Raw genomic sequence first — 104,798 nt, forward strand, 5'->3', positions numbered from 1 at the left:
ACGCGACGACGTCGCCGCCCAGCACCGCCACCGACCACGGCAGCCCGCTGGGCTCGAGCATCTCGAGGTAGGCCTCGAGCGCGGTGGTCGTCGGCGGCAGACCGAACTCCAGCTCGCCGCCGAAGTACAGCTTGACGATGGCGCCCGGCGGCACGCGGCCGTGGCGGTAGAGGGTCAGCGTCACCCGCAGGAAGCTCGGGTCGAAGATCGAGATCGACGGGCCGGTGCCGTGCGCGGCACAGCGGGCGAACATGTGCTCGGTGTCGGCCAGGCTGTTCTGGTACGGGCCCGGGGCGGCGGCCGCGGCGATCGCGCCGTCGCTGGTCAGACCCAGGTTCACCGACCCGGGGTCGACCAGCGAGAGCCCGCCGAGCCCGCGGCGGGCGAGCTCCTCGTGGTGCGCCCACCGCGTCTCGATGGGGATGCCGCGGGCGCCGGCGGCCATCGTCGCGTAGAGCAGCAGGTCCGGGTACTGCGCGAGCACCGGCGTCCACGCCTCGAGGTAGGGCTCGACGGGGTGCACGCCGTCGGGCACGAACATGGCCTCGTGGTGGTCGTGCGCGATGCTCGCCCCGCGGTCGACGCAGGCGAGCATCTCGTCCGCGACCTCGGCGGGGGTCAGCGGCACGTGCGGGTTCACCGAGCGCGGCGTCGCGCCGTTGACGGCGACCTCGAGGATCACGGGAGCGGTCACCGGAGAGAGGATCGTCGCCCGGACCCGGCCGCGTCGAGCATGATGCCGACCGTGGATCCCCTGACCCCCGACGAGCTCGGCCGGGTGCGCTCGCTCGCGACGTCGTCGCTGTGCGACGCCGACAAGACGTTCGCCCTGCCCGACCCCGCGATCCGGGCGATGGTGCCCGACGTCCGCATGGCCGGGCCCGCGGTCACCGTCGTCGCCCCCGACGACCACCTCCCGGTGCTGGCCGCGGCCGGCGAGGCCCCGGTGGGCTCGGTGCTGGTGGTGGTCAACCCGCGGGGGACGCGGGCGGTGGCCGGCGAGCTGATCGCGTCCGAGGCGCGCCGTCGGGGCCTGGCCGGCATGGTCATCGACGGGTACTGCCGGGACGTCGCCGGGCTGCGGCGGATCGGGCTGCCCGTGTTCGCCCGGGGCACGACGCCGGCGTCGGGCAGCGCGCGCGACCCGCGCGGTCGGGACGAGGGACCGGTCGCGCTCGGCGGGGTGCCCGTGCGCCCCGGGGACCTGGTGCTGGGCGACGACGACGGGCTCGCCATCGCCACCCCCGACCAGGTGCGCGCGGCGCTCGCGGGCGCCGAGGAGGTCGAGCGCGCCGAGGCCGCCGTGCTCGCCGGCATGGCGGAGGGCCGCGGAGGTCGGAGCCTCGCCGACCACACGAACCTCGCCGACCACCGCGCCGCCCGCGCGGCCGGGCAGGACTCGTGGCTGCGGTTCCTCGTCTGATGGGCCGCTGTCCGATGGCGCCCTGTCCGGTGACGGCCGCCTGATGCCCGTCCTGCTCGTCACCGGCGGCAGCCGCGGCATCGGCGCCGCCGTCGTCGCCCGCGGCGCGGCCGCCGGCTGGGACGTGTGCCTGACCTACCGCAGCGACGCCGGCGCCGCCGAGGACGTCGCCGCCCGCGCCCGCGAGCAGGGCGTCGAGGCGCGCGCGGTCCGTGCGGACGTGGGGGTGGAGGCCGAGGTCGAGGCCGCCTTCGCCGCGGCGGACGCGATGGGCCCGCTCGGCGCGGTGGTCGCCAACGCCGGGGTGGTGGTGCCGAAGTCGCGCGTCGACGCCGTGTCGGCCGCGCGCGTCGCGGACATGCTCGCGGTCAACGTCGTCGGCGCCGTCGTCACGTGCCGCGAGGCGGTGCGGCGCCTGTCGACCGTGCACGGCGGCCCGGGCGGGTCGATCGTGCTGGTCGGGTCGGTCGCGTCGCGGCTGGGGTCGCCGGGGGAGTACGTCGACTACGCGGCGTCGAAGGCCGCCGTCGACGCGCTCGGTCTCGGGCTGGCGAAGGAGGTCGCCGACGAGGGCGTGCGCGTCAACGTCGTGCGGCCCGGGCTCATCGACACCGAGCTCCACGCCTCGGGCGGGCAGCCCGACCGGGTGGCGCGCATCGGCCCCACCGTGCCGGTCGGGCGGCCGGGCACGGCCGACGAGGTGGCCGCCGCCATCGCGTGGCTGCTCTCCGACGAGGCCTCGTACTGCACCGGGAGCGTGGTCGATGTCGCGGGCGGCCGCTGACCCCGGCACGGCGGGAGGGTCCTCGATCACGGCGTCGGCCCCGGGGAGCACAATCCGGGGACGTGGAGGGGACGCCGGGGATCGCGCTCGACGCGGTGGGCCACCGGGGCGGACGCCGCTCGTGGCGGCGCTTCGTCGCGCTGGGCGACAGCTTCACCGAGGGGGTCGGCGACCCCGACCCGGCGACCGGACGGGAACGCGGCTGGGCCGACCGCCTCGCTGGCGCGCTGGCCCGCGCGGACCCGGACGTCCGCTACGCCAACCTCGCCGTCCGCGGCCTGCTGCTCGACAGGGTCGTCGCCACCCAGGTCCCCGAGGCCGTGCGGATGGCCCCCGACCTCGTCAGCCTCTGCGCGGCCGGCAACGACCTGCTGCGCCCGGCCGCCGATCCGGCCGCGCTGGCCGAGCGGTTCGAGGGCGCCGTGGCGACGCTGCGGGCCACCGGCGCCGACGTGCTCGTGTTCACCGGCTTCGACACCCGCGAGAGCCCACTGCTCAACCTCGTCGGCCGGCGGCTCGCCGCGATGAACGACCACATCCGCGAGATCGCGCACCGGCAGGGCGCGCACCTCGTCGACCTGTGGGTGATGCCGCCGCTGGCCGACCCGCGCGCCCGCACCGGCGACCGCCTGCACCTCGACCCCGCCGGGCACGCCCGGGTCGCCGCGCGGGCCTGCGAGGTGCTCGGGCTGCCGACCGACGTCGACTGGCACGCGCCCTGGCCACCCGCCGCGCGCACCGGCTGGGGGCACCGTCGCGCCGAGGACGCGCGGTGGGCCCGCGACCACCTGTGGCCGTGGGTGCAGCGCCGCGCGCAGGGCCGCAGCACCGGCGACGATCGCCGCCCGAAGCGCCCGGACCTCGCCCCCGTCATCCCGTGACCCGGTGAGCGGCATCGCGATCGTCGTCGACGACCTGTCCGGCCCCGAGGTCGCGGCGCTGCTCGCCGAGCACCTCGAGGAGATGCGGGCCGTGACGCCCGTGGAGAGCAAGCACGCGCTCGACCTCGACGGCCTGCGCCGCCCCGACGTCACGTTCTGGACCGCGTGGGACGACAGCAACGACACGGTGCTGCTCGGCTGCGGGGCGCTGCGCGAGCTCGACCCGACCCACGGCGAGATCAAGTCGATGCGCACGACGACGGCGTACCAGGGGATCGGGGTGGGGTCGGCGCTGGTCCGGCACATCATCGCCGAGGCGCGCCGGCGCGGGTACCGGCGGCTGAGCCTGGAGACGGGGTCGTCGGAGCACTTCGCGCCCGCCCGGCGGCTCTACGCCCGCCACGGGTTCGTGCCCTGCCCGCCGTTCGGCGACTACCCCGAGGACCACCACAGCGCGCACCTCACGCTGGTGCTGTGATCAGGGAGCGCGGACCTCAGCGCGCCGCCGACCGCCGCTCCGACTCCGCCGCGAGCCCGGCGATCTCGGTGTCGACGTAGCGGCGGGTCATCGGCCCGAGCAGGGACGCGACCACGCCCAGCGCGCCCGTCTGGCGGATGCCCAGCGTGATGCGGCTGCGGCCCGGCCCCAGCGGCTCGACGGTGTGCCACGCGGCGCTGTCCAGGCCGGGCGCGGGCGAGGCCCAGGTGTACGAGCGGCCCGGCTCGAGCTCGGTGACCTCCCACGTCGCCGGCGGCAGCCGCGGCTGCTCGATCCGCACCCGCGCCCCCACCCGCAGCGCGTCCCCGTCGAGGCGGACCCGGCGCATCGTCGACGTCCACGTAGGCATGCGTTCCACATCGGCCATCACCGCCCACACCGTGTCCGCCCCGGCGTCGACGTCGCGAGAGACGTTGTACTCCACGGGGTCGTCCTACCGCGCGGACGCCGGCGGCGGGAGTGGTGTTCGCGCACGGCCGACGTCAGGGCCGCAGCTCGACCTCCTCGACGAGGTGCGCCGAGATCGGCGTGGTCGGCGTCCACCGCGACGCGTCACCGGGCGACCAGGTCCAGTCGCGCGGGACCCGGTCCACCCCGAGGACGAAGATCGTCAGGGTGCCGTCGGGCGCGATGCGCATCCGCAGGAAGCCCTTGTGGTCCTCGATGCTCTGCGCGGCGAAGAGCTCGTTGCGGTTGGCCCACCGGCCGACGACCAGCAGGAACAGCGCCAGGACGAGGCTCGACGCGAGCCCGGCGACACCGACGACCACCAGGATCTCGGCCCCGCCGACGAGCACCGACCCCAGCCCGGCGCGCCCCGGGGCCAGCGCCTCGTGGGCCCACGTCGCCAGCGCCGCGACCCCCCCGGCGAGCCCGACCTGGGCGACCGCGAGCACGGCCCGCAGCGGGACCGCGCCCCACCACCGCTTCCGGTTCGGCGCCACGAACGCCGCCGACACCGCGCCCACCACGATCGCCCCGAGCACGGCCAGCACCCACAGCCCGAGCACCGCGGGCACGACGACCAGCGCCTGGAGCGCCCCCAGGACCGCGAACAGCGACCCGTTGCGCGCCGGCAGCCGCGTGAGCACCCGCGCGGCCTCGGTCCGCGAGGTCGGGGCGGTCGGGAAGGTGGCGTCGGCGCGGACGTAGGTGTGCTCGCGGTCGGACCGTTCCGGGCCCGGGTCGGCGAGGTCGGCGGTGACGTGCAGCTCGTCGGGGAGGAAGTGCGTGGGCGAGGTGTAGGCGCCGCCGTGGCCCGCGGTGACGAGGACCTGGTCCGGGCCGACCGAGCCCTCGGGGCGCACCAGCGTGTAGCGGGCGTAGTGGTGGGTGTCGCCGGTGAGGACGAGGCGCACCCGCAGGTCCCGCCGCTCGCCGAGGACGTCGCGCAGGAAGAAGGCGAGGCGGTCCATGGCCTCGTCGTCGCCGTCGAGCGCGCCGTACCAGGCCGGGGTGGCGGTGAGCAGGACGATCCGCGAGCCGTGGGGGATCCGCGCGACGACGTCGCGGAACCACTCGAGCTGCGTGGCGTCGATGTAGGTGTCGAGCTGGATGTCCATCGCCAGCACCCACCAGTCGTGCGGCAGCGCCAGCGCGAAGTAGGAGCGGCGCTGGGCGGTGTGCCACCCGGCGAGGTCGCGGCCCTGGGCGAACACCCGCAGGAACGCGGTCAGGCCGTCGTACCAGTCGTGGTTGCCGGGGATGGCGTGGACGGCCGGCTGCTCCCGCTCGGGATCGACGACGAACTGCGCGTCCAGCGGGCCCTCGAGGCGCTCCTCGTAGGCCTTGGTGCCCGCCACGGGGTACACCTCGTCGCCGCCGAGCAGCAGGACCCGCCCGCGCGGGAGCCGCTGCCCGTCGACGGTGACGCCCGTGGCGCCGAGCAGGGTCGCGATCGTGGCCATGGCGGGGAAGCCGTCGCCGGTGTCGGACAGGAAGTCGACCCAGAAGTCCCCGGCGGCGCCGTCGCCGGCGGTGTCGTACCGGACCACGTCCTGCGCGAACGTCGTGCCGGCCATGACGTCGCGCTTGTCGGCGTAGGCCGCGGCGACGCTGCCGAGCGCGACGGTCAGGCCCGTGCGCACCAGCTCGGTGGGCGAGAGCCAGCGCACCGCGTCGTGGCGTACCGGCTCGTCGGTCCGACCCCCCATGGTCGGCACCGTAGTGCCCGACGTCAGAGGGCGGCGGCGGCGAGCCGGGTGGCCTCCGCGATCGTCGGGCGGCCGTTCGTGCTCGCCGGGTCGGCGGGGCTGGTGAGGACGGTGACGACCCACGGCGCCCGGCCGGGCGGCCACACCACGGCGACGTCGTTGTTCTCGCCCTGCGCGCCCGAGCCGGTCTTGTCCCCGACGCGCCAGTCGCGGGGCAGCCCCGCGCGGATCTGCTCGGTGCCGGTGACGGCGCCGACCATCCAGCCGGTGAGCAGGTCGCGCCGGGCGGGGTCGAGCGCGTCGCCGAGGACCAGCGCCTGCAGGTCATCGGCCATCGCGGCGGCGGTGGTGGTGTCGCGCTCGTCGCCCGGCGCGGTCTCGTTGAGCTCGGGCTCGGGACGGTCGGCGCGCGTGACGGGGTCGCCGAGCGTGCGCACGAACGCCGTCGTCGCCGCGGGGCCGCCGACCAGGGCGGTGAGGAGGTTCGCGGCGGTGTTGTCGCTGACGACGATCGCGGCCTCGCACAGGGCCGCCACCGTCATGCCGCCCTCGACGTTCCGCGACGTGGTCGGCGCGTACTCGAGCAGGTCGGCACGGGTGTAGCGGATCGTGCGCTCGAGCAGGCCGGGCTCGGTGAGACGCCGCCGCAGCACCGCGGCGACGACGAGGACCTTGACCGTCGAGGCCATCAGTGCCCGCTCGTCGGCGCGGTGGCGGACCTCGCGGCCGGTGCCGGTGTCGCGGGCGACGAGCGCGATCCGGCGTCCGGAGCGGCGTTCGAGCTCGGCGAGGGCGGCGGCCGGGTCCGGAGGAGCGGGTCCCGGGGGAGGGGCCGGCGCGGCCGGGCGGCCCGCGCACCCCGCCAGCACCGCCGCGAGCCCCCCGACCAGCACCGTGCGGCGCGAGGCGCGGATGATCACCCGCCGGAGGGTAGTGAGGCGTACTCGAGGCCGGCGGAGGTGCTGCGCCACGCGACGAGCCGGTCGAGAGTGACGACGATCGGCAGCGAGAACGTCATCAGCCAGGCGTCGAGCGGCTGCTCGCCGAGCACCGGGCCGTACTTGCGCCCGAAGGCGTCGAGGGCGCGCTCCACGCGGCCGAACTGGGTCAGCACGGCGTGCCCGGAGCCGGTGACGACGTCGGTGCCCTCCTCGGCGGTGTCCAGCGCGACGCTCACCGCGTCGTGGGCGCGCAGGTGGCCGATCTTGGCCGTGTCCGGGCGGCTGAAGATGGTGATCGTCGGGTCGTCCCAGGTGAACCACACCGGGACCGTGTGCGGCCGCCCGCCCGGACCGACGGTGCCCAGCCAGACGACCGGCGCGCCCGTCAGCCGCTCGCCTGCGTGGGCCTCCACGGGCACGGAGGGGTCGAGCAGGCGGGCGCTCACACGAACAGCGCACCAGACGGGTCAAGCGCGCCCCCTCGACAGGAGCCGCGCCCGGGCGATTCGATGTGCTCCTGATCAACGGTGTGTCGGGAGGGGACGTGCGATGACCAGCGCGACGAGTGGGCCCGGCGTGCGCCGGGCTTCGAGCGGGTGGGGCTGGATCCTGGCGTCCGGGATCCTGGGGATCCTCGTCGGGATCATCGCGCTCTTCTTCCCGGGGCTGGCGATCCTCGGCGCGGCCTTCGCGCTCGGGCTGGGCCTGATCGTCCAGGGCGCGCTCGAGATCGGTGTGGCCTGGCGCGCCGAGACCGGCTCGACGGGACGCGGCTGGCTCGCGGCGTTCGGCGTGCTCGCGCTCGTCGCGGGCATCCTCGTGCTCTTCCAGCCCGGTGGCGGCATCCTCGTGCTGGCCTGGGGCCTGATCCTCTGGTTCGTCATCGCCGGCGTGCACGACCTGCTCGTCGGCTTCTCCCAGCGCGACCACCGCGTGTGGAACCTCGCCCTCGGTGCCCTCAGCATCGTCGTCGCGTTCATCCTGCTGGTCTCGCCGGCCACCGCGGTCGGCCTCATCGCGATCATGGTCGCCCTGGGCTTCCTGTTCCGCGGCGCCATGGACATCGGCCTGGCCCTGAGCATGCGCCGCTCCGCATAGTGGAGGCATGGACGTCGGTCAGGACGCTGCGCAGGTCGTGGGACGCCGCTACGGCGAGCACCTGACCGACCGCGACCTCCTCGCCCTCGCCGGCGGCGAGCCCGACCGCGTCGCGCCGCTGCGCCGGCGCCCCGAGCTCGTGCTGGAGCTGCTCGACCGTCCCGACGTCGCCGACGCCGTGCTCGCCGCCCGCCGGGACGACGACGGGCGCTTCCACCACGTGTCGCCGTTCCTCGTGTTCGCGGCGGCCGTGCACCGGACGTCGCGCGCGCTGGTCGGGCGCCTGCACGCCCCGGACCGGACGGCGCCGCGCACCCGTGTGCCGATCTTCGACGGGCCCCAGCTCGCGGCCTTCGCCACCGACCCCGCGCACCGCCTCCACCTCGCCGAGCTGCTCGCCTCCTACGCGCGGCTGACCTCCGGTGTCGTGTGGCGGCGCGACGAGCGCGGGCGGCACCGCCAGCGGTGGGACGAGCTGGACCTGCCCGCCCTGGCCGTGCTGCTCGAGTCGGTGCCGGCCGACGAGCAGCCCGGGGTGTGGCGACGCATCGGCGACGGGGCCCTGTTCCTCGCCGGGGTCTTCCCCGAGTACGCCGAGCGGACCTTCGGCGGCACGGGGCTCGTGCGTCTGACGCGCCTGGGCGCCTCGCGCGAGGGTCCGGTGACCGAGCTGCTCGAACAGCTCGCGGGCCGGGCCTACGCGCGGGTGGGGGACGCGGTGCCGCCGGGCGTCGCCGAGTCACCCCACCACGCGCGCCGGTTCCTCGCCCTCGTCGCCGAGCGCCACCTGTTCCCGTCCTCGGGGTCCGGGGGCCTGCTGTCGGCGGGACGCTGAGCGCTCACCGCTCGGGGAACCACAGCAGGTTCACCAAGGAGACCCGCCGCTCGGCCTCGAGCACCACGAAGGTCACGAACCCGTAGCCGTCGGACGAGGCGAATGCCAGGAAGCGGTACTGACCGCCGGGGTTCGCCTCGTTCATCGGCGCGCTGGTCCACGGCTCGATCGACAATCCCTCGAGCAAGCCCTCGACCGAGGCGCGCACCCCGTCGGGCAACTCCGCGAGCTCCCGGTCGAACTCGTCGCGGGCCAGCGGCTCGAGCTCGTAGGGCACCTACGCGCCGGCCTTGTTCCGCGTGACCTCCAGCGGCTCGTCCTCCGGGCTCGGCTCGCCCGTGATCAGTTCCGCGGCGCGGCGCAGATCGCGGCGGTACTCCTCCGGACGCGACTGCATGGCGGCGACGCCACGCCACTGCTCGAGCGTCGCGTCCAGGGCGGTGAGGTCGAGGCTCTGCCGGGCTCGGCGCAGCTCGCGCTCGTATGAGGCCAGGAACCGGTCGCGGTCGGCCGGGAGCAGCGCCGCAGCGATGGCGGCGGGCTGGGCTCCGGGCGCGAGCGAGCGCGGGTCGTGGCCCGAGTCGGCATGCTGCGTCGCGCTCATGCACCGACCGTAGCGCGGTGGTCGGACCTCGGGGTGCCGATCGCCGCCGTCGGGCGGCTCAGTCCTCCGGCGACCGCCGCGGGGCGGGCACCTGCGGGGCCGGGGGCGCCGGGTGGGCCGGCCCGGCCCAGCGGCACGCGAGGACGTCCCAGAAGCAGGTGCGGTCGTGGACGTGCGGCGGCTGGGGCACGGTCGTCACCGGTCGGGTCGGGGCCTCGACGGTCATGGCGGTCTCCTCTCGTCACCCGGCGTATTGACGGTGACAGTGGGTGCTCGGCACGGCCATACGTATCACTCGAACGGCCGTACCTATTCCGGTCGCCGTGCCCGCACCGTCACGCGACGTCCACGTACCGCGTCCGGCGGCCCTCGGCGAGAATGCGTCCGTGGAGGCCGCCGAGCTCGTCCCGCCCGATCCCGATCGCCCCGGCCTGCACGATGTGGTGCCGGCCCTCCTGGCGGCCGTGACGCCGGGCGGGGCGCCGGCCCTCGGCCTGCCCCCGGTGCGGGCGGCCGCGCTGCTGCTCGTCGACGGGCTGGGTCACCGGCTGCTGCACAAGCACGCGGCCGACGCGCCGTTCCTCGCCGCGATGGCCGAGCACGGGCCGCTGACCGTCGGCTTCCCGAGCAGCACGTCGACCAGCGTCACCTCGCTCGGCACCGGCCTGCCGCCGGGCACCCACGGGACGCTCGGCATCCGGGTGCGCGTCGACGGCACGCTCCTCGACACCCTGACCTGGACCGGGGACGGCCGCGACGCCCGCGAGCTCCTCGTCCCCGAGGCCGTGCAGCCGCGCCCCACCGTCTTCGAGCAGGCCGTCGCGCGCGGCGTCGGCGCGACCGTCGTCTCCGACCGTGCCTTCCGCGAGTCCGGCCTGACCCGCTCGGCGCTGCGGGGCGCGCAGTATCGCGGGGTGGGCGCGTTCGGCGACCTCGCCGCCGAGCTCCTCGACGCCCTCGGTCGCCCCGGGCCGCAGCTCGTCTACGCCTACCACGCCGACCTCGACCAGCTCGGCCACCTGCGCGGACCCGGCTCGACGGCCTGGCGCTGGCAGCTGCGCCAGATCGACCGGCTCGTCGCCCAGCTCGTCGAGGAGCTCCCCGCCGGCAGCCTGCTCGCCGTCACCGGCGACCACGGGATGGTGACGATCGACCGCCGCCACGACGCGGAGAACGACCCCGACCTGGTCGCCGGCGTCGCGCTCGTCGGCGGCGACCCCCGCGCCCGCTTCGTCTACGCGCGGTCCGGTGCGGCCGCCGACGTCCTCGCCTCCTGGCGCGGGGTGCTCGGCGACGACGCGTGGGTGGTCGACGGCGACGAGGCGATCGCGCGCGGCTGGTTCGGCCCGGTCGACGAGGCCGTGCGCGACCGCGTGCCCGACGTCGTCGCCGCCCTGCGGGGCACCGCGGCCGTGGTCTGCCCGACCGCCGAGCCCCTGCTCTCGCGCCTGCCCGGCCAGCACGGCTCGCTGTCCGCCGACGAGCTCGTGGTCCCGCTGCTCGCCGCGGCCCGCACCTGACGTCAGGTCGGCCGCGGCTCGCTCGACGTGGCCGTCACGGGTCGGGGAACATCCGCGTCATGGACTCGCCGGGGTCCAGGTCGTCGCCCGCGGGGACACGGTCGATCCCGACCATCCGGTCGATGACCATGTTCTGGAAGCGGTGCAGTGGCTCCTCGAAGCGGAAGCACATCCGCCCGCCGCGGTAGGCCGGGTTCGCCAGCCCCTCCTGCACGCGCTCGACGATCTCGAGGTCCTGGCGGTTGACGAGGTCCCAGAACTTCGCGAGCTGCTCCACGCCCTCGGCCGCGGTGTCGTCCCCGCCCGCCCCGCCCAGCGACTCGGGGTGGGCCAGCAGGACCGCGGTCTCGACGGTGCGGTCCGGCGCGACGGGCCGGTTGAACAGCACGAACGCGTGGTTGGGCAGGACGACGAGCGCGGTGCCGGGGAAGAGCCAGACGAAGCGCCCGCTGTCGGCGTCCTGCGGACCGAGGAACGGCAGCGCCGCGAGCCCGTCCCAGCCACCGGCGTCGGTGTTGCGCGACACGGGCGTCGTGCACATGCCCGTGTACATGCCGGGGCCCTGCCAGCGGTAGTGGTCGGAGAACCTGGAGACCTGGTTGAGCTCCGGGTGGACCCAGGGCAGGTGGTAGTACTCCATGAAGTTCTCGCCGATGAGCTTGTAGTTGGCGGCGACGTCGTAGGTGAGCGTCCGCTGCGTCACCCACTCGTCGAGGCGGTGGTCGGCGAAGCGCTCGGGCAGGTCCCCGAGCTGGGTCACCAGCGGTGCCGGGTCCGGCGAGAGGTTGACGAACAGGAACAGGCCCCAGCTGTCGACCGCGACCTCGAGCAGGCCGTAGTCGGCGCGGTCGAAGCCCGTGGCCACCGACGTGTCGAAGATCGGCTCCTGACCGGCGGGGACGTCCGAGCCCTCGAACAGTGGCGTCCCGAGGCACGTGCCGTCGGTGTCGTAGGTCCACGAGTGGTACGGGCAGCGGATGCGCCCGCGCTTGCCGACCTCGCGGGCGTCGCCGTCGAGCAGCTTCGTCGCGCGGTGGCGGCAGACGTTGTGGAAGGCGCGCAGCTCGCCGTGGCGGTTGCGGGTCACGAAGACCGACCGGCCGGCGACCTCGACGACGATGCAGGCGCCGGGCTCCGTGACGTCGCTGGTGATGCCCACGGCCACCCAGGACGTCGCGAACAGGCGCTGCTGCTCGAGGGCGAAGAACTCCGGTGACGTGTACGCGTCGGGCAGCAGCGTCGAGGCGAGCTCGACGGGCAGCCGCGTGGGGGCGTACGTGCTCTCCGCGGTGAACAGGGCCGGGTCGACGGGCCGCGCCGGGAGCGCGGCGTACGGGTCGGTGCGCGTCTCAGACATGGAAGCTCCGCGGGAAGCTCGGGTCGGTCAGGGCCGGGCGGGTGATCGAGAAGGCGTCGATCGGGTGCGAGGGCTCGTGGCCGAGCGCGAGGTCCGCGAGCAGGCGCCCGATGAGCGCGGCGAACTTGAACGCGTGACCGGCGCCGTTGGCGACCGTGATCTGCGGGTGCTCGGGCAGCGTGTCGAGGATGAAGTGCTGGTCCGGCGGCACGGTGTACAGGCAGGTCTTCGAGTAGAGCTCGGGGCCGCCGAAGCGCGGGACGTGGCGCGCGACGAAGTCGGCGTAGCGCTCGCGCCGGACGGGGTCGGGCTCGAAGGTGCGGGTGTCGGCGGTGGTCTCGTCGCCGCCCATGTGCTGGCCGAGCTTGGTCGCGACCTCGCCGTAGACCGGGAAGCCGTAGAAGTTGTGCCGGCCGTGCCACATGAAGACCGGGAAGCGCGACGGCGCGAACTCCGCGAGGTGCGGCGTGGCGTAGTAGGTGACCTGCTCGCGCAGGACCGTCAGCGGCAGCGTCGTGCCGGTCTCGGCCAGGACCTGGTTGGTCCACGCGTCGCTCGCGACGACCACGCGGTCGGCCCGGAAGGTGTCGGTGTCGGTGACGACCGCGACGCCCTCGCCGTCGGGGCGCAGGGCCCGCACGGGCGTGCTCGTGCGGACCTCCGCGCCGTGGGCCCGGGCCAGGGCGATGTGCACGGCGTTGGCCCGCGCGGCGTCGACGATGCCCGAGTCGGGCTGGTAGAGGGCCGCCACGCCCTCGTGGGCGCGGAACTGCGGCCAGCGGGCGACCAGCTCGTCGGCGTCGAGGCGCTCGTAGGCGACGCCGTGGCGGTCGAACATCGCGGTGTAGCCCTCGATGTTGCGGGTGCCGGTCGCGGTGCCGCGGCGCTCGTCCCGGTCCTCGATGACGAGCCCGCCGGTGGGGGTGACGATCTGCTGGCAGGCCTCCGCCTCGACCTCGTACCAGGCCTTGTAGGCCGGCGCCGCCAGCGCGGCGTACGCCTCCTGGTGCTGGGCGAGCCGGATGATCCGGGAGTGGTCCTGGGACGCGCCGCGGTGGTGTCCGAGCTCGAACTGCTCGATCCCGAGCACGCCGGGACCGAGCTCCGCGGCGAGCCGGTGGAGGGCCGCGGAGCCGAGCCCGCCGAGGCCGACGACGATCGCGCGGTAGGTCATGTCAGGAGTGTCGGCGCCGGATTCCGTCCGCGTCCATCGCAACGTCGTACCTCTGATCTTGTACGTTGTGTACATGATCGACCGGCGGTTGCGGGTGCTCGCGGCCATCGCCCGGCACGGCACGGTCACCGCCGCCGCGGAGGTCTGCCGGCTGACGCCGTCGGCGGTCTCGCACCAGATGCAGGCCCTCGCGCGCGAGCTCGACGTGGCGCTGCTCGAGCCGGTCGGGCGCGGGGTGCGCCTGACGCCGGCCGCCCGCACGTTGCTCGAGCACGGCGAGACGCTCACCGCCCAGTGGGAGCAGGCGCGCGCCGACCTCGCCGCCCACCGGGCCGGCGCCGTCGGCGGGACGCTGCGCTTCGCGGCGTTCTCCTCGGCCGCCGCGGTGGTGGTGCCCCGCGCCCTCGAGCACCTGCGCGACGAGCACCCGCAGCTGCGCGTGCACCTGCGCGAGAGCGAGCCCGCCCGGTCGTTCGACCTGCTCGCCGCCGACGAGGCCGACGTCGCCGTGGTCGTCGCGACCCCGAGCATCCCGCCGACGTCCGACACCGCCTTCGACCAGCACGCCCTCTACGACGAGCCGCTCGACATCCTCGTCGGCCCCGAGCACCCGCTGGTCGGCCGCCGCCGTGTCGCGCTGAGCGACCTCGCCGGCGACGCGTGGATCTGCGGCAACCCCGGGCGGGCGTACCACCAGCTCGTGACGCTCGCGTGCGCGGCGGCCGGGTTCGCGCCCGACATCGCGCACCTCGCCGACGAGTGGGACACCGGCGCGGCCCTGGTGGCCCGGGGCTTCGGCGTCGCGCTCGTCCCGCGCCTCGCCGACCTCCCCGCGCACCACGACACGCGCCGCATCCCGATCACGACCGACCCGGTGCCGACCCGCCGCGTCGTCGCCGCCGTGCGCGCCGGGAGCCGCGACCAGCCGACCATCGCGGCGGGCCTCGACGCCCTGCGCCACGTCACCGAGACGGGGCTGCCCGCCCTCGGACGGTAGGGCGTCAGTCGCTCCAGACCGCCACCGGCTCGCCGAGCACCTCCTCGTCGACGTTCGCGCCCAGGCCCGGCGACGACCCGGGCAGGACACCGTCGTCGGTGACGACCGTGTCGAGCGTCGCGACCCGCGTCGTCACCATGTCCTCGCTGTTCAGGACCCCGCGCAGCAGGCGCGGGGGCACCGTGGCGCCGAGGTGGAGGATCGCGGCGTAGGACAGGGACGAGCCGACGGTGTCCTGCACGCTCACGGTCAGCCCGGCCGCGCGGGCGAGGTCGCGGTGCCGCCGCCCGGGCGTCAGCCCGCCGGCCTTGGAGATCTTCAGGTTGATCCCGTCGGCGACGTCGCCACCGGCGAGGAACGCGACGTCGGCGTCGGACGCGGCGAGCTCGTCGACGACGATCGGGTACGGGCAACGGCGGCGCAGCGAGGCGGTCTCGCGCCACGACGCGCACGGGGCCTCGAGCGCGAGGTCGAGCCCGGGCGGCAGCAGCGCGATCAGGCGCAGCGCGGTCTCGGTCAGCAGCCCGCCGTTGGCGTCGACGAGGAAGGTCTCGCCGGGGCGGCGGTCGGCGAGGCTCGCGGTGATCCGCTCGGCGTCGAGCCCCGGGCCGCCCTCGGCGTCGAGCGCGCCGATCTTCACCGAGTGCGCCCGGTAGCCACGGGCGCGGTGCTCGGCGACCTGCGCGCGCATCTCCTCCGGGTCGCCCGCGCCGATCGAGGACGTCGGCGCCATGGGCACGCCGGTCGAGCCGCCGAGCAGGTCGGCGACCGGGAGCCCGACCGACCGGCCGAACGCGTCCCAGCAGGCGACGTCGAGCGCGGTGCGGGCGTCGGCGTGGCCGGCGAGGGTGCGGTCCATGACGTCCCCGACCCGCTCGACGCGCCGGGGGTCGGCGCCGAGGAGCTCCGGAGCCAGCAGGGCGATCCCGGCGCGCGTGCCGGCGGGGTGCGCGGCGACGTACGTCGACCCGAACGGCGTGCTCTCGCCCCACCCCTCGGTGCCGTCGTCACAGGTCAGGCGCACGATCGCGGCACGGAACGACCGGTAGGTGCGGCCGCCGGAGAGGCGGTAGACCCCGTGCGCGTAGGGCAGCTCGACGTCGTACAGCGCGATCCGCGTGATCCTCACGCACCAGCCGTACACGACGCGTCTAGCGCGCGTCGTGGAAGATGATCCCGAGGACGTGGCGGCGGCCGGTGTGCACCGCCGAGACGCCGTGGCGCATCTGCACGCGGTGGACCCCGCGGGCGCCCCGGTGCGGGCGGTACCGCACCGGGAAGACGACCGCCTCACCGAGCCCCGGCCGGGCGACCACGGGGCGCGACTGCTGGCGCGGCCGCTGCTCGACGAACACGCTCTCGCCGCCGGTGAAGTCGACGTCCGGCGTGCTCAGCATGATCAGTACCTGCAGCGGGAAGGTCAGGTCGCCGTAGACGTCCTGGTGCAGGCGGTTGTGGTCGCCGGGCCCGTAGCGCAGCACCAGCGGCGTCGGCCGGTGCTGCCCGACGGCGGCGCAGCGGGCGAGGAGCTCGTCGTGCTCGGTGGGGAAGCCGTCCTCGCCGAGCGCCTCGGCCCACCGGTTGGCCACGGCGGCGAGACCGGGGTAGAGGCGGGTCCGCAGCTCCTGGACCAGCGGCGGCAGCGGGTCGGCGAAGTAGCGGTAGCGGCCCGCGCCGAACGACAGCCGCGCCATGTCGACCGTCGAGCGGAACACCTCGTCGCGGTCGAACAGGTCGACCACCTCGGCGCACTGCTCGGGGTCGAGCAGCCGCCCGGGCATCGCGATCCCGTCGCGGTCCAGGGCCTCGCCGATCGCGTCCGCGTCGAGGCGGTCCAGCGCGGGCAGGGCGGGGTGGTCGGTCGTCGTGGGCGCCATGACCGGAGGAACACCACCCGCCCCGCCCGTGTGGCAGCGGTCGGCGGAGCGCTCGTGGTGCGGCGGTCGACGTGGTCTCCCACCCCGGAGCCGGCTCAGACCGGCGTGTCCAGCAGCTCCCCCAGGTGCCGGTCGATCTGCGGCATGTACTCCGGGTTGACGGCGAACAGGCCGAGGTGACCGAGGACGTCCTCGACCACCCGCAGCTCGGACTCCTTGACCATCGTCTGCTCGGCGACGCAGTCGCGCGGCGGGAAGAACATGTCCTCGTCGATCGGGATGACGACGGTCTTCGCGGTGATCCGCCCGAGCGCGGCGGCGAGGTCACCGCCGGTGTGGCGGGCGACGTCGCCGCGCTGCCACTTCCACATCATCGTGAGCAGGTCGTTCGGGTCCCGCACCGTGAAGTACGGCTGCAGGAAGCCGGCGAGGAAGGCGTCCATGTCGTCGAACCCGAGCGCGGTGTAGACCTTCTGCTTCCAGAACTCGGTGGAGAAGCCCATGACGCCCCACAGGCGCGCGTGGCGCTCGAGGCCCGCCTGCACGTCCGCGTTCGAGGAGTACTCGCCACCGGCGAACCCGGGGTCGGCGGTGATCGCCTCCATGAGCGTGCGGGTGTAGAGGAAGTCGTGGTCGGTGTTCTGCGCGGTGCCCGCGATCGGCGCGGCGCGGCGCACCTTGTCGGGGAAGCGCACCGCCCACTCGTAGGTCTGCTGGGCGCCCATCGAACCGCCGGTGACCAGCTCGAGGGTCTCGATGCCGAAGTGCTCGCGCAGCAGCCGCTCCTGGGCCACGACGTCGTCACCGATCCGCACCTTCGGGAACGCCGACATGGCGATCGCCTCGTTGGCGCCCGAGGCGTTGTGCGGCGAGGTCGACAGGCCGCTGCCGATCTGGTCGACGACCACGATGAAGTACCGCGACGGGTCGAGCGCGTGGTCCTCGCCGACGTACTGCTCGCGGAAGATCTGGTGGGTGCCCGAGTACCAGGTCGTCACCAGGATCGGCGGGTTCCCCGGGTCACCGAACGTCGCGACCGCGAGGTGGCAGTCGGGGATCGAGCCGCCCTCCTCGAGGTCGAGCCTCCCGATGGAGATCTGCTCGTACTCGCCGTGGAACTCCGGGGTGTAGAAGGGGTTCTGGATCGCACTCATCCGGCCACCGCCCAGGTGTAGACGTGCTCGCCCGCCGGGGTGGACTCGCCGTCGATGGCGAAGCCCTCCCACCCGTTCGCGGCGATCTGATCGCACTTGGCCCGGTACGGGCCGACGAAGTCGAGGTTGGGCAGGAACACCCGCGGCTTGCCGGGGATGTTCGCGCCCATGTACCAGGTGGCCGCGGTCGGGAAGAGCGTCGCGTTCGCGATCTCCTGGTTGTAGGCGCACCACGCGTCCTCGGCCTCCTTCGTGGGCTCGATGACGGCGGCGCCCCGCGCGCGCAGGTCGGCGATGATGCGGCCGATGTAGTCGACGTGCTGCTCGATCGAGACCGGCATGTTCGAGAGCACCGACGGGCTCTGCGGGCCGGTGATCAGGAACAGGTTCGGGAAGCCGTGGCTCATCAGCCCGAGGTAGGTGCGGGGGCCCTCGGCCCACTTCTCGCGCAGCGACCGTCCGTCGCGGCCCCGGAGGTCGATGCGGTCGATCGGCCCGGTCATGGCGTCGAAGCCGGTGGCCAGGACGAGCGCGTCGAACGCGTACTCGGCGCCGTCGGACAACCGCAGCCCGCCGGGCGTGATCGCCGCGATCGGGTTCGTCCTGACGTCGACGAGGTGGACGTGCGGCTCGTTGAACGTCTCGAAGTAGCCGGAGTCGAGCGGGTTGCGCTTGGCACCGAAGGGGTGGTCCTTGGGGACGAGCAGCTCGGCGGTCTCGGGGTCGTGCACCTTCTCGCGGATCTTGCGGTCGAGGAACCGACGGACGAGGTCGTTGGCCTCGGTCGAGAAGAAGATGTCGGCGTAGGCGCCGAGCCAGATGTGGAAGCCCCCGCGCTCCCAGAAGTCCTCGAGCAGCGCCTCGCGCTCCTCGTCGGAGACGTCCGCGGCGCCCTTCTCCTGCATGTAGAGCTCGAAGCCGAAGTTCGACCGCTGGATGCGCGCGCGGATACCGGCCCAGTCCTGGCGCCGCGCCTCACGCACCTCCGGGTCGACCGGCCCGTTGTTGGCCGGGACGACGTAGTTGGCGGTGCGCTGGAACACCGTGAGCTCACGGGCCTGCGCGGCGATCAGCGGCACGGCCTGCACCGCGCTCGCGCCGCTGCCGATCATCCCGACGCTCGTGCCCGCGAAGTCGACGCCGTCGTGCGGCCAGTGGCCCGTGTGGAAGGTCGGCCCGGCGAAGTCCTCGAGGCCCGGGAACGAGGGCGTGTTCGCGACCGAGAGCGCTCCGACCGCCGAGATCACGTAGGTGGCCGTCACCGTCTCGCCGTGATCGGTGGTGACGGTCCACGAGCCGGCGTCCTCGTCGAACGTCGCGGACACGACCCGGGTGCCGAACGTGATGTCGCGGTAGAGGTCGAAGCGCTCGGCGACGTGCTCGAGGTAGGCGCGGATCTCGTGGGACTCCGGGTACCGCTCGCTCCAGTCCCACGACTCCCAGAGGTCGCGGTCGAAGGTGAAGCCGTAGACGTACGAGTCGGAGTCGGACCGGGCGCCGGGGTAACGGTTCCAGTACCACGTGCCGCCGACGCCCTCGCCGGTCTCGAAGACGCGGGCCCGGAGCCCCATCTCGTTCCGCAGCTTGTGCAGCATGTAGAGACCGGAGAACCCGGCCCCGATGATCACGGCGTCCACGCTGCGACCACCTCTCCGACGGTCCGCGGGCGCGCCCCGACGCACGCCCGCGTGCCACGGTAGGGTGATCTGGGTCACAGAAGGGCCGCCGTGTCGACGCAGTTCGGCCGCGACCCCGGCGCTCCCCGTCAGGCCATCGCGCGCCGGACCTCGTGGGTGTCGTTGATCGACTCGAACGCCGTGACCCGCCCGTCGGTCATCCTGAACACGTGGGCGAAGCGCGAGGTCATCGACCGGCCGGTCGCGCGGTGGACCCCCTCGAACGACCCCAGCACCACGACGGTCGAGCCCGCGGCGAGGAACTCGGTCGGGACGGGCACGAAGCTCGCCCAGTCCTCGCCGAGGCGCGCGAAGACCTGCCCGACGACGGCCTCGGGCGCGACGTGCGTGCCGGCGTAGGCGCTGCCCGCGGCCTCGGTCCAGGCCACCTGCGGGTCGAGCAGTGCGACGACGGCGGCGACGTCGCCCCGGCCGAACGCGCGGTAGGCCTCCTCGAGGACGGTGACGTCGGAGCTCTGCAGCGGAGTGGTCATCGGGACTCCCGGGCGGTCGGGCGGGCGCCGGTGCGCGCCGCTGCCCTCACCCCAGCGGGGCCCGGGGCTCCCCGGTATCCGGGACGGCCGCCACGTCCGGTCGCCGCGGCGTGGGTACCGCCCCCACCCACGCCGCGATCTGCGCGCGCGTGCCGACGCCGAGCTTCGCGCGCAGGTTCTCGGTGTGCCGCTCGGCGGTGCGCTCGCTGATGCCGAGGTGCCGGCCGATCTGGCGGTTCGTGAGCCCGGCGGCCACGAGTCGCGCCACCTCGAGCTCCCGCGCCGTGACCCCGCGCGGCGAGGTGGCGAGCGTCGCGGCGCGGGCCTCGTCGCAGCGCAGGCGCAGGTAGGCGTTGCGCCGCGAACCGGCGCGTTCCCGCAGGTCGTCGGCCGTCGCGAGGAGCTCGAGGGCCGTCGCGCCGTCCCCGCGCGCGGCGGCGACGCAGGCGGCGCCGTCGTGGCAGTCGGGCAGCGAGCGGCGGTCGCCGATGCGGGCGAAGGCCGTCGCGCCGTCCCGGAACCACCGGTCGGCGGCATCGAGGTCGCCGTCGAGGAAGTCGAACCAGCCGAGGAACCACCCGGCCTTCGCGAGCCCCCACGGCGTCGGCGCCGCGAGCTCCGCGTTCTCCTCGAGCAGGGCGCGCGCCTCCGCGGGCCGGCCCTGGAGCCACCGCACCAGGCCGAGCCCGCACGTCGTGCGCAGCAGCGGCATCCACGCGCCCGCCTCCCGCGCGACGGCCAGCCCACACTCGACGCGCGCGGCGGACCCGTCGACGTCGCCGCCGGCGAAGGCCACGATCCCGAGGCTGCCCGCGGTCCAGGCCCAGCCGCCCGCGTCGCCGCGGTGCTCGGCCAGGTCCGCCGCGTCCTCCAGGGCCGCGCGGGCGCCGGCGAGATCGTCCTGCCAGAGCCGCAGCAGGCCCAGCGACTGCAGCGCCCCCTGGCGCACCTCCGGGTCGTCGGCGGCCTCGGGGCGGGCGAGCAGCCGCTCGAGGTGGGCACGCCCCTCGCCGAGGTAGCCGCGCATGTCCCAGAAGAAGTAGAGGTCGGCGGCGGTGCGCAGGCCCGTGGCGGTGTCCGACGGCGGGCAGCGCTCGAGCGCGGCCCGCAGCTCCGCGACCTCGGTCTGCGCGGCGTCGATCCGGACGGCCTCCTGCGGGCCCGGGCAGGTGAGGACCGCGGACGCGAGCGCCGCGCACCACGCCGCGTGCCGCTGCACCAGGTCGCGGTCACCGACGTCGTGGGCCAGGTCCGCGGCGTACCGGCGCAGCGTCTCCAGCAGCCGGTAGCGCACACCGGTGCCGGTGGGGACGACCTCGACCAGCGAGTGCTCGACGAGCCGGCCGAGGGCGGGGGCGACGTCGAGATCCGGGTCGCCGCAGACCCGTTGCGCGACCGGCGCCGTCCAGCTCCCCGCGAACACCGACAGGCGACGGAAGACGGTGGCCGCCGCGTCGTCGAGCAGGGCGACGCTCCACGCGACGGCGGCGTCGAGGGTGCGGTGGCGCTCCGGGACGCCCCGCCGCGGTGACTCGACGCGGACCCCGTCGTCGGCGAGGACGCCCGCCAGCCCGACCGTGCGCACCCGCGCCGCGGCGAGCTCGAGGGCCAGCGGGAGCCCGTCGAGCGCGCGGCAGATCCGGGCGGCCTCGCGCACGTCGTCGTCGGTGAGCTCGCGGTCGGGGGCGGCGGCGCGCACCCGGTCGAGGAACAGCGCGACGCTCGGGAGCTCGGCGCACGCGCGGGGATCGGGCTCCCCGTCCGGGACGGGCAGCGGGTGCAGGGGGAGGAGGTGCTCGCCCGGGATCCGCAGCGGGCAGCGGCTCGTCGCGAGCACCCGCAGCCGCGGGCAGCGACCGAGCAGGTCGGCGATCCCGTCCACGGCGTCGAGGACGTGCTCGACGTTGTCGAGCAGCAGGAAGACGTCGCGGTCGGCGAGGTGCCGGTGCAGCGTCGTGACCAGCGGCTGGGCACCCGCCTCCCCGAGCCCGAGGGCGCGCGCGACGGTCGGCAGCACCAGCGCGGGGTCGGTGAGCGGGGCGAGGTCGACGAGCATCGCGTCGGGGACGCCGCCGGCGACCTCGAGCGCGAGTCGCGTCTTCCCGCACCCGCCGGTGCCGACCACGGTGACCAGGCGCCGAGTGCCCAGCAGCGCCCGCGCCGTCGCGACCTCCCGCTCGCGCCCGACGAGCGGGGTCAGCGGCACCGGCACCCCGACCGCCTCCATCGCCGCACCGTAGCGAGGCCGCGGCGGCCGGGGCAGGCGCCGACGGGAGGACCCGGCGGTCAGCGGGGCTGGATCTCCCCCATCGGACCGAAGCCGTCGTGCGGGGTGTCGATGTAGAGGATCTGCGGCTGCGCGGACACCAGGTCGGGGGCGGCGTCGAAGAACCGCTTCACGTGCGGCTGCGCCACGTGGGCCGCGCCGGCGTCCGCGTCCCGGAACCCCTCGATGCAGACGTACTCGTTCTCGTTGCTCAGGGTCCGCGCGAACCGGAAGAACAGGCACCCCTCCTCGGCGTTCACGTCCTTCTCGTAGGAGTCCGCGAGGGCCAGCCACTCGTCGGTCTTCTCGGGCCGGATCGGCATGACGATGTTGATGACGATCATCCGGGGGCTCCTCCACGGCGACGACGACGCCGGTCATCGTCCTGAGGGCGTCGGCGGGTGGTCAAGATTCGCCGTCGCCGGTCAGCATCCGCCGCTCGGGATCAGTCGCAGATCGGGCCGTCGCGCCAGAGCTCGCCCGCCGTGCCGGCGGCCAGGGCCTCCTCGTAGATCTCCACCTTGGTATGGATGACGGCCAGCGCCTCCTGCAGGTCCGCGACCTGCCGGGCCACCTTCTGCTCGTGCTCGCGCAGGATCGCGAACCGCTCCTCCTCGTTGCCCGGGCCCTGGCGCACGAGGTCCACGTAGCGGTGGATCTCCGGCAGCGGCATCCCCGACGAGCGCAGCTTCGTGCAGACCCGCGCCCAGTGCGCCTGCTCCTCGGTGTAGAGCCGCCGGCCGGCCGCGTTCCGTCGGATGGGTCCGGCGAACAGGCCCTCCTGCTCGTAGAAGCGCAGCGTGTGGGTGGGCAGCCCGGTGCGCTCGCTGACCTCGCCGATGCTCAGGAGGGTCTCTGTCTCGGTGGTCACAGCCCCCACCCTACGACGTTGACTTCGAGTCGACTTGAACTCCTAGCGTCGCCGCCATGGCTACCACCTGGTTCATCACCGGCACCTCGTCCGGCTTCGGGCGCCTGCTGACCGAGCGCCTCCTGGCCCGCGGCGACCGCGTCGCCGCCACCGTGCGCCGTCCCGGGACGATGGACGACCTGCGCGCCGAGCACGGCGACCGCCTCTGGGTCGGCCGGCTCGACGTCACCGACACCGCGGCCGTCCACCGTGTCGTCGACGAGGCGTTCGCCGCGTTCGGCACCGTCGACGTCGTCGTCAACAACGCGGGCCACGGCGTCTTCGCGTCGGTCGAGGAGGCGGGCGACGAGCAGATCCGGCAGGTCATCGACACCAACCTGCTCGGCTCGATCCACGTCGTCCGCGCCGCCCTGCCGCACCTGCGCGCGCAGGGCCACGGCCGGATCCTGCAGGTCTCGACGGCCGGCGGGCAGACGACCTACCCGAACTTCGCCTACTACCACGCCTCGAAGTGGGGCATCGAGGGCTTCGCCGAGACCGTGGCCCGCGAGATCGCGCCGTTCGGCCTCGCGATGACCATCGTCGAGCCCGGGGCCACGCCCACCGGCTTCGGCGGCGCGCTGGCCACCGCGCCGGTCATGCCGGAGTACGAGGACACGCCGGCGGGGGAGGTGCGTCGCGCGCTGAACGGCGGCGGCTTCACGCTCCCCAACGACGCCGACAAGATCGCCGACGCCGTGGTCGACCTCGTCGACAGCGGGGCCACCCCGCTGCGCCTGCCGCTCGGGTCGGACACCTACGACGACGTCCGGGCCTCGCTCGTCGCCCGGCTCGCCGAGCACGACGCCCAGCGCGAGGTCGCGTACTCCGTCGTGCGGGACGACGCCTGACCACATCCACGATTTCGGCGTGACGAAATCCAGATTTGTGGAGAGGCCATTTCCGGGAATCGTGAGTGCGCTCACGGTGGAAGGGGCAGAGCCTTTTCCGGCTGCTATTGTCGTGCGCAGCGAAGGGGAGTAGCTCCCAACACCGCGGTCGACACACTGACGCTCCGGCGTCCGGCCGCGGGGGCCGTCGGGCACCGGCGGCGGGCGAGACCTTCGGTGTCGACCCGTCGTCCACGGGTCGGGCCGGAGCGTGCGCCTCGGTCCGCCCCGACCGAGAGGAGCGCCCCCGCCGTGACCGGCTTCCTCGCCGCGGCCGCCCTGAGCTTCGCCGTCATCTTCGTCGCCGAGCTGGGCGACAAGTCCCAGCTCATGGCGATGACGTTCGCGACCCGCTTCCGGGCCCTGCCCGTGCTGCTGGGCATCGGCGCGGCGACGGCGCTCACGCACGCGGTCTCGGTCGGGGTGGGCTACCTGCTGGGCGCCGCCATCCCCACCTTCTGGATCTCCCTGGTCGCCGCGGTCGCCTTCGTCGCCTTCGGGCTCTGGACGCTGCGGGGCGACTCGCTGACCGAGGAGGAGAAGAACAAGAGCAGCGCCACCACCCGCTCGGCGTTCTTCACCGTCGGTGTCGCGTTCTTCCTCGCCGAGCTGGGCGACAAGACGATGCTCGCGACGATCACGCTGGCGACGCAGTACCCGGGCGCGGCCGGTGTCTCCGGCGTGTGGCTCGGCTCGACGATCGGGATGGTCGCCGCCGACGCGCTGGCGATCATCCTGGGCCGGGTGCTCGGGCGGAGGCTGCCCGACAAGGTCATCCGGATCGGCGCCGCGGTGCTGTTCTTCGTCTTCGGGATCTGGCTGGCCGTGGAGGCCTTCGCGGGGTGACCCGCCCCGGTCACGCGGTGATCGGCGGCAGCGCGACGACCTGCGACCCGTAGGTCAGGCCGGCGCCGAACCCGGCGAGCAGCGCCACCTGCCCGGGCTCGGCGTCGCCGTCGGCGAGCAGGGCGTGCATCGCGAGCGGCACCGAGGCCGCCGAGGTGTTCCCGGCGCGGACGACGTCGCGGGCGACGACGACCCGGTCGGGCAGCGCCAGCGCGCGGACGAGGGCGTCGGTGATGCGGTTGTTGGCCTGGTGGGGCACGAAGGCGTCGAGGTCGTCGACGGTCATGCCCGCGACGGCGAGGGCCTTCTCGGCGACCGGCGCGATCTGGGTGCTCGCCCACCGGAACACCGCCGGGCCCTGCATGCGCAGCCCCGGCACCGGTCCCTCCGGGTCGGCGAGGCCATCTCGCCAGCTCGGACGGTGCTCGATGAGGTCGGCCTGGCTGCCGTCGGCGCCCCACACGGCGGGCCCGACGCCGGGCTCGTCGCTCGGACCGACGACCACGGCGCCCGCGCCGTCGCCGAACAGGAAGGCCGTCGAGCGGTCGGAGAGGTCGAGCAGGTCGGTCATGCGCTCGACGCCGACGAGCAGGACGTGGCGCGCCGTGCCGGCCCGGATCATGGCGCGGGCCGTCTCGAGGCCGTAGGAGAAGCCCGAGCACGCGGCGCCGAGGTCGACCGCGGCGCCGGTGACGCCGAGGCGGTCGGCGAGCCGGGTCGAGACCTGCGGGCAGGCGGTGTCCGGCGACATCGTCGCCACGACGACGACGTCGATCTCGGCGGGGGAGACCGCGGCGACGTCGAGGGCGTCGCGGGCGGCCGCGGCGCCCATGGCGACCACGGTCTCGTCCTCCGCGGCGACCCCACGGGTGCGGATGCCGGAGCGCGCCACGACCCACTCGGGGTCCACGTCGATGCGCGCGCACACCTCGTCGTTGGTCGCGTACCGGCGGGGCCGGAACGCGCCAAGGCCCAGCAGACGGGCGTCGTGGCCCTCGGGGCATCGGACCTGGATCGGAGTGCGGTGCACGGACGGCTCCTGGTGATCGACGCGAGGCCGGTGACGGCCCAACACCCCACGGTGAGGGGCGTCGTCGGTTACTCGGAAGTCCTACCAATCGGTACGGGGATGTGATGGATCACAGCCGTGTCGGGAACGGGTCCGGGGACGGACCCGATCGGCGGCCTCGCCGTGACCCCCCATCCGGGGTGGGCCGCGGGCGGGCACGGCGTTGCGCCGGCCGGCGCCCGCCGTACCCGCCGCCGCACGCTCTTCGACCGTGACCGTTTCGTCGGGGTGAGCGTCGCTCATCCCCGCGGCGCCGGCCGCGTCGAGCCCTGCGGCGCCGCCGGACGGGTCCCGCGGTCGCGGGACCACCCCCGCCCCGGTGAGAGACCGAGCCGCGCGTCGCGGTGCCGGTCGATGACGCCGCGCGCCGGGGGTCCGCCGACATCCACGTGAGACGAGGACCGTCGATGACGCAGACACGACCAGGCTGGGTGGAGTACCGGGGCCGCACGCTCTACGACACCCACGGCAGCAAGATCGGCCGGATCGTCGAGATCTACCTCGATCAGCAGGGCGGCCAGGCCGAGTGGGCCCTCGTGCACACCGGGCTGCTCGGGACCAAGCAGACGTTCGTGCCGCTGCGCGGCGCGCAGGCCGAGGGTGACGACCTGCGCGCCGAGATCCGCAAGGAGCAGGCCCAGGAGGCGCCGCACATCGAGGCCGACGCGGAGCTCTCCGAGGGCGACGAGCAGCGGCTGTTCCAGCACTACGGCATCCCCTTCACCGACGAGGGCTCCACGACCGCCCGCCCCGAGGCCGGCACCACAGCCGGCGGAGCGGGGATCGACCCGGGGCACGAGCAGGACCGCGCCGCGTCGGGGGAGCGGACGACGGGTCGGAGCGAGGGCCACGACGTGTCCGGGCCGACGACGGACGAGGCGATGACGCGCTCCGAGGAGGAGCTGCGGGTCGGGACCGAGACCCGCGAACGAGGCCGGGCGCGCCTGCGCAAGTACGTCGTCACCGAGACCGAGACCCACACCGTGCCCGTCACGCGCGAGGAGGTGCGGGTCGAGCGCGAGCCGATCACGGAGGCCAACCGCGACGCCGCGACCGACGGCCCGGCGATCTCCGAGGAGGAGCACGAGGTCGTCCTCCACGAGGAGCGGCCCGTGGTGGGCAAGGAGACCGTGCCCAAGGAGCGCGTCCGCGTGAGCAAGGACGTGGAGCGCGAGCAGGAGCAGGTCTCCGACCAGGTCCGCAAGGAGCAGATCGAGACCGACGACAGCACCGGCGGCACCTCCCGCGGCACCGACCGCACGGAGTCCGGGCCCCGTCGCTGAGCCGGGCCCGGGACCCACGCCACCCACGCGGAGGCGGTCCGCCGACGGCGGCGCCGCGGGTGGCGTGGGCCCACCCCGTCCGCTCCGACCCCGACCGACCCGAACCGACAGAGGAGACTTCCCATGCCGACGGCAGCCGCACCCTCCGATGGAGGAGGGTTCGACGCCCTGCAGAGCCTGCAGAACGCGTTCACGACGCTGGTGGACCACGTGCCCAACGTGATCGGCGCCCTGCTGGTGCTGGTCATCGGCTACGTCATCGCGCGTCTGCTGCGCGCCGGCATCAGCCGCCTGCTGCGGCGTGTGCGCCTCGACGAGCGCCTGACCCACGGCCGCGGCGGCGAGTACGTCGCGCGGTTCAGCCCGCAGGGCAAGCCCTCGCAGCTGGTGGGGCTCGTCGTGCAGTACGTGCTGATGGTGTTCGTCGTCGTCTCGGCGGTCGGGACGCTGAACATCCCCGCGGTCACCGGGTTCGTGGACCTGGTCCTGTCGTACCTGCCGAACGTCCTCGCGGCGCTGCTGATCTTCCTGGTCGCCGCCGCGATCGCCGCCGCGGTCGGAGGCCTGGTGCACCGCACCATGGGCGACACCCCGACCGGCCGCGTCGCCCGCTCGGCGGCCCCGACGCTGGTCATGGTCATCGCGGTGTTCATGATCCTGACCCAGCTCGGCATCGCGGAGACCATCGTCACCGCCACCTACATCGCGCTCATCGGCGCGGTCGCGCTGGGTTCGGCGCTGGCGTTCGGCCTCGGGGGCCGCGACGCCGCCAAGGACCTCATCGACTCGGGCTACCGCAACGCCCGGCAGCAGTCCGACCAGGTCCGTCGCGACGTGCAGGTCGGGCAGGAGCGCGCCCGCGCCGAGGCGCAGCAGTACACGCAGCAGTACCCCCCGGCCGGTGGTGGCGCCCGCGCGGCGGGTGCCGACGAGCCCACGGCGCGGGTCGCGCGCCCGGGTGACCCCTACGGCGGGTCCGACGCCCGGGTCGGCACGCCGACGCGGCACAACGGCCGGCCCTGACGTCCCTCCCCGCGCGCAGCGGGGAGATCGCGGTGACGCCCCGGCACCAGGCGCGGGTGCCGGGGCGTCGTCGTGACGAGGAGAGGAGAACGACGATGAGCGAACCCGAGGATCGGCGGCGCGGAGCCGTCGCCGCGGGCGGCGCGGACGGCGACGTCGCGGACGGCCGGGCCGGTGGAGCCGGAGCCGCGGGTGGAGCCGGGACCGCGGGTGAACCGGCCGGAGACCTCGCGGGCGGCGAGAACCAAGCTGGTGCCGCCCGGGCCGGTGGCGCCGGTGGAGCGACCGGGGACGCCACGGGCGGAGGGGCCCGGGCCGGTGCCGCCGGCGTCGGCGGGACCCGAGGGGCCGGTGCCGGGACGGCCGGTACCGGTGGTGCCGGTGCCGGTGCCGGTGCCGGTGCCGGTGGGGCCCGAGGGGCCGGTGTCGGGACGGCCGGTGGTGCTGGGGCTGCCGGTGGTGCTGGTGGCGGCGCCACGGGTGCCGGCGGCGGGCGGCCGCGGTGGGCGTGGCTGCTGCTGGCCCTCCTCGCCCTGGTCGTCGTCGGGCTGATCCTGGTGCTCACCTCCCAGTGCGGGCCGCAGGGCTCCGGCCCGGCGCCGGGCCAGGCCGGGGCACCCGGGCAGGCCGCTCCGTCGGCGCCGGGCGCGGTTGCCCCCGGTCAGGCGGCGCCGGCGCCGGGTGCGGTCCCGGGTGCTGTTCCGGGTGCCGGGGCTCCGGGTGGTGCCGGGGCACCCGAGGGGGCCGCTGCGCCGGGTGGCGCGGGAGCCCCGGGCGCCGGTGCTCCCGGTGGCGCCGGTGGTCCTGGCGGTGACGTCGCGGCCGTGTCCGCGCGCGTCCAGGAGCTGGTCGCCGCGTCGCCCGTGACCTTCCGGCCCGACAGCCCGGAGCTCACGCCCGCCGCGGCGCGCACCGTGGACCAGGTGGCCGAGGAGCTGGCGGACGCCCCGAACGCCCGGGTGACCGTCACCGGCTACACCGCGCCGGTCAGCCAGGGCATCGGGCCCGCCGCGCAGGCGCTGTCCGACCAGCGTGCGCAGGCGGTGGCCGAGCGCCTCAGCAGCGAGGGTGTCGATCCCGCCCGGATCCAGGCCCGCGGCGGCGCCACCGACAGCGCCCCGCGTGCGAGCGTCGCGGAGAGCCGGCGCGTCGAGATCGCCGTGTCCTGAGCCCTCACCCCGATGGACCGGGCCCCGCGCCGATCGGCGCGGGGCCCGGTCGCGTCTCCCACCGCCGCCGAGCAGGCCGCACCGCCGGCTGCACGACGAGACCGGCGCCGGGGTCACCCCGCCGGCGCGCGTCGTGAGGAGGCGGGCACAGGGCCGGATGCGCACCGCCGTCGGGTACACGGACGAACACTTCGTACGCCGAGGTCCTCGTCACCGCGATCCGCCTCCGCAGGACGTGGACGCGACGCCCGGGACGGGCAGTCCTTCCCCACTCATCAACGGGGACGAGGAGCCAGAGATGCCGGACCGCCACGTGCAGCCCTCCGACGGCGAGTGGACCGTCACGGTCCCGGGGGATGACCAGGTCACCGCTCGGACCACCACCGAGGTGGAGGCGGTGGAGCGCGCCGTCACCATCGTCGCCGAGCACGGGGGCGGCCAGGTCGTCGTGCACGGCGAGGGCGGGGAGGTGCTCGAGACCCGCCACGTCGACGCCGACACCGATGACGTCAGCCGCACCGCCGCTGAGATCGCCGAGAACGCCGGGGTCGAGGGCGCGGTCGAGACCGTCGAGAAGGTCCGTGAAGCCCAGGGCGTGGGGGCTGGCGGGTCTGGCGGGTCTGGCGGGTCTGGCGAGGAGGTCGGCGTCGACGGCGGTGGCGCCGGCAGCGGCACCGCGGGCGTCGGCGACACCACCGACGCCGTCGAGGCCGCGGTGCAGGCCGGGCACACACCCGAGGCCGTGCCCGTGGTGGGCGGCACCGGCACCGGCACCGCCACCAGCACCGCGGGCGTCGGCGGCACCGCCGACCCCACCGAGGCCGCGGTCCGCACCGGACACACCCCCGAGGCCGTGCACGCGGTGGGCGGCACCGAGCAGGGCGGCATCGAGCAGGGCGGCATCGAGCAGAGCGACACCGAGCAGAGAGACACCGACCGGAGCAAAGCGGACAGCAGCGCGGACTCCGGCCCCGACCTCGCCGACGAGGCCCGCGAGGCGGCGCAGGACGCGGGCGAGGAGGCCCGGGACCTCGCCGCGGAGGCGGCCGACGCGGCCGAGGACGTCGCCGACGGGGCGTCGACCACCGCCAGGAAGGTCGCGCGCCACACCAGCACCGCGGCCCGGCGCGCGGGCGCCACCGCCGGCGCCGCCGCGTCCGGCGTCGGCGACCAGGCGGAGGCGGTCGTGGACGGCGAGAAGACCGTCGGGGCCGCGGCCCGCGACACCGCGACCATCGCGCAGACCACGGCGGGCCAGGTCGCCGACCAGGCCGAGGGCACCGCGCGCGAGGTGGCCGGCGAGACCCGCGCCGCGGGCCGCCGCGCCGCCGCCCGTGTCGACGCCACCGCGCAGGAGGCGAAGGAGGACCTGGTGGCCGGCGCCGACCGTGCCGCCCGCCTCGGGGCCGAGGCCGGCGAGCAGGCCGAGGCCACCGCGGACCGCGTCCACCGGCAGATCCTCGCCGTCACCGAGGCCGTCGCCGTCCCCCTGGACCAGCTCGCGCAGACGCTCAACCCCGTCCGCCTCACCGGTCGCGTCGTCGACCTGCTGGTGACCGGCGGGCTGCAGCTCGTCGGCGCCGGGGCCAGCCGCGGCACGGCCGCCGCGCAGCAGGGCGCCCACGAGGTGACCGGCCGCTGACGGTCGTGGACGCCGCGACGCGCCGCGCCCCGGCGGCCGGCGTGGTCACGGACATCGGGGGACCGTCGTCGGCGCACCATGCCGCCGCCCGGATGCCGGTCGGCCGCCCGGGCCTACGATGGCCTCCGCGACCCGACGACCGGTGGCCACGCCCCTGTGGGTGCCACGGTCGTCCAGCGACGTGACGGAAGGGGAGCGGGAAGTGGACCGCGACCCCACCACCGCCGGCGTCGACCTCCTGGCGGCGCTCGACCACGAGCTGCAGGCCCTCGAGAACGTCGACGAGATCATGGTCGCGGCGGCCCGGCGTCTGGGCGAGCACCTCGCGGCCGACCGCTGCGCCTACGCGCAGCTGGAGGCCGACGAGGACCACTTCACGATGAGCGGTGGCTGGGCCTCGGGCCTGCCGCACCTGACCGGTCGGTTCGCGATGTCCGCGTTCGGCGCCGCGGCGCTGGCCGCGATGCGTCGGGGTGAGCCGTGGGTGGTCGAGGACGCGGAGACCGACCCTCGCCTCGACGAGGGCGAACGGATGGCCTACGCCGCCACCGGCATCCGCGCCGTGATCAGCGTCCCGGTGATGAAGGCGCACCGCTTCGTCGCGGGCATGGCCGTGCACCAGGCCCGTCCCCGGCGCTGGACGCCGACCGAGGTCGATCTCGCCGCGGTGGTCACCAACCGCTGCTGGGAATCGTTGGCGCGAGCGCGGGCCATCCAGAGCGCCCGCGGCAGCGAGGACCGGTTCCGGCGGTTGTTCGAACGCGCGACGGACGGCATCTGGCTCGCCGACCAGGACGGCCGGTTCCTCGACGCCAACCCGGCGGCCTGCGCGATGATGGGCTGGTCGCGGGAGCAGCACCTCGACCTGCGGGTGCACGACCTCGTGCGCAGCGAGGACCAGGGCCGGCTGGCGCGGCTCACCGCGCGGTTGCGCGCGGGGGAGAGCGCCCACGAGACCTGGGAGATGCGCCACCGCGACGGCGGCACCGTCGCCGTCGAGCTCAGCATCTGGTTCACCCCCGACGGCCTGTGGCAGGCGATCGGCCGCGACGTCACCGCCCGCCGGCGGGCCGAGGACGAGCGTGAGCGCCTCTACCGGGTCGAGCACGAGCTCGCGCAGGTCCTGCAGCACAGCCTGCTCCCGCGCGCCGCGCCCGCGCTGGCCCGGCTCACCACCGCCACCCGCTACCGGCCCGCCACCACCGAGGCCCAGGCGGGTGGCGACTGGTACGACCTGGTGGCGATCGGGCCGACGACGGTCGCGCTCGCCGTCGGCGACGTCGTCGGTCACGGCCCGCGCGCGGCCGCGATCATGGGCCAGCTGCGCAGTGCCCTGTCGGCCTACCTGCTCGAGGGGCACCCGCCGGCCGACGCACTCGAGCGTCTGGACCGGTTCGCGGCCGGCGTCCCGGGCGCCCTGGGCAGCACGTGCGCGTGCCTCACCCTCGACTGGGAGACCGGCGTCCTGACGTGGGCGCTCGCCGGGCACCTCCCGATGCTGCTCGTCGACGACGACGGCGTGCGCTTCCCCGCGGGCGGGGAGGGCATCATGCTCGGGGTCCGTGCGCGCGAGGCGCCCTACCGGTCGGCGAGCCTGGTGCTCGCGCCGGGCGCCTCGGTGCTGCTCTACACCGACGGTCTCGTCGAACGCCGCGGCGAGGCCCTCGACGAGGGCCTCGAACGGTTGCTGCGCACCGTCGCGCAGGTCGGTCACCGCCACCCCGAGGAGCTCGCGACCGGCCTGGTCGACGCCGCGGTCGAGGGTGACGACGGCTCCGGCGCCGCCGACGACATCGCCCTGGTCGTGGTCCGGTGGATCCCCGCGCCGCTGCGGCTCCGGCTCGCGGCCACGCCGGCGTCACTGCGGGTCCTCCGCCGGGAGGTGACCGCGTGGGCCGCGCAGGCGGGGCTGTCGAAGGCCCACGCGATCGACCTCCACCTCGCCCTCGGCGAGGCGGCGACGAACGTCATCGAGCACGCCTACCCCGAGGCCGTGGGCGATCTCCTGTGCGAGGTCGCCCGGGCGGACGACGGCGCCGTGCAGGTCGTCGTGGCCGACGAGGGACGGTGGCGGACGCCGCCCGAGGATCCGGGGCATCGTGGCCGCGGGTTGGTGCTCATCCGCGAGCTCGCGGTCGACGTCGAGATCACGCTCGGCTCACCGGGGACGCGCGTCGTGTTCCGGGTCCCCGACCCCGAGGGCTAGAGCCGCCCCTCTGACCGCCGACGCGTCGAGGACCCGTCAGCCCGAGGTCGAGAGCACGTCCACGAGCTGGCCGGTCGTCGGGTTGTCCAGCGCCTTGGCCACGTCGGCGAGGGCGATGACGCCGACCAGCTCGTTGCCGTCGATGACCGGCAGCCGGCGCACCTTGTGCTCGCGCATGGTCGCCAGGATCTCGTCCGCGTCGTCGTCGGCGCCGATGGTCACGGCCTCGGGCTGCTGGAGCTCGCCGACGGTGACCGACGAGCTGTCCTTCCCGTCGGCCACGACCTTGATCACGATGTCGCGGTCCGTGATCATGCCCTTGAGCTTGTTGTCCTGCCCACAGATGGGCAGGGCCCCGACGCCGAGACGCTGCATCGTGCTCGCCGCCGACTGCACCGTGTCGGTCTCGTTCGCGCACGTGCGCTCGGCCGTCATGATCTCTCGTGCCTTGGTCGTCATGACCGGTCCTCCTCGTCGTTCCGTCGGTCGCGGTCGGGTGTGACCCACCGCACTCCCAGGCTTGCCGATGCGACCGTCGCGATAACACCGAGCCCGCACGTCCTGAGCCCCTCGCCGGCGGTGTCGTGCAGGACGGCGCAGCCCTCGATCGTCCCGTCGTCAGCGGTGCGGGACGTCCCCGTGGGTGTGACTCCGTCCCGGGAAGCACCACGATGGGCGGATGTCCACTCCCGATCGATCGGCGTCCGACGGCGAAGCCGGGACCGGTGCCGGTGGTCGTTCGGCCCCGTCGGTGTGGGAGGACGTGGCCCTCTCCGACGGGACGTCGGTGCTGGTGCGCAGCGTCGAGCCCGGCGACGCCGAGGAACTGGCCGCCGCCTACCAGGCCTTGAGCGAGACCAGCGCCTACCAGCGGTTCTTCACGATCATGCCTCAGCTCTCGCCCCAACAGTTGCGCTTCTTCACCCAGGTCGACCACCGCGACCACGAAGCACTCGGGGCCGTCGAGTCCGAGAAGGGACAGGGAGTGGGCATCGCCCGCTTCATCCGCAGCGACACCGAGCCGGCGAGCGCCGAGCTCGCCATCGTCGTCGCCGACGACTGGCAACGACGCGGCGTCGGCTTCCAGCTCCTGCGGCTGCTCCTGCGCCGGGCCCGTGAGGAGGACGTCACCACGATCAGGGCCGAGGTCCTCACCGACAACCCCGCCCTGCTCGGGCTCCTGCGCCACTTCGGCTCCGTGGACACCGAGGTGTCGGGGACCACCACCACCGCCACGCTGCGACTGCCCTCGAACCCCGATATCGAGCGGTGAGACCCTCGAGGCGCCGAAGACGCCGTCGCAGAGCCGATCGTCGAGGTCAGCGAGGGGTGCCGTCCCGGTAGAGCCACCGCCCGTCCTCGCGCACGAACCGGCTGCGTTCGTGCAGGACCCCGGTCCGCGGGCCCTCACGGTGGTGCGCGCGGAACTCGACGACACCGTCGGTGTCGAGGAGGCCACCGCGGACGCGGTCGAGGACCTCCAGCTGCGTCCAGCGGATCGCGGGGTCGAGCGTCAGCGTCGCCGGGCGGGTCGACGGGTGCCAGGTCCGCAACAGGTGGTCGACGTCGCCGCGCGCGAAGGCGGTGTAGCGCGACCGCATGAGCGCCTCGGCGGTGGGCGCGGGGCTGCCGTCCTCGCCGAGGTAGCGGCCGCAGCACGCCTCGAAGGGCTCGGGGAGGCCGCACGGGCACGGGCGGGGAGGCACGGCCGTCGAGTATGCGGGAGCGCGGGGCCGACGACGCGGGGACCGACGGCGTGAGACAAGCCCGGGAACTATTTCCCTTTCTGACACGTTCGCCCCGGTTTCGTCGCGGGGAGCCATCGGGCAACGCCTGTTCCGGCCGTACACGACCGAGGAGAACACATGCCTGCCGCACCCGAGAGTGGTGGAGGCTTCAACATTCTGCAGTCGTTGCAGAATGCCTTCACCACCTTCTTGAACTACGTGCCCAACGTGATCGGCGCCCTCCTGGTGCTGATCATCGGCTACATCATCGCCCGGCTCATCCGTGCAGGCATCAGTCGACTGCTGCGCAAGGTCCGCGTCGACGAGAAGCTCACCCGCGGCAAGGGCGGGGAGTACGTCGCGCGCTTCAGCCCGCAGGGCAAGCCCTCCCAGCTCGTCGGGCTGGTCGTGCAGTACGTGCTGATGGTCTTCGTGATCGTCTCCGCGGTCGGCACCCTGAACATCCCGGCGGTCACCGGGTTCGTGACGCTGGTGCTGTCCTACCTGCCCAACGTGCTCGCCGCGCTGCTGATCTTCCTGGTCGCCGCCGCCGTGGCGGCCGCCGTCGGCGGGCTGGTCCACCGCACCATGGGCGACACCCCCACCGGACGGGTCGCCCGCTCGGCAGCGCCGACCCTGGTCATGGTCATCGCCGTGTTCATGATCCTCAACCAGCTCGGGATCGCCGAGACGATCGTGAACGCCACCTTCATCGCCCTGATCGGTGCGATCGCGCTGGGCGCGGCGCTGGCCTTCGGGCTCGGCGGCCGCGACGCCGCCGCCGACTTGATCAACTCCGGGTACCGCAAGGCCCAGCAGAACTCCGACCAGGTCCGCGCCGACGTCCAGGCCGGTCAGCAGCGCGCCCGGGCCGAGGCCCAGCAGTACACCCAGCAGTACGCGCCCTCCCACGGCCCGAGCGGTGCCCACGCCGCCGGTCCGACCGAGCAGACCACGCGTGTCACCCAGCCGGGCGACCCGTACGGCGACCCCTACGGCGGTGCCGGTGTGCCCAGCGCCGCGCCGACCCGCGACAACGGACGGCTCTGAGCCCCGTCCTCCCGGCGGGACGGGTGGGACCTGACGATGCCCCGGCACCCGGAGGTGCCGGGGCGTCGTCGTCCCCGACGTCCTCGCGCTCGGGGCAGCCCGTGCCGGGAGGCTGTCGGCGATCGGAGGAGAGCAGGGGCGCAGGTAGCCTCGCCCCGACGGGTGGACCCGACCCGGCGGCAGCTCCCCCGAGCCGCACAGCCGCGGGGCGAGAGGTTCGACGCCTGCGTGAGGAGCACGCGCGTGAGGCCTGACTGCTGGAGGTCCTGATGGACGGTGAGGGTGACGAGGGCGGCGTGGTGAGGCGGGACCGCCGGTGAAGTCAGGACATTCTCCGCTGACCGGCCGGCCCGATCAGACCGCTGACGAGGTCGTGTCCTCGGCACCCGCCACCCGTCCCTCGCCGCTGGAGTTCTCCGCGGTGGCCCGGGTCCTCAGTGCTCCGGTGGGGGCGTCGGGCGGCGTGGTCGACGTGCTCGACCACGTTGCGCACGCCGCGCTGACCATGATCGAGGGGGCTGAGGTGGTCAGCGTCAGCCTGCGCCTCCGCGACGGCACCTTCAGCACGCCCGCCACCACCGACGACCTGGGTCGTCGTCTCGATCAGGCCCAGTACGAGTCGGGCGAGGGTCCGAGTCTGACGGCCACCGCGGCCTCCGGGCTCGGGCTCGCGTACCACCCCGACCTGGCCGTGCCCGATCACCCGGTCGACGGCGAGGCCGCGCCCGCGGATGCGGGGGAGGCGGCGTGGCCGTCGTGGGGGCCCCAGGCGCTCGCCCTCGGTGTGCGCTGTGTGCTGTCCACCGGCGTCTTCCCCGACAGCGACCCCCCGCGGCAGGCGGCGTTGACCTGCTACTCGACGTCGCCCCACGGCCTCGACCACGCGGATCGCGACACCGCGCTGCTGTTGGCCTCCTTCGCCGGCATGGCGCTGAGCCACACCGCGGCGCGCACGGCCGCCGAGCTCGAGGCCGCCCACCTCCGGGAGGCGCTGTCGAGCCGCGACGTGATCGGGCAGGCCAAGGGCATCCTCATGGAGCGCCACGGTTACGACGCGGACAAGGCCTTCCGCGCGCTGAGCCGCGCATCCCAACACCTCAACACGAAGCTGCGGGACATCGCCGAGACCGTGGCGCGACGCCGAGCGGAGCTCTAGGGCGTGTCTCCCTAGTTCGTGAGCTGGGCCGGTCCACGATCCGTGGATGGGTCGTGGACCGGTGCTCTCGGATGAGGTGTGGGCGCGGATCGAGCCGTTGCTGCCCGCGCAGTACGGCAAGGGACGGCCGTTTCGTGATCACCGGCAGGTGATCGAGGGGATCGTGTTCCGTTACCGCTGTGGGATCGCCTGGCGCGATCTGCCCGAGCGGTTCGGGCCGTGGCAGACGGTGTGGAAGCGCCACCACCGCTTCAGTCTCGACGGCACCTGGGACGAGGTGCTGGCGATCCTGCAGGCCGAGGCCGACGCCGCCGGCGAGATCGACTGGCGGGTCTCGGTGGACTCCTCGACCAGCCGGGTCCATCAGCACGGCGCCACCGCCGCGAGGTCGTCGGAGTCGCCCTCGAGCTACACAGGGGGCGAGGTCGAATCACAAGAAACGATCTCGGCAGGGCGGTCGGCAGGGGCGGTGGCACCGGCTGGGGCCGTGGCCGGCGACTCAGCGCCGTGACGACGAACCCGCCGATCACGCCATCGGCCGCTCCCGCGGCGGGCTGACCACCAAGACCCACACCCTGGTCGACGGGGCGGGCCGGCCGTTGGTGATCGCGGTGACCCCCGGCCAGGCCGGTGACTCCCCGCAACTGGTGCGCCTGCTCGACGAGCTCGCCATCGACCGGCTCGGTCCCGGCCGGGCCCGCACCACCCCGGTCGCGCTGCGGGCGGACAAGGCCTACTCCAGCCGCGCTCACCGCGCGCTGCTGCGCCGCCGCCACGTCCACGTGGTGATCCCCGAACCCGACGACCAGAAGCGCAACCGGGCCCGCCGCGGCTCGCGCGGCGGGCGCCCGGTCGCCTTCGACGCGGCGGACTACAGGAACCGCAACGTCGTCGAGCGCGGCTTCAACCTGCTCAAGGGCTGGCGCGGGCTGGCCACCCGCTACGACAAACACGCCCTGGTCTTCCGCGGCGGCCTGGTCCTACGAGCGATCCTGCTCTGGCTCCAGACCACCACTTGAGAGACACGCCCTAGGCGCGGACGGCCGGAGCCGGTGGCCACGGTCGGCGATCGTCTCGGCTATGGTCGAAGGTCGGTGATCACCCGGCGCCGTCGGTGATCCGTCCGCCAGGTCGGCGCCGACCCCGCCGCTCTCGCACTCGTCGGCGTCGTTGGAAGCGCCGCCGTGACCGTCGGACAGGTGCACGGGGCTGTAGCTGTCCGCACGGCGACGACACCGCCGTCGCTGGCTTCTCAACGGCCGGCGGTGCCGCCCCGGACTGCCGGCCCCCGGCCAGCAGTGCACAACTGCTCCCCGATCGCCTCGCGACCGCGAACTCCGCCGCCCGCCGCCCGCGCCTCGGCTGACCGGCGTCGGGCAGGCCGGTCGGCAGGTCGCCGTCGCCGAACGTCGGCCACCTCGTCGACCAGGCGTCGTCGACCTGGACCGACCCCGAGCCCGCCATGCCTTGGCGTGGCACCTCGACCTCCGCTAACTTTGCAACGACGAGTTGCAAAGGAGTCGGATGATGACGACGAGCAGGGCCCAGGAGCCGGCCTGGAGCGACGTCCCCGGGGCCGAGCTGGGCGCCGTGGACATCACGAGCAAGGAGTTCACCGCCGACCCCTTCGGGTTCTGGGCGCGTCTGCGGTCCGACGCGCCGGTGCAGTCGGTGCGGTGGACCCGGGGCAGCACGGCGTGGGTGGTCACCCGCTACCCCGATGTCGAGGCCGTGCTGCGCGATCCGCGGTTGCGCAAGGACCCCCGCAACGCGCTGACCCCGCGGCAGCTCGCGACGGGCCTGCGGTTCCCGAGAGTGCTGGCGCCGTTGGAGCGAGGGCTCCTCAGCCTCGACGCGCCGGATCACGATCGGTTGCGCCGGCTGGTGAGCCAGGCGTTCACCCCGCGACGGATCGAGCAGATGCGCGAGCAGGCCGAGCAGATCACGGACTCGCTGCTCGACACCGCGACGCGGCGCGGGTCGATGGACCTGATCGAGGACTTCGCCGTCCCGCTCCCCCTGATCGTGATCGCGCGCATCATCGGCGTCCCCGAGAAGGACGTGTCCCGGTTCCGCCGCTGGACACAGGCCCTGTTCGGCCTTGCCGACCGTCCGGCGCGCAACATCCCGTCGGTGCAGCTGTTCCTCCGGTACCTGCGCCGGTTGATCGCCGCGCGCAGTCGGGACGCCCGCGACGACCTGACCTCGGCGATGGTCGCAGCCCGCGACAGCGGGGACCGGCTCACCGACGACGAGATCCTGTCCATGCTGGTGCTGCTGCTGACCGCGGGCCACGAGACCACGGTCAACCTCATCGGGGTGGGCACGCTGGCGCTGCTCGAGCACCCCGCTCAGGCCGACCTGTTGCGCTCGGGTCACGACGATCCCGGGTTGGTGAAGACCGCGGTCGAGGAGCTGCTGCGGTTCACCAGCCCGGCGGAGACCGCCACCGAACGCTGGCCGGACCGTGATCTGGAGATCGCCGGCACCACGGTCCCGCAAGGTGCGCGGGTGCTCGCCGTGCTCGCCTCGGCCAACCACGACCCTGCGGTCTTCGCCGACCCCGACCGCCTGGACCTGACCCGCACGCCCAACCCACACCTGGCCTTCGGCAAGGGCGCGCACTACTGCCTGGGCGCGCCCCTCGCCCGGCTCGAGGCTCAAGTCGCGATCCCGGCGCTGCTGCGGCGCGCCCCGCAGCTGCGCCGGCTCGACCCCACCGCCCCGGTGGCCTGGCGCGGGACCGCGATCGTGCGCGGACTCGAGACGCTGCCGGTGCTGCTGTGACCGGCCGGCCCCCGCGCGACGGCGTGATCCCGGATTGAACGTGCCCACCGGGGCGGCCAGCATGGCGTCGTGACCGCGGCCCCGACGCCCCCGAGCCCGCCTCCACGCCGCGACGCCGGACGCCCCCGGGGCGCCACGATCGTGGCGGCGGTGCTCGCCGCGGTCCGCGCCGAGCTCGCCGAGACCGGGTTCGAGGGTCTCAGCGTCGAACGTGTCGCCCGCCGGGCCGAGGTGAACAAGACCAGCGTCTACCGACGATGGCCCACCCGCGAGGCCCTCGTCGCCGCGGCCATGGAAGGACTCCTCGAGGAGTTCGGCGCCAGCCCCGACACCGGCAGCCTCCGTGGCGACCTCCACGCCCTGGCCGCCCCCATCGCCGAGCTCGCCGCCCGACCCGACGGCGTCGCGCTCCTGCGGGCGGCGCTCGCGACCACCGCCCCCGGCGACGTGAGGGGCGCCGCGCGGCAGCGCGTCGGCCCTCCCGTCGCGTCGGCGTCCTCGATCGTCGACCGCGCCCGGGCGCGCGGCGAGTGGCGCGACGGTGCCGACCCGCAGCAGGCCGTCTTCACGCTGGTCGGGGCCATCGTCCACCGCACGCTGCTCGAACACGCCGACCCGACGGGGGAGTGGCTGGACGGCCTCGTCGACCTCGTGCACCGAGGGGTCAGCGCTGATCCGCCGCCCTGAGGGATCAGCGGAGCCGACCTCGTGGCCAGCACCGCACACTCCCCGCCGCTCCTGGTCTCACAGGCCGGCGATCCGTGACGCCGGACTCGCCGGCCGGGACGGCGCCGGGTCTGTGGTGCGCTCCGTCGCGGGGCGGAGGCGGAGGAACAGGAAGCCATCGTCCTCGCACACCGACACCGGGGCGAAGCGGTGAGTGCTCGGCAGCGGCGGGCCGGCGAGGATCCTCCCGGCGTCGCCGCCGGCGAGCACCGGGGACACGGTCAGGCACAGCTCGTCGATCAGGTCGGCGCGTGCCAGCTGCGCGTTCAGCGTGGGCCCGCCCTCGGCGAGCACCGATGCGTGACCGCGGCGCCCCAGCGCGCACAGCGCGGCGGGCAGGTCGACGTCCCGCTCACCGGCGACGAGGACGTCGGCCACCTCCGCGGCGCGTTCCCGCCGCTCCGAGGGTGCGGTGGCGACGGTGACGACGACCGGCCGCACAGGGGTCTCGGTGAACAACGGGGCGTCGAGGTCGAGCTGGCAGGAGCGGGTGACGATGACCAGCGGCACGGACGCCGGCCCGTAGCCCTCGGCGCGGACCGTGCCGGCCGCGACCAGGATCGCGTCGGCGAACGAGCGCAACGCGGTGAACACCCGGTGGTCGCCGGCGCCGCCGAGGGGCCCGGAGACCCCGCCGACGGTGATCGCCCCGTCGACACTGGCGATCATGTTCAGTCGCAGGGCCGGCCGGCCGTCGGCAGCCGGCAGGCCGGCGTAGACATCGACCGGGTCGATCGGGTCGACGGGGTGCGGGAGCAGCTGGCGCATCCTGCCCCGTCCACCGACCGGGCCGGACCGTTACGTGTCGCTAGCGGGCCAGGTAGCCGCCGTCGAGGACGACGGTTGACCCGGTCATGTAGGACGCCGGCGCCGACGCCACCCACACCACCGCGGCGGCGATCTCCTCCGGGTCGGCGATGCGGCCCAGGGGCACCTGCGCGAGGAGCTCGCCGCTGACCGCCGAGGTCATCCCGGTCCGGGTGACCCCCGGCGCCACCGCGTTGACGCGCACGCCGTGCGGCGCCAGCTCCAGCGCCGCGCTGCGGGTCAGGCCCTCCACGCCGTGCTTCGCCGCGGTGTAGGCCCCGTTCCGCGCCATGCCCGTCTCGGCCAACATCGACGATGTGTTGACGATGCACCCGGCGCCCTGCGTCATCATCTGCCGGGCCTCGTGCTTCAGGCACCGCCAGACCCCCACCAGGTCGACCTCCAGCACCCGCGCGAAGTCCTCCTCGGAGTACTCCCACAACGGCTGGTAGGGACCGGCGACACCGGCGTTGTTGTGGGCCACGTCGAGCCGGCCGAACGCGGCCACGGCGGTCGCGATCGCCCGCTCGACCTCGTCGGGACGTCGGACGTCTGCCCGGAGGTGCACCATCTCGCCGGGGAGCTCCGCCAACCGCGCCGCGTCCACGTCGAGGGCCGCGACGCGCGCCCCGGCCGCGAGGAACGCCAACGCGCTGGCGCGCCCGATGCCCGAGGCGGCGCCGGTGACCAGCACCGCCGATCCCTCCACGGCGCGACCCTACTGCGGCCCGGGGGGCCGCAGGCCCCTCCGGACGGCCCCGGACCCGCGTCCCCCGCGCGCCGTCCCCGGCGTCCGGACGTCAGGAGACACCGACGGGCACCGCCCGCTGCGCCGGCACGTGGGCGTCGAGACGGTCGACGAGGTGGTCGGCCACCCGCAGCGCGTTCGCGATGATGGTCAGCGTCGGGTTCACCGCTGACGAGGACACGAAGAAGCTGGAGTCGACCACGTAGAGGTTGTCCAGCTCGTGCATCCGGCAGTCCCGATCCAGTGCGGAGCTGGCGGGGTCGGCCCCGAAGCGCACCGTCCCGTTCTGGTGCGCGACCCCCGAGATCCCCAGCCGGCCCCCGCGGTAGCCGTAGCCCTCGAGGACCTCTTCGCGGCACCGGATGCTCGAGAGCAGGCCGGTGAACTTCTCCCGCAGCCGGCGGTGGGCATCGAGGTTGGTGGGCGTGTAGCGCAGCGAGATGGCCCCGTCGCCGTCCACGAGGACCTGGTTGCCGGGCAGGGGCAGGTCCTCGGTGGTCAGCCAGAAGTCCATCGCGTGCCGGGCGAGGTCCGCCGGGTCCTCGGCCTCGGGCGCGTCGAACCCGATCAGCGTGGCGTTGGACTTGCCCAGCATCTGCATCGCACCCAGCGGCGGGCCGCCGTCGCCGTCGTCGAAGTAGTAGTCGTTGATGCCGAGCGTCTTCTGGAACTTCGTCGGGTTGGGGACGGTGGAGAAGGCGATCAGCGAGGAGTTGTTGTGCATCATCAGGTGCCGCCCGACGACGCCGCTGCCGTTGCCGAGCCCGGCGGGGTGGGTGTCACTGGCGCTGCGCAGCAGCAGTGCCGCGGAGTTGATCGCCCCACCGGCGACGGCGACGATGTCCGCCGAGTACTCCTCGCGGACGCCGTCGCGCTCCACGACGACACGGTCGATCGCACGTCCCGACGGGTCGGTCTCCAGGCGCGTGACCCGGGCGTCGGTGAGCAGCGTGACGTTCGGGTGCCGCAGCGCCGGCTCGACGCAGATCGTCTGGGCGTCGGCCTTGCCGTTGGTGAGACAGGGGTAGCCGTCGCAGGTCGCGCAGCGCACGCAGGGCGAGGTCTGCATGGCCTCCTCGTCCATGAGGATGCCGTTGGGCAGGGGGAACGGGTGCAGGCCGATCCGTGTCAGGTCACTCTCCAGCTGCGCGATGCGCGGTTCGTGGCTGATCGGGGGATGGGGATAGGGGCTCGCCGTGGGCGGGTCGGTCGGGTCCACGCCCCGACGGCCGTGGACCCGGTAGAGCTGCTCCGCCCTCGTGTAGTAGGGCTCGAAATCGGTGTACGACAGCGGCCAGGCAGGGGAGACACCGTCGACGTGCGCCACGGCACCGAAGTCGCGTTCGCGCATCCGGAAGAGGATCGCCCCGTAGACCTTGGTGTTCCCGCCGACGTAGTAGTGCTGCTTGGGGGTGAACCGCTTGCCGGTCGCGGCGTCGGTCCACGTGCCGGAGTTGCTGTAGCGCCCGTCGAGCCACACCGCGCGCGGATCCCAGTTCTCGATCTCGCGCGGGAGCCGCCCACCGCGCTCGAGCAGCAGGATGCGCTTGCCGGTGGGGGCGAGCGCGTGGACGAGGGTGCCACCGCCGGCGCCGGAGCCGATGACGATGACGTCGTAGTGGTCGGACATGAGGGCTCTGCCTTTCAGGTGATCGCCAGCGGAGCGACCCAGGCCCCGGTGGCGCCGCGCAGCTTGGCGTGGGAGACGACGAGCAGGAACTCGGCGACGCGGTCACGGACGAGCTCGCCGAGGCGGAGGTTCTCCGCGACGAGCACCCCGTGGCGGGTGTTGAGCGTCTGCGGGACGACGAACGGCCGGTCCTTGTGCTCGGGCGGGTAGGCCCCGAAGCTCCAGGTGTCGGCGCCGGTCAGGGCGACGCGGGCGTCGGCGAGCCACTCACCGACCTCCACGCCGGGACCGGGCTCGGCGTGGGCGTAGGTCGCGTTGTCGACCCCCCACAGCCCGCCCCACCCGGTGTGGAACAGCACGGCGTCGCCGGGGCGGACGGTGAGCCCGGCGCGGTCCAGGGCGACCCGGACGTCATCGGGGGTGACGACGTCGCCGCCGTCGAGCCGCTCCACACCGCGCACGGCGGCGATGTCCAGGCACAGGCCCCGGGTCACGATCTGCGGCAGGGTGTCGATGCCGAGGCGGCTGGTGCCGTGGTCCTCGACGATCTCGGCCAGGCGGTGCCCGTTGTAGGTGCGGTCGCCGTCCTGCAGGTGGTTGAGCCCGTCGAGGTGCGTCCCCATCTGCTGGGTCGCCGTCACCTGCTCGACGATCCAGTTCGCGTTGTTGGCGCCCAGCCCCGCCGGGCCCGCGTTCGCGCCGCGGCGGTTGATGTGGTGGTAGTTGGTGGTCAGGTACTGGCGGAAGCTGCGGCCCGGGAAGGCCGGCACGTGCTCGTCCAGCACGTGCGCGAGGTCGTGGACCCGGCCTCGGCGCACGAGCCCGGCGGCCGCGACCACGCCCTCGGCCGTGATCTCGTTGAGGGCACCGGCCTCGTCGTCGGCTCCGTAGCGCGACGGCCACCAGGCCTCGGGGGCCGCGGTGCTCATTCGGAGGACCAGGTGGTCTCGAAGCTCGGGAAGAGTGTCAGCCCGCCGTCGACGAACAATGTCTGACCGGTGATGTAGGTGGCCTCGTCCGAGAGCAGGAAGGCGGTCGCGGCCGCCATCTCCTCCGCGCCGCCGGCCCGCCGCATGGGGATGTGCGACTCGACGGCGGCCCGCTTGACCGGGTCGTCGATCCAGCTGCGGTTGATCGGCGTCACGGTGGCGCCGGGGCCGATGCCGTTGACGCGGATGTCGCGACCGGCGTACTCGAGCGCGAGCGTGCGGGTCAGGTTCTGCATCCCGCCCTTGGACACCGAGTAGCCGGCGAAGCGCGGCTTGGGGATCAGCTGGTGAACGCTGGACACGTTGACGATCGCGCCGGGGCGGCCGGCGTCGAGGAAGCGGCGGAGGGCCTGCTGGGCACACAGGAACGCGCCGCGCAGGTTGACCGCGAGGACCCGGTCGAAGTCGGCGACGGGGAGCTTGTCGGTGTCCTCGGCGACCTGGATGCCTGCGTTGTTGACGAGGAAGTCGACCCGGCCGTATGCGGACGCGACTTCCTCGAACATCCGGGCGACCTGCGACTCGTCGGACACGTCGGCCTCGACGAGCATCGGGCGCGTGCCGGACTCGGCCATCTGCTTCATGCAGATGTCCACGCCGTGCTCGATCTGGTCGCGGGTCTCCTCGGCCCCCTCCGGGCGGCCGACGTAGTTGATGGCGACGTCGACGCCCTCCTCGCCGAGTCGCACGGCGATGGTCTGGCCGATGCCGGAGCTGCCGCCGGTCACGATCGCGGTCTTGCCCTGCAGTCCTTTCACGGTGTCCTCCTGGAGTGGTCACGAGCGGTGTGGGTCACGAGCGGTGTGGTCACGAGCGGTGCGGAAGAAGGCGGCGAGGTCGGCGACGGAGCCGAGCTCGCGTCGGGTCCGGGCGGCCCCGAACGACCGGTCGAAGAAGCCGTCGGGGTCGTCGAGGGCGTCCCACGGCCCGGCGTAGGCGTAGGGCTCACCGATCGCGGCGTCGCCGGGGGAGACGCCGTAGTTGACCCGGTCGACGCTGATGCCGAGGTCGAAGTGCTCGGGCCAGAGCCGCGCCGGCTCGTCCGGGGCGAGGTCGGCCAGGGCCTGCGCCCCGAGCCGGTACCAGTCGGCGAGCTCGCGGGCCGCAGCCGGGTCGACGGCCAGGGGTTCGTCGGGGTGGCAGGGCGTGGCGGGCGGGTAGACGCCGGCGGGGGCGCCGGGCTCGATGCCGACGAGGTCGGCGGCCTCGCGCAGCGTGCGCGGGACGCGCCGGACCTCACGGCCGTCGCGGACCACCACCAGGTGCTCGCCGTCCACGGTGACCCGGGTCGCCGGGGTCCCGACCTCGGGCGTCCCGAAGCCACCGGGCGCGACCTGCAGGCTGATGTGCCCGTCCATCGCGTACCGGGCCGGCGCCAGGACGTGCTCGGCGAGTCGGTGCCAGGCCTCCCGGGTGGCGACGAGGACCTCGCTCGTCATCGCTGCGCTCATGGGGGATCCGACCGGCGAACCGGCGTGGCGTTACGGTCCGCGCGACGACGGCCAGGGCGGCGATCGTCAGTCCGCCGACGAGGACGACGGGCCACCGGAGCTCCGCCACCTCCGCGCGCCGGAACACCGCGCCGAGCGCGCCGATCGTCACGACGGGGAAGGCCACGAACAGGCACCGCCGCGACCACCGCGGCGGCGTGACGGCCGCGAGGACGATCGCCGCGAGCGCCGTGTGGAACACGACGAACGGTGCGATCCCGGGCTGCAGGCTGACCGTCACCGACCAGCCGTAGCGGACGTGCCACACCCCCACCACGTGCGCGACGACGACAGCCGCCGTCGCGAGGGCCGGCCACCGGGAGGGGTGTCCGGTGGCGGACACGACCGTCGTCGCGCAGACGCCCAGGTAGCCGAGGAACGCCAGCGCGAAGACGGCGTCGCTCACGCCGTTCCTCGCGCGGGGTCCGCCTCGGCAGGAGCTCGCGGCTCGGGCACCCTCTCGGCGCCGCGGCGCAGCACGGCCAGGGCGACCGCCGGGAACACGAGCACCGAGATCAGCCCGGCCGCGATCAGCGCGGCCCCGGAGGCGGGCGTGAGCGCGCCGAGCCGTTCGCCGATCATGGTCGCGGCGACGATGAACGGCAGCGAGGTCGCCTGCAGGAAGCCGGCGGCCACCGTCCGGCGGGTTCCGAGGGTCCGCCGATAGACCACCGCCGGCAGCGCCCGCACCACGAGCAGCGCGGCCAGGAACACGGGGACCTGGACCAGCCCGGCGGTCGACGCGAAGAGCGCCCGGGCGTCGAAGGCGATCCCGCTGGCCACGAAGAACACGGGGATGACGAAGCCGTAGCCGATGGCGTTGAGCTTCACCGCGGTCTGCGGGTGGGTGACGGCGGCACCCGGGTCGATCAGGCGCAGCGCCGCGCCGGCCAGGAAGGCCCCCAGGATCGCCTCGAACCCCAGACCCTGGGCCAGCGCGACGAACGCCACGAGGAGCACGACCGCGAACCGCACGCGGATCTGTGCCGTCGTGTCCGCCAGCATGCTGAGCACCCGCATGGCCCGAGCGGTGCGCTCGGCGCGCATCAGGGCGAGGACAGCGAGCGCGGCGACCACGACGAGGCCGACGAGCAGCAGCAGCTTGGCCCCGAGCCCGCTCGACTCCTCGGAGAAGAACAGCGACAGCAGGATGACCGCGCCGAAGTCGGCGATCGACGCGGCCGCCACGATCAGCTGTCCGGTCGCCCCCGAGATCTCGCCGGCGTCCTTGAGGACCGGGACGACGAGCCCGAGCGAGGTGGCGCACAGGATGATCGCCACCAGCAACGGGGCCGTGGTGAGACCAGCCGCCCCGAGCGCCGCGCCGGCGCCGACCGCCACCACGAAGGACAGGACGAAGCCCATCAGGGCCAGGCGCAGCGGCCGGCCGCGCAGCCGGTGGACATCGATCTCCAGGCCCGCGAGGAACAGCAGGAACGCCAGCCCGATCAACGCCAGGACCTGCACGGGCACGTCGGTGTCCACCCAGCCCAGGACCGAGGGTCCGAGCACGATGCCCGCGACGATCTCCAGCACCGGCGAGGGCACCCGCAGCCCCGGAGCGAGCCGCACGGCGAGCGGCGCGAGGAACGCCACCGTGACGACGATCAGCAGGTTGGTGAACGCCATCGTCGTCACCGTCCGGCGGCCAGTCCGGCGAGGGCGTCGAGCACGCCGCGGTGGAACGTGGGGTAGGCGTAGTGCATCCGTCGCAGGTCCTCGACCGGGACACCGGCGTGCACCGCGAGCGTGAGCATCGAGAGCACCTCGCCGCCGACCGGGCCGGCGGCGGTGGCGCCGACGAGCACCCCGGTCGCGCGGTCGGCCACCAGCTTGACCAGCCCGGCGTTGCCCGGGCCGTGGATGAAGCCCCGGGAGGACGCCGCGACCGGCGCGACGCCGGTGGCCACGTCCACGCCGCGGGCGCGGGCTGCCGCTTCCGACAGCCCCACCGAGCCGACCTCGGGGTCGGTGAACGTCACCCGGGCGAGCGCGGCGTAGTCGGCTCCCGTTCCCGGCCGGGCGAGGATGTCCGCCGCGGCGACCTCGGCCTGGTAGACCGCGAGGTGGGTGAAGGCACCGACACCGGTGACGTCGCCGATCGCCCACAGCCCGTCCGCTGCCCGGAGCTGCTCGTCGACCGGCACGGCGCGGCCCCGGGGGTCGATGTCGTAGTGCTCCAGACCGAGGCCGTCGAGGGCGGGCCGCCGCCCGACCGCCACCAGCAGACGAGTCCCGTCGGCTCGAGAGCCGTCGTCGAGGTCCACCACCGGCCCGTCGGCGCCGTCGGTGACCCGGACCGCCCGGCGCCCGAGCCGGAGGTCCACGCCGTCCGCGCGCAGCACCTCCGCCAGGAGATCGCCCACCTCCGGCTCCTCCGCGGGCAGCACGTGCTCGGCGGCCTCGACGACGGTGACCGACGAACCGAACCGGGCGAACGCCTGGGCGAGCTCGAGGCCGATGGCGCCGCCGCCGAGGACGACCAGCGAGGGCGGGACCACCTCGGCGGCGATCGCCTCCCGATTGGTCCAGGACGCGACCGTGTCCAGGCCCGGGATCGGCGGCGTGGCCGGTCGGGAGCCGGTCGCGAGGACCACCCCGCGCCCCGCGGCGAACACCTGGTCGCCCACGCGGACCCGTCCCGGCGCCTCGATGCGGGCGGATCCGCGGACGAACTGCCCACCGAGCTTCTCGAACCGCTCGACCGCGATCGTGTCGTCCCAACCGTCGGTGGCCTCGGCCCGGATCCGGCGGGCGACCGGGGCGACGTCGGGCCGCACGGTGGCGCTGCCGGCGAGCTGGTCGACCCGGCGCGCCTCGGACACCGTGCCCGCGGCCCGGACGATCATCTTGCTGGGGACGCAACCCCAGTACGGGCACTCACCGCCGACGAGCTCCCGCTCGATCCCCACAACGCCCAGCCCGGCCTCGAGCAGCCGGCTCGCCGCGGTCTCCCCGCCCGGCCCCAGGCCGATCACCACGACGTCGGTGTGCTGTGTCTCGTGCTCCGTCACGATCGTGCAGACCGCGGACCGCCCCGGGCGTTACGGCTCGGCCGGCGCAACGATCGGGTCAGGTCGGAGACTGGGGTCCATGGACGGCCTCAGCTGCACCCGCGTGCTCGCGGGTCTCGAGCAAGGGTGGCCCCCCGACGAGCACGACCTGGTCGTCGACCACCTCGCGGCCTGCTCGTCGTGTGCCGAGCGCGCCGGCGAGGACGCGGGACCGCTCGACGAGGGACTGGAGCGGCGGCTGCTCGAGTTCTTCCGCTGCTGGCGGGGCGGTGCGTCCTGACCGGAGCTCGGTCGGCCGTCCGGCCGTCTACGCCACGACGCCCGGCGGTCCACCGGACACGTCCCGGCTGCGGGCGAGCCCCCGGGCGATCCGGTCGACCCGACCGGGCAGCAGCAGCACGAGCGCGCCCACGACGAGCCACCCCACGACGACGAGGGGGCCTGCGTCGCCCGACGAGGCGACCGAGGCGATCTCGAGCCCGAGCACGGTGCCGGCGGCCAGCGCCCCGAGCACGGGCCACGCGACCGCCGCACGGCGCCCGGCCCGCCACCGCAGACGGGCCGCCGCCAGGTCGGTGACCACGTACATCACCAGCAGGCTTAGCACTCCGAGGGTCGCCAGGCTGAAGAACGTGCGGGACGGCGAGGCACCGGCCAGGCGGAAGCCGGCGAGCAGCGCCAGCGACATCGCCAGCTCGACGGCCACGGGGGCGAGGGGAGTGCCGGAGGCGGCGACCGAGGCGAGGCGGCCGGGCAGGACGCGGTCGCGGGCCAGCGCGAACAGCAGCCGCGTCCCCACCACGACGCACCCCAGCCCGGCGCCCACGGCGCTGATCACGGCCACGAGATCCAGGACGACGGCCATCGGGGTCCCGACGTAGCGGCCCGCGAGGTCGTCGAGCGGCGCCGACGACCCGGCGAACGCCGCGACGCCGGCCGGGTCGGTGCCGAACCCGAGGCTCTGGGCGACCATGCACGCGGCGTAGAAGACCGCGCCGAGCCCGATCGCGACGAGCATGGCGCGCGGGACCGTGCGGCGGGGGGCGCGGGCCTCCTCCCCGAGCGACCCGGCGGACTCGAAGCCCGCGAACGCGAGGAAGCCCCCGGTGACCGCGGCCGCGGCGGTGATCGCGGTGGTCCCCTCGGGGAGCCGCAGGACGGCCTCGGCGGCCCGGGGTCCGCCGGGCGCGGTGCCGGCACCGAGGCGCCAGAAGACGACCAGCATCAGCACCAGGATCAACAGCACCGCCACGACCTCGACGATCGCGAGGGACCAGGTCGTGGGTCGGATCCCGCCGATCGCCAGCAGCCCGACCACCGCCCACCCCGCGAGCGCGAGGACGAACCAGTCCAGGCCCGGGGCCAGGCCGGTGGTCTGCAGCACCGCCTGGGCGAACACCGCGATCCCGGACAGCGACACCGCGGGGAAGACGAGGTAGGTACCGAGCATCGCCCAGCCGGCCAGGAAGCCGGTCCGGGGGCCCACCGCCCCGCCGACGAAGCCGTAGACCGACCCGGCGTGGCTGAACTCCCCGGACAGCGCCACGAAACCGGAGCTCACCAGCAGCACGAGCACGGCCGCGAGGACGAACGCCAGCGGTGCGGCCGAACCGACCAGCTCGGCCGCACCCGGACCCGTGATCGACATGGCGAGGGTGGGGGCCATGACACCCACCGAGAGCGCGGCCGGGCCCCAGAACCCGAGCACGCGCCGCAGTCCGCGGCGTGGACCGTTCGGGGTACCAGGCGTCTCATCGGGCTCCATGACGACGGGTGTCTTCGTCATGGAGTCATAGTTCTGGGCGGGCCTGGGCCCGCTGTACCTCCGGTGGGGTGAACGACCGGCGCGGCTCCCACGGCGCCGGGAGGTGTAACGCCCGACGGGGACCACGGGTCTGCGGCACACCGCCCTCGACCCCGGGAGACGACATGAGCACCACGGCCATCGCCGACCACGCGTTGCTTTCCGACCGTCACAGCGCCGCGCTCGTGAGCCGGGCCGGTTCCGTGGACTGGTTGTGCTTCCCGCGCTTCGACAGCCCGTCGGTGTTCGGTCGCCTGCTCGACGACGTGGCCGGTCACCTCGAGGTCGCGCCGGCCGTCGCCGAGGACGCCACGACGAGCCGGCGGTACGTGGACGAGACCCTGGTGCTCGAGACGACGTGGGCGACCCCGGGCGGGACGCTCGTGCTCACCGACGCGCTCGCCACCGGCCCCAGCACGGACCCGCACGCCCTGGGCAGTGCGGCGCCCCGGCTGCTGGTCCGGGCCGCCGAGTGCACGGCGGGCGACGTCGAGGTCGGGATCGAGTTCGTCCCCCGGCCCGAGTACGGGTTGGTCGAGCCGCTGCTCGAGGGCGTGCCCGGCGGCGTCGTGGCCCGCGGCGGCGGCGACGTGCTGGTGCTCTCCTGCCCGGTCCCGCTGGCGGTGGCGAACGGGAGCGCCACCGGCGTGCTGCGCCTCCACGCCGGGGAGCGCGTGCTCCTGGGGCTGGCGCACCGCAGCACCTCGGAGGCCTTCCCCACGCCCTGGGGAGCCGCCGAGCTCGACACCGCCCTGCGCGACACCGTCGAGGCCTGGCGCACGTGGTCCCGGGCCCACCAGAGCTACCAGGGACCGTGGCGTGAGCTGGTCCACCACAGCGGACGCGTGCTGCAGGCGCTGACCTACCAGCCCACGGGCGCGGTGGTGGCGGCCGCGACGACCTCGTTGCCCGAAGGCGTCGGCGGCGAGCGCAACTGGGACTACCGCTACACCTGGGTGCGCGACGCGTGCTTCACCCTCGAGGCACTGTGGGTGGCGGCCTGTCCCGACGAGGCGCACCAGTTCTTCGACTACCTCGCCGTGAGCGCGGCCGCGTCGGTGCGCGGGCGTGACGCCGACCTCCAGATCATGTTCGGCATCGGCGGCGAGCACGACCTGACCGAGCGGACCCTGGACCACCTCGCGGGCTGGCGCGACTCGCGCCCGGTCCGGGTGGGCAACGGGGCCTGGAGCCAGCGGCAGATCGACGTCTACGGCGAGCTGCTCGGCGCCGCACACCAGCTCTTCGACCAGCTCAACCCGGACCACCCCGGCGCCGGGGCCTGGCGGGAGTTCCTCGTGGCGTGCGCGGACACCGCGGCACGGCGCTGGCGCGAGACCGACCAGGGCATCTGGGAGGTCCGGGGCGAACCCCGGCACTTCCTGTACTCCAAGCTCATGTGCTGGGTCGCGCTGGACCGGGCCATCGCCCTGGCCGAGCCGTTGCGCGCGGACGCGAAGGTCGAGGGCTGGCGCGCCGCCGCCGCCGAGATCCGCGAGGCCGTCCTGACGCAGGGTTGGAGCGACACCGCGAAGTCGTTCACCCAGTCGTTCGGCTCGCTCGACCTGGACGCGAGCAACCTGATGATGCCCATCGTCGGGTTCCTGCCGGCCGACGATCCACGGATGCTGGCCACCATCGACGCCGTCGCCGACCGGCTCACCGACGAGCGCGGCCTCGTCTACCGCTATCGCACCGAGGGCGGCGTCGACGGGCTCGCCGGCGAGGAGGGCACCTTCCTGCTGTGCACGTTCTGGCTCGCCCGGGCGCTGGCCGAGGCCGACCAGGTCGACCGGGCTCGTGCGGTCTTCGACCGCGCGGCGACCTACGTCAACGACGTGGGCCTGCTCGCCGAGGAGGTCGACGAGTCCACCGGCGAGCTGCTCGGGAACTTCCCGCAGGCCTTCAGCCACATCGGGCTCGTCAACGCCGCCTGGGCGATCTCGGAGGCCGAGCAGCGGGTCGCGTCCGGCGCACCGAGGTGATCGTGCCCCGATGGGCCACGGTCGTTCGGGTACGAGGGCCCGGGCACATCGTTCCTTCCGGGCCGGCCACCCCCGGTGCACCCTGAGGGCGTGCGGGACGACCAGGCACCGGAGGTGGCGGCGCCGGGCCAGGCCGAGGTGCTCGGTGACACCTGGCTGCTCGCGACCAAGCTGCGCGTCCCGCGGCGTCGTTCCCTGGTCCACCGTCCCCGCCTCGTCCGCCTCCTGGACGAGGTCGCGGACCACACGCTGACGCTGCTCGTCGCCCCGCCCGGCTGGGGCAAGACCTCCCTGCTCAGCGACTGGTGCCACGCCGGCGACGGTCGGGCCGTCGCCTGGTTGTCCCTCGACCGTGAGGAGGGCGATCCCCACCGCTTCTGGCACTACGTCGTGGCCGCGCTGCGCACGGTCGTGCCCGGGCTCGGCGAGCAGGCGCTGCAGGCCCTCGGGACACGCCAGGCGCTCACCGAGGCGGTGCTGCCGTCGCTGATCAACGAGCTGGTCACCGTCGACGAGCCCGTGGTGCTCGTCCTCGACGACTACCACGTGGTGACCAACACGGAGGTCCACGACGCCGTCGCGTACCTCCTTCGCCGGGCGGCCCCGGGCCTGCGGCTGGTCGTCGCGACGCGCAGCGACCCGCCCCTGCCCACCGGCCGGCTCCGGGCCGCGGGCGAGCTCGTCGAGATCCGCGCCGCGGAGCTGGCGTTCACCGGGGCGGAGGCCGGCGAGCTCCTCAACCGCGAGCTGGCCCTCGACCTCGGCGAGGAGGACGTGGCGCGCCTGGGCCGGCGCACCGAGGGGTGGGCGGCCGGGTTGTACCTCGCCGGCCTGTCGATGCAGGGACGTGACGACCGCGCCGCCTCCGTCGCGGCCTTCGCCGGGACCGACCGGTACGTCCTGGACTACCTGGGCCCGGAACTCCTCGCCGGCCAGCCCGAGGACCTGCGCCGCTTCCTGACCCAGACCTCGATCCTCTCCCGGATGACGCCCGACCTCTGCGCCGCGGTCACGGGCCGCGCCGACAGCGCCGCCGTGCTCACGCACCTCGAGCGGACCAACGGCTTCCTCGTGGCGCTCGACGACCGGCAGGAGTGGTTCCGCTACCACCGGCTCTTCGGCGACCTGCTGCGCCACGAGCTGGGCCTCGCCGAGCCCGAGCGCATCCCGGACCTCCACCGGCGGGCGGCCCGCTGGCTGCGGGAGTCGGGGGACGTGCCGGAGGCCATCGAGCACTTCCTCGCCGGCGGCGACGGCGACGGCGCCGCGGAGCTCGTCCTCGCGCACTGGACGCCGTACTTCAACGCGGGCCATCTGCGGACCGTCGAGCGCTGGCTCGAGATGCTGCCGTCCGAGCGAGTGGAACGGGACGCCGGCTTGTGCCTGGCGAGGACCTGGGTGCTGCTCGACCAGGGTCGCCTCGACGTCGCGAGCGCCTGGGTCATGCGGGCCGAGCAGGCCGCCACCGGTCCCGACACCGCCCGCGACGCCGCGCTGGCCCGCGCCGTGCACCGCTTCAAGATCGGGGACGTCGGCGCGTGCCACGCCGCCGCCCGCCGGGTGCTCGAGCTCGGGTCCGGGGACGGGTTCGGCGACACCGTGGCCCGCTGCATCCTCGGTGTCGGTCTGTTTTGGCGGGGCGACGCCGTGGCGGCGGTCAGGACGCTCACCGAGGCGGTGCGGTCGGCCCGCGGCGCCGACAACCAGCTCGCCGAGATCTACGCCCTGGGCTACCTCGCCGTGGCGCACCTGCACGCCGGCGCCCTCACCGAGGGTCGGCGCGTCGCCGACGTCGCCATGGCGAAGGTCGTCGAGCCCGCGGTTTCCGAGCACTTCGTCGCGGCCTTGCCGCACACGGCGCACGCCGCCCTGCTCTCGGCGAGCGGGCAGCTCGACCGAGCAGAGCCGGCCGCGGACCGCGCGGTCGGCCTCGCGCGTCGCGGCGCCGGCCGTCTCGAGATCGGGCTGGCCCTGGCCCACCAGGCCCAGATCCGGATCGCCCTCGGGCAGGACGGCACCGCGGCCCTCGACGACGCGCGCCAGGTCGTCCAGGGGTGCCCGGACCCCGGGTGGCTCCCCGAGCGCCTCGCGGGCCTCCGGCGGTCCCTGCGCGCCGCGGCTCCGCGGCCGGTGGCGGGTGACGGCACCTCGTCGTTGAGCGAGCGCGAGGCGGCGCTGCTCCCGCTGCTCGCCGGGACGCTCTCCCTGCGCGAGATCGGCGCCGTCCTGCACGTCTCGGTGAACACCGTCAAGACGCACAGCCGCGTGCTGTACCGCAAGCTCGACGTCACCTCCCGCGACGACGCCGTCCACCGTGCTCGTCAGCTCGGGCTGCTGTGAGCGCGGTGCGTGGCGGGCGGCTCGACCTCGACCCCGGTCAGCTCGAGTCCCAGATCCCGCAGCCTGTCGATCACTCCGTACACGGCGGACGCGTCCGGTAGCTCCCCGATCAGCACACGGCCGCCGCCGCCCGGGTCCAGGCAGACCCCATCGATGGCGGACGCGAAGCGAGCACTCAAGCGCTCGCGGACGCGGAACCTGACGACGGTCGCCACCATGCCTCCCCATGCCTCCCCATGCCTCCCCATGCCTCCCCGCGGTCCGCTGCCCGACGAAACTCAGTGTGCTCGTGGGGTGACGAATCGACGCTCACCCTGCCCGGGTTCACCCGGGTGAACAGGTCGCTCGGTGCTGACCGACCTCGTGCCTCGGCGGGAGCGTGGCCTCCGGAACAACGCCCGTCCCCGGAGGTCAGGATGCCCGCCGCCACGACCTGCGTCGCACCGACCGAGCGCGCGCCCGACGCGGATGCCGAGCTCCTCGAGTCGTTGCGGGCTCGGCAGGAGGCCGCCTACGTCACTCTCGTCCGCCGCTACACCCCGTTGATGCTCCGCCTGGCGCGGCCCTACCTGCCCAACCAGGCGGTGACCGAGGAGGTCGTCCAGGACACCTGGTGCTCGGTGCTCACCGGCATCGACGCCTTCGAAGGACGGTCGTCGTTCAAGACCTGGCTCCTGCGCATCCTGCTGAACACCGCCCGCAGCCGCGGACAGCGCGAGCACCGCACTCTCGCCTGGGACTGCGTGCCCGGCGAGGCGGCAGCCTGGGAGTCCCTGCTCGAGCCCGTGACGGTCACCCCGGAGGCGTGGGTCGTCGAGGCGGAGACGTTCTCCGCGGTCGGCGACGCGCTCGAGCTCCTGCCGTCACGACAGCGCGCGGTGTTCGTCCTGCGCGACCTGGACGGGTGCAGCGCCTCCGAGGTCTGCGCGCGGCTCGGCATCACGGCGGGCAACCAGCGGGTCCTCCTCCACCGCGCCCGGGCCCACCTGCGTGCCGCGTTGCCCGCCTCGACCCTGGCGGTGAGCCGCGTGGGGTTCCCCCGCTAGCTCGGAGACCGAACGATGCGGCTGTGGGCGGTGACGGGGCCGGACAGCTGAACGGCGGCCAACCCTGCCGCTCGGGCAACGGGTCCTCTACGGGGACGTCGCCGCTCTCTTCCCCTGGACCCCGCGGCGAAGGCCCACGACGAGGACACCGAGAGCGAAGATCAGAAGGGCTGCCTGCGAGGCGACCGCAGCAAGGTCCTGGAAGGCGCCCTCCAGGCCGTTGTAGCCGACGTCGACGCCGACGGCGAGGGAGAGGACGCCGCTGATCGCGGCCAGCCAGGCCAACCAGAACGGACGGAACCCCGCTCTCGCGAGGGCGGAGCCGACGAGCACCAGAGTGACACCCAACAGCATGCGGAAGTAGCTCTGGAGCCCCCACTCGAGCCACCTGACCACCTCGGCGTCGGCGAACCGGAACTCCTTCTGCGATCCCGACGTCACGTACCAGGCGCCGACTGCCTGCTTCAGCGCGATGCCGTCGATGGCCTGCAGGACGGCGAACATCGTCGCTGTCGCCGTGGTCGCACCGATGCCGAGCCAGGCGAGCACCCTGGCCCTCGATGTTCTTAGGAGTGCGACACAGAGAACGATCAGACCGGCGAGGCCGATCTCCACGCCCACGAACTGGCCGAAGTGCGTCAGCACCCATCCGCCGTCGGTCGCGTACGCAGTGAAGATCTCCGGGTGATCGTCCTCGGAGCCGGAGGGGTGCCAGGCCATCGTGACGATCAGGTTGAACAAGAGGCCTCCGGTGAGGAGGACGCCGCTCGACCGCACCCATTCCTCGTTGCCTGTCCGTGTTCGCTGCCTGCGCTCATCCTCTGCATCTCCATCGCGCTACCTGCCCTGTGTCGGAGGGCCTCCTCATCGATCTCGCCCCGCCCGAGAGGTTCGGCCAGCAGATCCGCAGGGCTCGGGCGCGACCTCTCTGTCGCACGTCCGAGATCTCCTCCTCACCTCAGAGAAGAGCTCGTTGAGCAATCCGTCGATCGTGCTCAGGAGGCGTCATCGGCGGGCGGCGAGGACAAGGCCGACGACAGCACATCGCCGACGACGACGCCCAGGGAGACGAGCCCAACGATGAAGATCGCGACGGCGATGCCGTAGAACAACATGTGCTCACGCACCATGACAGCCTCCGGTTGCAGGTTGCCTCACCGTGGAGCGCTGCGGGACGAGGTGTCAGGGCCGGACGTCATGTCCTCGCCGGGTCGGCCGTCCTGAGCGTCCGTGTCCCGAGGACGCGGGTCGCACGACCCCGTGAGCAGCTGGTCGCCGGCACTGGACGTGGGCTCGGCGGACGTCAGCCGTCGACCGTGTGCCAGGGGTCGTAGGTGGGGTCGGCGAGGACGGCGTGCAGGCGCCGGCGGCGGAAGCCGTTGTTCCCGCCGCTGAACAGGGGGTAGGCGAGGGCGTCCTGGAGGAGCCCGGCGAGGGGCAGGTGGTGGCCGTAGGAGTCCACACCGATGACCCTCATGAGCTCCACCAGGGTCTGGACGGCGGCCTCGGAGCCGAAGATCTTGGTGTGGACGGACAGTTCCTCGGCGCTCGGAGAGCCGCTGTCCACCGCGGCGCACGCCGCCCGGGTGAGGGCGCGGACGGCCTCGATGCGGGTCTTCGCGTCGGCGAGCGCGAACCCGACGCCCTGGTGCTCCACCACCGGGACGAGCCCGCCCCGCCGATCGGTACGCGCGAAGCGCAGGGCGACGTCGAACGCCGCGCGCATCACGCCGGTGGCACACGCCCCGACGAGGGCCCCGCCGAAGGACGCGGCGACGATGCCGAGCCCGTCGCCGACCTCGCCGATCAGGTCGGCGTCCGGCACACGGACGTCGGTCAGGGTGAAGCGCGGCAGCAGGTGGGCACGGTGCCCGAGCGGGTCGAGGAGGTCCGTGATCCTCAGGCCCTCGATCGGCCCCGGGACGAGGAAGACCGCGGTCGAGCGCCGCGGGTCGAGATCGTCACCGGCCCGGCACACGACGCTCATGAGGTCGGGCCCGGCGCCGTCCCAGCCCGTCGCGTGCGACACCCACTGCTTCTCGCCCCGGATCGTCCACCACCCGTCGTCGTACCGGGCCGTGGTCCGCAGCCCGACGTCGAGCCCCGTGCCGGGGTCGGCCTGGTCGAGGTTGGCGGTGCCGCCGGGCTCGGACAGGGCGAGGGAGGCGACCGGCGTCCCGCTCGTCGTCAGGAAGGGGGCGAGGAAGCGCCGGTGCTGGGCCGGTGACCCCGCCCGCATCAGCGGGGTCAGGCCCAGGCCGGTCGCGAACAGGTGCAGGGCGACGCTCGGGTCACCGGCGACCAGCTCCTCGGCCAGCACCGCCGTCGTCGAGGCACCCGTCCCGTCGCCACCGAGTGCCTGGGGGACGAGCCGGCGCAGGAAGCCCGCCTCCACCATCTGCCGGTAGAAGGGGCGGGTGGCCCGGTAGCGCTCGGTCGCCGTGGGCAGGGGGTCGGTGACGTCGCGGACGTGGGCGAGGACGTCTCCGGCGAACTCGCGCGCCCGGGCGCGCAGGGCCGCCTGCTCGGATCGCGGGGGCGATGTCGTGGTCACGGTCGTCTCCTCCCGTGCCTCAGTGGCCCGCGCTCTGGCCGCCGTCGACGTGCAGGGTCTCGCCCGTCACGAAGGTCGCGGACTCGAGGTAGAGGACGGCGTGCACGATCTCGTCGACCTCGCCCATGCGGCCGACCGGGTGGAGGCCGGCGTAGGCGTCGTACGCCTCGACGGGGTGCATCGGGGTCTTGATGATCCCCGGCGACACCGCGTTCACCCGCACGCCCGAGCCGGCGCACTCGATGGCGAGGGACCGGGTCGCCGCGTCGAGCCCGCCCTTGGTCAGGGACGCGAGCACCGAGGGGACCGCGCGCATCGGGTGGTCCACCAGCGAGGTGGTGAGGGTGACGACGTGGCCACGGCCCCGCTCGAGCATCGCCGCGACGGCGCGCCGGGTGATGCCGAAGAAGCCGGCCAGGTTGAGGCCGACCATCGCCGCGAAGTCGTCGTCGGTGTAGGCGGTGAAGGGCTTGGCGAGGAACGAGCCCGCGTTGTTGACCAGCGTGTCGACGTGCCCGAACCGCTCCAGCGCCGCGTCGACCACGCGGTCGGCGGTCCCGGGGTCGGTGAGGTCCCCGGGGACGGTGTGTACCTGCGGGTCGTTCGACGCGGCGATGGAGCGCGAGGTGGCGACGACGGCGTAGCCGAGCTTGCGGTAGCCCTCGACGACGCCGGCGCCGATACCGCGTGATGCGCCGGTGACGATGACGACCTTCTGGTCGGTCGTGTTCATGGTCTCTCCCTGGGACGTGCGTCGTCGACGGGACCGCCGTCGGGCGGCCCGTGAGGTGGTGGTTCCGGTGGCGGCGGGTCTAGGTGCGCAGCGGTCGCGGGCCGCCGCGGTCCCACCGACCCGACCGGCGGATCTCGCCCGCGGTCATGCCGAACTCCGCCTTCAAGGCCCTGCTCAGGTGCTCGGTGTCGGTGATGCCCCACCGTGCGGCGATCGCCGCGGCGGTGCGTCCGTGCAGCGACTCGTCGACGAGGTCGCGGCAGACCCGTTCCAGGCGTTGCCGTCGGATCCAGGCCGACAGGGTGTTGCCGGTCGCCGCGAGCACCTTGTGCAGGTAGCGCACGGAGACCCCGTGGGCCCGCGCCACCGACTCGACGGTGAGCCCCGGGTCGGACAGGGACGCCAGGCAGTGGGCCAGCACCCGGTCGGCGAGGTCGTCGCCCGCGCCCTGCGGGGCGATGTCGACCAGCTCGGCGATGACGAGCGAGACGATCGCGTCGGCGAGGTACTCCTTGCTCCGGCTCGCCGCACCCAGGGTGCAGGCGTCGACCTTCGCCGCGAGCCCCTCGAACAGCGCGCCGACGACGTCGCGTGGGCCGCACTCGGTGCCGACCGCGACGGCCGTGCGTTCCGCGAGCGCGTCGGCGTGCGAGCCCAGCGCGGCGACCGGGACGGTGACCACGACGGCCTCGTACGGCTCCCAGAACGTCACCTCGTACGGCCGCGAGGTGACGTAGTTGACGAGGTCGCCGGGGCCGAGCAGGCAGTGTCGGCCGTCCTGCGTGACCCCGGCGCGTCCCTCCCGGAGAAGGGCGACGGTGAGGAGGGCGGGATCACCGGGATCGAACAGTTCGGGGCCGCGGGTCAAGACGCAGGGGCTGCCGCTGACCACGCTGACCTGGACCTCGCCCGCCGCGGCACTGCGGACCGAGCTGTGGAAGGTCCCGTCGACGAGGGGCCGCACCCGCAGCGGGGCGAGCGAGCGAGTCAGGTGCGCGGCGAACTGGTCGCCGTCGTCGGTCTCCGCCGTCGTGACCAGGCGGGGCGGCGCGGAGCCCTCGAGGGCCTCTGAGCTCATGCGCCACCTCCCCACCGGTGGAGCCGATCGCTCGATCGGCCCGTGGGACGACTGTAGGAGCGCTCACCCGCCTCCGGCGTCCACCGAGCGCACCGGCAGGCGCCAGATCGTGCACCTCGCCGCCTCGCCTCGAACGCTCCGGCCCGGTCGCTGAGCCCGGGCCGGACGGTGAGCCGTCCCGCCGGGCCACGCCCGTCGGGAAATGCGGTGGTCCGACGGCGCGGCCATCAGCGGAGTCGGGCACACGCGAGCAGCCGACGATCGCCTGCTCGACGGTCGGCTTCGTCGACCCGGCGGCGCGGCCCTTCAGCGCCGTCGCTGCCATGCCTCGGTCGACCCGGCGACGGCACTGACGTCGACGCCCGCGGCGACGAGCTCGGCGGCCGCGCAGCTGCGTTTGCGCTGGTCAACGCGTGGTGCCCCCGGCAGGATTCGAACCTGCGCTCCCGCCTCCGGAGGCCGGGCAACCGGGTGATCGCAGGCGTTCTGCCTGGTCCTGAGGACGTCGGCTGGTCGCGCAGATGACCTCTGGTGCCCTCCTGCGGCCCGCGGTTCGTCCCACAAGTCGTCCCACGGGCCCGCGCTGCTGCGATGCGGCTGTGGCGGTGCTGGGTGGGTTCGGTGTCGCAGTTCGAGGCGGTCCGGGCACGGGATGATCGATGGGACGGTGCCGGATCGCGAGGACTACCGGTGAACTGAAGGAGTCATGGTCGGCAGATGCATCCGCGCGTCTGCACCGATGCGATGGTCGCCAAGCAGAACCGCGCACCCAGGGCGTCATGTGCCGCCCAGGGGTGGGGACAGACCGAGCAGGTCTCGGGCACCGGCCGGTGCGACGGCAGCCGATCCTCGGATGCGCTCGGGCCAGAGTCGTTCATGGCATGACCTCCAGAACGGCGTGGGCGGCACCAGCCGGCAGCACCTCGCGCTCGGCTGGTTGGTCGGGGGCCCTCTGCTCCTCGAGCAGCGCGGCCGGCAGGTCGGTGTTGTCGGCGGCGCTCGCCCGTCTCAGGGTGGCGGTGGCGTGGGCACGCCGTGTCTCCGGAGGAACGACCAGCAGCACGAGCGGCGTGTGCGTCGTCGCACGGCTGGCCACCCAGATGAGGTCGGCGTCGAAGTCCGCGAACCCGTCGAACGCCACCCGGCCGGTGGGGGTGACCAGCCGCTGCCGCCCGGTGGGGTGCCACTGCGCGGCTCCGAAACCGATGCGCGCGATTGGCCCGACCCGGGGACCCAGTTGTGCGCTGATCGCGGCCAGGAGTGCGGGCAACTCCACCCGGAGGTCCCGCGAGCGTGGCCACCAGCCGCCGTCGACATGACCCGCGCGCGACATGTTCGGCTTCAGCTCGAGCCGGACATCGTCGTCGGCGTCGCTGCCGTGCTCGGTACTCGATCCAGGGTCGTGATTGTCTCGTGGCTCCGACATCGGTCGGTGCCCCCGTTCCAGGCCGCCCAGCGACCGCTATGGAGAGCGTCGAGGAGGCCGGCGATGATCGCTCTCGGCGTGGAGCTCCTCGATGTCCTCGACAGTACCCCCCACCTGTCGACGGAGAGGCCGTTCTCACGACGTCCGCGAGACCCGCGACATGACCCGCTCGACCGGCCGCTCCCTCGCGCCGCTCGATGGGTCACGTGGCCCGCGCGATGGCCGGTGAGGGGTGCCGGCGTGGGGCCTACGCTGAACCGGCCTGTGGCAGTCGGGCCCGGAGGGACGGCATGACGAGCGGGACCGGCGATGTGGTCCGCACTTCGAGCGAATTGAACCCGCTCGAGACCATGATGTGGCGTGCGGAGGTCGACCCGCGCCTGCGGTCGCCGGTCGTCGTCCTCGATGTCCTGGACACAGAGCCGGACTGGGACCGGGTCGTCGCGTCTCACGAGTGGGCGACGCGGTTCGTGCCGCGCCTGCGCGAGCGCGTTCTGGAGCCGTGGGGCGACTGGGGCACGCCGGCCTGGGTGCCCGACCCGGACTTCGCGCTCTCGCACCACCTCGGCCGCGCGCAGGTGGCACGACCCGGCGGGCGCCGTGAGCTCCTCGACCTCGCGGCGTCGATGGCCCTGACCCCGTTCGACCGCGAGCGCCCCCCGTGGGAGGCGAAGATCGTCACCGGGCTCGCGGACGGGCGGGCGGGGTACGTGCTCAAGGTGCACCACTCCGTCGCCGACGGCCTGGGCCTGGTGCAGATCCTGCGCATGCTGCACAGCGGGGTGCGCGAGCACACCGACCTCCCCGATCACCCCGAGCCCGACCGGCACGGCCCCTCGAGGCTGGGGCTCACCGTGAGCCAGGCGGCGCGGGCCGTCGCGGCGGTGCCGACCCAGACGCTGGACCTGGTCTCCGCCGGCGCCGGCCTGCTCGGGCGGCTCCTCACGCGGCCCCTGGCCACGGTCTCCGACGGCTCGGCGTTCCTCGGGTCGGCGCTGCGGGCGGCTGTCGGGCCGGTGGTGCCCCGGTCGCCGCTGCTGCGCCGCCGGAGCCTGGAGCGCCGCTTCGAGGCGCTCGAGGTGGACCTCGGCGCGCTCAAGGCCGCCGGGCGCGCGGCGGGCGGTTCGCTCAACGACGCGTACCTGGCCGCTCTGCTCGGCGGGATGCGTCGCTACCACCAGCGGTTCGGCGCGATCCCGCAGCACCTCGCGATGGGCATGCCGGTGAACACCCGGGACGCCGACGACCCCGTCGGCGGGAACCACTGGGCCGGCACGCGCTTCGCGGCGCCCCTGGGCGACGCCGACCCCGTCGTGCGCATCCGGCACGTGCGGGAGGTCGTCCGGCGGACCACCGGCGAGCGGGTGGTCGACGGCCTCGGTCTCATCGCGCCGCTGCTGGCTGTGCTGCCGTCGCCGCTGCTCGCGCTGATCCAGGGCGGGGCGACGAGCGCGAACGACCTGCAGGCCAGCAACGTTCCGGGCATGACGGGGCCTGCGTACCTGGCGGGCGCGCAGATCGTGCGCAGCTACGCGTTCGCGCCGCTGCCGGGCGGCGCGGCGATGATCACGCTGACCTCCCACGGCGACACCTGCTGTATCGCGGTGACCCTGGACCCGGCGGCCATCACCGACCCGGACGCGTTCCTCGAGGACCTCCGGGCCGGCTTCGATGAAGTCCTCGACCTCGCTCCCGCGCGCTGACCTGCCCCGGGCACCCGGACCCGGCAACGCCGGGCCGGGCTGAGCGCTCGCTCACCGTCGGGTTGCCGGGGCGGTCGTGTCGGGCACCCGGACGCACCATGCCGACCACAGACAGCCGCGGCGCCGCTACCGTGCCGCGCTGGCCCGAGCCATTGCGGATCACCGCAACGGCCCACGGCGCTCAGGTGCGGGTCCTGCGCCGGTACCTCACACAGTGGCTCGACGGGGACCACCTCGACGCCGACGTCATCGACGATCTCGTCCTGGCCACCTCCGAGGCGCTGGAGAACTGCTGTGACCACGCCTACGCGGGGGCGTCGGTCAGCGGAGTGATGACGTTGGCGGCCCGTCCCTTCGACCACGGGTTGGTCATCACCGTGGGCGACGACGGCCACTGGCAGCCGACGGCCGCACCCGGCACACGCGGGCGAGGCCTGGCCATGATGCGCACGCTGGTCGACGACGTCGCCGTCCACGCCGGCGCGGACGGCACCCACATCGCTCTGACCCTCTATCGAGTCGGCGACTGAGCCGACCCACTCACCACTGCCGCCGCAACGACAGGGTTCCCTGCCTCGCTCCAGGCGGGTGCATCCGCAGGGTCACGACCCCGGCCGGACGATGCTGGTGAGGTCGGCTAGACGGACCCTCAGCCACGACATCGACTCGGTCCGGCCAGGGGTGCGGGCACACCGTGCACGTCACGTCGTCCGTGTGCTCGTGATGGTGTCCGCCAGGAGCTCGGCCGTGGAGTGCCGGTCGCCCGACGCGGAGGCCGCGTCGAGCGCGGCCTCGGCGGCGGGTCCCGGGGCGTCGCTGGTTCTGCGGCTGTCAGGTGCGTCGACCCGAGCGATTGCTCAGTGCCTGTTCGCTGGAGTCGCGCACGCCGACCACCTCCGAGTGCCGGATCAAGGTGCCGTCGGGCGTCGTCGTGGAGCCCGTCGGTTCGCTCTGCTCGAAGGACTCGGCAAGACGGTGGAGAAGTTGTTCCGCGTGCTCGTCCTCGACACCCTGCAGCACGATCTCGTGCCCGCCCCGTAGGAGAACCGTCACCCGCCTGCTCATCTCCGCTCACCTCTCGTCGTCGCCACCGTGGCACGGAGAGGCCCCGATGTCAGCGGGCGATCGTCGACCAGGTGGCCCCACCTCGAGTCCGGCTCCGGGCGTTCCCTCGGCCGATCGGTGCGGACGACGAAACCCTGCCGGAGCCGGCGCGGTCGGCGCTGGTGGCGAGGCGAGGCGTGACGCGGATGGGCCTCGTCGTCCGTCGGCGGGGGTCTACGTGGTGTTCTCGGCCAAGATGCGCTCGCTGGTCGACGACGTCGCCGTCCACGCCGGCGCCGACGGCACGCACATCGCTCTCACCCTTCGGGTCGCCGGCGGAGCCGGTTGTGCGCTACCCCTCCGCGACGCGTGCGGATCGCGCGAACGGGATATCCCTCGGGCGAACGTGCTGCGGCCGGACACCCGACCGCTCGGCGAGCTGGTGCCCAGACCCGTGCTCCTCGCCTCCCCGGGCCCACGCAGGGCCGGTGGACACGACGACCACGAGGCCACGGAGGCCACTTGAGCTCGACCACCCTGGCACCGACGACCCCGACCAATCGTCCCGTCGTCGAGGACCGCCCGTGGGGAGGGCCGGTCACGGTCGCCGCACCGCCTGCCGGCGCCACGACGGCCACGACCCCGACGACCGCGCACCTCTCGACTGCTGACGTCGAGGCCCTCGGCGCCGAGCTCGACGAGATCCGCCGCGGCGTGATGGACGACCTCGGCGACGACGACGCCCGCTACATCCGGCGCGTCATCGCCGTGCAGCGCGGCCTCGAGACCGGTGGGCGCGCCCTGCTGCTCGTCTCGGTCCTGCCGCCCGCCTGGATCGGCGGGACGGCCGTGCTCTCGGTGTCCAAGATCCTGGAGAACATGGAGATCGGCCACAACGTCCTGCACGGGCAGTGGGACTGGATGAACGACCCCGAAATCCATTCCTCGATCTGGGAGTGGGACTCGGCGTCCTCGGCCGACGGCTGGAAGCACTCCCACAACTACCTGCACCACACGTACACCAACGTGCTGGGCAAGGACCGCGACATCGGCTACGCGACGTTGCGCGTCGACCCCGACCAGCCCTGGAAACCGCACCACCTCGTGCAGCTGCTCATCAACGCGGGGCTCGCGCTCGGTTTCGAGTACGGCATCGCCCTCTACGACATCGAGCTCGACGAGGTCGCAGCCGGCCGCAAGCCCTGGGCGCAGGCCCGCACCGAGCTCGGCGGCCTCTGGCGCAAGGTCCGAGGCCAGATCGCCAAGGACTACGTCCGCTGGCCGCTGCTGTCCGGGCTGTCGGCGCCGACCACCCTCGCGGCGAACCTGACCGCCAACGTGGTGCGCAACGTCTGGACCCACGCGGTGATCTTCTGTGGTCACTTCCCGGCCGACGCGGAGACCTTCGCCGAGGAGCAGCTCGACGGCGAGACCCGCGGCCAGTGGTACCTGCGCCAGCTCTTGGGCTCGGCGAACCTCGACGGCTCCCCGCTCCTGCACCTGATGACCGGCAACCTCTCGCACCAGATCGAGCACCACCTGTTCCCGGACATGCCGTCCAACCGCTACGCCGAGGTCGCCCCCGCGGTCCGCGCCCTGTGCGAGCGCTACGGGCTCCCGTACACCAGCGGGCCGCTGCACCGGCAGTACGCCGGCGTCCTCGCCACCATCGCCCGCATGTCGCTGCCCGGCGGTGCCCGGCCGTGACGCCGGCACCGCCCGCGTCCCTCCCGCACCTCCGACGCGAGCCGGCGCTCGAGCCCGTCGATGCGCAGGCAGCCGCCAGCCCACGGCAGGCGACGGCCCAGCCCCCCGAAGGCGAGAGCACGGGAGCGCACTCGACGGCCGTGATCAGGGAATCGTCGATCGGCGCGACCCCCGCTCCACCTCAGGACCTGTTCCCGGAGCTGGTGCGGACGGTCAAGCAGGCCGGGCTGCTGCAGAGGCGCCGCGGCGCCTACCTTGGTCTGTTCGCCCTCAACGGTTTCCTCGCGGCCCTGGGTGTCGCGGCCTTCGTCGTGCTCGGGTCGTCGTGGTGGCAGATGCTCACCGCGGTGTTCGCCGGCCTGGTCTCCACCCAGCTGGCCTTCCTGGGCCACGACGCCGGCCACCGACAGATCTTCGGCCGGAAGCGACCGAACGACGTGGTCGGGTACCTGCACGGCTGTCTCGTCGGGATGAGCTTCGGCGCGTGGGTGGGCAAGCACAACCGCCACCACGCCCAGCCCAACCACGCCGACGGGGATCCCGACATCGACATCCCGGTGTTGGCCTTCAGCGTCGACCAGGTCGCGGGGCGGCGGGGCCTGGTGCGGTGGACCGTCGCCCACCAGGCGATCCTGTTCTTCCCGCTGCTGCTCCTGGAGGGCTGGAGCCTGCACATCACCTCGGCGCAGGCCGCTCTGCGCGGCGAGGTGCCCCGCAGCCGGCTCGAGCTGGCACTGCTCGCGGTCCACGCGGTCGGTTACCTCACGGCCCTGTTCCTCGTCCTCACGCCGCTGCAGGCCATCGTCTTCGCCCTCGTGCACCAGGGTGTGTGGGGGACGTACATGGGGCTCGCGTTCGCGCCCAACCACAAGGGCATGCCGATCATCGAACCCGGCCGGCGCCTCGACCACCTGCACAAGCAGGTCCTGACCGCCCGTAACGTGCGCGGCGGGCCGGTCGTGGACTACGTGCTCGGCGGGCTCAACCACCAGGTCGAGCACCACCTCTTCCCCGCCATGCCGCGACCGAACCTGCGGCGCGCCCAGGTCCTCGTGGCCGCCTTCTGCGCCGAGCACGACCTGCCCTACACCCGGACCGGCGCGCTCGACTCCTACGGGCAGGTCCTGCGCCACCTGCACGCCGTCGGCGCGCCGCTCCGGTCGTCCCACCGCGATATGCCGCGGGGGCGCCGACACCTCGTGAGCTGCTGGAGTGATTTCCGAGCCCGTTGACGGCGCGCCGTGTAGTCTCGAATCGTTGCAGTCCTGTTTTCCCCGCTTTGCGCGCCGGACCACACGACAACGGCTTGCGCGCGTCGGGATGACCTCGGTGCAGCGACCGGCAATGCCGACGGCAGGTCCCTGCGGCGGCCGCGCGACCGAGAAGAGGAATACTGTGATCGAAGGAACCGTCAAGTGGTTCAACGCCGAGAAGGGTTTCGGTTTCATCGCGCCCGATGACGGGAGCAAGGACGTCTTCGTGCACTACTCCGCCATCGAGTCGGGCGGCTACCGCTCGCTCGAGGAGAACCAGCGCGTGAGCCTGACCGTCTCGCAGGGCCAGAAGGGTCTGCAGGCCGACTCGGTGCGGCCGCTCTGATCACCGGTGTGTCGCCGGGCGGAGTCCGCGGAAGCCGCCCGGCCACACCTCTCGACCTCACGGAGTCGGCCACGGCGCTCAGCGCCGCCGTGTGGTCTGCGCACGCACGTCGGGGAAGCGCTCCCGCGCCGTCGTTCTCCGACGACGGTGGTGGATCGGTCTTCGACGCCCACGGGCGCTGCGCCCGGGTCCAGCCCCTGGGGATGCGCACACGGATCACCCTGCTCACGGACGGCCGCACCGTTGTCGAGGCGGAGGTCGACACCGGTCGCCTCATCGACCGCCTCGCTCTCGTCGGGGCTGCTTACGACGCGCTCGTCGCCGTGCTCGCGGAGGAGAACGGTCCAGGGATGCGCCCAGACTGAGGTTCAGATCCGCCGGCGCGCCCGTGGCCCCGCCGACCCGGCCCTCAAACCCCGGCCATCTGCTGGAGGTCCGCGAGACGCACCGCCACCCGGCCCAACAACGGCACCACTTGTCGGGCCGCCCTTGTGCGCGGAGAGGAGCACCTGACACCGTCGACGGCAGCTGCGGGCATCGCCATCGACCACCAGGGCTGGCGGACTTCGGTAGTACGGCCCCCGGGGAGCATCGGGCGCCCCAGAGAGTTGCCGGTCCCCCCATGCTCGATCCATGGCCGCGTCGCGGCCGCTTCCACGGTGGCACGGTCGGCGTCGAGCCATGACGACGCCTGACGACGTCACCCGGAGATCGCACGCGAGCGCGCACCTGAGCGTCGATGGCCTCGGAGATGATCTGGCCGCAGCCTCGCTGCGCAGATCGGCCGAGGGTCTTCTGTCCTGCGGCATCGCCGAGCTGACCGTGGACCTGTCGGCCCTCGGCGACGCCTACCCCAGCTTCGTCACCACCCTCGCCAGGCTGACCTCGACGACTCGAGCGCACAGCTGCGAGCTGTTCCTCGTCGGACTGCACCGCCCCGCGGTGCTCGCGGCCCTCGACGAGGCGCCCCTCGACGAGCTGTTCGCCGTCTATCAAGCCGCGTGCCTGCACGACACCGCCCCGACCACCACCGTCCCACCGGTACCCGGCCGCAGCGCCGTGTCCGCGTGGATGCCCGAGCAGACACCGATGACCACATCGGCGTCGGCTCAGGGCCCGGTTGCGTCCGCCGCACCGTGGGGGGACTCGGCGGACGCAACCGGCGCTCCCCGGCACGCTCGCGCCGACCACGACATCAATTCTCTGATCATGAGCGAGGGAACGGAAATGACCAGTACCGACAACACGAAAGCCACCGAGTGGTTGGATCGCGACCGTCTCGTCGAGCTCCACGTCCTGGCCGCCAACGGCGACACGACCGCCGCAGCTCACGCGGACAAGTGGATGGCCGACGACCCCCTGGCACGACACATGTGGGACAGCGTCGCCCGGACCTGCAACGAACTCGGCGCGTCCTCGGCCTGAAGCGATCACCTGCTCGCCGGTCTCCCACGGATGCAGTCGAGATCGTCCCGTCGACGGTGGCATTCGTCCGGGGGCCGAGCGGCGCTGTTGCCGCATCCTCCGGGAGAACCATGATGTCCGATCACCCGCACGATCTGCAGAAACGTCGGGACATCTGTCGTGCCGAGTTCATGCTCTCCCTGGCGTCCGGGCTCGCTCGTGAGGCCAGTGTCAAGGCGCTGAGATACCGCGCTGCGGCAGCGGGTGTGTCGCTGCACGCGGCAGCACTCGCCGTGCTCTCGACCGAACCGACCGAGCAGCTGCTGATGGACCCACCACCGACGCCGGAGCAGTCGACCCTGCACGGACACCTCTACGCGATCCACCCGGACGCGGCGACGACGACCACGAGCGACGCACGCACTACCCGGTCGACATCGACGCCGCTGAGGGTTGCTGGCACCAGCCGTCCCGACGCCCTTCTGCCGAGGCGGCCAGGAAGGACAGACATGGCACGCAAGAACCCGCATGAGCGGCAGGACGAGCGCGACGTCGAGCGAGCGGCAAGGATGATCGCCGACGCGCACGGGCTGACAGGTGCCCAAGGCTTCCGCGCGTTGGGAGACCGCGCCGCCCACGCCGGTATCTCGCTCCACGCTGCAGCGCTCGCTGCGGTGTCGACCAACCCGCGCGACGAGCTGCGGTATGAACCGCCCCGGCGTGTCCGGAGAGCTATGGGCTTGAGTGCTCGGGCTCGGGTTGAGCTTGGCGTTGACGGTAGTGGGCGTGTTCGAGTTCGACGGGTGGGATGTCGCCGGCGGTGCTGTGCAGGCGGCGGTGGTTGAACCAGTCGACGTACTCGAGGGTGGCGATCTCGACCTGTTCGACGGTCCGCCAGGGCGCTCTTGGCTTGATCAGCTCGGTCTTGAACAGGCCGATGGTCGACTCGGCCAGAGCGTTGTCGTAGGCGTCGCCGACCGAGCCGACCGAGGGCGCGGCACCGGTCTCGGCGAGGCGTTCGGTGAAGGCGATCGAGGTGTACTGCTCGGGTTCAAGGGGTCGTCGCAACACCCTGGTCGAGGAGGGTGTTGTGGCAGCAGGACGAGCACGAGGACGCGCGTCAGTTCGGGCGGGACGGGCGCCGATGCAGTCGCCGGGTCGGCCGCCGGCGAATCAGCGCGATGTGCAGCGACGGTTCTGGCGGTTGATCGCTGAGGGTCTGTCCAGCGAAGACGCTGCGCTGGGCTGCGGTGTGTCGGTCCCGGTCGGCTCGCGGTGGTTCCGTGACGGTGGCGGGATGCCGCCGCTCACCCTCGACGAGCCCCTCGGCCGGTATCTCTCGTTCGCCGAGCGCGAGGAGATCGCGCTGCTGCGGGCCCAGCAGCTCGGGGTGCGCGAGATCGCCCGCGCGATCGGGCGCGACGCCTCGACGATCTCCCGCGAGCTGCGCCGCAACGCCGCCACCCGCAGCGGGCGGATGGACTACCGGGCCTCGGTGGCGCAGTGGCACGCCGAGCGGCAGGCCCGCCGCCCCAAGGCCGCCAAGCTCGCCGGCAACGACCGGTTGCGCGAGTACGTGACCGAACGGCTCGCCGGCCGGGTCACCGCCCCTGACGGGCGCCCGATCGCGGGTCCGCAGGTGCCGTGGCGCAAGCGTCGACACGGGCCGCGTCAGGATCGGCGGTGGGCCACCGCGTGGAGTCCGGAGCAGATCGCGCATCGGTTGCCGGTGGAGTTCCCCGACGATGAGTCCATGCGGGTCTCCCACGAGGCGATCTACCAGTCGATCTACGTGCAGGGACGCGGGGCGCTGCGCCGCGAGCTGGCCGCGTGTCTGCGCAGCGGGCGGGTGCTGCGGGTGCCCCGGGCCCGGGTGCGCGGGCGGGGCAAGAAGTTCGTCACCCCGGAGGTGATGATTAGCGAGCGGCCGGCCGAGGTCGAGGATCGGGCGGTGCCCGGACACTGGGAAGGCGACCTCATCCTCGGGCTGGGCAGCTCCGCGATCGGCACCCTGGTCGAGCGCGCGACCCGCTTCACGATGCTGCTCGAGCTGCCCCCAATGCCCGGGCACGACGGCTCGAGGACCAAGAACGGGCCGGCGATGGCCGGGCACGGCGCCGAAGCCGTCCGCGATGCCATCGCCGCCCAAATCACAACGCTGCCCGAGGCGCTGCGGCGGACGCTGACCTGGGATCAGGGCGCGGAGATGGCCCAGCACGTCGCGCTGCGGGTCGACACCGGCCTGGAGATTTACTTCTGCGATCCGCACAGTCCCTGGCAGCGCGGCACGAACGAGAACACCAACGGGCTGCTGCGCCAGTACTTCCCCAAAGGCACCGACCTGTCCCGCCACGGCCGCGACGAGCTCGACGCCGTCGCCGCCGCGCTCAACACGCGACCCCGCAAGACCCTCGGCTGGCGCACCCCTGGCGAAGCCCTCCAAGATCACCTACTGTCGGCCCAGTAGCTGGTGTTGCGACGACCAGTTGAATCTGCGCTGGCTGCCGGCGTCGGAGTGATGCACTAGCCCACCGAGCTCGGTGATGCCTTCCTGGCGGCGCGTCCAGACGGCCTGCTCGAGAGCGTCGAGCACCAGGCTGGTGCGCATGCTGGTGGCGGCCCGCCAGCCGAGAATGCGCCGGGAGTAGGCGTCGAGGACGAACGCGACGTAGACCATCCCTGACCAGGTCGCGACGTAGGTGAAGTCCGCGACCCACAACCGGTCCGGCGCGGGCGGGTTGAACTCGCGTCCGACCAGGTCGCGGGCGCGCGCTTGGTCGCCGGGGATGGTGGTGCGGATCCGGCGGCCGCGGCGCACGCCGGCCAGGCCCTGGGCGCGCATCAGTCGCTCCACGGTGCAGCGAGCGACCGGGATGTCCTCTCGGTTGAGCTGGGCCCAGACCTTGCGGGCGCCGTAGACGCCGTAGTTCTCCCGGTGCACCCGGGCCACCTCGCCGGTCAACTGCTCGTCTCGCTGCGCGGCCGGCGACGGTTCGGCGAGGGTGCGGCGGGCGTCGTAGTAGGTGGACGGGGCGATCGGTGCACCCAGCTCGACGAGCTGGTCGCAGATCGACTCGACGCCCCATCGCCGCCCACAGCTTGTGTGGGCGGCGTGCTCGTTGATGAACCTCACGAGCGTCGCGGTGGCCGGTCGATCTCGGCCGCGAAGAAAGCCGAGGCCGCCTTGAGGATGTCGTTGGCCCGCTTCAGCTCGGCGTTCTCCCGACGCAGGCGCTTGAGCTCGTTGAACTCCTCGCTCGTGGTCCCGGGCCGGGCTCCGCCATCGATCTCGGCCTGGCGGACCCACTTGCGCACCGTCTCTCCGGTGCCAATCCCGAGCTTCTCCGCGACCGCGTTCATCGCCGCCCACGGCGACTCGTAGTCCGCCCGGACCTCGGCGACCATGCGCACCGCCCGCTCCCGCAACTCCGGCGGATAGGGCGGCTGGGACCGACGTGTCATGACCAGATCTCCTCAGACGGACTGGTCTCCGGACACGCCGGGGCGGTTCACTCGGAGGCCACCCACCCGCCTCCCGCATCACCAACCTCTGTGGTCAGTACAGCTAGACGTCCCGCCGTGGGCGAGCACCGGGTGGAACACGTACTCATGACCGCGGACACCGTCCCAGTCTTGCTCGATCACTTCACTGATCATGCGACGGAGCCGACCAGCCACGTCCTCGAGAGCGCTTGGGAACGGAACCCGGCGCCCGCGCGTTCGAAGCTCGCGCCATAGAAAGGGGTCGCCCCGCAGCGCCCACTGGGCGGGTTCCAGCACGAACAGGTGGTTCATCGTGTGGCCCGAGGGCACGCGCACCTCCTCAAACACTTCAGCATTGGAGAGACCCGCTTGCACCTTCTCGACGGCCAGCTCGCGCTGCTTGGCTGTTCGGCGATCAGCCCGGCTGACCGAGGCCCGGCTTGAGAGTCCCTACGTCGAGTCCGCAGTCTCGGCAGCCATCGTCGGCTCGCCATGCTCGAGGTAGGTAGCGCCCTCGTCGGCCACCGCGCGGATGCGCCGGGAGATGCGGGAGATGACGAGGTCGTCGAGATCGTTCATGCCGACCCACCGCCAGTCATCAAGCTCGCTGCCGTCGAGGTTGATTCGGTGCTCGTCGGCGCCGAGGGAGCCGCAGTCGAACAGGAACAGCAGCTTGTCGCCCTCGTTGCCGTTCGGAGCCCAGTCGATGCCGAGAATGCGGATGACGGGCCGGTCGAGGCCGAGCTCCTCGGCGATCTCGCGCCGGCACGCCGCCGCCGGCGACTCACCGCGCTCGACGTAGCCCCCGGGGATGTCCCAGGTGTCCTTGTAGGTCGGGTGCACGAGCAAGACCCGCCCCTGGTCGTCGAAGAACAGGGCGCCGGCGGCTACTCGGGGCGTCGCGAAGCTGTCGCTCGGGTCCGTCACGCCATCGAGCCTATGCGGCGGCTCAGGCGAGGTGCAGACGGCTCGCGAGCTGCTCTAACGCGACGCTACGGGCGCCGCGGTTGTTGCGCAGCCAGCTCAGCACGAGCTGGCGGCTGATCGCGTGGTGTCGAATCTGCTCGGGCGCGAGCTGCTCGGCCTGGAGGAGCACACCCAGGGCATCGTCGCGACGGCTCCGGGCCGTGTACGCCCGGGCAGTCTCGATCGCGTGGCGGACCTGACGCTCGACGGGTAGCGCGGACGCGTCGATCCGAGGGGCGAGGTCGACGGCGATCTGGACGTCGCCCAGCTCCATGGCTGTGGTCATTCGGTGGAGCGCCACGTTAGTCGGCCCGAACGCAGTCCACATGGCGTTCTGGTCGCGCCCGAGCCGGCTGGCGCTTTCCTGAGCCTCGTCCAGGAACGAGAGGGCGGCGGCGCGGTCGTCGGCGCGAGCCGCCGCGACGGCGCCCGTCAGGAAGAGCGTTCCGTAGACCGAGAGCAGGGCGTCATCAGCCCGAGGACCGAGCTGGGGCTGGAGGAGGTCGGCCGCGGCGCGGGTGAGGTCGACGCTGGCTGCGAACCGACCCGTGGAGTGCAGGGCGTGGGTGACCGATCGAAAGAGCGATCCAAGAACAACGGGATTGCCGGACCTTTGTGCGGCGGTGAGCCCGCGCTCGGAGGCGATCCAGGCGAGGTCGGTCTCCCCGAGCTTGGTCAACACGGAGACGGCGACCTGGTAGGTGAGCCCGAGTAGACCTTGCACCCGGCCGAAGTCCTCGACGTCGGCCGTGCGGGTGGCCCGTAGGGCGTCTTTGAGGATGAGCGGGACGCGCGCCGTCACGTACGCGTACCGGCTCGCCTGGTAGGCCTCGAACGCCGAGGCGACATCCCGCTCCACGTTGTCGAGACTGACCGGCTCGTCGTCGGCGTTGCTGGCCCCGAGGAGCGGAGCGAGCTGGCTGTAGTCCATCAGGGCCGCGCGTAGCGCGGGCACGGTGTTGACGCCGCTGTCGTCGGTCCAGTCGAGGAGTGTGGGCTCGCCGACGAGATCGCCGATGGCGACGTCCAGGGCGTCGGCCAACCGACGGATCACCGACAAGCGGTCGAGTTCGATCCGATTGTTCTCGACGCGGCTCAGCCAGTCCTCGGTACGCCCTACCAAGCCGGCCAGCACCAGCTGTGACTGTCCCCGTCGCCGGCGGTAGAACGCGATTCGCTCGCCAATGGTCATCGTCTCGGTCATTCCGCGCATGACGATCACCTTCTTCCGAGGTCGCTGAACAACCCCGGAATTTTCTTCCGGGTCCTCGCTCCCGACCGCTCTGACGCTAGCCGCACAGGCCCGCAGGGCGCAGTCGTTTCAGTCAGGAGCCAGCCGTGACCACAAGTTCAGCCCGACCTGCCTCCGCCTCGGTCGGAGTTCGTCGCTTCTACAGCGTTCCCGAGGCAGCGCGGCTCATCGGCACCGCACCGGTGACGCTCTACCGCGCGATCCGCGCCCATGAGTTCCCCGCGGTCCGCATCCGCGGTCGCCTGATCGTCCCCGCTCAGGCGTTGGACGCCATGATCGAGACTGCGATCTCGGAGCAGAGCGTCATTAGCGCTGCCGCGTGGGTCCAGGTCCCGGCGAAACCCGCGCGGGAGTCCTGATGCCGAGCGTCGGGCTGTTGATCCTTGGAGCCGTCCTCGGCGCGTTCATCTGCGCCAAGACCAGGTCGGCCGCCGGGGCCGTCGTCTTCTCGCTGATTGCCTTGGTGCTGTTCATCGGCACTCCGATCGGCCAGGGCCTACCGGGAGCTATCGGCGGCTTCATGTCGGCCGTGGATCAAGCGACGACTCCAGCGTTGTCGGGCGAGCCAGGGGCACCGAGTGACGGCTAACGGTCAAGGCGCTCGCCTTCGGCTTCCAACGGTCTCGCTCAAGGCCGCGGGGCCGAGGAGCGATGTCGAGCCGCCGTCCGGCGGCGCCCGAACTGAGCCCACCGAGCGTGAGCGGGCGTTCCTCCCGCCTCAAGGGCGCCGATGGCGCCGCTGCGCGGCCGGACTGCGTCCGTCCCTTGACCCGAGAGACCTCGACGGCCCGCGGCGCCCCGAAGCGGGGTGCAGGCAGGAGGGAGCGCCTGCACCCGCCGACCGGCGGGCCCCCATCACCAGCTGTGCAGCGGACGCAGCTGATCACCTCTTGAGGAGCACCAAGATGAACGAGACGACATTGACGCTCGTCGGGAACCTGACCGAGGCGCCGGAGCTGCGGTACCTGCCAAGCGGGGCGGCACGAGCAGGCTTCACGGTTGCCTCGACGCCGCGGCGCCTCGACCGCCAATCCGGTTCGTGGGTCCACGGGGACGCGCTGTTCCTGCGGTGCGTCGCATGGGGTCCGCTCGCGGAGAACGCCGCGGAGTCACTGGGCAAGGGCGACCGCGTCGTCGTGGTGGGCCGCCTACGGCAGCGGTCGTTCGAGACCGCCGAGGGCCAGCGTCGGCAGGTGATCGAGCTGGAGGTCGACGAGCTCGGTGCGTCGTTGCGCTTCGCCACGGCGCGTCACCACCGCGTCAACGCGTCAGCGGCCGATGCCGACGGGGCGACGCCCGTCGAGGGCCTGGTGAGCAGCGATGGCTGACTCGAACTGGCGCGGTCAGGCGGCCTGCCGCGGAGTGGACCCGGAGCTGTTCTTCCCGGAGTCTTCGGGCGAGCCGCTCGTGCGCAAGCAGGTAGCGGCGGCGAAGGCGGTGTGCCGAGTCTGCCTCGTCCGCGACCGTTGCCTCGCCGACGCGCTGCTGCGGCTGCCGCACGGCATCGCAGGAGGGCTCACGGAGCAGGAGCGTCGCCGAGTGCGGTCGGCGGACAGCCTCGCCAAGGCCGACACTCCGCGGTGGCAGGCACTCCTCGACGCCGGGCGCTCGCACCCGGAGATCGCGCACGAGTGCGGGGTGACGGTACGGACCGTCGACCGCTGGGTGTCCCGACTTCGCGAGGAGGTCGCGTCGGGCCGAGGTGATCCTCGGTGAGCGCGATCGAGGTAAGCCGGCGCGAGCGGGCGGCGTGGTCGACGCGGGAGCACGTGCGTCGGGTCGCGGTCATCGCCTTCGACACGACCGAGCAGCAGGAGCCGATCGAGGGCTTCCACGGGGTGTCCCGGCCTGTGCTCTCCGACCCGCTTGCCGGTGTGCGGGCTGGACGGCTCGTCGCCGTCGTCGCGGCGGGTGCGCTGCGGGACTGGGCGTTGCGGGCCCGCGGTGCTGGCCACAGCTGGGACGCGGTCGGTCGGGCCCTGGAGCTTCCCGAGGACTCGGTCGAGACCACCCGTGCGGAGGCGGCATGGGAGTGGCTCATCGAGCACCGACCGCCGGCTCCCACGGCGAGCACCGCGCCGGACTCGGCGGTGTGGGCCTGCACGACCTGCCGTGGCCGGGTGCGCGACAGCGGCCCGTTCGCCTCCCACCCGGACGACCAGGAGGCAGGCCACCTCGCCGACTGCGCCCGCCGCGCGGCGGCACTCGAGGCATGGCGGAACGACGAGGAGGGAGAGCGCGATGAGTAGCCGCCGAACCTCGAGCGGGACACCACACCGCGGCGCCGGACCGACAATGCCGCTGCTGCTGGGCGTCGAACTGGTCCGAGCCGACGTCGCCAGCCACCTGTTCGGGCTCGAGCTCGGCGAAGCGCCCTGTGGCGGTCCGATCACGTGGGCCCTGATCATCGACGGCGTCGTGGCCGGGCGGACCGACGAGCCCATGACCGACGACGCCGCGCAGGGCTGGGCGCGCCGGATCGCCGGGGAGGGCGTGCATTTCCAGCTCGCCCGTGCCGCCGGGGGCTACTGGCTCGCCGATGCCGGTGACGGCTCGCGGACCCGGGGCGGGTGGTCGCGGTGATCGCGACGGTGCTGATCCTGGCGCTATTGGCTGGAGCGGTCGTGGTGTCGATGATGCGCGGCGCGGTCCGCCAGGCGCTGCTGTTCGGGGCGCTGGCGAGTCTCCCGGCGACCACCCTGATCCAAGCGCTGTCGTGGCCGGCGCTGCTCGTGGCCGGCGCGGTGCTCGCGCTGGTTGCCTGGCACCGCTGGTCGCGCAGCCGCTCGATCGTGTCTCGCTGGTCGGCGCGGTCGCGTCGCCGCGCGGGCGTCGCCTCCAGCCTGGACGTGGCCCGGCACGCCGGGACGGTGGCGACCCGCCGGCGCGCGGGAACCGTTCGGCCGTCGCTGGGCTCGCTGACCCGCCGCGAGGGGTGGGCGACCCCGACCTCGGCGGTGGGGGTGGAGCTGTGCCGGGTGGGGCTGCAGCGGGTGTGGTCCTCGGTCGAGGACGTGACCCTGGTGTTCGGGGGCCCGCGTACCGGCAAGACCGGCTGGCTGGCCGGCCGGATCCTCGACGCCCCCGGCGCCGCGGTGGTGACCTCGACCCGCACCGACCTGCTGGAACTCTGCGCCCCGATCCGGCAACGGAACCGGGGGCCGGTGTTCGTGTTCAACCCGGTCGGGCTGGGCGGGCTGCGGTCGACGATCAGCTTCGACCCGCTAACCGGATGTGCCGACCCGGTAACGGCGATGGAGCGCGCGACCGACATGGTCGCCGCCACCTCCCGCGCCTCGCATGGGGACGCGGAGCGGTGGGACGCCCAGGCACGGCGGGTACTCGCGGCACTGCTGCACGCCGCCGCACTCGGGCGGGGGTCGATGCGCGATGTGCTCGGCTGGGTGGCCGACAACGACCGTGCCTCCCGTGAGGTCCCGGCGCTGCTGCGGCGCTCGCAGGTGGAGACCTTCGATAAGGCGGCCGAGCAGTTCGTCACCACCAACGACCGCACCCGTACCTCGATCACCAACTCGATCATGCCCGCCCTGGGGTGGCTCAACCATCCCGACGCCGCTGCTGCCGCCGCACCCACCGACCAGCCCTTCGACGTCGAAGCTCTGCTCGAGTCACAGGCGACGGTGTTCCTGCTCGGTGCGGAGGAAGCCGACACCGGCCCCCTGGTCTGCGCACTCACCGGGCACATCGCCCGTGAGGCCCGCCGCCTCGCCACGGCGAAGCAGGCGGGGCGGCTCGATCCGCCGCTGCTTCTGGCGTTGGACGAGGCGGCGCTGATCAGTCCGGTGCCGCTGGAGAACTGGACCGCCGACATGGGCGGGCGCGGGGTCACGATCATCGCCCCGTTCCAGTCGAGAGCCCAGCTCCTCGCGCGATACGGGGAGCACAAGACCGCAACGATCCTGAACAACACCGGCTCGGTGATGCTGTTCGGCGGCACCCGCGACCAGGCCGACCTGCAGTTCTGGGCGACCCTGGCCGGGGAGCGCGACGAGCGCATCACCACCACCGACCTTCACGGTCGGGTCGCGTCGCGGTCGGTGCGAAAGGTGCCGGTGCTCGCGCCGGCGCAGATCGCGAACCTCCCGGCCGGGAAGGTCGTCGTCTACCGGCGGGGTATCGCCCCGGTGATCGGGCGGGCCCGTATGGCGTGGACCCGCAGCGACGTCCGCGCCCTGCGCGCGCAGCCCGCGGTCGGCTGGCTGGGCCGGCAGCAGCGGGCCCGAGCGTGGGCCGAGGTCGGCTTGACCGCGGTGCTACGACGGCTCGCCAGCCCACGACGGACCACGTGGCGGGCTCGCGGGGCGGTGCTGTGGCGGCGAATGACCACCCGGCGCGGCAGCACAAGCGTGCCGGCATCGCGCCCGCCTTCCGACGAACGGCCACCGCTGGTGATCGACGTCGACCCGGTCGTCCCGCCCGTGCTCGGCGAGCACGACCACCCGTACAGCAATGACCAGAGGTGGGTGCGATGAGCCAGCCAGAGCAGCAACCCGACCGCCCGCAGGCGGCGCTGCGGTGGCCAGCCGAGCGGCACACGGCCTACCTCGACAGTCGCCCGGACGGCACCTCGCCCTACAACCCGGCCGCCGAGTACGGCGATCGCGACTGGCGCGAGCCGGCCTCCGAAGCCGAAGCCGCCGCCCGCACCGCCTACCTACGCGAGCACTTCCCGCCAGCGCCGGGCTGGACGCCGCGCCCGCTAACCCCGGTCGAGAACGCGCTCCAGGACGCCCAGGAGCGCGCCGTGCTCTCCGAGCGCGCCCACGACTCCGACCCCGACGCCTGGGCCGACTACTACCGGCTCCAGGCCGTGGACAGGCTCGCGCCGCTCCCGACCCATGACACGCTCGACGACCTCCCGGTCGACGAACACGGACAGCCCGACCCCCTCGCTTCGGCGGAGTGGCGTGACGAGGAGCAGGTTGCCCTCGCTCACCGAGCCGATGAGACCGCCTTCGACGGACGACCCGGCGACACCGCCGACGCCCCTGCCGGCCCGGAGCGTCTGCGCCAACGCCTCGAGAACTTGCGCGCCGCACGTGCCGCAGAGGCGGTCGAGAGCGTGCCGGACGAGGACGAGGAGCGGCGCGAGCATCTGCTCCGGTGGCACGACGACGACCACCGCGCCATTGATGTCGGCGCCGATCTCGACTCCTCCCACGAGACCGGCGACAGCGGGAGCGGTTCCAGCGGACCGGGGTGGGGTCGGTGACCCGCCGCCCGCCCGGCCAGGCCGGACCTAGCGACGGCGAGTTCGCCCGAGTGGAGGCCCTGGCCGGGCTGGCCCGAGAAGTGGACGGCCTGCGCCGCGGACTGGACGCCCTGCTCGGAACCCCGACTCGGGTGGACGACCTCGCACGCACCGTCGCCCAGCTCGCCGACGCGTTCGCAGCCACCCCGGCCCGGCCAGGCCCGACCGTCGCGCCGTCATGGCTGACCGCACCCACCGACAGCGAAGCGCTAGCGCGACTGCTCGAGGAGCTGTGCCGGTGGCTGCAGGCGGTGTTCCTGCGCTACCCCGACGGGGTCGCGGTGCTGCCCGAGTGCTGGCTCTGGCACCCCGACGTCGTCGAGGAACTGCTCTGGCTGATGTACGCGTGGCGTGCCGCCTACGAGGGCCGCGGCGCCTCGGTGCAGCTGGCGGGGGACTGGCACGACCGGCAACGCCCTGGCGTGGTGCGCCGCCTCAAGACCGCGGCCGGATCCTGCTCCCGGGAACGCCACCAGACCCGTCCCGGCTGGGCTGGCGCGCCGTCGGGTGCGACGCCGGTGCCCGGGGTCGAGGCCGCGACGTCGATCGCCTGGTGGTGGGCCAGCGCCCGCGACGACGCACCTCCTGAGCCGGCCCCCGACAGCACAACGGCACAGGGCGGTACCGGGCTCGGCGCCGCGGTCGACGGTGCCGAGCGCGGGCGGTGGTCGCGATGACCGCCGCCGACCAGGCCGAGACCCGCGCGCAGCAGCGCGCCCGCGAGGCCGCGGAGCGGGCCGAGTGGGACCGGCTATCGAAGATCTACTTCGCGCACATGAACGCGGTCGCGCCCGACCAGTTCCACTGCTTCTGCGGCAGCCTCGACGACCTCCGCCACGCCGTCGCACGCCTCGACCACGAAGCCACACGCAACCCTGGCGCGAAAGCAGGCCGGTCGTCTGGTCGGGCGGCATCCTCCGCGACCTCTCGTGGCGCCCTTCGAGCTGCTGGGCACGTCGACCAGGACGAGCAGCGTCGTGAGCAGCTAACCCAGTGGCACGCGGCCGACCGCACCGTCGAGCGCGGCAGCGTCGACGTCGACGCGGGCTGATCGACGATGGCCGACACCGATAACGCGTTGGGCAATCGAGCGCCGGACGAGCGCAGCAAGGGTTGGCTGCTCTGGCTCCCCGGACTCGCGGTCGCACTCGGCGCCGCCATCGCCACCGCGCACGGGTTGTTCGAGGTCGCCGTCGCCGCCCGCGTCCCGACCGGCATCGCCTGGCTCTACCCACTGATCACCGACGGGCTCGCCCTGGTCGCCTACGGCGCCACAGCTCGCCTGCGCGACGGGGCGGCTCGCTACGCGTGGGTCGTGGTCGTCACCGCCGCAGGCCTCTCCGGTCTCGCCCAAGCGACCTACCTCGCCGGCGGACCCGCCGTCGAGGTCGCTCCCGCCCTGCGGTTCGGAATCGGCGCCTGGCCCGCTGTCGCCGCGGCGGTGGTCGCCCACCTGCTCTACCTGCTCGCCGCCGCGAGCCCCCGTGCTGTTCAGCCCGAACCCGTTCATTCGACAGGGTTCAACGTCGGCGCTGTACAGGCGCAGGTCCTGCCCGGCGGCGTTCAGCCCGCTCCCGGGCCGAACGCGGACCCGGTCGGCGCCGAGGGCGCCGACGACAGCAGGTCGGTTGTCGGGCCCCCGCGGGCGGCGCCTTCGCCGGCTCGCGACCGGGCCGAGGCGGCCGCGTCGCGGCATGCCCAGCGTCACGGCGTCTGGCCCACCGTCTCCGAGCTCGAGACCACCGCCGAGGTCTCCCGCGGGCCGCCGCGGCCGCGCTCAAGGCCCTCCGCGACCGACCGCTTCCCCTCCGCCTGATCAACACCAGCGACAACGACACCACCGACGAGGCCCAACCATGACCACCCAGCAGCCGACCACCACGACCACGAGCACCAACCAGAACCGAGACAAGGACCAAGAACCAAGAACAGCAACCGACACCGATCACTACACCGAACAGACGACAAGACACGAGCAACAAGACCCAAGAACGAAAAGATCAAGGGAAAGATCAGAAGACGCACACCGAGGCATCACGATCCGAGGGTTCCGGCCGACCTCCGACCGGCCGGCGGTCGGGAACGCCCGCTCCAGGTGCATTGTTGATCTTGGGTGGCGGCGCAAGGCCCATCGGCAGAGGTGGTCCGGGTGCTGAGCGTCGCGACGGGCTACAACCCGGACTACCTGTTGAAGGAGGTCGCGACGGGGCGGGAGAACTACTACACCGGCGCGGTCGCCGAGGGCGAGCCGCCGGGTCGCTGGTGGGGTGCGGGCGCCGAGGCGCTCGGCCTGAGCGGCGAGGTCGACGCGCAGGACATGATGGCGATCTACTCGCGGTTCCTCGATCCGCGCGTCGAAGGCTTCCGCGACCCCTCGCGGTGGGACGAGCTCAGCGAGGACGCGACGCTGGGTCACGCCGGGCGCGCCTACAAGTCAGCGGAGCAGTTGTACGCAGAGGCCCTCGAACGCGAACTGAACGCCTCGGCTGAACGTCGCGACGAGCTCCGCGTCGAGGCCAGCAAGGCGGTGCGGCAGAACGTCGCCTTCCTGGACCTGACGTTCAGCGTTCAGAAGTCGGTGACGCTGCTGCACACAGCGTTCGAAGCCGAGGAGGTCAAGGCCCGCGCCGCAGGTCTCGACGACGACGCGGCCGAGTGGGGCCGGCTGCGGGAGACCGTCGAGAGGGCGATCTGGAGGGGCAACGACGCCGCGCTGTCCTACCTGCAGGAGCACGCCGGCTACGCCCGGGTCGGTCACCATGGCGGCACCGCGGGCCGGTGGATCGACGCGCAGAACTGGGTCGTCGCCAGCTTCTTCCAGCACGACTCCCGCGACCACGACCCGCAGCTGCACATCCACAACGCCACCCTCAACCGCCAGCACAGCGTCGACGACGGGCAGTGGCGCACGCTGGACTCCCGCGCGATCCACCGGCTCAAACCGGCCGCGGCCGCGGTCGGGGAGCGCACCACCGACGAGGCGCTGATCCACGACCTCGGAGTGGCGATGGTGATGCGCCCCGACGGGATGGCGAGGGAGGCGACCGCGGTCGACCCTGGCTCGCGGGACATGTTCTCCTCGCGCTCCCACAAGATCAGCGGGCGGGCGGCGGAGCTGATCGAGGCGTTCGAAGCCTCACGGGGGCGGGACGCGACCGGGCTCGAGCGGGACCGGATCAAGCGGCAGGCCACCCTGGCCACCCGTGCCGCGAAGTCCCACGGCGGCGAGACCCGCGAGCAGTTCCTCTCCCGCGTCGACGACGAGCTTCGGGCCGAGGTCATCGGCGGGCTCACCGGGGTCGCGCACGCCGCCCGTGCCCAGCACGAGCAGGACCAAGCCGCACCGGAGCGGTTCGCGGCGGCGGAGGTGATCGAGGCGGCACTCGAGGCGGTCCAGGCCAGGAAGACCAGCTTCACCCACGCCGACCTCGTCCGTGAGATCAACGCGCTCCTGCCCGACCACCTCGGCACGCCCCAGGGCACCGACGTCGCCGCGCTGCTGCACGGCCTCGCCGACCAGGCCATCGCCCTGGTCGAGCACGTCGACCAGATCGAGGCGGCCGCGCCGGGTGAGGGGCTCGAGCCCGACACGTTGCGGCGCCGCGACGGGACGTCGATGTACGCGGCGCCGGGCGGACGCTCCTACGTCACCCGCGAGCACCTGCGCAGCGAGAACCGCCTCCGCGCGGCCACCGCCGCCCGCGACGGGGAGCGGCTCACCCCGAGCAAGGCTGCCCGGTTCGTCGAGCACCTGCGCGGCGAGGGCATCGAGCTCGGCGTCGACCAGGCCGCCGCCGTAACCGGGGTCCTCACCTCAGGGGCGCGCCTCGAGACCCTCATCGGACCCGCGGGCACCGGCAAGAGCTTCGTCGTCGGGTCGCTGGCCCGCGCCTGGAGCGACCCCACCCACCGCCTCCCCGAGGAGCCCGAGCGCCGCGTGTTCGGGCTGGCCACCGCCCAGCTCGCCGCCGACGTCCTCACCGACGAAGGACTGACCACCGCCAACACCGCCCGCTGGCTGGCCACCCAGCGCCGACTCGACTCCGCCCAAGCGACACACCGGCCCGCCCTCGACGCCGACGAGCCCTGGCGGCTGCGCCACGGCGACCTGCTGGTCGTCGACGAGTCCTCCATGGCCGACACCGCCGCCCTCGCCGCGGTCCACGCCTACGCTGACGAGGCCGGCGCCAAGCTGCTGCTCGTCGGCGACCCCCGCCAGCTCGGCGCCGTCGGCGCCGGCGGCGCCATGGACCTCGTCGCCCAGTCGGGCGCGCGCTACGACCTCGCCGACGCGCGGCGCTTCACCCACGAATGGGAACGCGACGCCTCGCTGCGCCTGCGCGCCGGCGACCCCGAGGTCATCAAGGCCTACCAGCGCCACGGGCGCCTGCTCGACACCGGGAGCCTCGCCGACGCCGAAGCCTCCGCGACCCGGGCCTGGCTGGCCGACACCCTCGCCGGCCACCGCTCCCTGCTCGTCGTCGACACCAACGACGCCGCCGCGCGCGTCTCCTCCTCGATCCGCGACGAGCTCGTGCGCCTCGGCCGCGTCACCGAGCACGGCCTGCCGTTGCGCGACGGCACCACAGCCGGGGTCGGCGACATCGTGCAAGGACGGCGCCTGGCCCGGGACCTCGCGGGCTACGAGGGCAACCGCCGCGGCCCGGTCAACCGCGAGCACTACCGCGTCACCGGCGTCCGCGACGACGGCGCCCTCAATGTCGTAGTCGTCGCGGCCGGCGAACCCTTCCACCCACGAGCGAATAGCGAAGTCGGCTTCACGGAGGCCGCGGGGGAGAGGCTCGTGCTCCCACCCGAGTACGTGGCCGACCACCTGACGCTGTCCTACGCGGGCACCGTGCACGCCGCCGAAGGCGCCACCGTCTACAGCGCCCACCCCGTGGTCACGCCGCGCACCGACCTCAACGCCCTCTACGTGGGCTTGTCGCGCGGCCGCGAGGCCAACACCGCCCACGTTGCCACCCTCACCGGGCCCGACGACGCCGCCCAGGGCTCCGAGACCGACGTGGTGCGCCGCGACCCGCGCGCCGTCCTCGCCACCATCCTCAGCACCCGCGAGGCCACCGACGAGGTGCACCGATCCGCCACCACCGCCCAGGAGGACGCCGAAGCCCGCGCCGCCTCGGTGCAGACCGCGGGGGAGCGGTTCGCCGACGTCGCACACGAAGCCGCCACCGAACGCACCGCCCGTTGGCTCGACGCCCTCGTCGCCCACGACGTCCTCGACCCACACGACCGGCAACGGGTCGCCGCCGAAGACGGCACCGCCGGGCTGACCCGCCTGCTGCGCCAGGCCGAGATCGCCGGCCACGACCCCGCCGAGGTCCTGCGCGGGGCCATCGCCGACCGCCCCCTCGACGGCGCCCGGCGGGTCAGCGACGTCCTCCAGGGCCGCATCCGCGCCGAGCACACCTTCGAACCCGCCGGCGACACGTGGTCGGACTGGCTCCCCCTCGAGATCGACCCCGCCACCCACCGCTACCTCGAAGCGCTCGCCGAGGCGGCCGACACCCGAACCCGCGACCTCGGTGAACAGGTCGCCGCGCAACCCCCGGTCTGGGCCCTCCGCGCTCTCGGCGCGGTCCCCGACGACGACGCGGCCCGCGACACGTGGATGGCCAGCGCGGGCGCGATCGCCGCCCACCGCGAGCTCGGCGGCCACGCGCTCGACGACAACGGCGATAAGGACGGCACGGCGAGGACGCAACCACCCGACAACCCCAGTGACGGGCGGCCTGCGACTGCCACCGAGGTGCTCGGCTCCGCCCCGCCGCGGGGGCACGTCGAGGCCTACGCCGCCTACCGCGCCGCGCACCGCGCTGCGGACCTGCCCGACCACCAGCGCGACGAGCTCGAATGCTCACCCGCCGGCCACCGCGTCCGGGTCCGCGCATGGGAGCGCGAACAGGCCTGGGGCCCGGCCTACGTCGAGAACCTCCTCGCCGGCACCCGCCAAGCCGAAGCACGCCACCGGCAGACCGCCGAACTACGACGCGCCGAGGCCGACGCCGTGCCCGAATACGTCGAGCGCGACCGCCTTGCCCGCGAGGCCGACCACGCCTCCGCCCTGGCCGAGAGCCTGGAGCGCCACGGCACCAAGCTCGAGCAGCAGTCCCAGACCTACGCCGAGTGGTACGCCGCCACCGCCATGACCCGCGCCCTCGGCGAGGCCTCCGCGGAGTACCTGGCCGAGCAGCACGCCGCCGACGAGCCGCAGCCGGCCATCACCGCCGAAGAATGGCTCGCCCTCGACTGCGCCGCCCGCCACGAGGACGACGCCCACCGCGACATCACCGACATCGATCTCGACGAGCGCCCCCAGCCGACCGAGCAGGTCACCGAGGCGGACAACGACGACTCCCGCCGAGCGCCCGAGCTCGACCGGGCGGAGGACGATCGCCATGCGGACGTCCCCGGCGCCGAGGAACGGGTCGATGCCGGGACCAACAACCCCATCAACCGCGACGACGAGCCCCGGGCGGAAACCGACGTCCCCGACATCCGCGACACCGCCGACGCGACACCGCGCGGCGTCGACGAGGACAGCATCCACGCCCCCGACACCGACGAGGTCGCCGCCGCGGCCGCCCGCGCTCACGAAGCCGCCGCGGAGCTCCGCAACCGTGAAGCCCTCGAAGCCCGCCACGAGGCCGAGGAACGCGCGCAACAGCTCGCCGCCTGGCAGGAGGAGGACCAGCCCGCAACCGCGGAGACCCTCGACGCCAGCGACGACCAGGAGGTCGCTGACACGGACGACTACGTCGACGCCGAGGTGTGATCCGGTCGGGAAGGAGCCCCCAGCCCGGATCGAGCGGGGAGCGAACGGGTCAGCGCTTCCCGCATGATCGCCGCGCACTCCTGGCGGAGCTCGGGTGTCGCCCGAGAACCATCTTCGAGGTGGCGCGGCAGCACCGGCGGAGCGTCGTCGCTGAACCCCATCGCCCAACTCAGCGCCAGCCCCGCTCCCTCGGCGATGGCCGTCGTCCAGCCGTAGCTCGACCACTGCGCCCACCAGCGTTGTCGCTCGACGGAGTCGAGCTGCGCGATCCCGGCCTCGCGCCACCACTCGTGATCGGGGTACGGCTCGCCGCGCGACACCGCACCGCACACGATCAGCTCACCCATCGCCCGCCACTGACTCGGAGCCGCGACGTCGCCCGTGGCCGGCGCGGTGGAATGCACACCGCCCACCCAGGCCAGCGCGCACTGCGCCCCGTGGACCTCCGGGGACTTGCCGCGCTGCACATAGCACCACAGCAGCCCGTGCTCCACCCACGCGAACGTCGGGAGTGTCGGGGCGACCCAGCCGGGCACCCGCCGCACACGGGGCATGCCCGAGACTCTCGCTCCGCTCCCGACCTCAGTCATCCTTCGCCGCCCTCCCGCGTCGGTGTCTGGCGCGGTCGCACTCGAACCTGCTCCGGGGAAGTGTGCGCCGGCGCCCCGACAGCCGGCTGAACCGTCCGGCCACACGGTGCCGGTGGCCGAGCGAGTCGACAGCCATGACCACCCGGACGGTCCGAACCTGGTCGTCCACCGTGTGTGGGTCAGCCTCTCCGCAGCTCAGCTGCGGTACTCGATACCCCCGACGGGGAGGGCACCCGTCCGCCTCGACCGATGTCCGATGGCGGAGTGGCGCGACGTGACCCAAGCTGACCCGAACCACGGCGCGGCGCCCGACGTACGTCACTGCGACCTGGTGTCCACCCTTGTGTCCGGATCAACGGAGGTAGACCCCTCGTGCGCCGTTCCCTCGTGGCGATCGCGCTCGCCCTCGTGTCGGTACTCGCGACCGCCTGTGGCGGCGGTGGCGGTGACCAACCTCGCGAGCTCGTCATCAGTGCCATCCCGGACCAGGACCCGCAGAAGCTGCAACGGCTGTACGGTGCGCTCTCCGAGCGTCTGACGCGCACGCTCGGCATCCCGGTGCGCTACGTCCCCTTGACCGACTACGCAGCCTCGGTGACGGCCTACCGGCGCGGTGACCTCGACATGGTCTTCTTCGGGGGTCTGACGGGCGTCCAGGCGCGCCAGCAGGTTCCGGGCTCGGTCCCGCTGGCGCAGCGGGACGTCGACGAGCGCTTCCGCAGTGTCTTCGTCGCGTCCACGGCGTCCGGGCTCCCCGCGGTGACCGACGTGGCTGGCCTCCGCGAGGTGGGCGGACGCACCTTTACCTTCGGGAGCGAGTCCTCGACGTCGGGCCGGCTGATGCCGCAGTACTTCCTGGACCAGGCCGGGGTCGGACCCAACTCGTTCCGCGGTCCCAGCGGCTTCTCGGGCTCCCACGACGCCACCATCGCGCTCGTCACGGCGGGCGCCTACGAGGTCGGGGCGCTCAACGCCACCGTGTGGGACCAACGCCTCGCGGCGGGCACTGTCGACCTCACCAAGGTGCGCGAGATCTTCCGGACACCCACTTACCATGACTACCACTGGCTGGCACGGCCCGACATCGACGACGAGCTCGGTGCGGGCACGACCGGTCGCGTTCGTGACGCGCTTCTCGGGCTCCAGGCGGGCGATCCGGTCGACAAGAACATCCTGGACCTCTTCGGCGCCGGTTCCTTCATCGCGACCCAGCCCGCCAACTATGACCAGGTCGAGCAGGTGGCGCGGTCCCTGGGTCTGGTGCAGTGACCTCGGGTCTCTCGGGGACGGCCGGGGAGCTCCTCTTCGCCGTGCGCGGAGCGGGCGTGCGCTACGACGGCGTCGTCGCGCTGGAAGGCTGCGACCTCGAGATCACCGCCGGGGAGCGCGTCGCCGTCATCGGTCCGAGTGGCGCGGGCAAGTCGACGTTGATCGCGCTCCTCAACGGCATGGTCGCGCCGACCGACGGAACCGTCACCGCGCTCGGCTGCGACCTCGCCCGAGCGCCTGCCCGCACCGCACGCAAGGTCCGTCGGCAGATCGGGACCATCTACCAGCACTTCGACCTGGTCGAGGAGCTGCGCGTGGTCCACAACGTCAACGCCGGACGGTTGGGTGCGTGGCCCTTCTGGAGAGCCGCGCTGTCGCTGGTGCGCCCGAGCGGCGTCGGGGAGGTTCGTGGGGCGCTCGAGCGGGTCGGGATTCCCGAGAAGCTCGACGCGCGGACCAGCACCTTGTCGGGCGGCCAGAAGCAGCGGGTCGCTGTCGCGAAGGTCCTCGTGCAGCAACCCCGAGCGATCCTCGCCGACGAGCCCATCGCCAGTCTCGATCCGAGACTCGGAGGGGAGGTCATCGACCTCCTCACCGAGATCAGCGCCGACCTGGGCACCACGCTGGTGACCAGCCTGCACGACGTGACCATGGCGCTGGGTCGATTCGAGCGCGTCGTGGCCCTCCGGGCCGGTCGGATCGAGTTCGACCGCCCGCCGGGCGCGGTCTCTTCCGGCGACATCGAGGATCTCTACGCCGCTGTGGAGCCGGCTTCGTGACGGAGACGCTCCGGCGGCAGGCGTCCGAGCCGGTCGAGCTGCGGGAGGCGGCCTCCGGCGCGGTGCCCACCGCCTCGAGCCGCCGTGCTGCCCGCCTCTGGGGAGCGGCGCTGCTCGTCGTCGTCGTCGCGTCGGTCGTCGCGGCGAGCTGGACGGCGGGACCGCTGTTGCGTCCCGAGGGCTTCTCCCTCGTCGGGAACTTCCTCGGGGCAGCGTTGAGGCCGGCCACCGATGTCGCGTTCCTCCAGCTCATCGCGTCGGCTGCGGTCACGACTGTCGCCTACGCCGTGCTCGGGACCGTGCTCAGTCTCGTGCTCGGTCTGGTCGGCGGTGTGCTGTCGTCCGAGGTCTGGTGGTTGGCCGGACGGCACGAACGGGCACGTCGGCGCGGGGCAGCGGGGTGGGCGATGGTGCGGGGTGTCCTCGTCCTGCCCCGGGCGATCCATGAGGTGATCTGGGGCCTGATCTTCCTCAGCGTGCTGGGCCTGACTCCGCTCGTGGCCGTTCTCGCCATCGGCATCCCGTTCGGCGCGGTGACAGCAAAGGTCTTCGCCGAGCTCCTCGACGAGACGCCGCGTCGCGCCTACACAGCAGCCCTGGCCAGCGGGACCCCCCGCCTGACGGCGCTGCTCTACACGCTCATGCCGGCCGCGTGGTCCGACCTGCTCTCCTACGGCTTCTATCGCTTCGAGTGCGCCATCCGCAGCGCGGCGATCCTCGGCCTGATCGGTGCCGGAGGACTCGGGTTCCAGCTGGCCCTGAGCCTGCAGACCCTCAACTATCCCGAGGTCTGGACTGCGCTGTACGCCCTGATCCTGCTCAGCGCGGCCACGGATCTGTGGAGCTCGGCCGTGCGCCGGCGACGGGCCTCAGGCGCCGGTGCCAGCGACCGGGTCATCGGCGGCTCCCTCGTCGCCGGGGCCGTGCTCGTCGTCGGTGCCCTGTGGTGGGTGCAGCTGGACCTCGCCGTGCTCGTGGCCGGGGACACCTGGCAACTGGTGCTGCAGATCCTCGAGGACGCGTGGCCGCCGGGGCTAGGTGGCGCCACGGTTCTCGGTCTCCTCCAGGCGGCCCTGATCACGGTGGCGATGTCCGTGCTGGCCATCGTCATCGCATTCGCGGGCGCCTCCGCGCTGGCCTTCCCGGGAGCGGCGGGCACGGCGCTGTCGCCCGGCCGGTGGCTCGTGGTCCTGGTGACCAGGGGGTTCCTCATCGTGCTCCGCGCCCTCCCCCCTCCGGTGTGGGCGCTGCTGTTCCTCTTCGTCATGGCGCCGGGCGTCCTGCCCGGCGCGATGGCCCTCGGCGTCTACACGCTGGGTGTGCTGGGCCGTCTGATGACCGAGTCGGTCGAGAACCTCGACAGGCGCCCGCAGGAGGCCATGCGGGCCCACGGCGTCCCCAGGCCCACCGTCTTCTGCTACGCGGTGGTCCCGGCGGCGGCACCCCGTTTCGTCGCGTTCGGGCTCTACCGGTGGGAGGTGACGATCCGCGAGACGGTGGTGGTCGGCGTGGTCGGCGCCGGGGGACTCGGCCTGGTGCTCAACCAGCAGCTCGCCGCGTTCGACTACTCGGCCGCGGTCACCACGCTCGGAGTCATCGTGCTGTTGACGGCGATGGTCGACGCGACAAGCGCCGGTGTGAGACGCAGCCTGCGATGAAGACGACGGTGGCCGCCCGGATCACCGGGCGGCCACCGTGACCCCCGTCAGCGGGGGAGGGACGAAGCGCCCGACCGGGCGCTGAGGATCATGCTCATCTGATGTTGAGCGTGGAGTCGGCTCCTTCGGGACGACCCTCGAGCAGGCCGAGCAACGCTCGGGCCGGGGTCTCCAGGGGGAGCGTGGTGCGGGTGACCAGGAGGTCCGTGTCGAGCACTCCGTCCTTCACCGTGGGCCCGAAAGGCCCCCAGAACGCTCCGTCGTCGGTGATCGTCAGCTCCGAGGGCAGGTCGGATGCCACGGCCTCGACGCCGAGGTCCTCGGTGTCCGCTCGCCCGCGGCGCACGATCGGCCGGATGATGTGCTCGGAATCGGGCACGCCCAGATCACGGTGCAGGGCGCAGAGCCGGTCGAGCTCGTTGTCCTCGATCGACTCGACGGTCGTGGCGATCCGCACCGTGATCCCGCGCTCCACGAGGTCCGGGATGGCCTGGGTGACCTTGCGGAAGTTGTCTGGAGCCCGCATCTCGTCGTTGACATCCGCGTCGGGGCGGTCCAGCGAGATCTGCAGGGCGACGTCGCATTCCGCGAGGTGCTCGACCTTCGCGAGCAGCCTTCGGCTGAACAACGTGCCGTTGGTCAGCGCCACGACCGGCAGGTTCGCCGAGAGGGCGGCGAGGGTGTCGGGCATGTGCGGCATCAGGAAGGTCTCACCGCCGGTGACGCCGAGGTCGGTGAAGCCGAGCTCGCGGGCCTGCTCGGCGACCGCGAGCATCGTCTCGGGCGAGAGTGCGCGTTGCGCCACCTTGGGCCCGGACTCGGTGAGGCAGTAGGTGCACTGGATGTTGCAGTGGTAGTTCGCGTACATCCACACGCGGCTCGGCATCACGCCGTCCGCGACGGCGCGCGCGATCGGACCAGCCTCGGCCGGTAGTGACTCCACGGTCTCGGTGCTCACAGCAGTCCCTCCTGGGCGAGCCGCTCGACGGCCTCGGGTGCGGTCGGCAGGGCGAGCGCGGTGGCGTAACGGTTGAGCATGAGCGTGGTGCCGACGACGGCGGTCAGCTCGACCACCTCGTGGTCGGACCACGACCGCAGGACGGTTGCCCGCTCGTCGTCCGAGACGGGCCCGCCTCCGGCCACCACGTCGATCCATCGCAGGAGAGCTCGTTCGCGCGGATCGGGAAACGCCTCGTCCGTCGGCCCGCAGGACTGGAGAGCGGCGACCTGGTCGGACGTCAGGCCGGCCTCGAGGGCGACGACCGCGTGGGTCTGCACGCAGAATCGGCACCCCGCGAGGGCCGAGGTCCGGACGATGACGATCTCTTTGGCCCGGAAGCTGATGGCCGAAGGACCCAGCGCCGCTCCGATGAAGGGCAGAGCGACGGTGAGCAGCTCCGGCACCTGGGCGAGGGAGCGCACGATCGGTCCGGGATCGCCGTCGGCGAAGTACGGCCGCGCCAGCAACGGGACCTGGTCGAGCTCCACACGGGCGATCGTCGTCATCTGCTCCACCATCTGTCGGTCGGGGACACGCCTACCGGGATCAGCATCAGAACGGCCACCGCCCGCCGAAGCGGGGTGCGAGAACCCGGTCGAGCCCGGCGACTCGCCCGGCGGGAACGACGGCGAGCAGGACCAGCGGAAGGATGTCCTCCGACGGGTACTCCCACAGGTAACCGCCAGTCGGCAGGAGCATCAGCCAGATCGGTGTCAGCAGGAGCAGCCCGCCCACCGCGGCGAGCCGGGTCGCGACGCCGAACAACAGGCCCAGCCCGATGGCGATCTCGACGAACGTGAGGAAGGGCCCGAAGAAGGCCCAGTTCGGCAGGACGAAGCCCTGGTAGAGGGCAGCCAGCGGGGTGATGTAGGTGGCCTGTGCCGCACCCCCGGCGATGGCCTGGGCGCTCCCGGCGGTGATGAGGTTGAAGTTGATGAAGCCCCAGTTGTAGAGCCCGACGTCGGTAGCCTTGGCGAGGCCGTTGCTGAGGAACACCAGGCCCATGAAGATGCGCAGCGCGGCGAACGCGCCCGCCATCAACCGATAGCCGGGCGCGGCGGCAGCAGGTGCCTGCGCCGTGGTGGTGGTGTCGGTGTCGGACATGGCGTCGGTCCTTCTTTGGGTCGGCGGGCGTTGCCCGCTTCGGGTAGGGCGGTCGAGCCACCCTCAGGTCGATCCGACGCTGCTCCTGTAGGAGAAGTCCGTCGGGGTGTTCGTCACGAACCCGGCGGCGGTTCGCTCGTCGTGCTCGCCTCGACGGTCGTCCGCGATGCGCGACGTCGTCGGTGTACGAGGGCTGCACCGACCACGAGAACGACCAGCGCAGCAGCGAGGGGAAGGGCACCGACGGCGTCGACCCAGCCGGAGAGGGTCTGCTGGATCGCGCCTGCGGCGCCGACGACGGGATCCTGGGCGCTGCCACCGCCGAAGAACAGACGAAGCTCGTAGACCCCGTAGTAGCCCACGTAGAGCCCGACGACCACCAAGAGCGCGCCGGCCACTCGGTTCACGTAGGGGAGCAGGCGTCGGGCGCGGGTCGCGGCGCCGTAGCCGGCGAGGGCGACCGTCACGGCGAGAACGCCGACCACGAGGGCCATACCGAGTCCGTAGGCCAGGAAGCCGGCGACCGCGCCGATGACCGAGCCCGTGGCGAAGGACGAGGTCGTCACCGCCAGGAAGGGGCCGATGGTGCAGGAGAGCGACGCGATCGCGTACGCCACGCCGTAACCGAACATCGAGCTCAGGCGCCCGGTCGGTGCTCCCCGACCCGAGCGCGGGAGCAAGCCGATGAGCTCCCGCCCGGTCAGCAGCCAGACCCCCAGGATCACCATCACGACTCCGATCACGACCGTCACGGCGGGCAGATACCGCTGCAGCGACGAAGCGAACGGCGCGACGACCGCGCCGAAGGCGCCGAACACGACCAGGAAGCCCACGGTCATGAGGCCGGTGGCCACCAGTGCGCGCAGCACCACGCCGCCGCGTCCGCGACGGGCCTCGGACGGGTCGTTGCCGAGCACGACGAGTGCGAGGTAGGCCGGCAACATAGCGAACCCGCACGGGTTGAGGGCCGCGACCAGGCCGGCCGCCAGGGCGAAGGCCAACAACGAGGAGTTCATGGATGGAGGTCAGGCGCCGGCGTCAGGCTCGCGCCAGGCCGTCGAGACGCTGCGCGAGGTCGGGCGCCGACATGGTGCCCTTGACCACCTCCACCGTGCCGTTCGGCGCGACGAACGCGAACGCCGGCTGCTCGGTGACTCCGAAGTGGCGCCACACAGAGGTGTCCGTGTCGGCGAGGTGGGTGAAGCCGCCGAGCTGGTAGTTCGCAACGAACTGGTTCATCGCCGGGACCTGGTCGAGGGCGGCGACGCCCACGAAGGTCACGTTGGGGTGTTGCGCCGCGGCCTGCGCGATCGTCGGAGCCTCGGCCTGACACGTCGAGCACCAGGGCGCCCAGAACCAGAGCACCGCGGGCCTGTTAGCCAGACTCTGGCCGGAGAACTCGGCGCCGGCCAGAGTCCTGGAGTTGAAGTCGAGAGCGCTCGATCCGGACCCGGCAGCCCCGGGTGACGCGGGTGGCGGCGTTGCCGCGGTGGAACACGCGGTGACCATCGCCAGAGCCGCGACGAGCAGGAGCAGAAGCCTGATCGGTCGCATTCGGTGTGACCTCCAAGGTCGAGTCGCTGTCACGGTAAGTGATCGCCCGTCACAGCAGTGTGCGTCGGCGTTCGGCGCCGCGTGGTGCATGGTTCGGCCGTCGGAGCCGGCCCCAACCCCTCCGGCCCGTGCATCGCTCGGGATGCGGAGATCGACGCCGTGGTGTTGTGATGCAGCTCGTGACGAGTCCTGACGACCTCCCGCTCCTGGCCGCCAAGGACTACGAAGCTCCCTCGCTCTTCGAGCCCGCGAATCTCCTCCGCGAGGCGCGTCGGCAGAAGAACCTCAGCGCCCGCCCGGTGCCCGCGGTGTGCATGCTCGACCCCGACGGCGACGTCGTTCGCCACCTTGCCAAGAGTGGCCGGGGGACGCGGCACACGGGCTGGGCGTGCTACCACACCGACATGTGGTCGGTCGACCTCGACGGTCTCGAGATCGGCGTGGTCGGCATGGCCGTCGGAGGTTCGTTCGCGGTGCTGGTCGCGGAGCAGCTCGCGGCCTCCGGCTGTGAACTGCTGGTCAGCGTCACCTCGGCGGGGCAGATCACGCCGTTGGGCGCCACGCCGTACTTCGTACTCATCGATCGGGCGCTGCGCGACGAAGGCACGAGCCACCACTACCTGCCACAGGCCCGTTGGAGCCGGCTCGACAACGGCCTGGCGAAGCGCATGGACGAAGCGTTCGACCAGCTCCCCGAACCGGTCCTGAGCGGGCCGTCGTGGACGACCGACGCGCCCTATCGGGAGACGCGGACGGCGATCGCCGCGGCCGAGGAGGAGGGCATCGCCTGCGTGGAGATGGAGGCGGCGTCGCTCTACGCCTACGCAGAGGCCCGTCGCGCGGATGTTGTGTGCCTCGCGCACATCACCAACACCATGGCTACCGAGGGCGACGACTTCGAGAAAGGCCTCGACAACGGTGTGCACGATGCGCTCGCCGTAGTACGGGCTGTGGCTGCGGCTTTGCGCTGAGGGTTGCCGGTTCATCGGGTGTTCCGCCTTGCGGAGCCCACGACGCGCGGTCCCGCCGAGCCATCGACATGCCACGTGTCCTCGACGGTGAAGGGGCCTGCCCGGACGGCGCTGAGCGGATCGGCGTCTGGCTGCTCCAGGATCACCAGTGGGGCGCCGGCCCGAAGGACTCGCGCGAGTTCCGAGATGACGTCGACCGGGGCAGGCCGCCGGTTCAGGAGCAGGTGGAGTACGGCGCCGTCGGCGCTGTCGGAGTCCAGCGGTAGGGCCTCGACCGGATCGTCGCGCACCCACACCGGCGTGGTGGCCCATGCGGCGACCGTCCGGGCCTCGTGGCGGAGCGACGGATCGGGCTCGAAGGCATGCACGCCGTCGACGGTCGGCGGGTAGTGAGGGAGGTTCCGCCCGTCGCCGCACCCGAGTTCGACGACCTCGCCGTGGAGCCCCGCCATTGCCTCGCACCACAGCTCGTCCCCGTCGACCTGCAGGGTCCTCATCGTTCTGATCGGCGGCGCAACGCGAGCCAGGTGAACGGTTGGACGGCGTCCCACGGCGTGCGGTGGGTCTGCGTGTGCGCGGTGACGGGGGTGAAGCTCGGAGCGAACTGCTCGGCCAACGCAGCGGCGTCATAACGCTGCACGGGGAGACCGGAGCACTTCTCGGGTCCGTCGAGGCTGAACGTCGCGACGATGAGGAACCCCTCAGGCGCTACGGCGCGCGCGGCGGTGTCCACGTAGGCCCGCCGATCGGCCGGCTCGGTGAGGAAGTGGAACACGGCGCGGTCGTGCCAGAGGCCGAAGGTGGTTCCCGGCGTCCAGGTCAGCACGTCGTGCACGACCCACTCGACAGCGGCGGCACCGGGTGCGCCGTCGAGACGCGCCCGCGCACGGGCGAGGGCCTGGAGAGAGAGGTCCAGGACCGTCACCCGGCGATGACCGCGAGCCAGGAGGGCGTCCACCAGGGCGCTCTCTCCGGCTCCGACGTCGACGACCGCCTTCTCGGTGTCGAGCCCGATCTCGTCGATGAGCTGCAACGACGTCGCCGGCTCGGACTGCGACCACGAGAGCTCGTCGCTCGAGCGCTCGCGGTAGATCGTCTCCCAGTGCTCGGCGCGGACCGGGGGGAGATCGGTCGACATCTCGTCTCCCTAGGCCGCGGTGGTCTGAACTGGGCGCCCGGCCAACCGCCACTCGAGCATCCCCGCTGCGAGACGGACAGCGCGGCGGCCGCGCCGAGTCAGGAGGCGAACCGCGTCGTAGGACATGACGCAGTACTCGCCGCGGCAGTACGCGACCACCTCGATGTCGGGCAACTCGTCGATTCGAGCCTCGAGCTCGTCGACCGGGATGTGCACGGCACCGGGGATGTGGCCGGCCTCGTACTCGGGCGCCGGCCGCACGTCGAGCACGGCGACCTGCCCCTGGCGGGCCCGGCGCAGCAGTTCGTCGTGGCCGATCTCCTCCCAGGCGGGATCGTCCTCCGTCGCTTCGTCGTCAACGAGGCGTAGGTAGGCGTGCTTCGCCGGCTCGACGCCGGCGACGCGCGAGCTGGCTACCTCGCGCACGTTGGCGAGCAGCGCGGCGACGTCGTCGCCGGCCAGCGAATAGACGATGCGCGTGCCCTCGCGTCGGGATGTCACCAACTGGGACGCCCTGAGGGTCTTGAGGTGGGCCGAGGCAGTGGACAGCGGCAGCCCAGCGGCGGCGGCCAGGGGCTCGACGGCGTACTCGCTCTGGGCGAGGAGATCGAGCAGCTGAAGCCGTGCGGGATGGGCCAGGCCCTTGCCCACCAGGGCGAACTGCTCGAACAAGAGCGTCTTCGCGCGCACGTCTCCTCCAGTATTTCCGGAAGTACGGGAAGAACGTACAGGACGCAGCGGCAAGTGGCTCCCGCTCGTGCACCGAGCCCGCTATCGCCGGCGCGCCGCCCCCAGCACGTGAGGCGAGGACGGCTGGGTGAACCTGTCCTCGGGGAAGCGGAGCCGGCGACAGGACGTGACCTCGAAACCGGCAGACGTGATCGTCGCGACGGGGTCGCCCGAGGTTCGACATCCGCCCGTCAGGAGCGGCCAGACGGTCGCATCGGCGAGGCGCTGGACGCGCAACAGGCCAGCGGTCTCAGCGTAGGTGTGTTCGAGGAACAGCAACCGCGCTCCAGGACGCAGGACCCGGACGATCTCCGACAGCGCGCCCGGTTGGTCCTCGATTCCGCACAGCACGAGGCAGAGCACCGCGGTGTCGACGCTGGCGGTCGCTAGCGGGAGGTGCCCTGCCGTGCCCGGAACGACCTCGGCGTGGGTCGGGACCTCTCGAGCAGCGTCCGCGGCCAGAGCGCGCAGGTGAGGTTCCGGTTCGACGGCGACGACCTTCGTCACCGCGTCCGGGTAGTGAGCGAAGTTCAATCCGTTGCCTGGGCCGATCTCGACGACTTCGCCGGCCGCCGGGCTCAGGAGCTCGGTGCGCAATGCACCCATGCCCTCGCCCTCCATCCGCCGGCTGATGTGTGCGTAGAAGCGGCTGAAGATGCGGCGGGGGTGATCGCCGGACGAGGCGGCCGGGGAGGACATCGACGCTCCTTCGGGTCCGGACGCAGCGGGCGATGTCGCTCGTGCCGGACCAGAAGAGCACACATCGTGTACTTAGTACATGGTGTGTCTTGCTCACGGTGTACTAGGGTCGAGTTCGTGTCGATGGAGCCCGACCTCGTGCTGGACAAGGTCTTCGAGCTGGCCGATCGTGTTGGCGACCTGATGCACAGCACGCTGAAGGAGCGAGGGCTGACGCCTGCCCGCGCCGGGGCTCTCCTCGCCCTGCACAAGGCGGGTCGGGCCCTACGGCAGCGCGAACTGGGCGACGTCCTCCGGTGCACGCCCCGTCACGTCACAGCGCTCGTCGACGTGCTCGAGGCGCAGGGCTGGGCCGGTCGCAGTGCCCACCCCACGGACCGGCGGGCGACCCTGGTGGCACTGACCGACAGGGGAGCCGAAGCCGCCGCGCAGATGGCCGCCGAGCGGCAGGACGCTGCTCGGACCATGTTCGGCGACCTCACAGAAGAGGAACGCGATGGGTTCCTCGCCGTCGCAAGACGCGCTTTACACGGCATGGCAACGCTGTCCGAGGATCGCGCCACTTCGTCTTGACCGTCGCCTATCGGGGGATCAGCAGCAGTGCTGCCCGCGCCAGGCGGTGCGGCCCTCCTTCACGGCAACGGCGGCGATGACCAGCGCCACGACCGGGTCAGCCCAGCTCCACGCGAGGGTGGCGTTGAGCACCAAGCCGACGAGCAGTACCCCGGAGAGGTAGGTGCATAGCAACGTCTGCTTGGAGTCGGCGACCGCGCTGTTCGAGCCCAGTTCGCGGCCGGCGCGCCGCTGCGCGTACGACAGGAACGGCATGATCGCCAGGCTCACTGCGGCGAGGACGATGCCCACCGTCGACGGTTCCGCCTCCGACGCCCCGAACAGGGTGCGCACCGACTCGACGGTGACGTAGGCGGCGAGCGCGAAGAACGAGAACGCGATGATCCGCAGCGCCACCCGCTCACGGGTCTCGGGATCGCGCCCAGAGAACTGCCACGCCACAGCCGCCGCGGACGCGACCTCGATCATGGAGTCCAGCCCGAACCCGATGAGCGCTGCCGAGGACGCGACGGTGCCCGCCGTGACAGCGACGATGGCCTCGATGACGTTGTAGGTGATCGTCGCCGCCACCAGTAGTCGCACCCGCCGAGTCAGCACAGAGCGCCGCTCCGGATCCACTCCGGGGCCAGCAGGCTCCACGGGCGCAGCGCAGCACCCCTCACTGCACGAGTCCGTACTCGTCAGGGGCAACGACGTCCGTTGATCACCGGTGCTCACAGCACAACCTCCGGCTCGCCCACGCAGGCGTCGGTGGTCGATACTGCGAGCACCACCCGCGCCAGCTCCCCGAGCGCTGCGCTGAGATGCGGGTCGGCCAGCTCGTACCGGGTCTGGCGGCCCTCTAACGAGGCCACGACCAACCCGCAGCCACGCAGGCACGCCAGGTGGTTCGACACGTTCGACCGGGACAGTCCCAAGCTCGACGCGAGCTGCGCGGGGTAGCTAGGACCGTCGAGCATGGCCACCATCAGGCGGCACCGCGTCGGGTCAGCCAGCGCCCGACCGACCCGCGCGAGCGCGGCCTCTCGCGTCTCACTGGTCAGCACCCGCTGAACCGTACAGCGCTGACTGAACAGTTGGAAGGGTGTGGTTGGGCTTCCGCTCGGGCTGGCTGCTCGGGTTGACCTTCAACCCGACTCACAGGCCTAGCGTCTCGGGCATGGATGGCCTGAAGGTCTCGGAGCTGGCGAGCCGAGCGGACGTGCCGGCGTCGACGGTGCGCTACTACGAACAGGAAGGCCTGCTACCGGCTCGGCGGTCCTCATCGGGCTACCGGCTCTATGACGAGGTGGCGATCGACCGCCTGGCGTTCATCGGTACCGCCAAGAGCCTCGGCCTACCGCTGCCGGAAATCCGCCGGCTGCTCGAACCCTGGCAACACGGACAGTGCTCCGACGTGCAAGACGAGCTGCTGCCGCTGGTCGAACAGCGCATCACCGAGACCCGTGACCGGGTTCAGGAGCTGACCGCGTTCGCCGACCGCCTCCTCCGCGCACAAGCTCAGCTCGAGGCGATCGAGCGGCAAGGACCGTGCGACCCCTCTTGTGCGTTCCTCGGTCGTGCGGAGTCGGTCGTGGGCCCGGCACTGGGCACGCTCTCGCTGGCCGACCCATCGAGTCCAGAGGTGATCGCGTGCAGCCTCGACGCCGGCGACCGAGAGGAGAGGGCCGAGCACTGGCGAGCAGTCCTCACCGCGGTCGTCGACCGCGCCGCGATCCCCGGAGGGGTGCAGCTCACCTTCGACCGCACTCGGCTCGAACTTGCCGAGCTCGCCGAGGTCGCAGGCTCCGAGGCGGAGTGCTGCACCTTCTTCGACCTCACCCTGCACATCGGTCCACCGGTGCGACTTGACGCCCGCGCACCCGACGACGCCCTTGTGCTGGTCCACGAGCTGTTCGGCGAGCCCGCCACGTGACCCTGCGATCGATCGGCCTGTTCGTCCTCGCGGCGCTGTTGGAGATCGGCGGGGCCTGGCTGGTGTGGCAGACCGTCCGCGAGCACCGCGCATGGTGGGTCGCGGGCCTCGGCATCATCGCCCTCGGCCTCTACGGCTTCGCCGCAGCCTTCCAGCCCGACGCCCAGTTCGGACGCATCCTCGCCGCCTACGGCGGAATCTTCGTCGCCGGCTCGCTGGCCTGGGGAATGCTGCTCGACGGCTACCGACCCGATCGCTTCGACGTTATCGGCGCCCTCGTCTGCCTGGTCGGCGTCGCGGTGATCATGTACGCCCCACGCTGACCGCTACGCGGCCACGCGCCCGACGAGCGTCGGTAGTCCGTCACCGCCGAGCTCGTCGAGAGCGTCCGCGCGGCCGGCCATGGCCATCAGCAGCGGCTCGGCCGGGCCTTCGACGACCGGCCCCTTGCCTGACGTCCAGCCCACGTCGGTGGCGACCAGCCGTAGGCCACGGACCCGGGAGAACGCCCGAATCGGCGGCGCAACTCGCGCGAACGGCAGGGCGGTGGCGAGCCGCTCGGTGGGCACGTCGCGGGGCGCTCGGAGGGCTCGTCGGATGTCCTGGTGGTGGATGAGCCCGTCGACCAGCCCGATCCGGCCGCCGAACCGGGCGGTCAGCCCGGCCGGGTGCAGGTGACCTTTCAGCTCGGCGAGCAGCTCGTCCGGGGTGAGCTGCCGGTACTGGTCGACACCGACTTGGTTGACCTGGTCGGGGTTGAACCGGCCGGCGGCGAAGCGCCCGACGAATGCGGTGGGTCCGAGGTCGTCGTAGCTGATGATGTGGGCGACGACGTCGCGCACGCTCCAGCGATGGCACAGCGTGGGCGCGTCCCATTGCTCGGCGGTGAGCCCTGCCAGGAAATCGGCCAGCTCGGCGCGCTCGTCGTGGGCGAGCCGGATCGGGTCTGGGTCGGTCACTGGTTCTCGACCATCTGCGCGTACGCGGCCAGCAGCGCGACCCAGCCACCGCCGCCGTGCTCGATGGCGCCGTAGACGCCCTCGCCGCCCACGAGGCGCTCGAAGTGGCGGTGCTCGACCTCGACGGTGGTCTGCTCCGGTCCGTCGGCGTGGAAGCGGACCTCGATCTCGCTGGCGTGCGCGGGATCGGGGTCGAACTGCCAGTCACCGCCGATCTGCCAGGTGAACACCACGCGCTCCGGGGGCTCCCAGCTCAGCACCCGGCCCCAATCGCACTCACTGCCGTCGACGCCGCGCTCGAACCACCGCCCGCCCTCCTGCGGCTCGAGGATCACGTCGGCGACCTCGGCCCCGCCGATGTGGTACTGCCGGGGCCACCAGGCGCCGAAGTGGCCGGTGAACAGCTCGAAGGCACGGTCACGGCTGATGTTGACGGTGGTCTTGCCCTCGATCGCCGGGATCGGCGTGGTCATGGCTGCTCCTCGTGCTCGGTGGAGTGGTGGGTGCCGGCCCTCTCGTCGGCGACGGTCTGCTCGGCAAACTTGTGAAAGTCGGCGAGGGCGTGCTCCCACACGCCGTCGAGCCAGCTGCGCAGGGCGGCGACGCCCTGCGGATTGAGGCGGTAGATGCGCCGCGTGCCCTCGGCGTGGGCGACGACCAGGCCGCCGTCCTTCAGGGCCTTGAGGTGCTGGGAGACGGCCGGGCGGCTGATCGGGAGCTGCTCGGCGAGTTCACCGACCGAGCTGGGGTGGCGCGCCAACGTCTCGAAGATGGCGCGGCGCATGGGGTCACCCAGCAACCCCAGCCCGGCATCTCGGTAAGCGGACACGAACGGTAAGCCTAGAGCGACCAAGGTGCGGATGGAAGTCCTCGACGCTGTTGACAACGCCGCCGCCTGGGGAACGCGGCCTCAGCTCGTGCAGGGCGAGGAACCGGCCCATCCCATGAGCCGACGTCCGCGACTTCAGCCCGTGGGGAACCCGCGACGGATGTTCGGGTTCTCGTGCCCGGGAGGGGCCGGACCGGGGAACTGCGGTGCGGGGTCGTGCTCGGGTCCGAGGACGCGGTCCGCCACGCGGGCGGCCGCGTCCCACACTCGCGGGGCGGTGGGCTTGTCGCGCCATCCGGACGCCAGCTCCTCGAGCAGCTCGGACAGGGCCGCCGCGGAGGCCCGGTCGAGGCCGGCAAAGCCTCCGGGCCCGCGCACGCGGACCTTTTCGGCCGCGCTGTATATCTCGGCTGCCCGAGCTTCGCGCTCTGCTCGCCGTTGCAGGTCGCGGTGAGTGACCATCGCGTGCTCTCCCTTCGGACAGACGTCGGGCGTCTGCCGCGGGGGAAGCGCGGCAGCACCAGATTGGCACAGCGCGTGTCGATGGGCGGCGTGGGCCCACCGCCGTCGTGGAGCGAGTTCGTAGCGGCCGTCCCCGACAGCGTGGGCCACCTGCGAGGGCACTTCCGTGTCGCGTCGGTGGTGGTAGACCCGGTCTGGTGTCCCGTCCTCGCAACGCCCCGCCCGGGCTGACGCGCATGGCGCCGATGCTGGCCACCGCTGGCGAGGTGCCGAACGGGCCGGGGTGGGCGTTGGAGCTGAAGTGGGACGGAATGCGGGCGCTGGCCTACGTCGAGGGCCCTGAGCCGGACGCGGTGACGTTGGTCAGCCGCAACCAGCGGGCGGTGACCAGGTCCTACCCTGAGCTCGCGGCGGCGTTGGCAGAGACCGTCGGCACCCGGCAGGTGGCGCTCGACGGCGAGGTCGTGGCCCTGTCAGTACCCGCGCCTGGATCGCCGGCGAAGCCGAGCTTCGACCGCTTGCAGCTGCGGATGGGCGTGGTGAAGCCATCGGCGGCGCTGCGCGCGGAGGTGACGGTGACGTTCGTGGCCTTCGACGTGCTCGCCCTCGACGGCGAGCCGGTGGCCGACCTGCCGTGGGAGGAGCGTCGTCGGCTGCTCGACCGGCTGGGACTGGACGCCCACCCGCGGCTGACCACCTCGCCGTGGCTCGATGGCGTCAGGCCGGCCGCGGCGCTCCAGCTTGCCGAGAACCACGGCATGGAGGGCGTGGTGGCCAAGCGCCGCGATGCGCCGTACCGGTCGGGCCGCTCGCACACCTGGGTCAAGACCCCGATCTGGCGCACCGTCGAAGCCGTCATTGGCGGCTGGGCCGCAGGTCGCGGGCGCAACCACGGCAGCCTCGGCGCGGTCCTGCTCGGACTGCCCGAAGCAGACGGACGCCTGCGCTACATCGGCCACGTCGGCACCGGCTTCACCCACGCCGCCCGCGATCGGCTGCGCGACCAGCTCGTCGCCGACGAGGTGTCCGCCAGCCCGTTCACCGCGACGGTGCCCGAGGAGCGCGCGGCACGGTGGTGCGCACCCCGGCTCGTCGGCGAGGCCAGGTTCCGCAGCTGGACCGACGACGGTCACCTGCGCCATCCGAGCTGGCGCGGTCTGCGTCCCGACCGCGATCCCGCCGAGCTCGTGTCCCCCGGCCGCTCGTAGGGGGCGGGAGACCGAGCCGCTCCCGGTTCGGCGACGTTGGGGGAAGCCCGGAGCGTCGCCGGCGCGGGCATGAGTAGCGAACACAGGCGGTCCTCCCTTCCGCTCGATCGCCCGTCGCCCCGCCACACCTGGAGCAGGGCGCACCGATTGATCCGTGCGGGCAACAACGGCAGAGCTTCTCCGGCGGGTGGCCAGGGCGCCTTCGGCGCTGAGGTGGACGCCGCTGCGCGGCGGCCGGCGCTGGAGGGCCCCGGGAGCTTGATCGGGCCGT

Annotated in this window: 109 protein-coding genes and 4 pseudogenes (1 of these 113 only partly in view); 54 read left to right on the forward strand and 59 right to left on the reverse strand. The window is 73.2% G+C overall.

The window, feature by feature from the left end; genetic code table 11:
• Window positions 1-694 carry the 5' portion of a beta-keto acid cleavage family enzyme gene (locus tag PH190_RS19905; protein ID WP_274233267.1) on the reverse strand. 179 nt of this gene lie to the left of the window's left edge, so 694 of the gene's 873 nt are visible here — the first part of the coding sequence; the start codon lies at window positions 692-694; its stop codon lies off the left edge, out of view.
• Window positions 695-745: 51 nt separating this feature from the next.
• Here PH190_RS19905 and PH190_RS19910 point away from each other — a divergent pair, with 51 nt between their 5' ends.
• The 4 genes from PH190_RS19910 to PH190_RS19925 all read left to right on the forward strand — a co-directional run bounded on the left by PH190_RS19910 (window position 746) and on the right by PH190_RS19925 (window position 3,566).
• Window positions 746-1,423 (forward strand): RraA family protein, encoded by a 678-nt coding sequence (locus PH190_RS19910; RefSeq protein WP_274233268.1) that lies wholly within the window; start codon window positions 746-748, stop codon window positions 1,421-1,423.
• Window positions 1,424-1,466: 43 nt separating this feature from the next.
• On the forward strand, window positions 1,467-2,207 hold the full coding sequence (locus tag PH190_RS19915; protein ID WP_274233269.1) for an SDR family oxidoreductase: 741 nt from the start codon (window positions 1,467-1,469) through the stop codon (window positions 2,205-2,207).
• A gap of 62 nt (window positions 2,208-2,269) precedes the next feature.
• Window positions 2,270-3,088: an SGNH/GDSL hydrolase family protein gene (locus PH190_RS19920; RefSeq protein WP_274233270.1), complete on the forward strand. Its 819-nt coding sequence runs from the start codon at window positions 2,270-2,272 to the stop codon at window positions 3,086-3,088.
• 4 nt (window positions 3,089-3,092) lie between these two features.
• Window positions 3,093-3,566 carry a GNAT family N-acetyltransferase gene (locus tag PH190_RS19925; RefSeq protein ID WP_337993831.1) on the forward strand — a complete coding sequence of 158 codons (474 nt, stop codon included), beginning with the start codon at window positions 3,093-3,095 and terminating at the stop codon, window positions 3,564-3,566.
• Between the two features lie 16 nt (window positions 3,567-3,582).
• Here the strand turns inward: PH190_RS19925 and PH190_RS19930 are convergent, their stop codons facing one another.
• The 4 genes from PH190_RS19930 to PH190_RS19945 are packed head-to-tail and all read right to left on the reverse strand — an operon-like array spanning window position 3,583 to window position 7,127.
• Entirely contained in the window at window positions 3,583-4,011 is a 429-nt protein-coding gene (locus PH190_RS19930) for an SRPBCC family protein (protein WP_274233271.1), read from the reverse strand.
• Window positions 4,012-4,069: 58 nt separating this feature from the next.
• Entirely contained in the window at window positions 4,070-5,740 is a 1,671-nt protein-coding gene (locus PH190_RS19935) for a metallophosphoesterase family protein (protein ID WP_274233272.1), read from the reverse strand.
• A 23-nt stretch (window positions 5,741-5,763) separates the two neighbouring features.
• Window positions 5,764-6,660 carry a class A beta-lactamase gene (gene bla, locus PH190_RS19940; RefSeq protein WP_274233273.1) on the reverse strand — a complete coding sequence of 299 codons (897 nt, stop codon included), beginning with the start codon at window positions 6,658-6,660 and terminating at the stop codon, window positions 5,764-5,766.
• On the reverse strand, window positions 6,657-7,127 hold the full coding sequence (locus PH190_RS19945; protein ID WP_274233274.1) for a pyridoxamine 5'-phosphate oxidase family protein: 471 nt from the start codon (window positions 7,125-7,127) through the stop codon (window positions 6,657-6,659). The genes bla and PH190_RS19945 overlap by 4 nt, the downstream gene beginning before the upstream one ends.
• 103 nt (window positions 7,128-7,230) lie before the next feature.
• Here PH190_RS19945 and PH190_RS19950 point away from each other — a divergent pair, with 103 nt between their 5' ends.
• Together PH190_RS19950 and PH190_RS19955 are read left to right on the forward strand one after the other, a co-directional pair.
• Window positions 7,231-7,779, forward strand: coding sequence for an HdeD family acid-resistance protein (locus PH190_RS19950; RefSeq protein ID WP_274233275.1), 549 nt, complete (start codon window positions 7,231-7,233; stop codon window positions 7,777-7,779).
• Window positions 7,780-7,786: 7 nt separating this feature from the next.
• The gene (locus PH190_RS19955) at window positions 7,787-8,614 is read left to right on the forward strand and encodes a hypothetical protein (protein ID WP_274233276.1); all 828 of its coding nucleotides are present in this window, start codon (window positions 7,787-7,789) and stop codon (window positions 8,612-8,614) included.
• A 4-nt stretch (window positions 8,615-8,618) separates the two neighbouring features.
• On the opposite strand, the gene PH190_RS19960 is transcribed toward PH190_RS19955, so the two are convergent.
• The 3 genes from PH190_RS19960 to PH190_RS19970 are packed head-to-tail and all read right to left on the reverse strand — an operon-like array spanning window position 8,619 to window position 9,444.
• Window positions 8,619-8,891, reverse strand: a complete 273-nt coding sequence (locus PH190_RS19960) for a hypothetical protein (protein WP_274233277.1) — start codon at window positions 8,889-8,891, stop codon at window positions 8,619-8,621.
• Entirely contained in the window at window positions 8,892-9,218 is a 327-nt protein-coding gene (locus PH190_RS19965) for a DUF6247 family protein (RefSeq protein ID WP_274233278.1), read from the reverse strand.
• Between the two features lie 58 nt (window positions 9,219-9,276).
• Window positions 9,277-9,444 (reverse strand): hypothetical protein, encoded by a 168-nt coding sequence (locus tag PH190_RS19970; RefSeq protein WP_274233279.1) that lies wholly within the window; start codon window positions 9,442-9,444, stop codon window positions 9,277-9,279.
• Between the two features lie 160 nt (window positions 9,445-9,604).
• On the opposite strand from PH190_RS19970, the gene PH190_RS19975 reads away from it, so the two are divergent.
• Window positions 9,605-10,738 (forward strand): alkaline phosphatase family protein, encoded by a 1,134-nt coding sequence (locus tag PH190_RS19975; protein WP_274233280.1) that lies wholly within the window; start codon window positions 9,605-9,607, stop codon window positions 10,736-10,738.
• A gap of 34 nt (window positions 10,739-10,772) precedes the next feature.
• Here the strand turns inward: PH190_RS19975 and PH190_RS19980 are convergent, their stop codons facing one another.
• Together PH190_RS19980 and solA are read right to left on the reverse strand one after the other, a co-directional pair.
• Complete coding sequence (locus PH190_RS19980) at window positions 10,773-12,095, reverse strand: aromatic ring-hydroxylating oxygenase subunit alpha (RefSeq protein ID WP_274233281.1); 1,323 nt, start codon at window positions 12,093-12,095, stop codon at window positions 10,773-10,775.
• Window positions 12,088-13,269 carry an N-methyl-L-tryptophan oxidase gene (solA, locus tag PH190_RS19985; protein ID WP_274233282.1) on the reverse strand — a complete coding sequence of 394 codons (1,182 nt, stop codon included), beginning with the start codon at window positions 13,267-13,269 and terminating at the stop codon, window positions 12,088-12,090. The genes PH190_RS19980 and solA overlap by 8 nt, the downstream gene beginning before the upstream one ends.
• Window positions 13,270-13,342: 73 nt before the next feature.
• Between solA and PH190_RS19990 the strand changes: the two genes are divergently transcribed.
• Window positions 13,343-14,266, forward strand: a complete 924-nt coding sequence (locus PH190_RS19990; RefSeq protein ID WP_274233283.1) for a LysR family transcriptional regulator — start codon at window positions 13,343-13,345, stop codon at window positions 14,264-14,266.
• Window positions 14,267-14,270: 4 nt separating this feature from the next.
• On the opposite strand, the gene PH190_RS19995 is transcribed toward PH190_RS19990, so the two are convergent.
• From PH190_RS19995 to PH190_RS20030, 8 genes are all read right to left on the reverse strand, one after another.
• Window positions 14,271-15,395, reverse strand: a complete 1,125-nt coding sequence (locus tag PH190_RS19995; protein WP_274233284.1) for a mandelate racemase/muconate lactonizing enzyme family protein — start codon at window positions 15,393-15,395, stop codon at window positions 14,271-14,273.
• Window positions 15,396-15,417: 22 nt separating this feature from the next.
• A complete protein-coding gene (locus PH190_RS20000) occupies window positions 15,418-16,143 on the reverse strand; it encodes a 2OG-Fe(II) oxygenase (protein ID WP_274233285.1) in 726 nt (241 codons plus the stop codon).
• Between the two features lie 95 nt (window positions 16,144-16,238).
• Window positions 16,239-17,297 (reverse strand): alpha/beta fold hydrolase, encoded by a 1,059-nt coding sequence (locus tag PH190_RS20005; protein ID WP_274233286.1) that lies wholly within the window; start codon window positions 17,295-17,297, stop codon window positions 16,239-16,241.
• Window positions 17,294-18,934, reverse strand: coding sequence for a flavin-containing monooxygenase (locus tag PH190_RS20010; protein ID WP_274233287.1), 1,641 nt, complete (start codon window positions 18,932-18,934; stop codon window positions 17,294-17,296). The genes PH190_RS20005 and PH190_RS20010 overlap by 4 nt, the downstream gene beginning before the upstream one ends.
• Before the next feature lie 128 nt (window positions 18,935-19,062).
• Window positions 19,063-19,467, reverse strand: coding sequence for a nuclear transport factor 2 family protein (locus tag PH190_RS20015; RefSeq protein WP_274233288.1), 405 nt, complete (start codon window positions 19,465-19,467; stop codon window positions 19,063-19,065).
• A gap of 46 nt (window positions 19,468-19,513) precedes the next feature.
• Window positions 19,514-21,694: an ATP-binding protein gene (locus PH190_RS20020; protein WP_274233289.1), complete on the reverse strand. Its 2,181-nt coding sequence runs from the start codon at window positions 21,692-21,694 to the stop codon at window positions 19,514-19,516.
• Between the two features lie 59 nt (window positions 21,695-21,753).
• Window positions 21,754-22,077 carry a putative quinol monooxygenase gene (locus PH190_RS20025; protein WP_274233290.1) on the reverse strand — a complete coding sequence of 108 codons (324 nt, stop codon included), beginning with the start codon at window positions 22,075-22,077 and terminating at the stop codon, window positions 21,754-21,756.
• A gap of 101 nt (window positions 22,078-22,178) precedes the next feature.
• Entirely contained in the window at window positions 22,179-22,604 is a 426-nt protein-coding gene (locus PH190_RS20030; protein WP_274233291.1) for a MerR family transcriptional regulator, read from the reverse strand.
• 56 nt (window positions 22,605-22,660) lie between these two features.
• Here PH190_RS20030 and PH190_RS20035 point away from each other — a divergent pair, with 56 nt between their 5' ends.
• Window positions 22,661-23,494: an SDR family oxidoreductase gene (locus tag PH190_RS20035; RefSeq protein WP_274233292.1), complete on the forward strand. Its 834-nt coding sequence runs from the start codon at window positions 22,661-22,663 to the stop codon at window positions 23,492-23,494.
• A gap of 291 nt (window positions 23,495-23,785) precedes the next feature.
• Entirely contained in the window at window positions 23,786-24,379 is a 594-nt protein-coding gene (locus PH190_RS20040; RefSeq protein WP_274233293.1) for a TMEM165/GDT1 family protein, read from the forward strand.
• 10 nt (window positions 24,380-24,389) lie between these two features.
• Here the strand turns inward: PH190_RS20040 and PH190_RS20045 are convergent, their stop codons facing one another.
• Window positions 24,390-25,409 (reverse strand): beta-ketoacyl-ACP synthase 3, encoded by a 1,020-nt coding sequence (locus PH190_RS20045; protein ID WP_274233294.1) that lies wholly within the window; start codon window positions 25,407-25,409, stop codon window positions 24,390-24,392.
• Window positions 25,410-25,855: 446 nt separating this feature from the next.
• On the opposite strand from PH190_RS20045, the gene PH190_RS20050 reads away from it, so the two are divergent.
• The 6 genes from PH190_RS20050 (at window position 25,856) to PH190_RS20075 (ending at window position 32,771) form a co-directional block, all read left to right on the forward strand.
• Window positions 25,856-26,731 (forward strand): PRC and DUF2382 domain-containing protein, encoded by an 876-nt coding sequence (locus PH190_RS20050; protein ID WP_274233295.1) that lies wholly within the window; start codon window positions 25,856-25,858, stop codon window positions 26,729-26,731.
• 123 nt (window positions 26,732-26,854) lie between these two features.
• Window positions 26,855-27,754, forward strand: a complete 900-nt coding sequence (locus PH190_RS20055) for a mechanosensitive ion channel family protein (protein ID WP_274233296.1) — start codon at window positions 26,855-26,857, stop codon at window positions 27,752-27,754.
• Between the two features lie 210 nt (window positions 27,755-27,964).
• Window positions 27,965-28,306 carry a hypothetical protein gene (locus tag PH190_RS20060; RefSeq protein ID WP_274233297.1) on the forward strand — a complete coding sequence of 114 codons (342 nt, stop codon included), beginning with the start codon at window positions 27,965-27,967 and terminating at the stop codon, window positions 28,304-28,306.
• Between the two features lie 272 nt (window positions 28,307-28,578).
• Window positions 28,579-28,923 (forward strand): OmpA family protein, encoded by a 345-nt coding sequence (locus PH190_RS20065; protein ID WP_274233298.1) that lies wholly within the window; start codon window positions 28,579-28,581, stop codon window positions 28,921-28,923.
• A gap of 298 nt (window positions 28,924-29,221) precedes the next feature.
• Window positions 29,222-30,565 (forward strand): DUF2188 domain-containing protein, encoded by a 1,344-nt coding sequence (locus PH190_RS20070; RefSeq protein ID WP_274233299.1) that lies wholly within the window; start codon window positions 29,222-29,224, stop codon window positions 30,563-30,565.
• 202 nt (window positions 30,566-30,767) lie between these two features.
• Entirely contained in the window at window positions 30,768-32,771 is a 2,004-nt protein-coding gene (locus PH190_RS20075; protein WP_274233300.1) for an ATP-binding SpoIIE family protein phosphatase, read from the forward strand.
• 36 nt (window positions 32,772-32,807) lie between these two features.
• Here the strand turns inward: PH190_RS20075 and PH190_RS20080 are convergent, their stop codons facing one another.
• Window positions 32,808-33,230: a CBS domain-containing protein gene (locus PH190_RS20080; RefSeq protein ID WP_274233301.1), complete on the reverse strand. Its 423-nt coding sequence runs from the start codon at window positions 33,228-33,230 to the stop codon at window positions 32,808-32,810.
• 304 nt (window positions 33,231-33,534) lie between these two features.
• Between PH190_RS20080 and PH190_RS20085 the strand changes: the two genes are divergently transcribed.
• Complete coding sequence (locus PH190_RS20085; protein ID WP_274233302.1) at window positions 33,535-34,044, forward strand: GNAT family N-acetyltransferase; 510 nt, start codon at window positions 33,535-33,537, stop codon at window positions 34,042-34,044.
• Between the two features lie 46 nt (window positions 34,045-34,090).
• Here the strand turns inward: PH190_RS20085 and PH190_RS20090 are convergent, their stop codons facing one another.
• On the reverse strand, window positions 34,091-34,477 hold the full coding sequence (locus PH190_RS20090; protein ID WP_274233303.1) for a YchJ family protein: 387 nt from the start codon (window positions 34,475-34,477) through the stop codon (window positions 34,091-34,093).
• A gap of 159 nt (window positions 34,478-34,636) precedes the next feature.
• Here PH190_RS20090 and PH190_RS20095 point away from each other — a divergent pair, with 159 nt between their 5' ends.
• The 5 genes and pseudogenes from PH190_RS20095 to PH190_RS20115 all read left to right on the forward strand — a co-directional run bounded on the left by PH190_RS20095 (window position 34,637) and on the right by PH190_RS20115 (window position 40,178).
• On the forward strand, window positions 34,637-35,548 hold the full coding sequence (locus tag PH190_RS20095) for a mechanosensitive ion channel family protein (protein WP_274233304.1): 912 nt from the start codon (window positions 34,637-34,639) through the stop codon (window positions 35,546-35,548).
• Window positions 35,549-35,921: 373 nt separating this feature from the next.
• Complete coding sequence (locus PH190_RS20100) at window positions 35,922-36,704, forward strand: ANTAR domain-containing response regulator (RefSeq protein WP_274233305.1); 783 nt, start codon at window positions 35,922-35,924, stop codon at window positions 36,702-36,704.
• 46 nt (window positions 36,705-36,750) lie between these two features.
• A pseudogene (locus PH190_RS20105) lies at window positions 36,751-37,723 on the forward strand (IS5 family transposase).
• 508 nt (window positions 37,724-38,231) lie between these two features.
• Window positions 38,232-39,491, forward strand: a complete 1,260-nt coding sequence (locus PH190_RS20110; protein WP_274233306.1) for a cytochrome P450 family protein — start codon at window positions 38,232-38,234, stop codon at window positions 39,489-39,491.
• Window positions 39,492-39,560: 69 nt separating this feature from the next.
• On the forward strand, window positions 39,561-40,178 hold the full coding sequence (locus tag PH190_RS20115; protein ID WP_274233307.1) for a TetR/AcrR family transcriptional regulator: 618 nt from the start codon (window positions 39,561-39,563) through the stop codon (window positions 40,176-40,178).
• Between the two features lie 57 nt (window positions 40,179-40,235).
• On the opposite strand, the gene PH190_RS20120 is transcribed toward PH190_RS20115, so the two are convergent.
• The 8 genes from PH190_RS20120 to PH190_RS20155 all read right to left on the reverse strand — a co-directional run bounded on the left by PH190_RS20120 (window position 40,236) and on the right by PH190_RS20155 (window position 48,895).
• Window positions 40,236-40,985 carry a dihydrofolate reductase family protein gene (locus PH190_RS20120; protein WP_274233308.1) on the reverse strand — a complete coding sequence of 250 codons (750 nt, stop codon included), beginning with the start codon at window positions 40,983-40,985 and terminating at the stop codon, window positions 40,236-40,238.
• Between the two features lie 40 nt (window positions 40,986-41,025).
• Entirely contained in the window at window positions 41,026-41,733 is a 708-nt protein-coding gene (locus PH190_RS20125) for an SDR family NAD(P)-dependent oxidoreductase (RefSeq protein ID WP_274233309.1), read from the reverse strand.
• 91 nt (window positions 41,734-41,824) lie between these two features.
• Window positions 41,825-43,402, reverse strand: a complete 1,578-nt coding sequence (locus tag PH190_RS20130) for a GMC oxidoreductase (RefSeq protein WP_274233310.1) — start codon at window positions 43,400-43,402, stop codon at window positions 41,825-41,827.
• A gap of 14 nt (window positions 43,403-43,416) precedes the next feature.
• The gene (locus PH190_RS20135; protein ID WP_274233311.1) at window positions 43,417-44,331 is read right to left on the reverse strand and encodes a cyclase family protein; all 915 of its coding nucleotides are present in this window, start codon (window positions 44,329-44,331) and stop codon (window positions 43,417-43,419) included.
• Window positions 44,328-45,149: a glucose 1-dehydrogenase gene (locus tag PH190_RS20140; protein ID WP_274233312.1), complete on the reverse strand. Its 822-nt coding sequence runs from the start codon at window positions 45,147-45,149 to the stop codon at window positions 44,328-44,330. Before PH190_RS20140 ends, PH190_RS20135 begins: the two co-directional genes overlap by 4 nt.
• A gap of 18 nt (window positions 45,150-45,167) precedes the next feature.
• A complete protein-coding gene (locus tag PH190_RS20145; RefSeq protein WP_274233313.1) occupies window positions 45,168-45,842 on the reverse strand; it encodes a hypothetical protein in 675 nt (224 codons plus the stop codon).
• Window positions 45,843-46,283: 441 nt separating this feature from the next.
• Window positions 46,284-47,510, reverse strand: coding sequence for a cation:proton antiporter (locus tag PH190_RS20150; RefSeq protein ID WP_274233314.1), 1,227 nt, complete (start codon window positions 47,508-47,510; stop codon window positions 46,284-46,286).
• A 5-nt stretch (window positions 47,511-47,515) separates the two neighbouring features.
• Window positions 47,516-48,895: a dihydrolipoyl dehydrogenase family protein gene (locus PH190_RS20155; protein WP_274233315.1), complete on the reverse strand. Its 1,380-nt coding sequence runs from the start codon at window positions 48,893-48,895 to the stop codon at window positions 47,516-47,518.
• 79 nt (window positions 48,896-48,974) lie between these two features.
• On the opposite strand from PH190_RS20155, the gene PH190_RS20160 reads away from it, so the two are divergent.
• Window positions 48,975-49,175, forward strand: a complete 201-nt coding sequence (locus PH190_RS20160; RefSeq protein WP_274233316.1) for a hypothetical protein — start codon at window positions 48,975-48,977, stop codon at window positions 49,173-49,175.
• 27 nt (window positions 49,176-49,202) lie between these two features.
• Here PH190_RS20160 and PH190_RS20165 read toward each other — a convergent pair whose 3' ends face one another.
• A complete protein-coding gene (locus tag PH190_RS20165; protein ID WP_274233317.1) occupies window positions 49,203-50,681 on the reverse strand; it encodes an APC family permease in 1,479 nt (492 codons plus the stop codon).
• A 143-nt stretch (window positions 50,682-50,824) separates the two neighbouring features.
• Here PH190_RS20165 and PH190_RS20170 point away from each other — a divergent pair, with 143 nt between their 5' ends.
• Both PH190_RS20170 and PH190_RS20175 read left to right on the forward strand, forming a co-directional pair.
• The gene (locus PH190_RS20170; RefSeq protein WP_274233318.1) at window positions 50,825-52,684 is read left to right on the forward strand and encodes a glycoside hydrolase family 15 protein; all 1,860 of its coding nucleotides are present in this window, start codon (window positions 50,825-50,827) and stop codon (window positions 52,682-52,684) included.
• Between the two features lie 90 nt (window positions 52,685-52,774).
• Window positions 52,775-55,024, forward strand: a complete 2,250-nt coding sequence (locus tag PH190_RS20175) for a winged helix-turn-helix domain-containing protein (RefSeq protein WP_274233319.1) — start codon at window positions 52,775-52,777, stop codon at window positions 55,022-55,024.
• Here the strand turns inward: PH190_RS20175 and PH190_RS20180 are convergent.
• Complete coding sequence (locus PH190_RS20180) at window positions 55,006-55,242, reverse strand: hypothetical protein (protein ID WP_274233320.1); 237 nt, start codon at window positions 55,240-55,242, stop codon at window positions 55,006-55,008. The genes PH190_RS20175 and PH190_RS20180 overlap by 19 nt on opposite strands.
• A gap of 198 nt (window positions 55,243-55,440) precedes the next feature.
• Between PH190_RS20180 and PH190_RS20185 the strand changes: the two genes are divergently transcribed.
• Complete coding sequence (locus PH190_RS20185) at window positions 55,441-56,070, forward strand: RNA polymerase sigma factor (protein WP_274233321.1); 630 nt, start codon at window positions 55,441-55,443, stop codon at window positions 56,068-56,070.
• An 87-nt stretch (window positions 56,071-56,157) separates the two neighbouring features.
• On the opposite strand, the gene PH190_RS20190 is transcribed toward PH190_RS20185, so the two are convergent.
• The 7 genes from PH190_RS20190 to PH190_RS20215 all read right to left on the reverse strand — a co-directional run bounded on the left by PH190_RS20190 (window position 56,158) and on the right by PH190_RS20215 (window position 61,861).
• Entirely contained in the window at window positions 56,158-56,847 is a 690-nt protein-coding gene (locus PH190_RS20190; protein WP_274233322.1) for a hypothetical protein, read from the reverse strand.
• 218 nt (window positions 56,848-57,065) lie between these two features.
• A complete protein-coding gene (locus tag PH190_RS20195) occupies window positions 57,066-57,200 on the reverse strand; it encodes a hypothetical protein (protein WP_274233323.1) in 135 nt (44 codons plus the stop codon).
• A 173-nt stretch (window positions 57,201-57,373) separates the two neighbouring features.
• Window positions 57,374-58,624, reverse strand: coding sequence for an acyl-CoA dehydrogenase family protein (locus tag PH190_RS20200; RefSeq protein WP_274233324.1), 1,251 nt, complete (start codon window positions 58,622-58,624; stop codon window positions 57,374-57,376).
• Window positions 58,625-58,643: 19 nt separating this feature from the next.
• A complete protein-coding gene (locus PH190_RS20205) occupies window positions 58,644-59,357 on the reverse strand; it encodes an SDR family NAD(P)-dependent oxidoreductase (protein ID WP_274233325.1) in 714 nt (237 codons plus the stop codon).
• 79 nt (window positions 59,358-59,436) lie between these two features.
• Entirely contained in the window at window positions 59,437-60,435 is a 999-nt protein-coding gene (locus PH190_RS20210; protein WP_274233326.1) for an AraC-like ligand-binding domain-containing protein, read from the reverse strand.
• A 704-nt stretch (window positions 60,436-61,139) separates the two neighbouring features.
• Entirely contained in the window at window positions 61,140-61,313 is a 174-nt protein-coding gene (locus PH190_RS30870; protein ID WP_420791681.1) for an RGCVC family protein, read from the reverse strand.
• The gene (locus tag PH190_RS20215) at window positions 61,310-61,861 is read right to left on the reverse strand and encodes a DUF5994 family protein (protein WP_274233327.1); all 552 of its coding nucleotides are present in this window, start codon (window positions 61,859-61,861) and stop codon (window positions 61,310-61,312) included. The genes PH190_RS30870 and PH190_RS20215 overlap by 4 nt, the downstream gene beginning before the upstream one ends.
• Before the next feature lie 290 nt (window positions 61,862-62,151).
• Here PH190_RS20215 and PH190_RS20220 point away from each other — a divergent pair, with 290 nt between their 5' ends.
• Together PH190_RS20220 and PH190_RS20225 are read left to right on the forward strand one after the other, a co-directional pair.
• Window positions 62,152-63,564: a wax ester/triacylglycerol synthase domain-containing protein gene (locus tag PH190_RS20220; protein WP_274233328.1), complete on the forward strand. Its 1,413-nt coding sequence runs from the start codon at window positions 62,152-62,154 to the stop codon at window positions 63,562-63,564.
• A gap of 98 nt (window positions 63,565-63,662) precedes the next feature.
• Window positions 63,663-64,094, forward strand: a complete 432-nt coding sequence (locus PH190_RS20225; protein ID WP_274233329.1) for an ATP-binding protein — start codon at window positions 63,663-63,665, stop codon at window positions 64,092-64,094.
• Between the two features lie 301 nt (window positions 64,095-64,395).
• Here PH190_RS20225 and PH190_RS20230 read toward each other — a convergent pair whose 3' ends face one another.
• Window positions 64,396-64,629 carry a hypothetical protein gene (locus PH190_RS20230; protein WP_274233330.1) on the reverse strand — a complete coding sequence of 78 codons (234 nt, stop codon included), beginning with the start codon at window positions 64,627-64,629 and terminating at the stop codon, window positions 64,396-64,398.
• A gap of 501 nt (window positions 64,630-65,130) precedes the next feature.
• Here PH190_RS20230 and PH190_RS20235 point away from each other — a divergent pair.
• The 5 genes from PH190_RS20235 to PH190_RS20255 all read left to right on the forward strand — a co-directional run bounded on the left by PH190_RS20235 (window position 65,131) and on the right by PH190_RS20255 (window position 69,339).
• On the forward strand, window positions 65,131-66,315 hold the full coding sequence (locus PH190_RS20235; RefSeq protein ID WP_274233331.1) for a fatty acid desaturase family protein: 1,185 nt from the start codon (window positions 65,131-65,133) through the stop codon (window positions 66,313-66,315).
• 140 nt (window positions 66,316-66,455) lie between these two features.
• Complete coding sequence (locus PH190_RS20240) at window positions 66,456-67,547, forward strand: fatty acid desaturase family protein (RefSeq protein ID WP_274233332.1); 1,092 nt, start codon at window positions 66,456-66,458, stop codon at window positions 67,545-67,547.
• A gap of 163 nt (window positions 67,548-67,710) precedes the next feature.
• A complete protein-coding gene (locus PH190_RS20245) occupies window positions 67,711-67,914 on the forward strand; it encodes a cold-shock protein (RefSeq protein WP_243741417.1) in 204 nt (67 codons plus the stop codon).
• A gap of 203 nt (window positions 67,915-68,117) precedes the next feature.
• Window positions 68,118-68,279, forward strand: a complete 162-nt coding sequence (locus tag PH190_RS20250; protein ID WP_166659673.1) for a hypothetical protein — start codon at window positions 68,118-68,120, stop codon at window positions 68,277-68,279.
• Between the two features lie 316 nt (window positions 68,280-68,595).
• A complete protein-coding gene (locus tag PH190_RS20255; RefSeq protein ID WP_274233333.1) occupies window positions 68,596-69,339 on the forward strand; it encodes a hypothetical protein in 744 nt (247 codons plus the stop codon).
• A gap of 711 nt (window positions 69,340-70,050) precedes the next feature.
• Here the strand turns inward: PH190_RS20255 and PH190_RS20260 are convergent.
• A pseudogene (locus PH190_RS20260) lies at window positions 70,051-70,362 on the reverse strand (integrase core domain-containing protein); the annotation flags it as partial.
• 100 nt (window positions 70,363-70,462) lie between these two features.
• Between PH190_RS20260 and PH190_RS20265 the strand changes: the two are divergent.
• Window positions 70,463-71,808: pseudogene (locus PH190_RS20265) on the forward strand (IS30 family transposase).
• Window positions 71,809-71,815: 7 nt separating this feature from the next.
• Here PH190_RS20265 and PH190_RS20270 read toward each other — a convergent pair.
• The 3 genes and pseudogenes from PH190_RS20270 to PH190_RS20280 form a co-directional block, all read right to left on the reverse strand.
• Window positions 71,816-72,780, reverse strand: a pseudogene (locus PH190_RS20270) (IS3 family transposase); the annotation flags it as partial.
• Between the two features lie 471 nt (window positions 72,781-73,251).
• On the reverse strand, window positions 73,252-73,728 hold the full coding sequence (locus PH190_RS20275; protein ID WP_274233334.1) for an NUDIX domain-containing protein: 477 nt from the start codon (window positions 73,726-73,728) through the stop codon (window positions 73,252-73,254).
• Window positions 73,729-73,750: 22 nt separating this feature from the next.
• Entirely contained in the window at window positions 73,751-74,980 is a 1,230-nt protein-coding gene (locus PH190_RS20280; protein ID WP_274233335.1) for a helix-turn-helix domain-containing protein, read from the reverse strand.
• Between the two features lie 125 nt (window positions 74,981-75,105).
• Between PH190_RS20280 and PH190_RS20285 the strand changes: the two genes are divergently transcribed.
• From PH190_RS20285 to mobF, 12 genes are all read left to right on the forward strand, one after another.
• Window positions 75,106-75,378: a helix-turn-helix domain-containing protein gene (locus PH190_RS20285; protein ID WP_274233336.1), complete on the forward strand. Its 273-nt coding sequence runs from the start codon at window positions 75,106-75,108 to the stop codon at window positions 75,376-75,378.
• Window positions 75,378-75,608, forward strand: a complete 231-nt coding sequence (locus tag PH190_RS20290) for a hypothetical protein (protein ID WP_274233337.1) — start codon at window positions 75,378-75,380, stop codon at window positions 75,606-75,608. The genes PH190_RS20285 and PH190_RS20290 overlap by 1 nt, the downstream gene beginning before the upstream one ends.
• Before the next feature lie 316 nt (window positions 75,609-75,924).
• Window positions 75,925-76,347 carry a single-stranded DNA-binding protein gene (gene ssb, locus PH190_RS20295; protein WP_274233338.1) on the forward strand — a complete coding sequence of 141 codons (423 nt, stop codon included), beginning with the start codon at window positions 75,925-75,927 and terminating at the stop codon, window positions 76,345-76,347.
• Window positions 76,340-76,735, forward strand: coding sequence for a WhiB family transcriptional regulator (locus tag PH190_RS20300; RefSeq protein WP_274233339.1), 396 nt, complete (start codon window positions 76,340-76,342; stop codon window positions 76,733-76,735). The genes ssb and PH190_RS20300 overlap by 8 nt, the downstream gene beginning before the upstream one ends.
• Window positions 76,732-77,268, forward strand: a complete 537-nt coding sequence (locus tag PH190_RS20305; RefSeq protein WP_274233340.1) for a hypothetical protein — start codon at window positions 76,732-76,734, stop codon at window positions 77,266-77,268. Before PH190_RS20300 ends, PH190_RS20305 begins: the two co-directional genes overlap by 4 nt.
• A 46-nt stretch (window positions 77,269-77,314) precedes the next feature.
• Window positions 77,315-77,602, forward strand: coding sequence for a hypothetical protein (locus tag PH190_RS20310; RefSeq protein ID WP_274233341.1), 288 nt, complete (start codon window positions 77,315-77,317; stop codon window positions 77,600-77,602).
• The gene (locus PH190_RS20315; RefSeq protein ID WP_274233342.1) at window positions 77,599-79,512 is read left to right on the forward strand and encodes a type IV secretory system conjugative DNA transfer family protein; all 1,914 of its coding nucleotides are present in this window, start codon (window positions 77,599-77,601) and stop codon (window positions 79,510-79,512) included. Before PH190_RS20310 ends, PH190_RS20315 begins: the two co-directional genes overlap by 4 nt.
• Window positions 79,500-80,252 (forward strand): hypothetical protein, encoded by a 753-nt coding sequence (locus tag PH190_RS20320; protein ID WP_274233343.1) that lies wholly within the window; start codon window positions 79,500-79,502, stop codon window positions 80,250-80,252. The genes PH190_RS20315 and PH190_RS20320 overlap by 13 nt, the downstream gene beginning before the upstream one ends.
• Window positions 80,249-80,968: a hypothetical protein gene (locus PH190_RS20325; protein ID WP_274233344.1), complete on the forward strand. Its 720-nt coding sequence runs from the start codon at window positions 80,249-80,251 to the stop codon at window positions 80,966-80,968. Before PH190_RS20320 ends, PH190_RS20325 begins: the two co-directional genes overlap by 4 nt.
• On the forward strand, window positions 80,965-81,342 hold the full coding sequence (locus PH190_RS20330; RefSeq protein WP_274233345.1) for a hypothetical protein: 378 nt from the start codon (window positions 80,965-80,967) through the stop codon (window positions 81,340-81,342). The genes PH190_RS20325 and PH190_RS20330 overlap by 4 nt, the downstream gene beginning before the upstream one ends.
• A gap of 6 nt (window positions 81,343-81,348) precedes the next feature.
• Window positions 81,349-82,107, forward strand: coding sequence for a hypothetical protein (locus PH190_RS20335; RefSeq protein WP_274233346.1), 759 nt, complete (start codon window positions 81,349-81,351; stop codon window positions 82,105-82,107).
• A gap of 333 nt (window positions 82,108-82,440) precedes the next feature.
• The gene (mobF, locus tag PH190_RS20340; protein ID WP_274233347.1) at window positions 82,441-87,090 is read left to right on the forward strand and encodes a MobF family relaxase; all 4,650 of its coding nucleotides are present in this window, start codon (window positions 82,441-82,443) and stop codon (window positions 87,088-87,090) included.
• Here the strand turns inward: mobF and PH190_RS20345 are convergent.
• The gene (locus tag PH190_RS20345) at window positions 87,069-87,584 is read right to left on the reverse strand and encodes a hypothetical protein (protein WP_274233348.1); all 516 of its coding nucleotides are present in this window, start codon (window positions 87,582-87,584) and stop codon (window positions 87,069-87,071) included. The genes mobF and PH190_RS20345 overlap by 22 nt on opposite strands.
• Before the next feature lie 483 nt (window positions 87,585-88,067).
• Between PH190_RS20345 and PH190_RS20350 the strand changes: the two genes are divergently transcribed.
• From PH190_RS20350 to PH190_RS20360, 3 genes are read left to right on the forward strand one after another with little or no spacing between them, the layout of a single operon-like run.
• Entirely contained in the window at window positions 88,068-88,949 is an 882-nt protein-coding gene (locus PH190_RS20350) for a putative selenate ABC transporter substrate-binding protein (RefSeq protein WP_274233349.1), read from the forward strand.
• A gap of 56 nt (window positions 88,950-89,005) precedes the next feature.
• Complete coding sequence (locus tag PH190_RS20355) at window positions 89,006-89,728, forward strand: phosphonate ABC transporter ATP-binding protein (protein WP_274233350.1); 723 nt, start codon at window positions 89,006-89,008, stop codon at window positions 89,726-89,728.
• On the forward strand, window positions 89,725-91,386 hold the full coding sequence (locus tag PH190_RS20360) for a PhnE/PtxC family ABC transporter permease (protein ID WP_274233351.1): 1,662 nt from the start codon (window positions 89,725-89,727) through the stop codon (window positions 91,384-91,386). The genes PH190_RS20355 and PH190_RS20360 overlap by 4 nt, the downstream gene beginning before the upstream one ends.
• A gap of 94 nt (window positions 91,387-91,480) precedes the next feature.
• Here PH190_RS20360 and PH190_RS20365 read toward each other — a convergent pair whose 3' ends face one another.
• The 5 genes from PH190_RS20365 to PH190_RS20385 all read right to left on the reverse strand — a co-directional run bounded on the left by PH190_RS20365 (window position 91,481) and on the right by PH190_RS20385 (window position 95,044).
• Window positions 91,481-92,344 carry a radical SAM protein gene (locus PH190_RS20365; protein WP_274233352.1) on the reverse strand — a complete coding sequence of 288 codons (864 nt, stop codon included), beginning with the start codon at window positions 92,342-92,344 and terminating at the stop codon, window positions 91,481-91,483.
• Window positions 92,341-92,892 carry a carboxymuconolactone decarboxylase family protein gene (locus PH190_RS20370; RefSeq protein ID WP_274233353.1) on the reverse strand — a complete coding sequence of 184 codons (552 nt, stop codon included), beginning with the start codon at window positions 92,890-92,892 and terminating at the stop codon, window positions 92,341-92,343. Before PH190_RS20370 ends, PH190_RS20365 begins: the two co-directional genes overlap by 4 nt.
• A 46-nt stretch (window positions 92,893-92,938) precedes the next feature.
• The gene (locus tag PH190_RS20375) at window positions 92,939-93,490 is read right to left on the reverse strand and encodes a DoxX family membrane protein (protein ID WP_274233354.1); all 552 of its coding nucleotides are present in this window, start codon (window positions 93,488-93,490) and stop codon (window positions 92,939-92,941) included.
• A gap of 113 nt (window positions 93,491-93,603) precedes the next feature.
• Window positions 93,604-94,362 (reverse strand): cytochrome c biogenesis CcdA family protein, encoded by a 759-nt coding sequence (locus tag PH190_RS20380; protein ID WP_476290795.1) that lies wholly within the window; start codon window positions 94,360-94,362, stop codon window positions 93,604-93,606.
• Between the two features lie 166 nt (window positions 94,363-94,528).
• Complete coding sequence (locus tag PH190_RS20385) at window positions 94,529-95,044, reverse strand: redoxin domain-containing protein (RefSeq protein ID WP_274233356.1); 516 nt, start codon at window positions 95,042-95,044, stop codon at window positions 94,529-94,531.
• Between the two features lie 170 nt (window positions 95,045-95,214).
• On the opposite strand from PH190_RS20385, the gene PH190_RS20390 reads away from it, so the two are divergent.
• Window positions 95,215-96,015: a nucleoside phosphorylase gene (locus PH190_RS20390; RefSeq protein ID WP_274233357.1), complete on the forward strand. Its 801-nt coding sequence runs from the start codon at window positions 95,215-95,217 to the stop codon at window positions 96,013-96,015.
• A gap of 11 nt (window positions 96,016-96,026) precedes the next feature.
• Here PH190_RS20390 and PH190_RS20395 read toward each other — a convergent pair whose 3' ends face one another.
• The 4 genes from PH190_RS20395 to PH190_RS20410 form a co-directional block, all read right to left on the reverse strand.
• Complete coding sequence (locus PH190_RS20395; protein WP_274233358.1) at window positions 96,027-96,512, reverse strand: class I SAM-dependent methyltransferase; 486 nt, start codon at window positions 96,510-96,512, stop codon at window positions 96,027-96,029.
• Entirely contained in the window at window positions 96,509-97,153 is a 645-nt protein-coding gene (locus PH190_RS20400; RefSeq protein ID WP_274233359.1) for a class I SAM-dependent methyltransferase, read from the reverse strand. Before PH190_RS20400 ends, PH190_RS20395 begins: the two co-directional genes overlap by 4 nt.
• Window positions 97,154-97,162: 9 nt before the next feature.
• Entirely contained in the window at window positions 97,163-97,843 is a 681-nt protein-coding gene (locus PH190_RS20405; protein ID WP_274233360.1) for an ArsR/SmtB family transcription factor, read from the reverse strand.
• 81 nt (window positions 97,844-97,924) lie between these two features.
• On the reverse strand, window positions 97,925-98,581 hold the full coding sequence (locus PH190_RS20410; protein ID WP_274233361.1) for a class I SAM-dependent methyltransferase: 657 nt from the start codon (window positions 98,579-98,581) through the stop codon (window positions 97,925-97,927).
• Window positions 98,582-98,704: 123 nt separating this feature from the next.
• On the opposite strand from PH190_RS20410, the gene PH190_RS20415 reads away from it, so the two are divergent.
• On the forward strand, window positions 98,705-99,154 hold the full coding sequence (locus PH190_RS20415; RefSeq protein ID WP_274233376.1) for a MarR family winged helix-turn-helix transcriptional regulator: 450 nt from the start codon (window positions 98,705-98,707) through the stop codon (window positions 99,152-99,154).
• An 18-nt stretch (window positions 99,155-99,172) separates the two neighbouring features.
• Here PH190_RS20415 and PH190_RS20420 read toward each other — a convergent pair whose 3' ends face one another.
• Together PH190_RS20420 and cmtR are read right to left on the reverse strand one after the other, a co-directional pair.
• Window positions 99,173-99,793 carry a cation efflux transmembrane domain-containing protein gene (locus PH190_RS20420; protein WP_274233362.1) on the reverse strand — a complete coding sequence of 207 codons (621 nt, stop codon included), beginning with the start codon at window positions 99,791-99,793 and terminating at the stop codon, window positions 99,173-99,175.
• 74 nt (window positions 99,794-99,867) lie between these two features.
• Complete coding sequence (gene cmtR, locus PH190_RS20425) at window positions 99,868-100,200, reverse strand: Cd(II)/Pb(II)-sensing metalloregulatory transcriptional regulator CmtR (protein ID WP_274233363.1); 333 nt, start codon at window positions 100,198-100,200, stop codon at window positions 99,868-99,870.
• 113 nt (window positions 100,201-100,313) lie between these two features.
• On the opposite strand from cmtR, the gene PH190_RS20430 reads away from it, so the two are divergent.
• Window positions 100,314-101,069 carry a MerR family transcriptional regulator gene (locus PH190_RS20430; protein ID WP_274233364.1) on the forward strand — a complete coding sequence of 252 codons (756 nt, stop codon included), beginning with the start codon at window positions 100,314-100,316 and terminating at the stop codon, window positions 101,067-101,069.
• Window positions 101,066-101,392, forward strand: a complete 327-nt coding sequence (locus tag PH190_RS20435; RefSeq protein WP_274233365.1) for a YnfA family protein — start codon at window positions 101,066-101,068, stop codon at window positions 101,390-101,392. Before PH190_RS20430 ends, PH190_RS20435 begins: the two co-directional genes overlap by 4 nt.
• A 3-nt stretch (window positions 101,393-101,395) precedes the next feature.
• Here PH190_RS20435 and PH190_RS20440 read toward each other — a convergent pair whose 3' ends face one another.
• The 4 genes from PH190_RS20440 to PH190_RS20455 all read right to left on the reverse strand — a co-directional run bounded on the left by PH190_RS20440 (window position 101,396) and on the right by PH190_RS20455 (window position 103,235).
• Entirely contained in the window at window positions 101,396-102,028 is a 633-nt protein-coding gene (locus PH190_RS20440; protein ID WP_274233366.1) for a maleylpyruvate isomerase family mycothiol-dependent enzyme, read from the reverse strand.
• Window positions 102,025-102,501: an SRPBCC family protein gene (locus PH190_RS20445; protein WP_274233367.1), complete on the reverse strand. Its 477-nt coding sequence runs from the start codon at window positions 102,499-102,501 to the stop codon at window positions 102,025-102,027. The genes PH190_RS20440 and PH190_RS20445 overlap by 4 nt, the downstream gene beginning before the upstream one ends.
• On the reverse strand, window positions 102,498-102,857 hold the full coding sequence (locus tag PH190_RS20450; protein WP_274233368.1) for an ArsR/SmtB family transcription factor: 360 nt from the start codon (window positions 102,855-102,857) through the stop codon (window positions 102,498-102,500). Before PH190_RS20450 ends, PH190_RS20445 begins: the two co-directional genes overlap by 4 nt.
• Before the next feature lie 135 nt (window positions 102,858-102,992).
• Window positions 102,993-103,235: a hypothetical protein gene (locus PH190_RS20455; protein ID WP_274233369.1), complete on the reverse strand. Its 243-nt coding sequence runs from the start codon at window positions 103,233-103,235 to the stop codon at window positions 102,993-102,995.
• A 281-nt stretch (window positions 103,236-103,516) separates the two neighbouring features.
• Between PH190_RS20455 and ligD the strand changes: the two genes are divergently transcribed.
• Complete coding sequence (gene ligD, locus PH190_RS20460; RefSeq protein ID WP_274233370.1) at window positions 103,517-104,527, forward strand: non-homologous end-joining DNA ligase; 1,011 nt, start codon at window positions 103,517-103,519, stop codon at window positions 104,525-104,527.
• The last annotated feature ends 271 nt before the right edge of the window (window positions 104,528-104,798 follow it).

The sequence above is a fragment of the Actinomycetospora straminea genome (genome assembly GCF_028737255.1).
GTDB classification, from domain to species: Bacteria; Actinomycetota; Actinomycetes; order Mycobacteriales; family Pseudonocardiaceae; genus Actinomycetospora; species Actinomycetospora straminea.

What these genes read in the sequence shown, in the direction of transcription:
- PH190_RS19915 (WP_274233269.1), top strand. Translation starts at nt 1,467, where the DNA reads ATGCCCGTCCTGCTCGTCACCGGCGGCAGCCGCGGCATCGGCGCCGCC.
- PH190_RS19935 (WP_274233272.1), bottom strand. Translation starts at nt 5,740, where the DNA reads ATGGGGGGTCGGACCGACGAGCCGGTACGCCACGACGCGGTGCGCTGG.
- PH190_RS19950 (WP_274233275.1), top strand. Translation starts at nt 7,231, where the DNA reads ATGACCAGCGCGACGAGTGGGCCCGGCGTGCGCCGGGCTTCGAGCGGG.
- PH190_RS19955 (WP_274233276.1), top strand. Translation starts at nt 7,787, where the DNA reads ATGGACGTCGGTCAGGACGCTGCGCAGGTCGTGGGACGCCGCTACGGC.
- PH190_RS19965 (WP_274233278.1), bottom strand. Translation starts at nt 9,218, where the DNA reads ATGAGCGCGACGCAGCATGCCGACTCGGGCCACGACCCGCGCTCGCTC.
- PH190_RS19970 (WP_274233279.1), bottom strand. Translation starts at nt 9,444, where the DNA reads ATGACCGTCGAGGCCCCGACCCGACCGGTGACGACCGTGCCCCAGCCG.
- PH190_RS19980 (WP_274233281.1), bottom strand. Translation starts at nt 12,095, where the DNA reads ATGTCTGAGACGCGCACCGACCCGTACGCCGCGCTCCCGGCGCGGCCC.
- solA (WP_274233282.1), bottom strand. Translation starts at nt 13,269, where the DNA reads ATGACCTACCGCGCGATCGTCGTCGGCCTCGGCGGGCTCGGCTCCGCG.
- PH190_RS19990 (WP_274233283.1), top strand. Translation starts at nt 13,343, where the DNA reads ATGATCGACCGGCGGTTGCGGGTGCTCGCGGCCATCGCCCGGCACGGC.
- PH190_RS20000 (WP_274233285.1), bottom strand. Translation starts at nt 16,143, where the DNA reads ATGGCGCCCACGACGACCGACCACCCCGCCCTGCCCGCGCTGGACCGC.
- PH190_RS20005 (WP_274233286.1), bottom strand. Translation starts at nt 17,297, where the DNA reads ATGAGTGCGATCCAGAACCCCTTCTACACCCCGGAGTTCCACGGCGAG.
- PH190_RS20015 (WP_274233288.1), bottom strand. Translation starts at nt 19,467, where the DNA reads ATGACCACTCCGCTGCAGAGCTCCGACGTCACCGTCCTCGAGGAGGCC.
- PH190_RS20020 (WP_274233289.1), bottom strand. Translation starts at nt 21,694, where the DNA reads ATGGAGGCGGTCGGGGTGCCGGTGCCGCTGACCCCGCTCGTCGGGCGC.
- PH190_RS20025 (WP_274233290.1), bottom strand. Translation starts at nt 22,077, where the DNA reads ATGATCGTCATCAACATCGTCATGCCGATCCGGCCCGAGAAGACCGAC.
- PH190_RS20035 (WP_274233292.1), top strand. Translation starts at nt 22,661, where the DNA reads ATGGCTACCACCTGGTTCATCACCGGCACCTCGTCCGGCTTCGGGCGC.
- PH190_RS20050 (WP_274233295.1), top strand. Translation starts at nt 25,856, where the DNA reads ATGACGCAGACACGACCAGGCTGGGTGGAGTACCGGGGCCGCACGCTC.
- PH190_RS20055 (WP_274233296.1), top strand. Translation starts at nt 26,855, where the DNA reads ATGCCGACGGCAGCCGCACCCTCCGATGGAGGAGGGTTCGACGCCCTG.
- PH190_RS20070 (WP_274233299.1), top strand. Translation starts at nt 29,222, where the DNA reads ATGCCGGACCGCCACGTGCAGCCCTCCGACGGCGAGTGGACCGTCACG.
- PH190_RS20080 (WP_274233301.1), bottom strand. Translation starts at nt 33,230, where the DNA reads ATGACGACCAAGGCACGAGAGATCATGACGGCCGAGCGCACGTGCGCG.
- PH190_RS20095 (WP_274233304.1), top strand. Translation starts at nt 34,637, where the DNA reads ATGCCTGCCGCACCCGAGAGTGGTGGAGGCTTCAACATTCTGCAGTCG.
- PH190_RS20110 (WP_274233306.1), top strand. Translation starts at nt 38,232, where the DNA reads ATGACGACGAGCAGGGCCCAGGAGCCGGCCTGGAGCGACGTCCCCGGG.
- PH190_RS20120 (WP_274233308.1), bottom strand. Translation starts at nt 40,985, where the DNA reads ATGCGCCAGCTGCTCCCGCACCCCGTCGACCCGATCGACCCGGTCGAT.
- PH190_RS20130 (WP_274233310.1), bottom strand. Translation starts at nt 43,402, where the DNA reads ATGTCCGACCACTACGACGTCATCGTCATCGGCTCCGGCGCCGGCGGT.
- PH190_RS20135 (WP_274233311.1), bottom strand. Translation starts at nt 44,331, where the DNA reads ATGAGCACCGCGGCCCCCGAGGCCTGGTGGCCGTCGCGCTACGGAGCC.
- PH190_RS20145 (WP_274233313.1), bottom strand. Translation starts at nt 45,842, where the DNA reads ATGAGCGCAGCGATGACGAGCGAGGTCCTCGTCGCCACCCGGGAGGCC.
- PH190_RS20150 (WP_274233314.1), bottom strand. Translation starts at nt 47,510, where the DNA reads ATGGCGTTCACCAACCTGCTGATCGTCGTCACGGTGGCGTTCCTCGCG.
- PH190_RS20160 (WP_274233316.1), top strand. Translation starts at nt 48,975, where the DNA reads ATGGACGGCCTCAGCTGCACCCGCGTGCTCGCGGGTCTCGAGCAAGGG.
- PH190_RS20165 (WP_274233317.1), bottom strand. Translation starts at nt 50,681, where the DNA reads ATGACGAAGACACCCGTCGTCATGGAGCCCGATGAGACGCCTGGTACC.
- PH190_RS20170 (WP_274233318.1), top strand. Translation starts at nt 50,825, where the DNA reads ATGAGCACCACGGCCATCGCCGACCACGCGTTGCTTTCCGACCGTCAC.
- PH190_RS20180 (WP_274233320.1), bottom strand. Translation starts at nt 55,242, where the DNA reads ATGGTGGCGACCGTCGTCAGGTTCCGCGTCCGCGAGCGCTTGAGTGCT.
- PH190_RS20185 (WP_274233321.1), top strand. Translation starts at nt 55,441, where the DNA reads ATGCCCGCCGCCACGACCTGCGTCGCACCGACCGAGCGCGCGCCCGAC.
- PH190_RS20195 (WP_274233323.1), bottom strand. Translation starts at nt 57,200, where the DNA reads ATGGTGCGTGAGCACATGTTGTTCTACGGCATCGCCGTCGCGATCTTC.
- PH190_RS20205 (WP_274233325.1), bottom strand. Translation starts at nt 59,357, where the DNA reads ATGAACACGACCGACCAGAAGGTCGTCATCGTCACCGGCGCATCACGC.
- PH190_RS20210 (WP_274233326.1), bottom strand. Translation starts at nt 60,435, where the DNA reads ATGAGCTCAGAGGCCCTCGAGGGCTCCGCGCCGCCCCGCCTGGTCACG.
- PH190_RS30870 (WP_420791681.1), bottom strand. Translation starts at nt 61,313, where the DNA reads ATGAACGACTCTGGCCCGAGCGCATCCGAGGATCGGCTGCCGTCGCAC.
- PH190_RS20215 (WP_274233327.1), bottom strand. Translation starts at nt 61,861, where the DNA reads ATGTCGGAGCCACGAGACAATCACGACCCTGGATCGAGTACCGAGCAC.
- PH190_RS20220 (WP_274233328.1), top strand. Translation starts at nt 62,152, where the DNA reads ATGACGAGCGGGACCGGCGATGTGGTCCGCACTTCGAGCGAATTGAAC.
- PH190_RS20225 (WP_274233329.1), top strand. Translation starts at nt 63,663, where the DNA reads ATGCCGACCACAGACAGCCGCGGCGCCGCTACCGTGCCGCGCTGGCCC.
- PH190_RS20230 (WP_274233330.1), bottom strand. Translation starts at nt 64,629, where the DNA reads ATGAGCAGGCGGGTGACGGTTCTCCTACGGGGCGGGCACGAGATCGTG.
- PH190_RS20250 (WP_166659673.1), top strand. Translation starts at nt 68,118, where the DNA reads ATGCGCACACGGATCACCCTGCTCACGGACGGCCGCACCGTTGTCGAG.
- PH190_RS20255 (WP_274233333.1), top strand. Translation starts at nt 68,596, where the DNA reads ATGACGACGCCTGACGACGTCACCCGGAGATCGCACGCGAGCGCGCAC.
- PH190_RS20280 (WP_274233335.1), bottom strand. Translation starts at nt 74,980, where the DNA reads ATGCGCGGAATGACCGAGACGATGACCATTGGCGAGCGAATCGCGTTC.
- PH190_RS20290 (WP_274233337.1), top strand. Translation starts at nt 75,378, where the DNA reads ATGCCGAGCGTCGGGCTGTTGATCCTTGGAGCCGTCCTCGGCGCGTTC.
- ssb (WP_274233338.1), top strand. Translation starts at nt 75,925, where the DNA reads ATGAACGAGACGACATTGACGCTCGTCGGGAACCTGACCGAGGCGCCG.
- PH190_RS20300 (WP_274233339.1), top strand. Translation starts at nt 76,340, where the DNA reads ATGGCTGACTCGAACTGGCGCGGTCAGGCGGCCTGCCGCGGAGTGGAC.
- PH190_RS20310 (WP_274233341.1), top strand. Translation starts at nt 77,315, where the DNA reads ATGCCGCTGCTGCTGGGCGTCGAACTGGTCCGAGCCGACGTCGCCAGC.
- PH190_RS20330 (WP_274233345.1), top strand. Translation starts at nt 80,965, where the DNA reads ATGACCGCCGCCGACCAGGCCGAGACCCGCGCGCAGCAGCGCGCCCGC.
- PH190_RS20335 (WP_274233346.1), top strand. Translation starts at nt 81,349, where the DNA reads ATGGCCGACACCGATAACGCGTTGGGCAATCGAGCGCCGGACGAGCGC.
- PH190_RS20370 (WP_274233353.1), bottom strand. Translation starts at nt 92,892, where the DNA reads ATGACGACGATCGCCCGTGTGGAGCTCGACCAGGTCCCGTTGCTGGCG.
- PH190_RS20375 (WP_274233354.1), bottom strand. Translation starts at nt 93,490, where the DNA reads ATGTCCGACACCGACACCACCACCACGGCGCAGGCACCTGCTGCCGCC.
- PH190_RS20385 (WP_274233356.1), bottom strand. Translation starts at nt 95,044, where the DNA reads ATGCGACCGATCAGGCTTCTGCTCCTGCTCGTCGCGGCTCTGGCGATG.
- PH190_RS20390 (WP_274233357.1), top strand. Translation starts at nt 95,215, where the DNA reads ATGCAGCTCGTGACGAGTCCTGACGACCTCCCGCTCCTGGCCGCCAAG.
- PH190_RS20395 (WP_274233358.1), bottom strand. Translation starts at nt 96,512, where the DNA reads ATGAGGACCCTGCAGGTCGACGGGGACGAGCTGTGGTGCGAGGCAATG.
- PH190_RS20400 (WP_274233359.1), bottom strand. Translation starts at nt 97,153, where the DNA reads ATGTCGACCGATCTCCCCCCGGTCCGCGCCGAGCACTGGGAGACGATC.
- PH190_RS20410 (WP_274233361.1), bottom strand. Translation starts at nt 98,581, where the DNA reads ATGTCCTCCCCGGCCGCCTCGTCCGGCGATCACCCCCGCCGCATCTTC.
- PH190_RS20415 (WP_274233376.1), top strand. Translation starts at nt 98,705, where the DNA reads ATGGAGCCCGACCTCGTGCTGGACAAGGTCTTCGAGCTGGCCGATCGT.
- PH190_RS20430 (WP_274233364.1), top strand. Translation starts at nt 100,314, where the DNA reads ATGGATGGCCTGAAGGTCTCGGAGCTGGCGAGCCGAGCGGACGTGCCG.
- PH190_RS20445 (WP_274233367.1), bottom strand. Translation starts at nt 102,501, where the DNA reads ATGACCACGCCGATCCCGGCGATCGAGGGCAAGACCACCGTCAACATC.